The 111662-nt window shown below is 65.3% G+C and carries 111 protein-coding genes (2 of these 111 only partly in view); 50 read left to right on the forward strand and 61 right to left on the reverse strand.

Going from position 1 to position 111662, the window contains the following annotated elements; genetic code table 11:
* Positions 1-1263: the 5' end (the start) of an indolepyruvate ferredoxin oxidoreductase family protein gene (locus JQ507_04315; GenBank protein ID QRI70761.1), read on the reverse strand. 2298 nt of this gene lie to the left of the window's left edge; only the first 1263 of its 3561 coding nucleotides appear in the window; the start codon lies at positions 1261-1263; its stop codon lies off the left edge, out of view.
* A gap of 158 nt (positions 1264-1421) precedes the next feature.
* Between JQ507_04315 and JQ507_04320 the strand changes: the two genes are divergently transcribed.
* Positions 1422-1877, forward strand: a complete 456-nt coding sequence (locus JQ507_04320) for an Lrp/AsnC family transcriptional regulator (GenBank protein ID QRI70762.1) — start codon at positions 1422-1424, stop codon at positions 1875-1877.
* A 147-nt stretch (positions 1878-2024) separates the two neighbouring features.
* Here the strand turns inward: JQ507_04320 and JQ507_04325 are convergent, their stop codons facing one another.
* From JQ507_04325 to JQ507_04340, 4 genes are all read right to left on the reverse strand, one after another.
* Positions 2025-3317, reverse strand: coding sequence for an IS4 family transposase (locus tag JQ507_04325; GenBank protein QRI70763.1), 1293 nt, complete (start codon positions 3315-3317; stop codon positions 2025-2027).
* A 323-nt stretch (positions 3318-3640) separates the two neighbouring features.
* Positions 3641-4438: a fumarylacetoacetate hydrolase family protein gene (locus JQ507_04330; protein QRI70764.1), complete on the reverse strand. Its 798-nt coding sequence runs from the start codon at positions 4436-4438 to the stop codon at positions 3641-3643.
* Positions 4439-4450: 12 nt separating this feature from the next.
* On the reverse strand, positions 4451-5815 hold the full coding sequence (locus JQ507_04335) for an LLM class flavin-dependent oxidoreductase (protein ID QRI70765.1): 1365 nt from the start codon (positions 5813-5815) through the stop codon (positions 4451-4453).
* Between the two features lie 24 nt (positions 5816-5839).
* Positions 5840-6892 carry an Ldh family oxidoreductase gene (locus JQ507_04340; GenBank protein QRI70766.1) on the reverse strand — a complete coding sequence of 351 codons (1053 nt, stop codon included), beginning with the start codon at positions 6890-6892 and terminating at the stop codon, positions 5840-5842.
* 402 nt (positions 6893-7294) lie between these two features.
* Here JQ507_04340 and JQ507_04345 point away from each other — a divergent pair, with 402 nt between their 5' ends.
* Positions 7295-11410: a GAF domain-containing protein gene (locus tag JQ507_04345; GenBank protein ID QRI70767.1), complete on the forward strand. Its 4116-nt coding sequence runs from the start codon at positions 7295-7297 to the stop codon at positions 11408-11410.
* Here the strand turns inward: JQ507_04345 and JQ507_04350 are convergent.
* Both JQ507_04350 and JQ507_04355 read right to left on the reverse strand, forming a co-directional pair.
* A complete protein-coding gene (locus JQ507_04350; GenBank protein QRI70768.1) occupies positions 11384-11725 on the reverse strand; it encodes a hypothetical protein in 342 nt (113 codons plus the stop codon). The two genes, JQ507_04345 and JQ507_04350, sit on opposite strands and share 27 nt — an antisense overlap.
* Before the next feature lie 64 nt (positions 11726-11789).
* Positions 11790-12227 carry a cupin domain-containing protein gene (locus tag JQ507_04355; GenBank protein ID QRI73172.1) on the reverse strand — a complete coding sequence of 146 codons (438 nt, stop codon included), beginning with the start codon at positions 12225-12227 and terminating at the stop codon, positions 11790-11792.
* Between the two features lie 252 nt (positions 12228-12479).
* Between JQ507_04355 and JQ507_04360 the strand changes: the two genes are divergently transcribed.
* Positions 12480-13079, forward strand: a complete 600-nt coding sequence (locus JQ507_04360; protein ID QRI70769.1) for a DUF1080 domain-containing protein — start codon at positions 12480-12482, stop codon at positions 13077-13079.
* Here the strand turns inward: JQ507_04360 and JQ507_04365 are convergent.
* Positions 13025-13297 (reverse strand): hypothetical protein, encoded by a 273-nt coding sequence (locus JQ507_04365; protein ID QRI70770.1) that lies wholly within the window; start codon positions 13295-13297, stop codon positions 13025-13027. The two genes, JQ507_04360 and JQ507_04365, sit on opposite strands and share 55 nt — an antisense overlap.
* A gap of 326 nt (positions 13298-13623) precedes the next feature.
* Here JQ507_04365 and JQ507_04370 point away from each other — a divergent pair, with 326 nt between their 5' ends.
* From JQ507_04370 to JQ507_04380, 3 genes are all read left to right on the forward strand, one after another.
* Positions 13624-14571, forward strand: a complete 948-nt coding sequence (locus JQ507_04370) for a hypothetical protein (protein QRI70771.1) — start codon at positions 13624-13626, stop codon at positions 14569-14571.
* A gap of 36 nt (positions 14572-14607) precedes the next feature.
* Positions 14608-15789 carry a GNAT family N-acetyltransferase gene (locus JQ507_04375; GenBank protein QRI70772.1) on the forward strand — a complete coding sequence of 394 codons (1182 nt, stop codon included), beginning with the start codon at positions 14608-14610 and terminating at the stop codon, positions 15787-15789.
* 363 nt (positions 15790-16152) lie between these two features.
* Positions 16153-16821, forward strand: a complete 669-nt coding sequence (locus JQ507_04380) for a hypothetical protein (GenBank protein QRI70773.1) — start codon at positions 16153-16155, stop codon at positions 16819-16821.
* 118 nt (positions 16822-16939) lie between these two features.
* On the opposite strand, the gene wrbA is transcribed toward JQ507_04380, so the two are convergent.
* Positions 16940-17539 (reverse strand): NAD(P)H:quinone oxidoreductase, encoded by a 600-nt coding sequence (wrbA, locus tag JQ507_04385; GenBank protein QRI70774.1) that lies wholly within the window; start codon positions 17537-17539, stop codon positions 16940-16942.
* A gap of 86 nt (positions 17540-17625) precedes the next feature.
* The gene (locus tag JQ507_04390) at positions 17626-18324 is read right to left on the reverse strand and encodes a pirin family protein (GenBank protein ID QRI70775.1); all 699 of its coding nucleotides are present in this window, start codon (positions 18322-18324) and stop codon (positions 17626-17628) included.
* A 125-nt stretch (positions 18325-18449) separates the two neighbouring features.
* Between JQ507_04390 and JQ507_04395 the strand changes: the two genes are divergently transcribed.
* From JQ507_04395 to JQ507_04405, 3 genes are all read left to right on the forward strand, one after another.
* Positions 18450-19364 (forward strand): LysR family transcriptional regulator, encoded by a 915-nt coding sequence (locus JQ507_04395; GenBank protein ID QRI70776.1) that lies wholly within the window; start codon positions 18450-18452, stop codon positions 19362-19364.
* A gap of 186 nt (positions 19365-19550) precedes the next feature.
* The gene (locus JQ507_04400) at positions 19551-21998 is read left to right on the forward strand and encodes a hypothetical protein (GenBank protein QRI70777.1); all 2448 of its coding nucleotides are present in this window, start codon (positions 19551-19553) and stop codon (positions 21996-21998) included.
* A 326-nt stretch (positions 21999-22324) separates the two neighbouring features.
* Complete coding sequence (locus tag JQ507_04405) at positions 22325-22693, forward strand: hypothetical protein (GenBank protein QRI73173.1); 369 nt, start codon at positions 22325-22327, stop codon at positions 22691-22693.
* 3 nt (positions 22694-22696) lie between these two features.
* Here the strand turns inward: JQ507_04405 and JQ507_04410 are convergent, their stop codons facing one another.
* From JQ507_04410 to JQ507_04420, 3 genes are all read right to left on the reverse strand, one after another.
* Positions 22697-23164, reverse strand: coding sequence for a YbaK/EbsC family protein (locus tag JQ507_04410; GenBank protein ID QRI70778.1), 468 nt, complete (start codon positions 23162-23164; stop codon positions 22697-22699).
* Between the two features lie 4 nt (positions 23165-23168).
* The gene (locus tag JQ507_04415; protein ID QRI70779.1) at positions 23169-23912 is read right to left on the reverse strand and encodes a haloacid dehalogenase type II; all 744 of its coding nucleotides are present in this window, start codon (positions 23910-23912) and stop codon (positions 23169-23171) included.
* 66 nt (positions 23913-23978) lie between these two features.
* Positions 23979-24863 carry an amidohydrolase gene (locus JQ507_04420; protein ID QRI70780.1) on the reverse strand — a complete coding sequence of 295 codons (885 nt, stop codon included), beginning with the start codon at positions 24861-24863 and terminating at the stop codon, positions 23979-23981.
* Between the two features lie 457 nt (positions 24864-25320).
* Here JQ507_04420 and ykgO point away from each other — a divergent pair, with 457 nt between their 5' ends.
* Both ykgO and JQ507_04430 read left to right on the forward strand, forming a co-directional pair.
* Complete coding sequence (ykgO, locus tag JQ507_04425; GenBank protein QRI70781.1) at positions 25321-25446, forward strand: type B 50S ribosomal protein L36; 126 nt, start codon at positions 25321-25323, stop codon at positions 25444-25446.
* Positions 25447-25550: 104 nt separating this feature from the next.
* The gene (locus JQ507_04430; GenBank protein ID QRI70782.1) at positions 25551-26207 is read left to right on the forward strand and encodes a tetratricopeptide repeat protein; all 657 of its coding nucleotides are present in this window, start codon (positions 25551-25553) and stop codon (positions 26205-26207) included.
* Positions 26208-26292: 85 nt separating this feature from the next.
* Here JQ507_04430 and JQ507_04435 read toward each other — a convergent pair whose 3' ends face one another.
* Positions 26293-26469 carry a hypothetical protein gene (locus tag JQ507_04435; protein ID QRI70783.1) on the reverse strand — a complete coding sequence of 59 codons (177 nt, stop codon included), beginning with the start codon at positions 26467-26469 and terminating at the stop codon, positions 26293-26295.
* A gap of 393 nt (positions 26470-26862) precedes the next feature.
* Here JQ507_04435 and JQ507_04440 point away from each other — a divergent pair, with 393 nt between their 5' ends.
* Both JQ507_04440 and poxB read left to right on the forward strand, forming a co-directional pair.
* Entirely contained in the window at positions 26863-27819 is a 957-nt protein-coding gene (locus JQ507_04440; protein QRI73174.1) for an alpha/beta hydrolase, read from the forward strand.
* Positions 27820-27927: 108 nt separating this feature from the next.
* Positions 27928-29664 carry a ubiquinone-dependent pyruvate dehydrogenase gene (poxB, locus tag JQ507_04445; GenBank protein ID QRI70784.1) on the forward strand — a complete coding sequence of 579 codons (1737 nt, stop codon included), beginning with the start codon at positions 27928-27930 and terminating at the stop codon, positions 29662-29664.
* A gap of 58 nt (positions 29665-29722) precedes the next feature.
* Here the strand turns inward: poxB and JQ507_04450 are convergent, their stop codons facing one another.
* Entirely contained in the window at positions 29723-30118 is a 396-nt protein-coding gene (locus JQ507_04450; GenBank protein QRI70785.1) for a cytochrome c family protein, read from the reverse strand.
* Positions 30119-30366: 248 nt separating this feature from the next.
* On the opposite strand from JQ507_04450, the gene JQ507_04455 reads away from it, so the two are divergent.
* Both JQ507_04455 and JQ507_04460 read left to right on the forward strand, forming a co-directional pair.
* A complete protein-coding gene (locus JQ507_04455) occupies positions 30367-31860 on the forward strand; it encodes an FAD-binding protein (protein ID QRI70786.1) in 1494 nt (497 codons plus the stop codon).
* Between the two features lie 188 nt (positions 31861-32048).
* On the forward strand, positions 32049-33218 hold the full coding sequence (locus tag JQ507_04460) for an acyltransferase (protein ID QRI70787.1): 1170 nt from the start codon (positions 32049-32051) through the stop codon (positions 33216-33218).
* Positions 33219-33307: 89 nt separating this feature from the next.
* Here JQ507_04460 and JQ507_04465 read toward each other — a convergent pair whose 3' ends face one another.
* Positions 33308-33646 carry an antibiotic biosynthesis monooxygenase gene (locus JQ507_04465; GenBank protein QRI73175.1) on the reverse strand — a complete coding sequence of 113 codons (339 nt, stop codon included), beginning with the start codon at positions 33644-33646 and terminating at the stop codon, positions 33308-33310.
* A 333-nt stretch (positions 33647-33979) separates the two neighbouring features.
* Here JQ507_04465 and JQ507_04470 point away from each other — a divergent pair, with 333 nt between their 5' ends.
* The 5 genes from JQ507_04470 (at position 33980) to JQ507_04490 (ending at position 39270) form a co-directional block, all read left to right on the forward strand.
* Positions 33980-34669, forward strand: a complete 690-nt coding sequence (locus tag JQ507_04470; protein QRI70788.1) for a helix-turn-helix transcriptional regulator — start codon at positions 33980-33982, stop codon at positions 34667-34669.
* A 32-nt stretch (positions 34670-34701) separates the two neighbouring features.
* Positions 34702-35940, forward strand: a complete 1239-nt coding sequence (locus JQ507_04475) for an FAD-binding protein (GenBank protein QRI70789.1) — start codon at positions 34702-34704, stop codon at positions 35938-35940.
* Positions 35937-37253 (forward strand): glycolate oxidase subunit GlcF, encoded by a 1317-nt coding sequence (gene glcF / locus JQ507_04480; protein QRI70790.1) that lies wholly within the window; start codon positions 35937-35939, stop codon positions 37251-37253. The genes JQ507_04475 and glcF overlap by 4 nt, the downstream gene beginning before the upstream one ends.
* A 255-nt stretch (positions 37254-37508) precedes the next feature.
* On the forward strand, positions 37509-37898 hold the full coding sequence (locus JQ507_04485) for a histone (GenBank protein QRI70791.1): 390 nt from the start codon (positions 37509-37511) through the stop codon (positions 37896-37898).
* 382 nt (positions 37899-38280) lie between these two features.
* Positions 38281-39270: a hypothetical protein gene (locus tag JQ507_04490; GenBank protein ID QRI70792.1), complete on the forward strand. Its 990-nt coding sequence runs from the start codon at positions 38281-38283 to the stop codon at positions 39268-39270.
* A gap of 126 nt (positions 39271-39396) precedes the next feature.
* Here JQ507_04490 and JQ507_04495 read toward each other — a convergent pair whose 3' ends face one another.
* Entirely contained in the window at positions 39397-41139 is a 1743-nt protein-coding gene (locus tag JQ507_04495) for an ABC transporter ATP-binding protein/permease (protein QRI70793.1), read from the reverse strand.
* A 310-nt stretch (positions 41140-41449) separates the two neighbouring features.
* On the opposite strand from JQ507_04495, the gene JQ507_04500 reads away from it, so the two are divergent.
* Positions 41450-43120, forward strand: coding sequence for an L-lactate permease (locus JQ507_04500; GenBank protein ID QRI70794.1), 1671 nt, complete (start codon positions 41450-41452; stop codon positions 43118-43120).
* A gap of 146 nt (positions 43121-43266) precedes the next feature.
* Positions 43267-43683, forward strand: coding sequence for an META domain-containing protein (locus tag JQ507_04505; GenBank protein ID QRI70795.1), 417 nt, complete (start codon positions 43267-43269; stop codon positions 43681-43683).
* A 21-nt stretch (positions 43684-43704) separates the two neighbouring features.
* On the opposite strand, the gene JQ507_04510 is transcribed toward JQ507_04505, so the two are convergent.
* Positions 43705-44379: a hypothetical protein gene (locus tag JQ507_04510; GenBank protein QRI70796.1), complete on the reverse strand. Its 675-nt coding sequence runs from the start codon at positions 44377-44379 to the stop codon at positions 43705-43707.
* Positions 44380-44585: 206 nt separating this feature from the next.
* Here JQ507_04510 and JQ507_04515 point away from each other — a divergent pair, with 206 nt between their 5' ends.
* Together JQ507_04515 and JQ507_04520 are read left to right on the forward strand one after the other, a co-directional pair.
* Entirely contained in the window at positions 44586-45164 is a 579-nt protein-coding gene (locus JQ507_04515; GenBank protein ID QRI70797.1) for a methylphosphotriester-DNA--protein-cysteine methyltransferase family protein, read from the forward strand.
* 19 nt (positions 45165-45183) lie between these two features.
* The gene (locus tag JQ507_04520) at positions 45184-45651 is read left to right on the forward strand and encodes a PaaI family thioesterase (protein QRI70798.1); all 468 of its coding nucleotides are present in this window, start codon (positions 45184-45186) and stop codon (positions 45649-45651) included.
* Positions 45652-45745: 94 nt separating this feature from the next.
* Here the strand turns inward: JQ507_04520 and JQ507_04525 are convergent, their stop codons facing one another.
* The 3 genes from JQ507_04525 to JQ507_04535 all read right to left on the reverse strand — a co-directional run bounded on the left by JQ507_04525 (position 45746) and on the right by JQ507_04535 (position 48234).
* Entirely contained in the window at positions 45746-46210 is a 465-nt protein-coding gene (locus JQ507_04525; GenBank protein QRI70799.1) for an ester cyclase, read from the reverse strand.
* Positions 46211-46408: 198 nt separating this feature from the next.
* A complete protein-coding gene (locus JQ507_04530; GenBank protein ID QRI70800.1) occupies positions 46409-47608 on the reverse strand; it encodes a hypothetical protein in 1200 nt (399 codons plus the stop codon).
* 149 nt (positions 47609-47757) lie between these two features.
* On the reverse strand, positions 47758-48234 hold the full coding sequence (locus tag JQ507_04535) for a winged helix-turn-helix transcriptional regulator (protein ID QRI70801.1): 477 nt from the start codon (positions 48232-48234) through the stop codon (positions 47758-47760).
* Positions 48235-48331: 97 nt separating this feature from the next.
* Between JQ507_04535 and JQ507_04540 the strand changes: the two genes are divergently transcribed.
* The gene (locus JQ507_04540; GenBank protein QRI70802.1) at positions 48332-48700 is read left to right on the forward strand and encodes an antibiotic biosynthesis monooxygenase; all 369 of its coding nucleotides are present in this window, start codon (positions 48332-48334) and stop codon (positions 48698-48700) included.
* Between the two features lie 105 nt (positions 48701-48805).
* Here JQ507_04540 and JQ507_04545 read toward each other — a convergent pair whose 3' ends face one another.
* The 3 genes from JQ507_04545 to JQ507_04555 form a co-directional block, all read right to left on the reverse strand.
* Positions 48806-49096: a hypothetical protein gene (locus tag JQ507_04545; protein ID QRI70803.1), complete on the reverse strand. Its 291-nt coding sequence runs from the start codon at positions 49094-49096 to the stop codon at positions 48806-48808.
* A 95-nt stretch (positions 49097-49191) separates the two neighbouring features.
* Positions 49192-50838 carry a chaperonin GroEL gene (gene groL, locus JQ507_04550; GenBank protein QRI70804.1) on the reverse strand — a complete coding sequence of 549 codons (1647 nt, stop codon included), beginning with the start codon at positions 50836-50838 and terminating at the stop codon, positions 49192-49194.
* A gap of 236 nt (positions 50839-51074) precedes the next feature.
* Positions 51075-51371 carry a co-chaperone GroES gene (locus JQ507_04555; GenBank protein QRI70805.1) on the reverse strand — a complete coding sequence of 99 codons (297 nt, stop codon included), beginning with the start codon at positions 51369-51371 and terminating at the stop codon, positions 51075-51077.
* A 330-nt stretch (positions 51372-51701) separates the two neighbouring features.
* Here JQ507_04555 and JQ507_04560 point away from each other — a divergent pair, with 330 nt between their 5' ends.
* Entirely contained in the window at positions 51702-52220 is a 519-nt protein-coding gene (locus tag JQ507_04560) for a hypothetical protein (protein QRI70806.1), read from the forward strand.
* 278 nt (positions 52221-52498) lie between these two features.
* Here the strand turns inward: JQ507_04560 and JQ507_04565 are convergent, their stop codons facing one another.
* The gene (locus JQ507_04565) at positions 52499-53275 is read right to left on the reverse strand and encodes a protein phosphatase CheZ (protein ID QRI70807.1); all 777 of its coding nucleotides are present in this window, start codon (positions 53273-53275) and stop codon (positions 52499-52501) included.
* 309 nt (positions 53276-53584) lie between these two features.
* On the opposite strand from JQ507_04565, the gene JQ507_04570 reads away from it, so the two are divergent.
* Positions 53585-54394: a L,D-transpeptidase gene (locus JQ507_04570; protein QRI70808.1), complete on the forward strand. Its 810-nt coding sequence runs from the start codon at positions 53585-53587 to the stop codon at positions 54392-54394.
* A 267-nt stretch (positions 54395-54661) separates the two neighbouring features.
* On the opposite strand, the gene JQ507_04575 is transcribed toward JQ507_04570, so the two are convergent.
* The 6 genes from JQ507_04575 to JQ507_04600 form a co-directional block, all read right to left on the reverse strand.
* Positions 54662-55495, reverse strand: a complete 834-nt coding sequence (locus JQ507_04575; protein QRI70809.1) for a DUF2076 domain-containing protein — start codon at positions 55493-55495, stop codon at positions 54662-54664.
* Between the two features lie 129 nt (positions 55496-55624).
* Entirely contained in the window at positions 55625-56467 is an 843-nt protein-coding gene (locus JQ507_04580; GenBank protein ID QRI70810.1) for a ChbG/HpnK family deacetylase, read from the reverse strand.
* Positions 56464-57510, reverse strand: a complete 1047-nt coding sequence (locus tag JQ507_04585) for a glycosyltransferase family 2 protein (protein ID QRI70811.1) — start codon at positions 57508-57510, stop codon at positions 56464-56466. The genes JQ507_04580 and JQ507_04585 overlap by 4 nt, the downstream gene beginning before the upstream one ends.
* Before the next feature lie 139 nt (positions 57511-57649).
* A complete protein-coding gene (locus JQ507_04590) occupies positions 57650-58627 on the reverse strand; it encodes an ATP phosphoribosyltransferase (GenBank protein QRI70812.1) in 978 nt (325 codons plus the stop codon).
* Positions 58624-59787, reverse strand: coding sequence for an ATP phosphoribosyltransferase regulatory subunit (locus JQ507_04595; GenBank protein QRI70813.1), 1164 nt, complete (start codon positions 59785-59787; stop codon positions 58624-58626). Before JQ507_04595 ends, JQ507_04590 begins: the two co-directional genes overlap by 4 nt.
* Positions 59788-59994: 207 nt before the next feature.
* Positions 59995-60795, reverse strand: a complete 801-nt coding sequence (locus JQ507_04600) for a 16S rRNA (uracil(1498)-N(3))-methyltransferase (protein ID QRI70814.1) — start codon at positions 60793-60795, stop codon at positions 59995-59997.
* A 489-nt stretch (positions 60796-61284) separates the two neighbouring features.
* Here JQ507_04600 and JQ507_04605 point away from each other — a divergent pair, with 489 nt between their 5' ends.
* Positions 61285-62013, forward strand: coding sequence for a hypothetical protein (locus JQ507_04605; protein ID QRI70815.1), 729 nt, complete (start codon positions 61285-61287; stop codon positions 62011-62013).
* A gap of 25 nt (positions 62014-62038) precedes the next feature.
* Positions 62039-62971 carry a 4-hydroxybenzoate octaprenyltransferase gene (locus JQ507_04610; GenBank protein QRI70816.1) on the forward strand — a complete coding sequence of 311 codons (933 nt, stop codon included), beginning with the start codon at positions 62039-62041 and terminating at the stop codon, positions 62969-62971.
* Between the two features lie 236 nt (positions 62972-63207).
* Here the strand turns inward: JQ507_04610 and JQ507_04615 are convergent, their stop codons facing one another.
* The gene (locus JQ507_04615) at positions 63208-63732 is read right to left on the reverse strand and encodes a hypothetical protein (GenBank protein ID QRI70817.1); all 525 of its coding nucleotides are present in this window, start codon (positions 63730-63732) and stop codon (positions 63208-63210) included.
* Positions 63733-64008: 276 nt separating this feature from the next.
* On the opposite strand from JQ507_04615, the gene JQ507_04620 reads away from it, so the two are divergent.
* The 6 genes from JQ507_04620 (at position 64009) to JQ507_04645 (ending at position 69606) form a co-directional block, all read left to right on the forward strand.
* Positions 64009-65397: a TldD/PmbA family protein gene (locus tag JQ507_04620; GenBank protein QRI70818.1), complete on the forward strand. Its 1389-nt coding sequence runs from the start codon at positions 64009-64011 to the stop codon at positions 65395-65397.
* Positions 65384-66193: a 3'(2'),5'-bisphosphate nucleotidase CysQ gene (locus tag JQ507_04625; GenBank protein ID QRI70819.1), complete on the forward strand. Its 810-nt coding sequence runs from the start codon at positions 65384-65386 to the stop codon at positions 66191-66193. The genes JQ507_04620 and JQ507_04625 overlap by 14 nt, the downstream gene beginning before the upstream one ends.
* A gap of 142 nt (positions 66194-66335) precedes the next feature.
* Positions 66336-66584 (forward strand): DUF4170 domain-containing protein, encoded by a 249-nt coding sequence (locus JQ507_04630; protein QRI70820.1) that lies wholly within the window; start codon positions 66336-66338, stop codon positions 66582-66584.
* Positions 66581-67294, forward strand: a complete 714-nt coding sequence (locus JQ507_04635; protein ID QRI70821.1) for a lysophospholipid acyltransferase family protein — start codon at positions 66581-66583, stop codon at positions 67292-67294. Before JQ507_04630 ends, JQ507_04635 begins: the two co-directional genes overlap by 4 nt.
* Positions 67257-68591, forward strand: coding sequence for a 3-deoxy-D-manno-octulosonic acid transferase (locus tag JQ507_04640; GenBank protein QRI73176.1), 1335 nt, complete (start codon positions 67257-67259; stop codon positions 68589-68591). Before JQ507_04635 ends, JQ507_04640 begins: the two co-directional genes overlap by 38 nt.
* Positions 68584-69606 (forward strand): tetraacyldisaccharide 4'-kinase, encoded by a 1023-nt coding sequence (locus tag JQ507_04645; GenBank protein QRI70822.1) that lies wholly within the window; start codon positions 68584-68586, stop codon positions 69604-69606. The genes JQ507_04640 and JQ507_04645 overlap by 8 nt, the downstream gene beginning before the upstream one ends.
* Positions 69607-69620: 14 nt before the next feature.
* Here JQ507_04645 and JQ507_04650 read toward each other — a convergent pair whose 3' ends face one another.
* Positions 69621-69848 carry a DUF2093 domain-containing protein gene (locus JQ507_04650; protein ID QRI70823.1) on the reverse strand — a complete coding sequence of 76 codons (228 nt, stop codon included), beginning with the start codon at positions 69846-69848 and terminating at the stop codon, positions 69621-69623.
* 186 nt (positions 69849-70034) lie between these two features.
* Between JQ507_04650 and JQ507_04655 the strand changes: the two genes are divergently transcribed.
* The gene (locus JQ507_04655) at positions 70035-70865 is read left to right on the forward strand and encodes a dienelactone hydrolase family protein (protein QRI70824.1); all 831 of its coding nucleotides are present in this window, start codon (positions 70035-70037) and stop codon (positions 70863-70865) included.
* Here the strand turns inward: JQ507_04655 and JQ507_04660 are convergent.
* The gene (locus tag JQ507_04660) at positions 70862-72484 is read right to left on the reverse strand and encodes an exodeoxyribonuclease VII large subunit (GenBank protein QRI70825.1); all 1623 of its coding nucleotides are present in this window, start codon (positions 72482-72484) and stop codon (positions 70862-70864) included. The genes JQ507_04655 and JQ507_04660 overlap by 4 nt on opposite strands.
* A gap of 139 nt (positions 72485-72623) precedes the next feature.
* On the opposite strand from JQ507_04660, the gene JQ507_04665 reads away from it, so the two are divergent.
* The 4 genes from JQ507_04665 to purD all read left to right on the forward strand — a co-directional run bounded on the left by JQ507_04665 (position 72624) and on the right by purD (position 75394).
* A complete protein-coding gene (locus JQ507_04665) occupies positions 72624-73166 on the forward strand; it encodes a DUF2306 domain-containing protein (protein QRI70826.1) in 543 nt (180 codons plus the stop codon).
* Positions 73163-73714 (forward strand): hypothetical protein, encoded by a 552-nt coding sequence (locus JQ507_04670; protein ID QRI70827.1) that lies wholly within the window; start codon positions 73163-73165, stop codon positions 73712-73714. Before JQ507_04665 ends, JQ507_04670 begins: the two co-directional genes overlap by 4 nt.
* Before the next feature lie 4 nt (positions 73715-73718).
* Positions 73719-74018: a transcriptional regulator gene (locus JQ507_04675; GenBank protein ID QRI70828.1), complete on the forward strand. Its 300-nt coding sequence runs from the start codon at positions 73719-73721 to the stop codon at positions 74016-74018.
* Between the two features lie 98 nt (positions 74019-74116).
* A complete protein-coding gene (purD, locus tag JQ507_04680; GenBank protein ID QRI70829.1) occupies positions 74117-75394 on the forward strand; it encodes a phosphoribosylamine--glycine ligase in 1278 nt (425 codons plus the stop codon).
* Positions 75395-75490: 96 nt separating this feature from the next.
* On the opposite strand, the gene JQ507_04685 is transcribed toward purD, so the two are convergent.
* Complete coding sequence (locus JQ507_04685) at positions 75491-76723, reverse strand: acyl-CoA dehydrogenase family protein (protein QRI70830.1); 1233 nt, start codon at positions 76721-76723, stop codon at positions 75491-75493.
* A gap of 121 nt (positions 76724-76844) precedes the next feature.
* Here JQ507_04685 and JQ507_04690 point away from each other — a divergent pair, with 121 nt between their 5' ends.
* Positions 76845-77750, forward strand: a complete 906-nt coding sequence (locus JQ507_04690) for an alpha/beta hydrolase (GenBank protein ID QRI70831.1) — start codon at positions 76845-76847, stop codon at positions 77748-77750.
* A gap of 121 nt (positions 77751-77871) precedes the next feature.
* On the opposite strand, the gene JQ507_04695 is transcribed toward JQ507_04690, so the two are convergent.
* Positions 77872-78330, reverse strand: coding sequence for a nucleoside deaminase (locus JQ507_04695; GenBank protein ID QRI70832.1), 459 nt, complete (start codon positions 78328-78330; stop codon positions 77872-77874).
* Between the two features lie 131 nt (positions 78331-78461).
* Here JQ507_04695 and JQ507_04700 point away from each other — a divergent pair, with 131 nt between their 5' ends.
* The 3 genes from JQ507_04700 (at position 78462) to JQ507_04710 (ending at position 81807) form a co-directional block, all read left to right on the forward strand.
* On the forward strand, positions 78462-80540 hold the full coding sequence (locus tag JQ507_04700) for a pseudouridine synthase (GenBank protein ID QRI70833.1): 2079 nt from the start codon (positions 78462-78464) through the stop codon (positions 80538-80540).
* A 6-nt stretch (positions 80541-80546) separates the two neighbouring features.
* Complete coding sequence (gene rsmD / locus JQ507_04705; protein QRI70834.1) at positions 80547-81104, forward strand: 16S rRNA (guanine(966)-N(2))-methyltransferase RsmD; 558 nt, start codon at positions 80547-80549, stop codon at positions 81102-81104.
* Positions 81105-81234: 130 nt separating this feature from the next.
* Positions 81235-81807, forward strand: a complete 573-nt coding sequence (locus tag JQ507_04710) for a hypothetical protein (GenBank protein ID QRI70835.1) — start codon at positions 81235-81237, stop codon at positions 81805-81807.
* 96 nt (positions 81808-81903) lie between these two features.
* Here JQ507_04710 and mutL read toward each other — a convergent pair whose 3' ends face one another.
* Positions 81904-83721 carry a DNA mismatch repair endonuclease MutL gene (mutL, locus tag JQ507_04715; protein QRI70836.1) on the reverse strand — a complete coding sequence of 606 codons (1818 nt, stop codon included), beginning with the start codon at positions 83719-83721 and terminating at the stop codon, positions 81904-81906.
* A gap of 232 nt (positions 83722-83953) precedes the next feature.
* On the opposite strand from mutL, the gene JQ507_04720 reads away from it, so the two are divergent.
* On the forward strand, positions 83954-84265 hold the full coding sequence (locus tag JQ507_04720) for a ribbon-helix-helix domain-containing protein (GenBank protein ID QRI70837.1): 312 nt from the start codon (positions 83954-83956) through the stop codon (positions 84263-84265).
* Between the two features lie 82 nt (positions 84266-84347).
* Here JQ507_04720 and JQ507_04725 read toward each other — a convergent pair whose 3' ends face one another.
* From JQ507_04725 to JQ507_04780, 12 genes are all read right to left on the reverse strand, one after another.
* A complete protein-coding gene (locus JQ507_04725; protein ID QRI70838.1) occupies positions 84348-85916 on the reverse strand; it encodes a GMC family oxidoreductase in 1569 nt (522 codons plus the stop codon).
* 24 nt (positions 85917-85940) lie between these two features.
* Entirely contained in the window at positions 85941-86489 is a 549-nt protein-coding gene (locus JQ507_04730) for a gluconate 2-dehydrogenase subunit 3 family protein (GenBank protein QRI70839.1), read from the reverse strand.
* Between the two features lie 43 nt (positions 86490-86532).
* On the reverse strand, positions 86533-86928 hold the full coding sequence (locus JQ507_04735; protein QRI70840.1) for a VOC family protein: 396 nt from the start codon (positions 86926-86928) through the stop codon (positions 86533-86535).
* Positions 86929-87249: a c-type cytochrome gene (locus tag JQ507_04740; protein QRI73177.1), complete on the reverse strand. Its 321-nt coding sequence runs from the start codon at positions 87247-87249 to the stop codon at positions 86929-86931.
* 371 nt (positions 87250-87620) lie between these two features.
* Entirely contained in the window at positions 87621-88040 is a 420-nt protein-coding gene (gene arfB, locus JQ507_04745; GenBank protein ID QRI70841.1) for an aminoacyl-tRNA hydrolase, read from the reverse strand.
* Positions 88041-88365: 325 nt separating this feature from the next.
* Complete coding sequence (locus JQ507_04750) at positions 88366-89676, reverse strand: insulinase family protein (protein ID QRI73178.1); 1311 nt, start codon at positions 89674-89676, stop codon at positions 88366-88368.
* A 50-nt stretch (positions 89677-89726) separates the two neighbouring features.
* Positions 89727-91118 carry an insulinase family protein gene (locus JQ507_04755; protein QRI70842.1) on the reverse strand — a complete coding sequence of 464 codons (1392 nt, stop codon included), beginning with the start codon at positions 91116-91118 and terminating at the stop codon, positions 89727-89729.
* Between the two features lie 151 nt (positions 91119-91269).
* Positions 91270-91998 (reverse strand): hypothetical protein, encoded by a 729-nt coding sequence (locus tag JQ507_04760; GenBank protein ID QRI70843.1) that lies wholly within the window; start codon positions 91996-91998, stop codon positions 91270-91272.
* 100 nt (positions 91999-92098) lie between these two features.
* Entirely contained in the window at positions 92099-92620 is a 522-nt protein-coding gene (locus JQ507_04765; GenBank protein QRI70844.1) for a signal peptidase II, read from the reverse strand.
* A complete protein-coding gene (locus JQ507_04770; GenBank protein QRI70845.1) occupies positions 92593-95592 on the reverse strand; it encodes an isoleucine--tRNA ligase in 3000 nt (999 codons plus the stop codon). Before JQ507_04770 ends, JQ507_04765 begins: the two co-directional genes overlap by 28 nt.
* Before the next feature lie 407 nt (positions 95593-95999).
* Entirely contained in the window at positions 96000-96560 is a 561-nt protein-coding gene (locus JQ507_04775; protein QRI70846.1) for a sugar O-acetyltransferase, read from the reverse strand.
* Complete coding sequence (locus tag JQ507_04780) at positions 96557-97528, reverse strand: bifunctional riboflavin kinase/FAD synthetase (protein QRI70847.1); 972 nt, start codon at positions 97526-97528, stop codon at positions 96557-96559. The genes JQ507_04775 and JQ507_04780 overlap by 4 nt, the downstream gene beginning before the upstream one ends.
* A gap of 214 nt (positions 97529-97742) precedes the next feature.
* Between JQ507_04780 and JQ507_04785 the strand changes: the two genes are divergently transcribed.
* Complete coding sequence (locus JQ507_04785; protein QRI70848.1) at positions 97743-98138, forward strand: response regulator; 396 nt, start codon at positions 97743-97745, stop codon at positions 98136-98138.
* 440 nt (positions 98139-98578) lie between these two features.
* Here JQ507_04785 and JQ507_04790 read toward each other — a convergent pair whose 3' ends face one another.
* From JQ507_04790 to uvrC, 7 genes are all read right to left on the reverse strand, one after another.
* On the reverse strand, positions 98579-99433 hold the full coding sequence (locus tag JQ507_04790; protein ID QRI70849.1) for a TIGR01459 family HAD-type hydrolase: 855 nt from the start codon (positions 99431-99433) through the stop codon (positions 98579-98581).
* 15 nt (positions 99434-99448) lie between these two features.
* The gene (locus JQ507_04795; protein ID QRI70850.1) at positions 99449-100861 is read right to left on the reverse strand and encodes an EAL domain-containing protein; all 1413 of its coding nucleotides are present in this window, start codon (positions 100859-100861) and stop codon (positions 99449-99451) included.
* A 175-nt stretch (positions 100862-101036) separates the two neighbouring features.
* Positions 101037-101996 (reverse strand): 50S ribosomal protein L3 N(5)-glutamine methyltransferase, encoded by a 960-nt coding sequence (prmB, locus tag JQ507_04800; GenBank protein ID QRI70851.1) that lies wholly within the window; start codon positions 101994-101996, stop codon positions 101037-101039.
* Positions 101996-102463, reverse strand: coding sequence for a molybdenum cofactor biosynthesis protein MoaE (locus JQ507_04805; protein QRI70852.1), 468 nt, complete (start codon positions 102461-102463; stop codon positions 101996-101998). The genes prmB and JQ507_04805 overlap by 1 nt, the downstream gene beginning before the upstream one ends.
* A gap of 8 nt (positions 102464-102471) precedes the next feature.
* Complete coding sequence (gene moaD / locus JQ507_04810) at positions 102472-102723, reverse strand: molybdopterin converting factor subunit 1 (protein QRI70853.1); 252 nt, start codon at positions 102721-102723, stop codon at positions 102472-102474.
* Positions 102720-103331 (reverse strand): CDP-diacylglycerol--glycerol-3-phosphate 3-phosphatidyltransferase, encoded by a 612-nt coding sequence (pgsA, locus tag JQ507_04815; GenBank protein ID QRI70854.1) that lies wholly within the window; start codon positions 103329-103331, stop codon positions 102720-102722. The genes moaD and pgsA overlap by 4 nt, the downstream gene beginning before the upstream one ends.
* 191 nt (positions 103332-103522) lie before the next feature.
* Entirely contained in the window at positions 103523-105634 is a 2112-nt protein-coding gene (uvrC, locus tag JQ507_04820) for an excinuclease ABC subunit UvrC (protein ID QRI70855.1), read from the reverse strand.
* Between the two features lie 264 nt (positions 105635-105898).
* Here uvrC and JQ507_04825 point away from each other — a divergent pair, with 264 nt between their 5' ends.
* Positions 105899-106522: a porin family protein gene (locus JQ507_04825; protein QRI70856.1), complete on the forward strand. Its 624-nt coding sequence runs from the start codon at positions 105899-105901 to the stop codon at positions 106520-106522.
* Between the two features lie 274 nt (positions 106523-106796).
* Here the strand turns inward: JQ507_04825 and JQ507_04830 are convergent, their stop codons facing one another.
* The 4 genes from JQ507_04830 to JQ507_04845 form a co-directional block, all read right to left on the reverse strand.
* Complete coding sequence (locus JQ507_04830) at positions 106797-107009, reverse strand: cold-shock protein (protein ID QRI70857.1); 213 nt, start codon at positions 107007-107009, stop codon at positions 106797-106799.
* Positions 107010-107271: 262 nt separating this feature from the next.
* On the reverse strand, positions 107272-108132 hold the full coding sequence (locus JQ507_04835) for a 23S rRNA (adenine(2030)-N(6))-methyltransferase RlmJ (GenBank protein ID QRI73179.1): 861 nt from the start codon (positions 108130-108132) through the stop codon (positions 107272-107274).
* Positions 108133-108357: 225 nt separating this feature from the next.
* A complete protein-coding gene (locus JQ507_04840; GenBank protein ID QRI70858.1) occupies positions 108358-109044 on the reverse strand; it encodes a ribonuclease T2 in 687 nt (228 codons plus the stop codon).
* 114 nt (positions 109045-109158) lie between these two features.
* A complete protein-coding gene (locus tag JQ507_04845) occupies positions 109159-109638 on the reverse strand; it encodes a hypothetical protein (GenBank protein QRI70859.1) in 480 nt (159 codons plus the stop codon).
* A 166-nt stretch (positions 109639-109804) separates the two neighbouring features.
* On the opposite strand from JQ507_04845, the gene JQ507_04850 reads away from it, so the two are divergent.
* Both JQ507_04850 and JQ507_04855 read left to right on the forward strand, forming a co-directional pair.
* Entirely contained in the window at positions 109805-110104 is a 300-nt protein-coding gene (locus tag JQ507_04850; GenBank protein QRI70860.1) for a hypothetical protein, read from the forward strand.
* A 42-nt stretch (positions 110105-110146) separates the two neighbouring features.
* A complete protein-coding gene (locus JQ507_04855) occupies positions 110147-110677 on the forward strand; it encodes a DUF3617 family protein (protein ID QRI70861.1) in 531 nt (176 codons plus the stop codon).
* Positions 110678-111096: 419 nt separating this feature from the next.
* Here the strand turns inward: JQ507_04855 and JQ507_04860 are convergent, their stop codons facing one another.
* The gene (locus tag JQ507_04860) at positions 111097-111462 is read right to left on the reverse strand and encodes a hypothetical protein (GenBank protein ID QRI73653.1); all 366 of its coding nucleotides are present in this window, start codon (positions 111460-111462) and stop codon (positions 111097-111099) included.
* On the opposite strand from JQ507_04860, the gene JQ507_04865 reads away from it, so the two are divergent.
* Positions 111362-111662: the start of a TonB-dependent siderophore receptor gene (locus tag JQ507_04865; protein ID QRI73180.1), read on the forward strand. 2000 nt of this gene lie beyond the right edge of the window; only the first 301 of its 2301 coding nucleotides appear in the window; it begins with the start codon at positions 111362-111364; the stop codon falls past the right edge of the window. The two genes, JQ507_04860 and JQ507_04865, sit on opposite strands and share 101 nt — an antisense overlap.

Consider the following 111662-nt stretch of genomic DNA (forward strand, 5'->3'; position numbering starts at 1 on the left):
GATCATCCGATCCTGCTCCGGCACCAGCGCGGCGACGCGGCGCGCAAGCTGCAATTCGGGAAACATCGGATCGAGCCGACGCGCCAGCACATCGGCCAGTATCCGCGGTGACAATTCGCCGGTCCAGGAGATCAGCCGCGCCCCGGTTTCGTCATGCTTGCCGACCATCCGCTCCGGTTTCGATCCGGGATAGTCGTAGAAATACTCCTTGAACTGGCTCTCGATGATGCCGCGTTTTTCTTCGACCACCAGGATCTCGCGCTTGCCCTTCACGAACTCCATCGCATCGTGCAGCGCCAACGGCCACACCATGCCGACCTTGTAGATGTCGATGCCGAAGTGGCGGCAGGCGGCCTCGTCGAGGCCGACCAGCCGCAGCGCCTCCATCAGATCGAGATGCGCCTTGCCCGTGGTGACGATGCCGTAGCGCGCGTCCTTGATGCCGTAGATGCGGCGGTCGATCGGATTGGCTTTTGCAAACGCGTAGACCGCGTGCTTCTTGGCTTCGAGCCGCTCCTCGATTTGCGGGCCCGGCAGATCCGGCCAGCGATAATGCAGGCCTCCCGGCGGCGGCAGAAAATCCGCCTGTATGAAACGGCGCGGTGCGGGCAGCTCGACCGAGGCGCCGGACTCGACGATCTCCGAGATCGCCTTGAAGCCGACCCACATGCCGGAAAATCGACTGAGCGCATAGCCATATTCGCCGAATGCCAGATATTCGCCGACATCGGCCGGATGCAACGTCGGCATGAACCAGCTCATGAAGGCGACGTCGGATTGATGCGGCATCGAGGACGACACGCAGCCGTGGTCGTCGCCGGCGACGACCAGCACGCCGCCATGCGGCGAGGAACCATAGGCATTGCCGTGCTTCAGCGCATCGCCGGAGCGATCGACGCCGGGACCCTTGCCGTACCACAGCCCGAACACGCCATCGACCTCGCGGTCATTCTGCGTCTCGACCTGCTGCGACCCGAGCACCGCGGTTGCTGCGAGGTCCTCATTGACGGCGGGCAGGAATTCGATGCGGCTGTCCTTCAGCAGCGCGCCGATCTTCCACAGTTCGAGATCGACGCCGCCGAGCGGCGAGCCGCGATAGCCGGAGATGAAGCCCGCGGTGTTGGGACCGCTTGCGCGATCACGCCGCGCCTGGTCGAGCGCGATGCGCACGATCGCCTGCGTGCCGGTGAGGAAGACGCGGCCGCGTTCCCTGCTGTAGCGCTCGGAAAGCTGGTAGGCGTCGAGCAACGGCATCTGGCCCATGACTGAAGCCCTCGGGGAATCGCAATGTCTGTTGCGACAACGCTATCCCCTTGTGCCTGGTAGGTCTCACCTATGTATTCTCCTCGCTAGGGCTATTTCGGTCAAAGATTGCTGGTGGATGTTAATTTTGGTAGAATCTACCGAACAGGAGCTGCGCTATGGTTGAAGATCAGGATGAAAGAATCCTCGCCGAACTGCAGAAGGACGGCCGCGCCACCAACCAGCAGCTTGCCGAAACCGTGGGCATGTCGACCTCGGCGTGCTGGCGCCGGGTCCGCGCGCTGGAAGAGTCCGGCGTCATCTCGGGCTATTCGGCGCTGGTGGCGCGCGAGCGCGCCGGCTTTGCGACCTCGGCGATCCTGCACGTCTCGCTGGAGCGGCACGACGTCAAGTTCGTCGACGAGTTCGTCGCGCGGGTGACGCAGCGCCGCGAGGTGCTGGAATGCTTCGCGACCACAGGCGATGCCGACTATCATCTGCGCGTCGTCGTGCGCGACATGGACGCCTACAACAGATTCTTGGACGAATTCATGTTCCGGATCCCCGGCATCCGCCACGTGCGCACCAATGTGATTCTGAAGGAGATCAAGACCGGCGTGGCGCTGCCGTTTTAGCTCGTCGTTCGTGGTACGCGTCTCTCTCCCACGTCATTCCGGGGCGTGCGAAGCCCCGGCTCGACCGGGCGCCGCATGCGCGGGTGATGACGCCGCGTGTTTGGCACGTGATTCGAAAACAAACTCAGTGTCGTCCCGGCGAAGGCCCTAGGGCATGCACAGATCTCTGAGGGACCATCCAGCGGCTGCGGCGTGGAAGTATTGCAGGCCGTGTTTCATAGTGATGGGGCCCGGCGGTTTGGACGATGGATAGCCGTCCCAGCCGCCGAGCCGGCCGATAATCCAGGCGGCCCAAGCGAGGCTGTCAGGCGGGTGCGGGTTTCTCAGCCGCTTGCTTTGGGCTTCGAGGTTGCGATTGAGGGCGGCAAGTGTAGCGACTTCCCCAGCATTGAAGGCAATTCGGACAGACTGGTTGTCGCGACCATCGCGCGCCTGCACAAGCTGAAGGGAGATGACTGCCGCCTTGGCCGCGATCGCGACCAGCTTGAGAAGCCGCTCGGCGGTCCCGATCTGACTGTCTTCGAGCTTGAGGCCTTGTGTCTTCAAGATGCGGAAGAACTGCTCGATCAGCCACCGCCGCTTGTACCATTCGATAATGCGCCAGGCCTCTTCTGCATTCGTCACCGGATGCGTGGTGAGCAGCCGCCAGTGCAGCGGCTCGATCCCGGCCTGCGGCTCGATCTCGCGCACATCGACCAGGATCAAGGGTAGGCTTTTCGGCAGATGGCGCAGGAACTTGGTTTGCGGTCGGGCCAGTTCGACGGCGCCGAAGCGCAGATCGAGAAGCGCAGCCCGCTCAGGCCGTTGTGCTCGCGCAGGCAATACGATGGTCCGTTGTTCGATGCTGGTCATGGCCTCGCTGGCCGCATACAGGCCACAGCCATCCGCCAGCTTGCGATCATGCATGCTCCGGGCAATGACGTGGAACTGGTGTTCTGCGGCGCAGGCGTAGAGCGCGAAGATGTCGCTCTCGCGGTCGCCCAGCATGGTCACCATCGCAGCCTTCGCCAACAGCGGCTTGGCTGCCAGAGCGGTCGCGATCCAGCGTTGCGATTCTTTGTCCTTCAGATCGCGATTGTCGTGCGAGACGGTGCGGCGGCCCTGGCGGGTCCAGATCTCGCCGTGCAACAGGCCAAGGCAGCAGCCGCTTTCCGCGTCTGCGGCCAGCATCGGGTGCAGCAACACCCCGCGGGTGTTGCCATGACCGATCTCGCCCAAGCCACGCCGGTTTTGTGCCTTGGTGGCAAAATTGATCTCGCTGGTATCCTGGATCGCCAGCACATGGCGGCCTTCGGCCGCCATTACCGTACCATCGCTCCAGCTTTCGATTATCCGCGTCGTCGTCACCTTGGCATTGCCGAGAAAGCGGTTGAAGCGCACCTCCCGGGCACGCATGCCTCCTGCCAGCCGTCGCAGGCAGACATCCTTGCCCGCGACCATGCATTCGACGAGCGCCGCCCCCCTTTATCGAGGCGGAGATCCCCGAACCGACCTAATGACCAGTCAATTTGCGCCAGCATGTCGACACCTCCGCCAAAGCCGAAGTGCCGCAATATGAATCACACGAAATACCGATTCGGGAATCCCCACCCAACTAGATGTGTGCATGCCCTAGGGCGAAGGCCGGGACCCATTGCCACGAATGCGGATTATAGCACGACGTCGTGGCCACAGCATGCTTCAGCAACTCGACCTGTGGTTATGGGTTCTGGCTTTCGCCAGGACGACACCGATGATGAGGCGCGCCGGCGAGACCAACCGCCTCACACCTTCTCCTTCACGAACCTGTTCCGCAGCGTCCCGATGCCGGTGATGTCGATCTCGACCACGTCGCCGTCCTTCAAATCCGGCGAGGCGCCGTCGGTGCCCATCCAGATCACGTCGCCGGGCGACAGCGTGAAGTATTTCGAAAGCTCGACCAGGAAGGGCACGATGCCGAAGATCATGTCGTTGGTGCGGAAGCGGCCGGTCTCCTTGCCGTTGACGCGGATCGCGGTTTCCATGCGGTCGAGATCGACATCGGTCTCGATCCACGGGCCCATCGGCTTGAAGGTGTCGGCGTTCTTGGACCGCCACAGCCCGCGGTCGGCCTTCTGCCAGCTGCGCTCGGAGACGTCGTTGCCGATGGTGTAGCCGAACACGCAGTCCATCGCATTGGCTTCGGTGAGGTGTTTTGCCGTCTTGCCGATCACGACGACGAGCTCGCCCTCGTAATGGATCTTCTCAGTCGCGCTCGCCGGGATCACGACGTTCTCGTCGTGGGCGATCAGCGCGTTCTGCGCGCGGTAGCCGATCTCGGGACGATCGGGCACGTTCGGCACCGTACCGGCCTTGTCGGCGGCTTCCTTGAGGTGCTTCAGATAGTTCAGCCCGACGCAGTAGAAGGTGCGCGGGATCAGCGGCAGCTCGATCTTGACGTCCTTCAGGGTGTGGGTCTTCGCCGTCTTGCTCCATTCGCCGAATGGATCGCCGTCGACGGTGGTGACGGTGTCGCCCTCGACGAGGCCCCAAGAAGGAGTGCTTGCGGTGTTGCCCGCGGCAGTGAATTTCAGCCAGCGCATGATGATGTCCCTCTATTCCGCAGCCTGCGCGCGGATCTTCCAGGCGCCCGCGGCCGGGCGCTTGAGCCCGAGATTCTCGCGCAGCGTCGTGCCGGCGTAGTCCTTGTGGAACAGCCCGCGCTTCTGCAGTTCGGGCACCACGTGGTCGACGAAGTCGGCATAGGAGCCCGGCACATAGCTTGCCGCGACGACGAAGCCGTCACAGCCGCGGCCTGTGAACATCTCCTCCAGCCGGTCGGCGATCTCCTTCGGGCCGCCGACCATCGCGTCCTGCACCTGGCCGCGGCCGGAGAACGTGATGAAGTCGCGGGTCGAGGGATTGGTCTTGCCGGAGGTGCGCAGCACGCCGTCGCGGATGCCGAGCATGCCTTGCATGCCCTGCAACTCATCTGTGGTCAGCGGTTCGTCGATCCCCTTGGCGCCGAAATCGAAGTTGAGGCCTTCGGCGAGCAGCGACAGCGCGTCGATCTCGAGCGGCAGCTTCTGGATCACCGCCATCCGGTCCTCGGCCTCGGCCTTGGTCGCGCCGGTGACCGGCGTGATCAGGTTGCAGAGGAATATCTGGTCGGGATCGCGGCCGGCCTTGGCGGCTTCGCCCCGGATCGCGTCATAGCCCTGCTTGGCGTTGGCAAGGTTGCGCGCCGCGGTGAAGATCACCTCGCCCCAGCGTCCGGCGAAGCGCTGGCCGCGGCCGGAGGCGCCGGCCTGGATCACGACCGGATGGCCCTGTGCCGAGCGCGGCACCGTGAATGGCCCGCGCGAGGTGAAGAACGGTCCCTTGTGGTCGAGCCGCTTCACCTTGCTCGGATCGGCGAAGCGGCCGCTCGTCTTGTCGATCACCAGCGAGCCGTCTTCCCAGGCGTCCCAATGGCCGAGCACCACCTCCATGAACTCGTCGGCGCGGTCGTAGCGGTGATCGTGCTCGAGATGCTGCTCGCGGCCCATGTTGAGCGCTTCGCCGTCATTGACCGACGTCACCACATTCCAGGCGGCGCGGCCACCTGTCATCAAATCGAGCGTGGCAAAGCGGCGGGCGACGTCGAACGGCTCGAAATAGGTGGTGGACGCGGTCGAGGCGAGGCCGAGCTTGGTGGTGACCATGCCCATCGCGGTCAGCACCACGATCGGGTCCATCTTCACGCAGCGGATGCCGTATTCGACGGTGTGGGCGTGATCGTTGCCGTAGCGGTCGGGCATCGCCAGGCGATCGTCGAAGAACGCCATGTGGAATTTGCCGCGCTCCAGGATGCGCGCGATTTCCTGGTAGTAGTCCGCGGACATCGAGTCATCGCGCGACTCGGGGTGGCGCCAGGAGCCTGGCAGGTTGGTGCAGTTCTGCGCCTGCAAAAAGCCAACCAGCGCCATTTGCCGTGTCATGTCGTTCTCCTGTGCTCGGATGGTTCAGCGAAGATCGAGCTGGTCGGTCAGCTTGTAGTCGGCGGCGAGCGCCTTCAGCTTGTCCCAGGTCGCGTCCTCGATCTCGATGCCGTTCTTGCGCCGCTCGACTTCGCGCAGATGTTCGATCTCGCCCGGATAGAACACGCCGCGGCTGCCTTCCGAGGGCGGCGTCGACTTCAAATAGCGGGCGAAGTCGGCGACCTCGCGTCTGAAATCCTTGAGCGGGCGGAACGCGGCGACGTTAAAGACAGCCATGAAGCAACCGTCATTGTGCCGGCCGGTCGGCTCGACGCCGAAGCCGAGCCCGGTCAACAGGCCGCACAGCACCTCGACCATCGCGGCAAGGCCGCTTCCCTTGTAGCCTTCGCTGCCGCCGAGCGGCAGCAGCGCACCGCCCTTGCGATAATCCCTGGGGTCGGTGGTGTCGCGCCCCTCGGCATCGATGATCCAGCCCTTCGGGATTGGCTCGCCGCGCGCCACTGCGAGCTGGATCTTGCCGGCGGCGACCGCCGAGGTCGCCATGTCCAGATAGAACGGCGCCTCGAGATCGGACGGCACCGCGATCGAGAGCGGGTTGGTGCCGAGCCGCGCCTCGCGGCCGCCGAACGGCGCGACATGCTTCGGCGAGCGGCCGGAATCGGCGGCCGCGATCCCGATCATGCCCTCGCGCATCGCCATCAGCGGATAGTGCGCCAGCCGCCCGACATGGCTTTGCCGGAACACGGTGCAGGCCGCGACATTGGCGGTCTTCGCCTTGTTGATGGTCATCTCCATCGCCTTGGCGTTGACGTGGAAGCCAAAACCCCAATGACCGTCGATCACGGTCGTGGTCGGCGTCTCCTGCACCACGGTCCATTTCGCGCCGGGGACGATATGGCCGGCCTTGATGCGGTCGATATAGGTCGGGATCGCGATCACGCCGTGGGAGTCATGGCCGGCGAGGTTGGCGTTGACGCAGCCGGAGGCGACTGCGCTTGCCTCCTCCTCCGATGCGCCGGCGCCCTTCAGCAGCGCCGCGCCGATGCGCGTGAGACGGTCGGCCTGGACGATCGGCATGGGATTTTCCTCGCGGTCGGCCCGCGTGATGCGCGGGTCTTGCTTGCTGTTGTCGGCGTCATGCTGTCAAAGCGCCGAGGTGCGAGCAAGCGCAGAAAATCCGATCCGCCATACCGCAAGCAGGGTGCTCCGGGTCCGGATTTCACCGGGTGGAACGGGCGCGGTCGCGGTGCGGAATTTGGCTGCCCGGCCGGCGCCGGCAGGGCGGCAATCCACTCCCCGCAAGCCTCCGCCTCAGGCTGGCACACCAGCGTCCGTAATATCCCGGGAAACCGCCTCCGGCGTTCGTCAGCCGTTTACTTTGTCTCACAACTTGCCGGATACACTAACCATCACTTAGGCCTCTCGCGGGCAATGTTCCGCCCCGGATTGAAGGGGGTGGCCGCGGGGCCTTCAGGAATCGTGCAGTCGAGCATCGGGCGTACATTCGCGGCGTTGAATGCCACCAACGAAGCGATCCTGTACGCGAAATCACCAGAAGAACTGTACGGAAAGGTCTGCGAAGCCGCGTTCTCGAGCGGGAGCTTCCTGGCCGCGACCGTGTTTTTGCTTGAGCCGGATACCGGTCTGCTGAGATTCGCAGCCGGTTGCGGCGACGATGTCGCGCGTCTGCGCAGCATCAGGATCTCCGCGCTCGCCAACACTCCGGAAGGAGAGGGCGTCGCCGGCCGCGCGTTCCGCGAGCAGGCGGCCTGCGTCAGCAACGACTACGTCAACGATGCCCGTTCGACGGCCTGGCGCAGCGGTGTCGCGGCTGCCGGTGTCGGTGCGGCGGCCGCCATCCCGCTGGTCTGCAACGGGCGCAGCGTCGGCGTCTTCATGGTGACGCGCCGCGAGGTCGACTCGCTCGGCGCGGAGATCGTGTCGCTGCTGGAGCGCATGGCCGCGAACGTGTCCTTTGCGCTCGACAATTTCGACCATGAGGCGTCGCGCAAGAGCGGTGAGCGGGCGATGCGCCGGCTCAACCGCATGTTCGGTGCCATCAGCGCCACCAACGAAGCCATCCTTCGCGCCAAGACTGAGCACGATCTCTACCAGAGGGTTTGCGACGCGGCGGTGTTCAGCGGCAAATCCTTCGCCACGGTGGTGCTGCTCGCCGAGCCCGATACGCACTGGCTCGAGCCCGTCGCCGGCACCGGCGAGGCGATCGACCTGATCACGCAGACGCGTTTCTCGACCGATCCGGACAATGTCTACGGCAAGGGCATCTGCGGCGAGGCGTTCCGAACCCAGCGGCCGTGCGTCGAGCACGACATTCCGATATCGACGAGCCAGTCGCAGGCGCCGGTGCGCGGCAGTGGTCTGATGGCCTGCGTTGCGCTGCCGCTCACCCGGTTCGGCAAGAGCATCGGCGTCCTGATCTTCTTCACCGGCAATTCCTGGGCGCGTGACGAAGAGATCATCGCGCTGCTGGCGGGGATCGCCGAAAATGTCTCGGTTGCGCTCGACAATTTCGGCCGTGCCACCGAGAAGGCCAAGGCCGATGCCGAGCGCGAGCGGCTGTCGCGGATGTTCGCGGCGCTGAGCGCGACCAACGAGGCGATCATGCGCGCGCGCTCGCGGCTCGAGATGTTCGAGTTGGTCTGCGCCGCGGCCGCGCATGGCGGCGGGTTCAATTCCACCAGCATCCTGATCGCGAAACCCGGTGACGATTTCATGGAGATGATGGCGGTCGCGGGTCCGACCGCCGAGAACGCACGCCGCCTCAACGTCTCACGCAGCGAGGCGCGGCCGGAAGGGTGCGGCGTCTGCGGCAGAGCGTTACGTTCCCGCCGCGCCTGCATCAACAACGATTTCATGGGCGACGTGGCCGACAGCCCGTTCCGCGAAATCATCGACCGCGAGGACGCGCGATCGGGCGCCGCATTTCCGCTGATCGTCGACGACGAGCCGGTCGGCGTGATGCTGTTCATCTCCGCCAAGCGCAACACCTTCTCGGCCGAATTTGCCGAGCTCCTGCAACGGCTCGCCGACAACGTCTCCTATGCTCTCGGCAGCTTCGATCGCGCCGACGAGAAGGCGCGCACCGAGGAGCAGAAGGAACGGCTGCGGCGGATGTTCGCGGCGCTGAGCGCGACCAACGAGGCGATCATGCGGGCGAAATCCCGCAGCGAGCTGTTCGATCTGGTTTGCGATGCGGCGGCGGTCGGCGGCCAGTTCATCTCGGCCACGATCCGCCTGGTGCGTCCCGGCGAGGCCTTCTTGGATAACGTGGCGGCTTCCGGGCCCGACCGGGTCCGGGCCCGCGAGGTCCAGTTGTCGGCCGACGCGACGCGTCCGGAAGGACAGACGCTGACCGGGGTTGCGATCCGCACCCGCCGGCCCTGCATCAGCAACGATTATCTCAGCGACTTCGGCCCCGAATCGCATGTCTATCCGATCGTTCGCGACAGCGGCAGCAAGTCCGGCGCGGCGCTGCCGCTGCTCAAGGACGGCGAGGCGATCGGCGCACTGGTGTTTCTCTCCAGCGAATTCGGCACCTTCAGCCCGGAGATGATGGCGCTGCTGCAGCGGCTCGCCGAGAACGTGTCGTTCGCGCTCGCCAATTTCGACCGGGCCGACGAAAAGGCGCGGGCCGACGAGCAGAAGGAGCGGCTGTCGCGGATGTTCGCGGCGCTGAGCGCGACCAATGAGGCGATCATGCGGGCGAAGTCCCGCGCCGAGCTCTATCAGCTGGTCTGCGAGGCGGCCGCGACCGGCGGCAAATTCACCTCGACCACCATCGCGCTGGCGCAGCCCGGCAGCGACTATCTGCGGATCGTCGCCATCGCAGGCCCGGCAGCCGGCGGAGCGAGCCAGGTGACGCTCTCGATCAGCGAGGCGCACCCGGAGGGCCGCGGCGCCTGCGGCAGGGCATTCCGGTCGGGCAAGGCCTGCATCATCAACGACTATTTTGCCGATACCGAGACCACCGCTTTCCACGAACGGGCCCGCCTCGACGGAACCAAGTCCGGCGCCTCGTTCCCGCTGACCGTCAGCGGGCGGGCGGTCGGCGTCATGATCTTCGTCGCGACCGAGAAGGACACGTTCACGCCGGAGTTTGCCGAGCTGCTGCAGCGGCTCGCCGACAATCTGGCGTTCGCGCTGGAGAGCTTCGATCGCGCCGACGAGAAGCACAAGGCCGAGGAGCGGATCGAATACCTTGCCTCGCACGACAGCCTGACCAATCTGCCGAACCGCGAGACGTTCAACGAGATGCTGCGTCACGCGATTTCGACGGCGGATCGGCATCGCCGGCAGCTCGCGGTGCTGTTCATCGATCTCGACCGCTTCAAGGTGATCAACGACTCGCTCGGGCACGACGCCGGCGACATGCTGTTGGTGGCGATCGCCGAACGGCTGCGCGGGTCGTTGCGCGCGAGCGACGTGGTCGCGCGGCTCGGCGGCGACGAGTTCGTGGTGATCCTGGAGGAGACCGCCGAGCGGGGCGACGTCGAGCGCATCGCCGGCGATCTTCTGGTCGCACTCAGCCAGCCGATGCAGCTCAGCGGGCACGAATGCCATACTACAGCCTCGATCGGGATCGCGATGTATCCGACCGATGGCTCCGACGTGCAGACGCTGACCAAGAACGCCGACATGGCGATGTATCTCGCGAAGGAAGACGGCAAGAACGGCTTTCGCTTCTTCTCCAACGAGGTCAGGGCGCAGTCGATCGAGCGCCTGACCATGGAGAGTGCGCTGCGCCGCGCGCTGGAGCGCGAGCAGTTCTCGCTCGACTATCAGCCCAAGGTCGACATGGCGAGCGGTGAGATCAGCGGCGTCGAAGCGCTGCTGCGCTGGACCCATCCCGAGCTCGGCAAGGTGTCGCCGGGGCAGTTCATTCCGCTCGCCGAGGAGATCGGGCTGATCGTGCCGATCGGCCGCTGGGTGCTGAAGGAAGCCTGCGCACAGAACATGGCGTGGCAGCACCGCGGCCTCAAGGCGGTGACCATGGCGGTCAACCTGTCGCCGCGGCAGTTCGGCGACCCGCATCTGCTCGACGACATCGACGAGGCGCTGGCGGCGAGCGGCATGTCGCCGGCGCTGCTGCAGCTCGAGGTTACCGAGAGCATGGTGATGCGCAACGTGACGCGCGCGGTCCGGGTGCTGGATGCGATCCAGAACCGCGGCATTCGCCTCGCGATCGACGATTTCGGCACCGGCTATTCGTCGATGTCGCTGATGAAGCAGTTCCCGATCGACACCATCAAGATCGATCGTTCCTTCGTGCGCGACCTGCCGGATGATTCCGAGGACGTCGCGATCGCGCAGGCGATCATCTCGATGGGCAAGGCGCTCGGCATGACGATCGTGGCCGAAGGCGTCGAGACCTCCGAGCAGCGGGAGTTCCTGCGCGCGCATGCCTGCGATGAGATGCAGGGCTTCCTGTTCAGCCGGCCGCTGCCGCCGCGCGATCTCGCCGAGCTGTTGAAGGCATCGCCGGTGCTGACGTCGCCGCCGTTGCAGCCGTCGCTGGACGGTGAGGCGATCGACGAGGCCGGGTCGGATCTAGGGCGGAAACGCGCTGTCGTCTGACGGCTGTATCGGCAGGTCGCGGACGTCGGAATCGGTGGATGCGACCTTGCGCGAGAAATCGTAGGGCCAGGGCAACACGGTCTGGCCGGCCAGCGTCCGGCGCAGCACGCGAGTCCCGTCGGCAAAGCTCGCGCCCTCAGGCAGGCGGAGTTTGTGGCACTGGTTGGATGGCAGCGGGCCGGCGGCGTCGCGCAGCTCGAACGCCGGTCCCCACCACCACGCCGGCGCCGGCGGCCGTTCCGGCTCCGGGATTGCGCGCCAGCGCGCGAACTCGTCGGCGATGCGGGCAAATTGCAGCTTGGCAGCGGGATGCATCAGAGGCCCTTCCACAGGGTCGCGATGATAGCATTGCCGCGACCCCGCGCAACGCGGCTGTCGGCTACTTCTCCTCCACTTCGGTCGCGGTCGCCGGACCTTCGCCCATGATCAGCAGCACGGCATCCTCGTCCTTGGCGCCGTCCCAGTGCACCTGCTTGCCGAAATGGGTGACGAAGCTTCCGGCCGGCATCGCCACGGTACCGTGATCGGGATCGAACTTCGGACCCGAGCCCACCCACCAGGTGCCCTTCAGCACGACGATGTAGCGATCGTTGGGGTGGAAGTGCGGACGGCTGAAGTGATTGCCCTTGGTCCATTTGGTGTAGACCATGTAGAAGCCGGGCTTCGAGGGATCCCCGACCACGACGGCATTCTGCGCGCCGCGCGCGTCGACCGGGCTCCAGGGAATCTGGTCCGGCAGCTTGTAGGTGACGGCGGCCGGATTGAGCTCGGCCGCGAAGCTCACGCTCAGCATGCCGGCAAAGACCAGCGGGATCATCAGGTATCGCCAGGACCGGTTCGACGCCGTCATCGTATGCTCCCAGATCAATTGGCTCGGGCAACTGCTGCGCCCGTATGTCGCATGATGCTAATCGCGCCCGCTTGCGCCGGGCAAGTCGTGCCCACGCATGTCTGACCTCAAAATTGCGGCATCGGTCCGTGACACAACGCAGTTGCAACATCAAAAACGCATTTACGCCGCTGCAGACAATGATAGGTTGCGCGCCAACCAAAAGACGGGAGGATAACCTTGAAGAAGCATCTGTCGTTGCTTGCGGCGGGACTCGTGATCGGCGCGGGCGCGCTGCAATTCTCTACCACCGCATCGGGGGACGACGGCTGGGTCACGCTGCTCGACAGTTCCAAGAAGGGCGACTGGGACGAGGTCGGCAAGGCCAATTGGGCCATGAAGGACGGCGCGCTGGTCGCCGACAAGCTCGACGGCAAGGATCTCTCCTATCTCGTCAGCAAGACGCAGTACAAGGACTTCCAGATCCGGGCCGAGTTCTGGACCGACGAGGACGCCAACAGCGGCGTGTTCATCCGCTGCGAAGGCAACAAGGTGATCGATTCCAAGGTCTGCTACGAGGTTAACATCTTCGACAAGCGGCCGGACCCGACCTACGGCACCGGTGCGATCGTCGATGTCGGCAAAGTCGATCCGATGCCGAAGGCGGCCGGCAAGTGGAACGTCTACGAGATCACGGCGCAGGGACCGCATTTCGTCGTGACGCTGAACGGCCAGAAGACCGTCGACGCGCAGGATTCCAAGCACGCCAGCGGCTACATCGCGCTTCAATACGGTTCGGGCGTGGTCAAGTTCCGCAAGGTGCAGATCAAGCCGCTCTGACGAAACAAGGCCGAGAGGAGCCCGGTCGCGACGCGACCGGGCTTGGTGTTGGCGAGCCACAGCGCCGGGATATAAGTCAGCCGCCGGATGCCGTTGAGGCCGGCCCATTCGTGCTGGATCAAGACAACCTTGCTGCCGCGCAGCCGGGCAAGCAGCAGCGCGAGCAGCGGCCGCGCGATCACGCGCTTCCAGGCCACGATCGGGAAATTGCACGCCACGTTGTCGGCGGTCCGGGTCAGGGTTAACGCCGCGCACGCGCCGGGTTCGAGCTTCTCGATCGTCTCCTGCAGCAGGCGCGTGAATTGCCCTGCGCCGAGAAACAGCGCGCGCTATCGGGGCTTTTCACTCATCGTGCTCAGCGGGGCTTGGCGAGACGGGGTCCGGAGACGTCGCGGTTAGCCATATCGGCGAGACATTAGGTTCGGTAACCCCGCGCGCGCACGCGGCGGCACCGTTCTTGCCAATCCCTGCTCAAGAGCTGCCGGCTCGTCCCGGAACGGGACATCGGATGAAGCGAAACGGCGCAGCCGCCAGGAGCGCGAGCATGACGACGGGCAAGATCTTCACCAATTGGGATGACAACCATTCCAGGCTCTGGAGCCGTCAACCGATCCGGCTCGAGCACACCATTCACAAGCAGCCGGCGTTCTCGATGGACGATCTCGCCAAGCTGATCGAGCATCATCCGCGCGAGCATTACAGCCTGGTCACGACCGGCGCCAAGGGATCGAGCCGCGTCTGGCGCGAGGGCGAGATCGGCAAGCTGCGCGGCCATCAGGTGATCGAGGCGATTTCGCGCGGCGGCCTGTGGCTGAACCTGCGCAACGTCACCGCGATCGACCGCCGCTACCGCGACATGATCGAGCGAATGTTCGGCGAGATCGCGGCCAAGGTTCCCGGGTTCGACGCGCCGACCCATCAGGCCGACATCCTGATTTCGTCGCCCGATGCGCAGGTCTATTACCACGCCGATCTGCCGGGGCAGGGTCTGGTCCAGATCGCCGGCCGCAAGCGCGTCTACATCTATCCCAACACGCAGCCGTTTATCCGGCCCGAGCATCTCGAGAACATTGCGCTGTTCGGCGTCGAGGTCGATATCCCCTACGAGCCTTGGTACGACTGGCATGCGCAGGTGATCGATCTCGAGCCGGGACAGATGCTGAGCTGGCCGCTCAATGCGCCACACCGCGTCGAGAACCTCGACACGGTCAACATCTCGATGGCGATCTCGTATGTCAACGACGACATCCGCCGTGCCCAGATCCTGCATCTCGCCAACGGCATGCTGCGTCATCGCTTCGGCTACGCGCCGCGCAGCCGGAGCATCCGCGGTCCGGTCTTCTTCGCCAAGCAGGTGATGCAGAAGCTGCTGCGCGCCGGCAGGTGGGTGAAGCACGAATGCGCTGTGCGGCGTGCGATCGACTTCCGCCTCGACGAGAGCGATCTCGGCAAGATCATCGACCTGCCCAAGGCGGCGTTGGTGGCAGCGTAAGCGAACTTGCCGGTTGCGGGTGCTGGAATGACAGTGTTGACGACAGCGGTTGAGAAATTCGGAGCGCAGGTCGCTTCGTACGCGGTCGGCTATCGCGTCGAACTGGTTTTCGATTGGGCGCAGGCCGCCGCCCGCTGGGGCGCGTTCGAGCCGCTCACCGCGTTCCAGCATCCGCAATGGTATGCGTCGTGGTACCGGGCGTTCGCGTCGACCGACGGCGTCGAGCCGCTGATCGCCGTCGTCAGCGATGCCGCGACCGGCGAGCGGGCTGCGCTGCTGCCGCTGATCCGCCGCCGGCAGGGGGGCCTCGGCATCGTCGAATTCGCCGACCTCAACCTCACCGATTTCAACGCGCCATTGCTCGGCCCGGCGGCGCCGCGCGACGAGGTCGCCGCATGGCAGTTCTGGCGCGATCTGCAGGCCGCGCTGCGCAATTCGCATGGCGGGGCCGATCTCATTCGTTTTCGCAAGATGCCGGTCAGGCTCGCGACGCGATCCAATCCGCTGGCGCTGCTCGACGGCATCGGACCGTCGGTCGTCAACGGCAATCTGTTGACCATCGGCGATGACCACAACGCCTGGCGTCACGAGTTGAGCCGCAAGGTTCGCAAGGAGTTGGGGCGGAGCTGGCGCGTGTTCACGCGTGAGCGGTCCGCCGTCTTCAGGGTCGCCGCGGATACCGACGAGGCGCTGGACCTGCTGTCCGTCACCGAAGTGCAGCAGGGCACGCGGCTGAATAGTCTCGGGCTCAATTACGCGCTCGGCAATGCGGACTGCGCCGCGTTCTATCGCGACCTCGTCCGCGAAGGCGCCGGTCGGGGCTTTGCGGTCATGACCGCGCTTGCGACGCGGGATGAAGTGGTGGCGACGCTGCTCGGTATCCGCATCGGCTCGCGTTACGTCATGCTCCGGATCAGCAATGCGGGCGAGAAATGGGCGGCATGTTCGCCGGGCCGGTTGATCATCGACCGCACCATCGCAGCGCTGCACAAGGACGGCGTGCGCGAGTTCGATTTCTCGATCGGCAATTACAGCTACAAGCGGCGGTTCGGACCGCAGCGCACGCCGCTGGTCGATCTTGGTGCCGCCCTGAGCTGGCGCGGGCAGCCTTACGCGCTGCGCGACCGCGCCGTGCTGGCGCTGCGTCATTATCCAAAGCTGTCGACGCGGCTGAAGCAGGCGCTGGGCAAGGCGACGCCGTCGCGCGAGGACGACTAGGCCGCTGCTCTCATCGCGCTTCAGGCCGCTCTGACGATGCCCGGCCGGCCCCGGCGCGCATTCCAGCGCGGCACGGTCCCAGTTCGCGTTGATGGCTGCTGCCTCATAGCTCGATTGCAGGAACTCGAGCAGCGTCTGGTCCGGGTCTGCGGCCAGCCGCACCGCGTCGTAGGGCAGGATGAATTCGCCCAGTGCCTCGCTGAAGAATGCAGCCTCGGGTCGCACCGGCATGCTGCGATAGCCCGCGGGTTCCGGGTAGGCGTAGGAATAGAATGCGGGATAATCGATCGCGCCGCCGCCCGGCCAGAAGCCGGCGCTGCTGACCTCGTGCGAATAGGCCTCGTGCGCCACCGCGTCGGGCAGATGCGGCACGCCGCCGGGATGCTGCGGTGCCCTGCGGCCGGAGAAGCGCGTCACCGCAAGATCAAAGCTGCCCCAGAAGAAATGCACCGGGCTCGCCTTGCCGAGAAAGCCGGTCCGGAATTGCTTGAATACGCGATCGCAGTTCACCAGGATTTGGTGAAACCTGCGCACCGCATCCGCGTCATACGATGCGTGCTGCGTATCCTTCGAAAACGGGATCGGGTCGGCGACTTCGTTCGGTATCTCGTCAATGGCGACGTCGATTCCGAGGTCTTTCAGATTGGTCATGATCGCCGCGTGGAAGCTCGCGACCGATTGACCGGCCAGCGCGAATTGCCGCTCGGTGCCGTCGCTGGTCGAGATGCGGAGCGTGTGATCGATGAAATCGAAGTCGATCTGGAACGTGCGGTCGCCGTCGGGGATCGGCGAGGTCGTCAGCCCGCGCGCCGTGACGTAGAGCGTGACGTGCCAGGAGTGATTGAGCCAGGGCGACTTCGTCAGCCGGATCTTGCCGGCGATCTGGGTGAAGAGCTGCAGCATCGCGCAGCTGTCGCGCCACGCCGCGATTGGCAGGTCAGGCCAGCTGGTCTTCTGTGTGTTGGTCATCGCAAACCTCAGGGCTGTGCCGACAGGAGGCCCTGCGGCATATCACGAAAATGGCGCAAATGATCCCGGGAACCGCCGCGTCCAGCAAAACAGTCAGGGCGGCAATCGCCAGGGAGTGCCGCCCCATTGCATGATCATTCAGCCGGGTGCGAAACCCAACGGTAAAGCTTAGCCGTGAAGCTCAGCCGTGAAGTTTCCTGGCAGCCTCCGCGATCGCGCGGCCCTGATAGCGTGCGCCGGCGAGTTCATTCTCGCTCGGCTGGCGGCTGCCGTCGCCGCCGGTGATCGTCGTGGCGCCATAGGGCGCGCCGCCGGTGACCTCGTCGAGCTTCATCTGTCCGGCAAAGCCGTAGTTGAGGCCGACCACGGTCATGCCGAAATGCAGCAGGTTGGTGATGATCGAGAACAGCGTGGTCTCCTGGCCGCCATGCTGGGTCGCGCTCGAGGTGAAGGCGCCGCCGACCTTGCCGTTCAGCGCGCCCCTGGCCCAGAGCCCGCCGGCCTGGTCGAGGAAGTTGGCCATCTGCGAAGCCATGCGGCCGAACCGGGTGCCGGTGCCGACGATGATCGCATCGTAATTGGCGAGGTCGTCAATCTTGGCGATCGGCGCGGCCTGGTCGAGCTTGTAATACGACGCCTTGGCGACTTCGGCGGGCACCAGCTCGGGCACGCGCTTGATGTCGACGGTAGCGCCGGCTTCGCGTGCGCCTTCCGCAACGGCATTCGCCATTGCTTCGATGTGACCGTAAGCGGAGTAATAGAGAACGAGGACCTTGGCCATGATGGCCTCCTTTGGGTTGCTAGTGGGAGATGTTTCGGAGGGGGAGCATGCGCGGACGTCTGTCCGCGCATGCAGGGTGAGAGTGATTATGCCGCGTCGACCAGGACGAGCTCGGCATCCTCAAGCGCGGTGATCTTCAGAGTGGCTTCATCGCGGATCGCGGCTCCGTCGCGCGCATTGACGCGCACGCCGTTGACCTCGATGCTGCCGGCCGCCGGCACCAGATAAAGGTGACGGGCCTTGTCGGCGGCGTATTCGGCGCTTTCGCCGGCCTTCAGCGTGGTGGCGAGCACCCGCGCATTGGCCCGGATCGGCAGCGCATCATCGTCGCCTTCGATACCGGAGGCGATGGTGACGAGCTTGCCGGAGCGGTTCGCCTTCGGGAACGGCTTCGATCCCCAGGTCGGCTGACCGCCTTGCGTCGTCGGCTCGATCCAGATCTGGAAGATCTTGGTCTTCGACGGCTCCAGATTGTATTCGGAGTGACGGATGCCGCTGCCTGCGCTCATCACCTGCACGTCGCCGGCTTCGGTGCGTCCCTTGTTGCCGAGCGAGTCCTGATGCGTGATCGCGCCTTCGCGAACATAGGTGATGATCTCCATGTTGGCGTGCGGATGCGCCGGGAAGCCGGAATTGGGCGCGATCTCGTCGTCGTTCCACACCCGCAGCGCGCCGTGGCTGACATTGGCGGGATCGTAGTAGCTCGCAAACGAGAAGTGGTGCTTGGCCTTCAGCCAGCCGTGGTCGGCGCCGCCCAGCTTTGCGAATGGTTTCAGTTCGATCATGGTTTGCTCCGTTCGATGCGTTGGTTTCGATCTCGTTGGCCCCTTGGATATGCCCCCGGCTGTGGTATAGAAATAGAAACTATTGAAACTCATTGTTTCCAAATTGAATGATCGGGGCCGCTGCCATGTCGAAACTGCCGGACTTCGAGGCGCTCGCGATCTTCGCAAAAGTCGTGGAATTGCGGTCGTTTGCGGCCGCCGCGACCGAGCTGTCGCTGTCCAAGGCGACGGTGTCGAAGGCGGTCTCCAGGCTTGAGGAGCGGCTCGGCGCGCGGCTGTTCAACCGCACCTCGCGGCGGCTGGCGCTGACCGATGCCGGCCAGAAATTGTCGGAGCGCGCGGCACGGCTGCTTGCCGACGGCGAGGCCGCGGAGAACGAGGCGCTGGCGCAATCGACCACGCCGCGTGGCCTGGTGAGGCTCGCGGTGCCGATGAGCTTCGGCATCAAGACGGTGGCGCCGCTGCTGCCGGAATTCATGGAGGCCTATCCGGAGGTCGCGATCGACCTGCATCTGAGCGACGCGACCGTCGACCTGATCGGCGAGGGCTTCGATGCCGGACTGCGCATTGCGCGGCTGCCGGATTCCTCGCTGATCGCGCGGCGGCTGTGCGGCATGCCGCGCTACACGGTGGCCGCGCCCTCCTACCTGAAGCGCTACGGGCGGCCGACCCATCCGATGCATCTCGCCGAGCACAAATGTTTCGGTTACGCCTATCTCTCGACCCAGGGCGTCTGGCAATACACCAACGCGGCGGGCGAGCAGGCAAGCGTCCGTCCGGCCGGCCAGTTGCGCGTCAACAACGGCGAAGCCGTGATACCCGCGCTGCTCGCCGGCCTCGGTATCGCCGATCTGCCCGATTTCATCGTCGGCGACGCGATCGCACGTGGCGAGGTCGAGGTGATCCTGAAAGGCTGGAAGCAGCCCGAGGGCGCGGTGCATCTCGTCACCCCGCCCGGCGGCCCGCGGCCCGCCCGCGTCGAAGTGCTCGCGGATTTCCTCGCCAAGCATTTTGCAAAGGGCCGCGCTCAGCGGAAGTAGAGGGCGGCGCACAGCGGAATCATCAAGTCGCGCGCAGGCTGAAGGCCGCACGACCCGTCACATTCGTGTCATCCCTTTTAAATTGTATAAGTTCTGTGAACTAACCCATGATCGTGACCCGACGCGATCGTCTATTTCTGCGTCCTGAACCGGTGTTGCCGCAAAGAGCATTTTCGGAGGAGCCAGATGATTGATCTGACCAAGCACGATTTCACGTCATTGTCGGTGAAGGACCTGCTCGATGCCCGCGAGGCCTATCACGTTCATCTGGCCCATCTGCAATCGGTCTATGCGACGGCGATCGGCCGCTATCTGATCCGGGACAGCGACCGTAACGCGACGGAACGGCGGCACCATTCCAAGCCGCAGGCGCTCGGACCGCGCACGCTGTTCAATTCGTCGGTCAAGGACTGGTCGTGGCCCTGCATCCTCGTCTTCGTGCGGGACTGGATGAAGCGCTCCGAGCTGAAGAACCATCCGGAGAAGCAGGACCAGCTGGTGCCGCCGTTCCTGTATTTGCCTGACGGTCGTGTCGTGCCGACCTGTGTCGTCAAGGTCGATCCGAACGAGCGCAGCCCCGGCGTCGTCGATCCGCCGGTGTTCAAGAGCGATCTGGTCGGCGGCGGCTTTCCGGTCCAGACCATGATCCAGGGCAAGATCCATCGCGGCTCGATCGGCTGTCTCGTCACCAATGGCGAGACCGTGTTTGCCCTCTCCAACCGCCACGTGGTCGGCGCGGCCGGACGCGAGATCTTCGCCGGTTTCAAGAACACCGACCGGCGTCTCGGCGTCAGCGACACGCTGCAGCTCGGCAAGCGCGCCTTCTGCGAGGTCTATCCCGGCTGGCCCGGCTCGCGCGTGGTGGCCAATCTCGATGCCGGATTGATCCGTGTCGACGACGTCAAGGGCTGGACCGCGCAGATCTACGGCGTCGGCCAGGTCGGCGACGTCGTCGATCTCAACGTCGGCACCTTCCGCCTCGACATCATCGACCAGCCGCTGATTGCGTTCGGCGCAATCAGCGGCGTGATGAAGGGCAAGATCCTTGGCCTGTTCTATCGCTACAAGACCGTCGGCGGCCTGGAATATGTCAGCGATTTCGTGATCGGCCCGCGTGATGGCGACACGCCGCTCAACAACTATCCCGGCGATTCCGGCACGGTGTGGTTTCTCGACGATCACGATGCGCCGAAAAATGCGAGCGGCGCGCGCATCCTCAATCCCCTGGCGCTCGAATGGGGCGGCCAGGAATTGTTCGGATCGGGCGGTAAGGTCCCGATGCAGGTCGCGCTCGGCATCTGCATGTCGACGCTGTGCCGCGAGCTCGATGTCGAACTGATCGGCGACTGGAACGCCGGCCACACCGAGTATTGGGGCGAATGGGGACACGTCAAGATCGGCGCCTACGCGACTGGTTTGATCGCTGCAAAGCTGCCCAAGCTCGCGGCCATGATGGACGCCAATTCCGACAATATCGGCCTCGACGACAAGCTGCTTGCCGACCTCAAGCCGTATCAGCACGGCACGTTCGCGCCGCTGGCCGATGTCGCCGACCTGGTCTGGCGCTTCACCCGGCACACCGACGAGAGCAACCATTTCGCCGACATGGACAAGCCGGGCAAGGACGGCAAGACGCTGCTCGACCTCTGCGCCGAATCGACGCGCAACGTCGATCCGAAGGTCTGGAACGACTATTACGACGGGATCGGCGAGGACCGGCGCGGCGCGCTGCCGTTCCGGGTCTGGCAGATCTTCGACGAGATGGTCGAGTATGCCGCCGCCAACAAGAAGCTGGAATTCGTCTGCGCCGCGGGCATCGTTGCGCACTACATCGGCGATGCCTGCCAGCCGCTGCACATCTCGCAGTTCCACCACGGTCTCGATCCGAACGACAAGAAGCACGCCAAGGTCCACAGCGTGTACGAGACCACGATGATCGGCCGTCACGGCAAGGATCTCATCAAGATGATCCCCGACGCCAAAACCGCCGATGTCGCGGAGATTGCTCCGGGTGCAACGCCCACCGGCCGCGACGCTGCGGTCGCCGTGGTCGCGCTGATGCAGCGCACCGTGAAGCGGCTGCCGCCGATGACGATCGTCAACCTGTTCAATTCCCATATGGGCAGCGGCCAGGTCGACGCGATGTGGTCGAAGCTGAAGGATGCCACGGCGGCCTGCATGCAGGACGGTGCCAAGACGCTTGCGAGAGTCTGGGAAGCGGCCTGGCGCGCCGGTGCGGGCGAAGATCGCGGGCAGGGCGGCAAGTTCGACCAGGGCAGCCTGAGCAAGCTCTACAACGATCCGAGCTTCCTGCCGGCGTATCCGCTCCAGCAGCTCACGCTGGATGCCGACGATCACATCGTGCCGGTCGGTGGCGGCGGAGCGCGGCGCCGGAATGCGACGTCGGCGCGACCTGCGCGCCCGTCAGCCGCGAAGAAGGCAGCCAAGAAGGCTGCCAAAAACACGGCCAGGAATACGGCGAGGAGAACAGCCAAGAAGGCTGTGGCGCGCAAGCGTCCGGCTGCGGCTACTCCGGTCCGCCGCGCAGCCGCCAGCAAGAAGACCGCGACCAAGCACGGCGCAACCAGGAAGCGGTCGATCGCAAAGACACGCAAGGCGTCGCGCAAGCACTAGGATCTGCCGCTAGCGACGGCCGATGTCGTAGCAGCGTCGAAGGTGATCGAGGCCTTCGACGCCGCAGCTCGTTCGCAAGCATGTGGCTGCGCGGAAGATCTCAAAATTCGTTGCAGACGACAGCGCGCTTGATCGCGGCGGTGAAGAAGGTCGGTAAGGTCGAATCGGGAACCTCAACCCGTTGGCCTTCACATTTAGTTGTCCGCAACGTCGTTCCTTGCAACGATCCTTGGCCGCATTCATTTGCCAGCCTGAAGCAAATCGCCGCGCGGAACCCCGCGCGTGCGCGGATCAGATCGAACTCAAATCGAACAAGGGCACCGGGCATGCAGACGCAGCGGATTGTTCTGAGCATGGCGATCGCGATCGGCGGCCTTGGCGCTGCGGCGCCTGCGTCGTCGCAGGAGTATCGCGGAACCTGGGAACAGCAGATGGCGTGCACGCCGGATGTGTGGCGGCTCTGTGGCGACCAGATTCCCGACACCAACCGGATCGTCGCCTGCCTGCGGCAGAACACGCCGCAACTCTCGAGCGGCTGTCGCGCTGTATTCGAGTCCAATGCCAGCGCGCAGCAGCCGCAAACCCAGGGGCGCGCATTGCAGCATCCGGAGATGCAGCAACGGCCGCGCACGCCGCAGCCGATCCAGCCGGCTCCGGCCGCACCGCCGCGGCCCGCGCCCGATGATGAGGACTAACCCCTAAGGCCTTACTTCGCAGACATCGACCCATTCAGCCGCGGTCAGCTCCGCCATCCTGTCGGGCGTGATCCGCACCGCGCTGTGGGTCGAGCCCGCGGCCGGCACCACGACGTCGAATGCCTTCAGCGAGACATCGCAATAGACCGGCAGCGGCGTCTTCAGGCCGAACGGGCAGACGCCGCCGACCTCGTGGCCGGTAATGTCAGCGACTTCGTCGACGCCGAGCATCTTCGGCTTGCCGCCGAAAGCTGCCTTCACCTTCTTGTTGTCCATCCGCGACGTCCCGGCGGCGACGATCAGCACCACGCGATCGCCGACCCGCAGGCTCAGCGTCTTGGCGATCCGCGCCGGCTCGACGCCATAGGCCTCCGCGGCCAGCGCGACGGTCGCGGAGCTCACGGCGGATTCGATCACGGAGATATCGGGCGCTTTCTCGGCGAAGAAGGCGCGCACAGACTCGAGGCTCATTCTATTAGGACCTTGCAGACACCAGGGCAGGAAGTTCGGAGAGACCGTGGATCCGGTGATCGGGCACGACGCCGAGCTCGTCCATCTGGGTACGCAACGCCCAAAACATCGTCAATGGGGCGACCGTCTCGCTCTCGACACAGGCCAGCGCCATCGATTCCGGCGTCACCCGCTCGATCCAGGCGACACTGAGTCCAAACGCCTTGGCACCGCAAGCGTCCCACGGATTGGACGAAATGAACAAGACCTCCGCCGGCGGCACATTCAACACCTCCTCGATCAGGGTGTAGGCCTCCGGCGCCGGCTTGAACACCTTGTGGGCATCGACGCTGATGGTCGCATCGAGCAGGCGGTCGAGCCCTGAATTGCGCACCAGCGCGTTCAGCATGTCGGGGCTGCCGTTGGAGAGGATCGCGAGCTTCTTGTCCTTCATCGCCTCGAGCGCGGCGAGGGCATCCGGATACAGCGCCAGATGCTGATACTTGTCGATGATGCGGGAGAAGGTCGCTTCGTCATATTGCAGGCCGAGGCAGCGCAGCGTGTAGGCGAGCGAGTCGCGCGTCGCCGTGGCAAAGTCCTGGTAGCGCCGCATCAGCGAGCGCAGCCAGGAATATTCGAGCTGCTTGATGCGCCAGATTTGGGTGATGATGTCGCCATAGCCGGGGAACGCATCCTCGGTGACATCGGCGACCGACTGCACGTCGTAGAGCGTGCCATAGGCGTCGAAGACGATTGCCTTGATGCTCATTGTCGTTACCCCTTCGTCCCGACCGCCGCGCGATCGGGACGCCGAGGGCGCGGTGCAGGGACCGCCTTATATACCCAAAATCCTGCGCGCATTGGCCTTCAGGACTTTGGGGCGGATCTCCTCGCGGATATCGAGTTTTGCAAAATCGGCGAGCCAACGGTCCGGCGTGATGACGGGCCAGTCGGAGCCGAACAGCATCTTGTCCTGCAGGATCGAGTTGATGTAGCGCACCAGGATCGGCGGGAAATATTTCGGCGACCAGCCGGACAGGTCGATATAGACGTTCGGCTTGTGGGTCGCGACCGACAGCGCCTCTTCCTGCCAGGGGAAGGAGGGATGCGCGAGGATGATCTTGAGGTCGGGAAAATCCGCCGCGACGTCGTCCATGTACATCGGGTTGGAATATTTCAGCCGCATCCCCATCCCGCCCGGCATGCCGGAGCCGACGCCGGTCTGGCCGGTGTGGAACAGCGCGATCGCGCCGCCGTCATTGATCGCCTCATAGAGCGGATAGGCCATACGGTCGTTGGCGTAGAAGCCCTGCATGGTCGGGTGGAATTTGAAGCCGCGGACGCCGTAGTCCTCGATCAGCTTGCGCGCCTCGCGGACGCCGAGCTTGCCCTTGTGCGGATCGATCGAGACGAACGGGATCAGCACGTCGAGATGGTCGGAGGCAATCTCCAGCATCTCCTCGTTCTTGTAGCGGCGGAAGCCGGTCTCGCGTTCGGCATCGACCGGGAAGATCACCGCGGCGATGTTCTTCGACCGGTAGTAGGCGGCGGTCTCCGGCACGGTCGGCGGATGCTTGTGCGGCGATTTGAAATAGTCGGCCATCTGCGCCTGGAAATCGTCATAGCCGTCGTCGCCATGCATGCCGCACGGCTCTTCGGCGTGGGTATGGATGTCGATCGCGGTGACCTTTTCGATGTCGGGCAGTTTGAGCTTGGGCATGCGGATTCCCGGCGGCGTGTTTGTTGGTGATGGAAAATAATTATATGATATAACGATTTTCGCAAGCGGTCTGGTTGATGGGCGGGCGGTTGCGGACTGATCCGGTTCGGCCGGAAAAGTCCGTAAAGATGGGTCCGGGCCCGGCCCGCAAGCACGATTCGCCGGTCGTGTAGCCGGCGTCAGGGTCAGCCGGCGGCACGGGCCGCGGCGCCACAATCGTTGTGCCCGCCGTTTCCGAAGCGATCTCAATGGCATGGCCGAGTGGCGGACGTGGGCTCCAGGCCGGGATAGGGCCGAAAATCGGCCCATCTCGGTTGACATTTAACAGTCCGATGGCTTAGAACCCGGCCGTCCCGCGCGGCAGGCCGCTTGTCGGGGTAAATCCCATTTTGCCAACTATTGGCATTGATCAGGTACGGCCTCCAACACGGGCCTTTCGAAGTAACAGGATTGTCCCATGAAGGTCCGTAACTCGCTGAAGTCGCTGCGCGGCCGCCATCGCAACAACCGTCTGGTCCGCCGCAAGGGCCGCGTCTACGTGATCAACAAGGTCCAGCGCCGATTCAAGGCGCGCCAGGGTTGATTGCGCGCGGACCGGCGTGTTGCGCCGGTCCCAATTCGTCTCTTTCACAGGTCTTTGACGCCGCGCTGCTTTGCAGTGCGGCTTTGTGCGTCTAGACTTCGGCGATGGGATTAAACGTTTTTGGCCCCACCAACCGCCGGCTGGCGATCCTGATCGCCGCGCTTCTGGCCATGCCTGTCGCGGCCGCCGCGCAGGACGATCCGCGGGTGATCCCGCCGCCGAAGGCCCAGAAGAAACTGCCGGAGGCGCCGACCAAGCTGCCGAAGGTTCCGGCCGACCGCACCCGCGGGCTGGATTTCCTGTTCGGCGCCCTGAAGGCCGCGCCCGATGAAGACAGCGCCCGCCACGTCGAGGCGCGGATCTGGGCGCTGTGGCTGCAAACTCCGAGCGATACCGCCGCGCTATTGATGGTGCGCGCCAAGGCTGCGCTCGACGCCCAGAATGTCGATGTCGCTTTGAAGCTGCTGGACGCGGTGATCAAACTGCGGCCTGATTATGTCGAGGCTTGGAACCGGCGTGCGACGATCTACTACCTGAAGAACGATTATGTCCGTTCGCTGGGGGATCTGCAGCAGGTACTGACCCGTGAGCCTCGGCATTTCGGCGCGCTGGCGGGTGTCGGTATGATCATGCAGGACATGGGCGACGACAAGCGCGCGCTGGACGCCTTCCGCAAGGCGCTGGCTGTCGATCCCTATCTCGAGAAGGTGCCGCAGATCGTCAAGCAGCTGACCGAGAAGGTCGAAGGCCGCGACATCTGATGGCGTGCGGTTGATTGCAACGGACCCGAGAGGCACGTTACTCGCGAGCTTGATGCTTGCTCGCGATACGGTCCGGCGCAGGAGACTAGTGCAGGAACTTGCCGCGGGACGCATTGTCCTGGGCGACGGCAGCATAGAATTGCTGAAGCTCCGCCTCCAGGTGCTCATTCACGAGCAACAGCGCCTTCAGGGCGCCGCGCAGGTCACCATTGCAACTCGCCACGATCTGGTCGATGGCCGCATCGCTAGGGTCGGAAATCATGGTACTCCTCCGATTACTTCCCGTTGAACTCGTCGTGCGGACGCGGGTTCCTGTGAACCTCGTGGATAAGCCAAGAAGTGTTCCGGTAGCGTCCCGGTTCTGGATGAAGCCTCGCGTCTGATGGCGAAATTGCCACCTTCAATCTATGAAATTACTAATGACGCAGGTATGAACCCGCTATCCACAGGCTGGGCGCATTGTGGACAACTCCGTGCCTGCCCGTGAGCCGGAAAATCGACAATTGGCTTTCCGAACCAGAGCATGCCCGGGCAGGGCCCCAATCCGGTACCGGGCGAAACCTGACGTCGGCCACCCCGTAACTTCCGGGTGGCGAAAACCCTTCGAATACCCGTCCTTCTGGTACCCAAGCGCCTCTGGATCCCCTCGATGTTGATCGCGATCATCGCGCTGGCGACCGCAGGGCTGGCGCTGGCCCTGGCGACGCAGATCGGCGTGGTGCTGATCCAGCGCGCCTTTCCGCCGCAGGGCCGCATGATCGATGTGGCCGGCGCGCGGCTGCATGTGGTCGAGCTCGGCCCGCGCGATGCCGCGGGGCCGCCGATCGTGATGCTGCATGGCGCAAGCTCCAATCTCCGCGCGATGCAGCCCCTCGGCGAGCGCATTGCCAAGACGCGCCGGGTGATCCTGATCGATCGGCCGGGGCACGGCTGGAGCACGCGCGAGCGCGTTGAGGATTCAACGCCGGCGATCCAGGGCCGGATGATCGTGGAGACGCTGACCAGGCTCGGCGTCGACCGGGCGATCGTGGTGGCACATTCCTGGGCCGGCGCGCTCGCGTTGCGCATCGCGCTCGATCATCCGGACCGCGTCGCGGGCCTCGTACTGCTCGCCCCGGTCGCCTATCCCTGGCGGGGCGGCGCAGGCCGCTATAACGATGTGATCTCGACGCCGCTGATCGGGCCGTTGCTGGCCCACACGATCACGCTGCCGCTGGGCCTCCTCGTCGCCAGTTCGGGCGCGAGCGGTGTGTTCGCCCCGCAGCCGATGCCTGACGATTTCGTCCGCGACAGCGCGACATTGCTGTTGCTGCGCCCGCGCGAATTCATCGCAAACGCGCGCGACCTCGTCACGCTGAAGGCCGCCGTCGTCGAGCAGGCGCCGCGCTATGCGGAGATCAAGGCGCCGCTATCGATCGTTTCCGGCGACGTCGACAAGACGGTCACGACCGGCATCCATTCGCGGTTGCTCGCCGCGACGGCGCCACAGGCAAAGCTCATCGTGTTGCCCGGTGTCGGCCACATGGTGCAGTACGCCGCGCCCGACCTGGTGGCCTCCGAGATCGAGGCGATGGCCGGCCGGATGACGCGGGACATTATGACGGCACAATAGCTGCTACGTAGTCGCCGCGCGAATGTGATCTGGCAAGACTTGCGCCGCCGTGTGGCGCCAAACATCATGTCACGCGCGGCTTTCCGGTTTCATCAAAGGACACCTCTCATGCGGATCGACAACATCGCCGACCTCATCGCCGAAACCCTTGCCCAGACCGGCGTGAAGCGCATCTACGGTGTCGTGGGCGACAGCCTCAACGGCCTCACCGAGGCCCTGCGCAAGCGCGGCACGATCGACTGGCTGCATGTGCGCCACGAAGAGGTTGCGGCGTTCGCCGCCGCCGCCGAATCCCAGATCACCGGAGATCTCGCGGTGTGCGCGGGCTCCTGCGGCCCGGGCAATCTGCACCTCATCAACGGGCTGTTCGACGCACATCGCAGCCGTACGCCGGTCCTGGCGCTGGCGGCGCAGATTCCCTCGGCCGAGATCGGCGGCGGCTATTTCCAGGAGACCCATCCGCAGGACCTGTTCCGCGAATGCAGCCATTACTGCGAACTGGTGTCGGACCCGGCACAACTGCCCTACATGCTGGAGAATGCGATCCGTGCCGCGGTCGGCAAGCGCGGCGTCGCGGTGCTGGTGCTGCCGGGCGACGTCGCGATGCGGCCGGCGCCGAAGCGCGATATCGCGCCGAATGCCGGCCTGCTGCCGCCGGTGCCGGTGGTGCGTCCGGCCGACGCCCAATTGAACGCGCTGGCCGCGCTGCTCAATGGCGCCAAGCGCGTCACGCTGTTCTGCGGCCGCGGCTGCGCCGGCGCGCATGACGGCCTGCTCAAGCTCGCCGAGACGCTGAAGAGCCCGATCGTGCATGCGCTCGGCGGCAAGGAATATGTCGAATACGACAATCCCTACGATGTCGGCATGACCGGCTTCATCGGCTTTTCCTCCGGCTATGCCGCGATGCATGGCTGCGACGTGCTGCTGATGCTGGGCACCGATTTCCCCTACAAGCAGTTCTTCCCGACCGGCATCAGCATCGCCCAGGTCGATCTCCGCCCGGAAAATCTCGGCCGCCGCTGCAAGCTCGATCTCGGCATCGTCGGCGACGTCGGCGAGACCATCGCCGCGCTGCTGCCCAAGCTCAACCCGAAGACCGACCGCAAGTTTCTCGACTCCAGCCTCGCGCACTACAAGGACGCCCGTGCCGGGCTCGACGATCTGGCCCGCGGCAAGCCCGGCCAGAAGCCGATCCATCCGCAATATCTGGCGCGCCTGCTCAGCGAGCAGGCCAGCGAGGATGCGGTGTTCACCGCCGACGTCGGCACGCCGACGATCTGGGCCGCGCGCTACCTAAAGATGAACGGCCGCCGCCGGCTGGTCGGCTCCTGGGTCCACGGCTCGATGGCCAACGCGATGGCGCATGCGATCGGCGTCCAGGCCGCGCAGCCCGCGCGGCAAGTGGTGTCGATGTCCGGCGACGGCGGCTTTGCCATGCTGATGGGTGATTTGATCACGCTGACGCAAGCGAAGCTGCCGGTGAAGGTCGTGATCTTCAACAACAGCGTGCTCGGCTTCGTCGCGCTGGAGATGAAGGCGGCCGGCTTCATCGAGACCGGGGTCGACCTGAAGAATCCGGATTTCGCGGCGATGGCCCGCGCCATGGGCATTCACGGCGTCAGGGTGGAGGATCCCGGCGAGCTCGAGGGCGCGATCCGCGACGTGCTCGCGCATGACGGCCCGGCCGTGCTCGACGTCGTGACCGCGACGCAGGAATTGTCGATGCCGCCGACCATCACCCTGGAACAGGTCAAAGGCTTCAGCCTGTGGGTGCTGCGCGCCGTGATGAGCGGCCGCGGCGACGAGGTGGTCGATCTCGCCAAGACCAACCTGTTGCCGCGCTGATCGCAGCGGCGTCTGCCCCGGCCCCTAGCCAGGGCAGACGCGCGGCCGATGCCGCCGATTACTGCTTCTGCTTGCCGTCCTTGTCGAACGACGACACATAGGCCCACAGATTGTTGGCCTCGGTCTCGTTCTTGATGCCGGCGAACGCCATCTTGGTGCCCGGGATCTTGGCCTTCGGATCCTTAATGTATTCGAGGAAGGTGTCCTTGTTCCAGGTGATCCCGGAGTTCTTGTTGGCATCGGAATAATTGTAGTCCGGCGCGGTGCCGGAGTGGCGGCCGTCGAGGCCGTTGAGCTCAGGGCCGACCTTGTTCTTGGCGCCTTCGCCGATCGCGTGGCAGGCGAGGCATTTGTTGAACGAGGTCTTGCCGGCGGCGGCATCCTGCGCCAGCGCGGAGGATGCGGTGGCCAGCGATGTGACGACCGCCAGCGCGCTCAAGGTCTTCAGGTTCATGGGGTTCTCTTCGTTTCGTCCCGGGAGGTAGTGATCTTTTGTGGCATGTCCGGCTTGGGCAGGACAAGCCACGAAACTTTGACAGGTTTCGCGGCCGCCTGCTTGCCCGAGAGAGAACTCGGCATTGCCGGGCAGGGCAATCCGACCTTCGGCCGGTCGACTGAAACAAGTCGACTGAAACAGGTGCAGAGCTGATTGATTTGTCGTAACAAATCGGCAAAGGGCAAAAGCCCGCCGAGGGAACACCGATGTCCATCATGATGCCGGCGGCCGACCAGGCCGTGCTTGCGCGCCGCGCCGAGATCGTGGCTGCCTTGCGCGCCATCGTTCCGGGCGAGGGCGTGATCGACAGCGCCGCCGAGATGCTGGCCTATGAATCCGACGGCCTGACTGCCTATCGGCAGCCGCCGATGGTCGTGGTGCTGCCCGATACCACCGAGCAGGTCGCAAAAGTCCTCAAATACTGCCAGGGGCAGGGCATCAAGGTGGTGCCGCGCGGTTCGGGCACCTCGCTGTCCGGCGGTGCGCTGCCGCTCGCCGACGGCGTGCTGCTGGGCCTCGGCAAGTTCAAGCGGATCCGCGAGATCGACTTCGACAACCGCGTTGTCGTCACCGAGCCCGGCGTCACCAATCTGGCGATCAGCCAGGCGGTCGCCCATGCCGGCTTCTATTATGCGCCCGATCCGTCGTCGCAGATCGCCTGCTCGATCGGCGGCAACGTCGCGGAGAATTCCGGCGGCGTGCATTGCCTGAAATACGGCATGACCACCAACAACGTGCTGGGCTGCGAGATCGTGCTGATGTCGGGCGAGATCCTGCGCATCGGCGGCAAGTCGGCCGAGAACGCCGGCTACGATCTGATGGGCATCATCACCGGCTCGGAAGGACTGCTCGGCGTCATCACCGAGATCACGGTGCGCATCCTGCAGAAGCCGGAGACGGCGCGGGCGCTGATGGTCGGCTTTGCGGAGGTCGAGGCGGCCGGCGAATGCGTGGCTGCCATCATCGGCGCCGGCATCATCCCGGGCGGCATGGAGATGATGGACAAGCCCGCGATCCACGCTGCGGAGGCCTTCGTTCATGCCGGCTACCCGCTCGACGTCGAGGCGCTCCTGATCATCGAGCTCGACGGTCCGCAGGTCGAGGTTGATGAATTGATCAAGCGGGTCGAGGCGATCGCGCAGGGTTGCGGTTCGACCTCCTGCCTGATCTCGACCTCGGAGGCCGAGCGCAATCTGTTCTGGGCCGGCCGCAAGGCCGCCTTCCCCGCGGTCGGGCGCATCTCGCCGGATTATCTCTGCATGGACGGAACGATCCCGCGCGGCGCGCTGCCGAAGGCGCTGGCACGGATCCGCGAGCTCTCGGAGAAATATGGCCTCGGCGTCGCCAATGTGTTCCACGCCGGCGACGGCAATCTGCACCCGCTGATCCTCTACGATGCCAACAAGCCGGGCGAGATCGAGAAAGCCGAGGCGTTCGGCGCCGACATCCTGCGCTGCTGCGTCGAGCTCGGCGGCGTGCTCACCGGCGAGCACGGCGTCGGCATCGAAAAGCGCGATCTGATGCCGGAGATGTTCACCGAGATCGACCTCAACCAGCAGCAGCGGCTGAAATGCGCCTTCGATGCCGAGGGCTTGCTCAACCCCGGCAAGGTGTTTCCGACGCTGCATCGCTGTGCCGAACTCGGCCGCGTCCATGTCCACGCCGGCAAGCTGGCGTTTCCGGACATCCCGCGGTTCTAGGCGCGGCGTCGCTCCGGCGAGGGCGTCGATCGATACAATTCGACGGATCGTCCTTTCGAACCGATAACCTTAACCGATGCTGGCCGCGATGGCCGTGGCGCGCCGTCCGGGCTGCCGTCGCGCGTCGCTGCAATTGCGGCTTGCACCGTTTACACGGCCTTCAGCTGTTCCCCGGTATTTTCCCTGGGATGCATGTCTTCGGGAACACATCGATGCCCAGCCTGGCCGATCAGCTGGCGCTTACGCGCAATCGGCCGGCGGGTTTCGACTACATGCGGATCGCGCTGGCGACGACGATCATCTGCCTGCACGGCGCGAACGTGACGCTCGGGCTCGGTCGGGCGCTGGAGATCCAGAGCACGCTTCGCATCGGCATCGCGATGATCCTGGCGCTGTTCTTCTCCCTGAGCGGCTTCCTGGTGACGGCGAGCCTGCAGCGCTGCAAGAGCCTGATTTCCTTCCTTGGCCTGCGCGTGCTTCGGATCGGGCCCGCGCTCGCGGTCGAGACCACGCTGTCGGCCATCATCATCGGCTCGATCTTCACCGAGCTGCCGTTGGCGCAGTATGTCGCCGACCCGAAACTCCACGCCTATTTTCTCAATATCGTCGGCGACATCCAATACGAGCTGCCGGGCGTCTTCCTGCACAATCCGATGCCGGACGTGGTGAACGCCCAGCTCTGGACGGTGCCGTATGAATTGTGGTGCTACGTCGTGCTGGCGCTGCTCGCGGTGACTACGATCTGCTTCAACAGGGTGGCCTACCTGGTGTTCCTGGTGGCCGTTCAGGTCGCGCTGCTGAGCTACGACATCTACCGCTGGGACGAGGTGCCGATCCAGCTTCGCCCGCATCTTCTGGTGTTCTGCTTCCTTGCCGGCGTCGGCTTCTACCTCTGGCGCGACAAGGTTCCGTTCCACCGCACCCTGTGCTTGCTGGCGCTGCTGGCGTGCGCCGCCGGCATGGCCACCGGCCGCGGCGACGCGCTGGCGCCGGTGCCGGCCGCCTATGTCGCGTGCTATCTCGGCCTGATGAATCCGCGGCGGAGCTGGATCGTGTCGTCGGGCGATTACTCCTACGGGCTGTATCTCTATGGCTTCGTCATCCAGCAATGCATTGCCTCGCTCGGCCCGCCGCTCCAGCACTGGTATCTGAACGTCCTGATCAGCCTGCCGCTTGCCTTCGGCGTCGCCGTCGCGTCCTGGCATCTCGTCGAGAAACACGCGCTTCGGCTCCGGGGGCGGGTCGAGACGTTTGAGGCCGCGGTGCTGTCGCGGATGGCGATCGTCGGCTTCTGGCGCAGGCCGCCGGAGCGCGTCGAGTTGCGCGCATCCCTCGGCAACAGCAGCGCATCGATCTGACCTTGCATCTGCGGGAAGGATGAGCTTCGGTTCCAGTCAGAACCGAAGCTCCAGCTTGTTGTTTGACGCGCTTTCCTCGGCGCCGCAGCTCACAGCAGCGTGTATTGTGTCCGCTCGCGCTTGGCGAGCAGCGGCAGCGCCTGCTCCGCGATGTAGGTCTTGAAATAGGCGCTCTCCGCATGCGCCTTGAACGCCGCTTCGTCCTGGAACAATTCGTAGAACAGGAACTGTGCCGGATTGTCCTTGCCGCGGCCGATCAGGAACAGCTTGGTGCCGGGGTCTTTCTGCGCCTCGGGCAGGAAGCTGTCGAGGATTGCCGCGACCTTGTCGGCCTCGCCTTCCTTGGCTTCCCATTGCGCGACGACCAGAAGGCCTGACGTGTTGATCGCATCGCTGATGGTTCTCGTGCTCATCGCATAGTGCTTCATTGGTAGTCCTCCGTTGCTTTGCTCCGATCGAGCTTGCGATCCGGACCCGGGCGAGACGCCGGCGATCGTCATGGCCGCGACGAGCGAGCCGATGGCCGATCGTCGGGTGAGCATCATCGTCGTGGTCTTGACTTCCGAACGCTTCATGATCGCCTCCAGATGATTTGCGCCAACCGTTATGCCAGCCGAACCGCAGGGCGAGAGATAGGGGATCGATCTGCGGGTTCGGTTAGGCGGCGATCGAAGTGTCGATGTCGTGAACATTTCGACCATGATCGAAGCGTCGCGGCGGCCTGGCGTGCGACAAATGGATGACTTCGACAGGAACCGGCCATGCAGACCATCGCCCCCGAGCTTGCGGAGCTCGCCGCCCTGATCGCCGATCCCGGCCGCGCCGGCATCCTGTCGCGGCTGATGGACGGACGCGCGCAGACCGCGAGCGAGCTGGCGCGGGTCGCGGGCGTCACGCCCCAGACCGCGAGCTGGCACCTGGCCCGGCTGGTCGAGCGTGCGCTGCTCAAGGTCGAGCGGCAGGGTCCGCGGCGCCTCTACCGGCTGGCTACCCCGCTGGTTGCGCAGATGCTCGAAGGCATGATGACGGTTGCGGCGATCGACCCGCATCCGTCCCGCCCGCCGCCGCGGATCGATGCGGAGATGCGCCGGGCCCGGACCTGCTACGACCACCTTGCCGGCGAGCTCGGCGTCGCCGTCACCGACGCGATGCGGGAACGCGGTCACCTCCACCTCGACCCGGAGGCCGGCGAGCTGACCGCGTCGGGCCGCGCATTTCTCCGTGATCTCGGCATCGACCTGCGTGCGCCGGCGCGGAGCCGGCGGCTGTTGTGCCGGCCCTGTCTCGACTGGAGCGAGCGGCGTCCGCATCTGGCCGGACGGGCAGGGGCCGCGGTTGCCGACCTCGCGTTGCAGCGCGACTGGATCCGGCGCCGGCCGCAGGGCCGTTCGGTCGAGATCACCGCCCCCGGGCTCGTCGCATTCCGAGACGTGTTCGGCGCGCGCATTTGATTTCGGAGCCGAATTTCGATACCGCCTAGCCTGTGGAAACGCTCAAAGTCAGAGACATCAAGGATGTCGAAGAGGTGGTGCGCGCGGCGATCGCCAGCGAGCAGCCGCTTGAGATCATCGGTCATGGATCGAAGCGCGCCATCGGCCATCCGATGGCGACCAATGCGGTGCTCGACGTGTCGGTGCTGAACGCGGTCACCGCCTATGAGCCGAACGAGCTGATCATCACCGTCGAGGCCGGCGCGCCGCTCGCCGACGTGCAATCCCTGATCGATGCCAAGAACCAGCAATTCGCCTTCGAGCCGGTGGACATTTCGGTGCTGCTCGGCAGCGCGGGCGCCGGCACGATCGGCGGCATGATCGGCGCCGGCCTTGCCGGTCCGCGCCGCATCAAGGCCGGCGGCATCAGGGATCATCTGCTCGGGGCGCACGCGGTGTCCGGCTTCGGCGACGGCTTCAAGACCGGCGGGCGGGTGGTGAAGAACGTCACCGGCTACGATCTCTGCAAGCTGCTCACCGGGTCCTGGGGCACACTCGCGGTCATGACCGAAGTGACACTCAAGGTCATGCCGAAGCCGGAGGCCGAGCGGACGCTGGTGCTGCGCGGCCTCGACGACGTCACCGCCAACAAGGCGATGACCGCGGCGCTGGGCTCGCCGTTCGACGTCTCGGGCGCGGCGCATCTGCCTGGTTCGGCGCTGCGCTCCGGAACCGGCGCGCTCGCCGGCCTCGCAACCTCCGGCCAGCCGGTCACGCTGGTGCGGCTCGAGGGGATTTCGGCCTCGGCGATCCACCGGGCCGCTTCGTTGAGCCAGACCCTCTCGTCCTATGCAACGGTCGACGTCCTTGCTGACGATGCTTCTGCTGCGATCTGGAGCGCGCTGCGCGACGTCTTGCCGTTCGCCGCGAACGGCGCGCTCGGGACCTGGCCGGTGTGGCGCATCGTTTGCCCGCCGGCCTCGGGTGGCGCGTTCGGCCAGGCGCTGGCGCGTGAGACCGGCGGCGAGGTGATCTATGACTGGGGCGGCGCGCTGATCTGGGCCGCGGTGCCGCCCAACGCCGACGCGCATGCCGTGCTGGTCCGCAGCCATGTCGAGGCGATCGGCGGACACGCCACCTTGATCCGGGCCAGCGAAGATGTGCGCCGCGCGGTCGACGTGTTCCAGCCGCAGGCGGCCGGGCTTGCCGCGCTCGGCGAGCGGGTGCGGGCGAGCTTCGATCCGCGATCGGTGCTCAACCGCGGCCGGATGATACGAGGCGGGGGTGCATGAAGACCGAATTTTCCCTGGCTCAGCTTGCCGATCCCGACATCCAGGAAGCCGACAAGATCCTGCGCGCCTGCGTGCATTGCGGCTTCTGCACCGCGACCTGCCCGACCTATGTCCTGCTCGGCGACGAACTCGATAGCCCGCGCGGCCGCATCTATTTGATCAAGGAGATGCTGGAGAAGGACAAGCCGCCGACGGCTGAGGTGGTCAAGCATATCGACCGTTGCCTGTCGTGCCTTGCCTGCATGACCACCTGTCCGTCGGGCGTGAACTACATGCACCTCGTCGACCAGGCCCGGGTCAGGATCGAGCGGGACTATCAGCGGCCGCTGACCGAGCGGCTGCTGCGGTCGGTGCTCGCTTTCGTGCTGCCGCGTCCCGGCCTGTTCCGGACCAGCATGATCCTGGCCGGGCTCGCCCGGCCGTTCGCAGCGCTGCTCCCGACGCCGTCGGTCGGCGCGGCGAGCCCCGGCCTGCTGCGGCGGATCAAGGCGATGCTGGCGCTCGCGCCGCGCGGCCTGCCGCAGCCGGGACCGGCAGCGGGAACCGTGTTTGCGCCAATCGGGCGGCGCCGCGGCAGGGTCGCGCTGCTGCAGGGCTGCGCCCAGCAGGTGCTGGCGCCGCGGATCAATCAGGCCGCCATCAACGTGCTGACCCGGCACGGCGTCGAGGTGGTGCTGGTCAGGGACGAGCAATGCTGCGGCGCGTTGACCCATCACATGGGACAGGACGGCGACGCGCTGGCGCGCGCGCGGGCCAACATCACGGTGTGGCAAAGGGAAGCGGACCAGAACGGGCTCGACGCCATTCTGGTGACGACCTCGGGCTGTGGGACAGTTGTCAAAGACTACGGCTACCTGCTGCGCGAGGACAAAGCATTCGCCGGGCCGGCGCAGCGAATCTCGGCGCTGGCGAAGGATATCACCGAGTATCTCGCCGGCCTCGAGCTCGCGCCTTCAACGCAGATAGGCGATGTCACCGTCGCCTATCACTCGGCTTGTTCGTTGCAGCATGGACAGAAAATCACTCAACTTCCGAAAGAATTGCTTTCCAAGAATGGATTCGTGGTGAAAGATGTACCCGAGAGCCATTTGTGTTGCGGTTCGGCGGGGACCTACAACATTCTCCAGCCCGACATTGCGAGCAGATTGCGCGATCGCAAGGTCGCCAATATTGCGCTTGTCAAACCGGACATGATCGCCGCGGGCAATATTGGGTGCATGGTTCAGATTGCCGGCGGTACGTCAGTTCCTGTGGTGCACACGATTGAGCTTCTCGATTGGGCGACAGGAGGTCCCCGGCCAGGATTGAATTGATCGACTGCCACTCGAGCATGATCCGGACCTCAGCCTTGCCCTGACGCAACGTGCCTGACGCAACATGTCTGACGCAATGTGTCTGAAGCAATGTGAAAGTCAGGCGCTTCCCTGCCACAGACGCGAAGCGATCGCGCGGCCATCATGCCCGACAAGTGAAGTGGAGGGCGCCTCTCCCCGAGGCGCAGCCAACGACCGGCAAGCGATCACTTCAATACGCGGTGGACTCAAATCAGCGGCAATAGGAGGACCACAATGGCGAAGTCGAAGAAGGCAAAGAAAAGCAAGAAGGCCAAAAAGGCCAAGAAGGCGGTAGCGGCCAAGAAGAAGTCGGCCAAGAAGTCCGCAAAGAAGTCGGCCAAGAAGGCCGCGAAGAAGTCTGCAAAGAAATCGGCGAAGAAGTCAGCCAAGAAGGCTGCCAAGAAAGTTGCGAAGAAGGCTGCTCCGAAGAAGGCCGCACCCAAGAAGGCTGCGAAGAAAGCTGCCAAGAAGAGCGCTCCGAAGAAGGCCGCCGCGCCGAAGCCGGCCGCCCCGGTTGCAGCCACGCCGGCGCCCGAGCCTGCGCCGCAGCCGGCCCCGAGCTGGGCCACGCCGAGCCACGAGCCGGCGCCGAGCTGGGGCACCTCCGATGGTGAGCACCACTGACCGAACCTGCACCGGTTCATCCGACCGAAGCCGCAGCGGACGCCGCTGCGGCTTTTTCCGTGTCAGTGGTCCGTAGTTTTGCGGAGAAGACGATTCGCGTCGGCACCGCCCGCAGTGTGTCGAACCGTTGCTCATTTCCGGCTGAGCGGGTCGTTCAACCGGAACGGGAGCCTCAGTTTTGTGGTGCAAATGCAACACCCATCAACCAACGTGTGCCGGGACTGCCAGAACGCCTAAAAAGTCGGCAGATGCATGTCTTTTCGCCTTCTCCAAAAGGGAGCTGCGTTTCAGATTGATCACACACGATTGAGTTGCAGTCCGTTATCGCGCGCCCTGGGGGCCACCGGAGCTGGGCTGTCTGGACATTTGGATGGGGACCGTCATGAAGAAACTGGCTTTGTTAGCAACGGCGCTAGCAATGATTTCGAGCTCGGCAATGGCAGCTGACATGGCGGTGAAGGCCGTCAAGGCGCCGCCGCCGGCTCCCTTCGATCCCTGGGATATCGCCTTCGGCGCCGGCATCGTCAGCGACTACATCTTCCGCGGCGTCACGCAGTCGAACCATAATCCATCGGTCACCGCCTATTTCGAGCCGCGCTACAACGTCAACAAGGACCTGCAGCTCTACATCGGCACCTCGACCGAAAGCATCTCCTTCGCCAACCGTGCTGCGGCGGAAGTCGACGTCTACGGCGGTATCCGCCCGACCTTCGGCGCCTTCGCCTTCGACATCGGTGTCTGGGGTTACCTGTATCCGGGCGGAACCTGCTACTTCGGCGCCGCTACCGACACTGCGGGCAAACCGCTCGGCAACGAGTGCCTGACCAATTTCCTGCCGAACGGCAACGTGATGAAGAAGGACGTCTCGTTCTTCGAGGTCTACGGCAAGGCGACCTGGACCATCAACGACAACTGGGCGTTCACGATCAACGAATACTACTCGCCCAACTTCCTGAACACCGGCGCCTGGGGCAACTATTCGTCGATCATCGGCAAGTACACCGCGCCCAGCACCGTGTTCGGCACCAGCGGCGTCGGCCTGTATGTGTCGGGTGAGTTCGGCCGGCAGTGGCTCGGCACCTCCGACAGCTTCTACGGCGTCCCGGCGTTCCCGAACGGCATCAAGTATGCCGACTACAACACCTGGAACATCGGCATCGGCTTCACCTACAAGGTGTTCACGCTCGATCTGCGCTATTCCGACACCGACATGTCGAAGGGCAATTGCAGCGCCTTCACCAGCGATTACACCGCGGGCGGCACCACCAACGTCACCCCGATCAATCCGGGCGGCACTGGTTCCAACTGGTGCGGTGCGGCTGGTATCGCCAAGCTCTCGGTCGACCTGACCGCGATGTCCAATCTGAAGTAATTTCCCTTTCCGGGATCAATGGGGCGGCAGAGCAATCTGCCGCCCTTTTTGTTTTCGGCGGCTTTGTTTTTCACCTCTCCCCACCGGGGAGAGGTGAACCGCACCTCTGGCCCTCGCTTCGCTCGCCTATGACGCGGGAGCCTCGACCCTGTCGTGCAGGGTGAAGCGGTCGCCGTCACGGACCAGCGCGACGTTGCGCTGATGGAAGGCGTCGAGCGTCGAGCGATGGCCGATCGACACCACCGCGGTATCGGGCAGGCTGTCGGCGAGCAGCCTGTAGAGCGCGGCTTCGGACGGCTCGTCGAGCGAGGCTGTCGCCTCGTCCAGAAACAGGAATTGCGGTTGATGCAGCAGCGCCCGCGCGATGCCGAGCCGCTGCTGCTCGCCGAGCGACAGCATCCGGTTCCAGTGCGCCTCCTCCGCGAGCCGCGCCGCGAGCTGCGGCAATCCGACGGCGGTGAGGATCTCGCGGACCCGCCCCGCATCGAATTGCGCGGCCGCGCCCGGATAAACCACGGCGTCGTGCAACGACCCGATCGGCAGATAGGGATGTTGCGGCAGCATCATCAGGCTGGCATTCGCGGGGACATTGATCGCGCCCTTGCCGAACGGCCAGATGCCGGCGATGGCACGGAACAGCGTCGACTTGCCGGCGCCCGAGGGGCCGGTGACCAGGGTGCGTTGGTGGTTGGGAAGCTTGAAGCCGTCAGCCGCGAGCAACGGTTTGCCGTCGGGCAGGGTGACCACGAGGTCGTCGAGTTCGATGCCGTCGCGGCCTGCGGGTTTGACGCGGATGATGTCCTGCCGCTGCGCGAAAGCATCGCCGCCGCGGATCGAGCCCTCGAAGCCGTCAAGACGTGCGACCACCGATTGCCATTCGGCCAGCGTCCGGTAGGCGGTGATGAAGAAGGACAGTGAATCCTGCACGCTGCTGAAGGCCGACGCGGTCTGCATCATGCCGCCGAGCTGGATCTTGTTGGCGAAATAGGCCGGCGCGATCAGCACGTAGGGGAAGATTACAGCGGCTTGCGAATAGGTCGCGGTGAAGGCGGTCAGTTTCTTGGTTCGTTGCATGATGTCGAGCCAATTCCCGACCACGAATCCGAACCGATTGAGCAACCGCGTGCGCTCGGCCGGTTCGCCCTCGAGCAGCGCGATCTGCTCGGCGTTCTCGCGGGTACGCACCAGGTTGAAGCGGAAATCGGCTTCGAACCGCTGCTGCCGGAAATTGAGGTCGACCAGCGGCCGGCCGATCAGATGGGTCAAGGTTGTGCCGAGGATCGCGTAGACCAGCGCGCCCCAGACCAGATAGCCGGGAAACGCGATGTCGTTGCCGAACAGATGCAGCGGCGCCTGATTGGACAGGCCCCACAGGATCACCACGAAGGACGCAAGCGTGACCACGGAGCTCAACAGTCCGATCCCGAGCGTCAGGGTCTGTTCGACGAAACGCTGGGTGTCGTCGGCGATACGCTGGTCCGGGTTGTCGGCGGCATCACCGAGCAGCTGCATGCGATAGTGGTTGGCATCGTGCAGCCAGCCGCCGAGATAGCGCGTGGTCATCCAGCGTCGCCAGCGGATCTGCAGCCATTGATTGAGGTAGAGCTGGTAGACTTTCAGGCCGATCCAGAACGCCGCGAGCACGCAGAAATAGCCGATCTGATAGCTGAAGACCGCCTGATCGCGCTCCTGCAGCGCGTTGTAGAAAACATTGTTCCAGCGGTTGAACAGCACGGTGAGAAAGACGCTGGCGAGCTCGATGACGATCACCGCCGCCAGCAAGCCACGGCCGGCCCATTTGTCCTCGGAGTTGAAATAGGGCGAGGCGATGCGCCACACCGTCGCGAGCGTCGAGCGAATGTTTTTCACAGATTATCGTCTCCGGGGAAGCGGCCGCAAAGGCCTGAAGAGTCGGGACAATCGGCGTGGGCCTCGACTAAAGTCGTAAGCCTGGCATGCAAGCGTTGGCTTGTCCCGGCGATCGAGTCAACCCTAGCATGACGACAACGGCGAGGGGCGGGGGACCTTCGATTTTTCGCGAGGATGTGAGCGATCCTTACCGATCGTTCATTCGCGAGCCGGGGCTAGAGACTTTTCCGACGGACTCCCGCAATCGCGCCAGCGCGCCTGCCAGCACCGATGCCGGCGCGCTGCATAAGAATGTGGGAAGGACCCTGAGATGAATACCTGGAATCAAATCTACAATCCGCTCGGCAATGCCGGGCTATCGACGCTCGCCGCCGCCGTTCCCGTGGTCACGCTGCTGGTCCTGATCGCGAGCGGCAAGGTGAAGGCGCACATCGCCGCCATCATCGCCGTGATCGTGACCAACCTGATCACGATCTTCGTCTTCACCATGCCGGCCGGCATGTCGATCCGTGCGTCGATCCTCGGCATCGTCACCGGGTTCTTCCCGATCGGCTGGATCGTGCTCAACGTCATCTTCCTCTATCAGGTCACGGTGAGGTGCGGGAAGTTCGAGCTGTTGAAGCGCGCGGTCGGCGGCGTCACCGAGGATCGCCGGCTGCAGCTCTTGCTGATCGCGTTCTCGTTCGGCGCCTTCTTCGAAGGCGCCTCGGGCTTCGGCACGCCGGTCGCGATCACCGGCGCGGTGCTGATCGGGCTCGGCTTCTCGCCGCTCGCAGCCTCCGGCCTGTCGCTGATCGCGAACACCGCCCCGGTCGCCTTCGGCGCGCTGGGGACGCCGATCCAGGGCCTCGCCTCGGTCACCGGGCTCGATCCCTACATCCTCGGCGCCATGGTCGGCCGGCAGTTGCCGCTGTTCTCGCTGATCGTGCCGTTCTGGGTGGTGTGGGCATTCGCGGGCTGGCGCGGCATGAAGGAAGTGTGGCCGGCGATCCTGGTCACCGGCGTGTCGTTTGCGGTCCCGCAATTCGTGATCTCGAACTACATCAATCCCTGGATCGTCGACATCGGCGCCTCGCTGATCTCGATGGGCGCGCTGATCCTGTTTCTCAAGGTCTGGCAGCCGGAGCATCTCTGGCTGTCGCCGAAACTGCGCGGCCGCGATGAATCGGCGGCGACGATGGCCTCCGCCCCGCCGCTCGACAAGACGCCGCTGACGCAAGGCGAACTCTGGAGCGCACTGCTGCCGTGGATCATCGTCTGCGTCCTGATGCTGATCTGGGGCAACGGTGCCTTCAAGGCCTGGGCCAACGCCAACTTCGTCTGGAACTATCCGGTCCCTGAGCTCGACAAGCTGATCTTCAAGGTGCCGCCGGTGGTGCCTAAGCCGACGGCGGAAGGCGCGGTGTTCGGCTTCACCTACCTGTCGTTCACCGGCACCGGCTTGCTGATCGCGGCGATCATCTCGGGTCTGTTGATGGGCTTCTCGCCGCTCAAACTGGTCGCAGAATATGGTCGCACCATCCGCCTCTGCGCGATCTCGCTGATCACGATCTCGGCGATGTTGGCGATCGGGACGCTGACCCGGCTGTCCGGCGTCGATGCCACCCTCGGCCTCGCCTTCGCCGCGACCGGCGTGCTCTACCCGTTCTTTGGCACCCTGCTTGGCTGGCTCGGCGTGGCGCTGACCGGATCGGACACCTCGTCCAACATCCTGTTCGGCAATCTGCAGAAGATCACCTCCGAGCAGCTCGGCCTGCCGCCGGTGCTGATGGCGGCGGCGAACTCCTCGGGCGGCGTGATGGGCAAGATGATCGACGCGCAATCGATCGTGGTCGCCTCGACCGCGACCAACTGGTACGGCCACGAGGGCTCGATCCTGCGCTACGTGTTCCTGCACTCGATCGTGCTGGCGTGTCTGGTCGGCCTGTTCGTGACGCTGCAGGCCTACGTCTACCCGTTCACTGCAATGGTCTTGAAATAACGAGGCGAGGCGTCGCCCAAACCAGGATCCCCGTGGGTGCGAGCCCGCGGGGATTTTGCGTTTCCAGGATCTTTTCCCGCGCGGCCAAGCTGGCCAATCGCGGCCTCGTCCCATACAAGGGCGGCGTCGCAATTGCGGGGAATGGCATGAGCTCGATGCAGCGGATTTTGAACGGCGGCGTGGCGGTGCTGGCGTTGGTTTCAGCGGCGCTTGCCGCGGTTCCGGCCAAGGCTCAGGAGGAATTCCCGTTCGGCTTCGTGATGACGCTCGATGCCGCGCGCATGCCGGGCTCGAAGCGGATTCCCTCGATCGAGGTCGGCGACAATGGCGAGGTGATCCTCGAGCTGTGGTGCGATGGCGGCAAGGGCCAGTTCTCGGTTGCCGGCAACACCATCGTGTTCGTGCCCGGCGCGCTGGAGAACCGCACCTGCACGCCGGACCGGGCGCAGGCCGACAAGGATCTGCTGGCGGCGCTCGGCGACATGACGAGCTGGCGGCGGCAGGGGGATCAGGTCACGTTCATCGGCAGCAAGCAGCTGCGCTTCGTGATCAACAGCAACTGATCGAAAGCGTCGTGCCGGCGCTCAGGGCGTCGCGATCAATCCGCTCGCGGTGGCGACGATCCAGCGGTTGCCCCAGCGCACGATGGAATCGACCCGCCCGAGGCCGGGGACGACGTCGCCGCGCGCGGCCATCTTGACGCCCTCCGGCCCTTCGAGCACGGCGGTGCCGTCGCGGACCTCGACCACCGACCATCCGGGAATCGTGCTCGGCCGCGTTTCCGGTCCCGCCGAAAGCAGCGGCTTTGATCCGAGCGCGGCGGCTTGCGCGCCGAGCGTCGTGGGCGCTGCCCCCAGCACTTGCGGGCGCGGGTTGGCGACGGGCTTGGGAATGCTGCCGGTGACCGATGGCTCGGCGTTGGACGCGGTCCGGCGCGGGCTTTCGCTCTTTCGGCTCGGCGGTGCCTCCGCAACGTGCGGGGCCGGCGCCTCCTTCTGGGCCACCGGGACCGGCGCGGGACCCACGAAGTCATGCCAGTTGGCGCCGCCGGTCCAGCCCAGCACGAAGCTCGCGGCGAGCGCGGTGGCTGCCAGCAGCGCGGTGCCGATGCGGTCGGCGAACGGCTCCCGCAGCAGCAGGGCGGCGTCGTGATTCTCGCTGGAGACGTCCCAGAGGTCCGCCGTCTGCGCCGGCGAATGACCCTCCGTCGCATCTGACGGCCAGATGCTCTCAGGATTGATCGGCTCGCGGTCTTGCATGGCGTGACCTGTGTTCGATGACGCAAAGGATGATCCTCGAAACTAAATCGAGCCTTAATTTTCGGTGACCGAACTGCGGCAGCACGAAGTCTTTTGGTCGCAGGTCCCCGTAAATGCCCGGGGGCGCTCGCACGCAGCGGTCGTTTCCGGACGTCGTCTCCGCAAACCGGGTCGTTTCGGCGTGCGGCCGCGGCTATAGCGGTCGCATGCTTGATTTCGCCGCACAATATGCCGCCTTTCAACGCCGCGACCCGGCCTGGGACGGCGTCGTGTTCGTCGCGGTCAAGACCACGGGCGTGTATTGCCGCCCGGTCTGTCGGGCGCGCACGCCGCTCGCCCGCAATGTGCGGTTCTATGGCAGCGCGGCGTCAGCCGAGCGCGCCGGCTTCCGGCCCTGCCTGCGCTGCCGTCCCGAGGCGGCGCCGTTCTGCCCGGCATGGAAGGGCACCAGGACGACCGTCGAGCGCGCGCTGGCGCTGATCGAAGCCGGCGCACTCGACCGCGGCAATGTCGCGGCGCTGGCCGACCGGCTCGGCATCGGCACGCGGCATCTGTCGCGGCTGTTCGCCGAGCACCTCGATGCCTCGCCGCTGCAGGTCGCATTGTCGCTGCGCGTGCAGCGCGCCAAGCGCCTGATCGACGGCGGCGATCTTGCGCTCGCGCTGGTGGCGCAACGTGCCGGCTTCTCCAGCGCAAGGCGCATGAACGCCGCCTTCGCAAAACTCTACGGCCGCTCTCCCGCCTCGTTGCGACGGAAGCGGCCGCCAGGCGTCATGCTGCAATGAACCCAACGGAGATCAGCGAATGGCCAGGAGCTACGGCACCGTCAGTGCCGAACGGAAACTCACGATGAGCGGCCTCGAATTCGTCCAGGGGCTCGCCTCCGGCGCCTTGCCGCTCAACACCATCGCGCGGACCCTCGGCTATGATGTCACTGAGGCCGAACGCGGCCGCGTCGTCGTCACGCTGCTGCCGACGGATGCGCATCTCAATCCGGCCGGCACCGTGCATGGCGGTCTCACCGCGACGCTGCTCGACAGCTGCATGGGACTTGCGGTGCAGTCGATGCTCGACGCCGGAACGAGCCAGACCACGCTCGAGTTCAAGATCTCGCTGCTGCGGCCGATCACGCCCGACACTGGCCCGATCCGGGCCGAGGGCCATGTGCTCAATTGCGGACGTCGCGTCGGCACCGCCGAAGGCAGGGTCACCGACGCCAAGGGACGGCTGCTCGCGCATGGCACGACGACGTGCCTGATCTTTCCTGCTTGATGCGGAATACCTGGAGAGACTGAGCCGGCACCGCACCAGGAGATGCGATGCCGGCCCAGAAGGTTGGAGCGTGTCTGGTCGACGAAGGGTCGGTTCAACCCGCGTAACCACTCTGCTCGGGCAGGCGAATGAGGCCGAGCTGCAGCATGGCAGTGATCGCATCTTCCTGTCCGAGCTCCTCGGCGATCCGTCCGTCCTGCACGCGCAGCACGGTCGTGCCGGCGAATGTCATCTTGCGGCCCGAAGCCGCGGGCAGCGAGCCGAGCCGGAAGTCGCTGAACGCTGGCCCGGTGTGCGTGCCGCCGCCTTCCCAGCGGCCGACGACGAGGTCGCCTTCCGCGACGAGATCGCCGACGCCCCAGAAATTGAGATCCGGAAACGCCTCGCGAAACTCGGTCATGAACTGCGTGACCGCGGCGCGGCCCTTCTTCGGTTCGTGCATCGGGTAGTGCACCACGATGTCTGACGCCGCGAGTTCTTCGATGATGCGCGGATTCCACGGGTTGCCCCAGAACTCCTTGAACCATCGGCCGACTACATTTTTGTTTTGCTCTGACATCTCATCGTCTCCAATTGCGCGTTGCCGGTTTCACGACCGGTGCTGTGTCAATGCGCGCATTAGGCAATGCGAGACGCGTGCCGCACCACCCGATTCCGGATCGGGCGCGCGGTCAGCCTTCAGACGAAATTCCGCTTTGTCGACATGATGCTTGGCGCCGCTTCCCGAACGTCGTCGAGTAATCGGGAAGCGGGTGGCTCAACGCCACACCGACTTGTCGGCGTCCCAGCGCTGGCCCTTGAACTCCTTGAGCAGCGCGTCGATCGCGCCGTTGTCGTCCTTGGTCTCGCTGCCTTCCTCGTCGCTGCTCGAATCGTCGGACAGATTGAGCTTGGCGCCGGCACTGTCGTCCGAGGTCGAGACCGTCGGGCTCGAGACCCACAGCATCAGTTTGTCGGAGCTGCCGGGCTTGTCGGGCGAGACGAGGGCGGTGACCTCGTAGTTCTGGGTGAGGCCGAGCGCAGGGTAGATCGAGCTCGGCCGCTTCAGCACCAGCTTGAGCTTGCCGGTGTTCGCATTCCAGGTTGCGGAGGCGGGCTTTGCCGCCAGTGTCTTCGCCAGCACGCCCGCGATCGCGGACGCGAGCTTGTCCTTGTTGATCCTGTCGCCATCGCGCCAGTCGGCGGCGGCAAAGCGGATGGTTCGGTCCATCTCGACCACGCCGCTGGTCCAGCCGGCCGCGGTGACGCCGGGCGCCGCTTTCGCCTTGGCGAGCAGCGCGCTGGCGTGCTCGGGATCGACGGTGAGGTTGATGGTCTGCTCGCCTGAGCGCAACGCATCGCAGGTCACCGGGAGGCTGGAGGTGCCGATCTCGACGGCCTCGCCCTTCAGGCTCTTGAGGAAGTCGGATGCTGCATCGAGCTTCACCCGCACGCCGATCGATTCCGGCGAGACGTCGGTAAAATCCTTCGGCTGCGGCGTGATGCCGTCCTCGGTGGCCTGGTTGTCCTGGAATTCCTTCTCGCTGAGATCGGAATTATCCGTCGAGGCGACCTCGGTCACGGTCTGGCCGATCGTGATCTGGCCGCGGAACTCAAAGCTGTCGCCGGTCTGCTTGCGGTTCAGCTTGACGGTGACCGGCTGCTTGTCGGCGACGCTCTGGGTGGTTCCGGAGAGGGTCTGGCCGCTGATGGCGAGGTTAGCGACGAAGCGGTCCTTGCGGTCGGAGCTCTTGTCGGCGGGATAGCAGACATCGAGCACCGCCGCGGTTACGGTCTTGCCCTGGCGGGTTTCCTTCAGGACGACGTCGGCATTGCCGTCCATCAGGCCGTCGATCGCGGTGAAGTAGCGCGTCTCGGGGCCGCCACTGGCTGCCGGCTTGGTTTGCAGCTTCATCTGGGCGAGGGCAGGCGCCGAAGCGACGGCAAGACCGAGCAGCAGGAGCGGGAGCGCGCGCATACGATAAGTCCTCGAAGGGCAGAATCGGTTCCGTCGTAACTAGCAAACCTCCGTGTCATTGCGCAAAAAAGAAGGCCGCGTGACGGCGGCCGCCGCGGTTGGACGAAGTGACTTCTGGCACTGTCACGGCAAATGGAGCGTGCCGCGCGTCATGCGCGCGGGTCAGGGTCCTCGCCGCTCTCCAGCCTGCCGCGCAGCGTCGTCACGACGCGGGCCACGGTTTCGATGTCCTTCACGGACAATCCGTCGGCGAGGCGGTTCACCCACGGCAGTTGCAGGCGCATCGCCGCGTCGAAGGCTTGCCGGCCCTTGTCGGTCAGCACCACGAGTTGGGCGCGGCGGTGATGCGGGTTGGTCTCGAAGGTGACGAGCCCGTCCCTTGCGAGGTCGTTGACGATCCGCTGCACGTTCTGCCGGGCAGCGCCGAGGTCGCGCGCCAGCCATGCCACTGGTTGCGGGCGTTCGGCGGCGACGATGGCGCCGAGGATCTGCCAGCGGGCGCTGGTCAGCCCGAGCCCGGCCACCATCCGGTCGCCTGACGTGAACAGCAGGCTGTTGAGCCTGAACAGGTCGAGAATCAGGCCGCTCAGGGCTTCACCCGCCGGCGTTCGCTTGGTCTGGGGCATTTGTCACCATAGCGGTATATTGACATCATAATGTCAATATTGATACGTATCCATCAGATCGAACTGACATCATAGCACCATATCAAAGGAGTAAACCATGCCGCAGATGCGCCCCCTGGACCCCGCGTTCCCGATCGACCGTCAGCTCGCGGTCGACGCCACCAACGTCGTGCTGGTCAACCTCTTCACACTCGATGCGGCCGACGAGGACAGTTTCCTCAGGGCTTGGCAGGACGACGCCGCGATCATGAAGCGGCAGCCCGGTTTTATTTCGACCCAGCTGCATCGCGCGCTGGGTGACAGCCCGGCCTATCTGAATTACGCGGTCTGGGAATCCACGGCCGCCTTCCGTGCCGCGTTCATGAACCCGGAGTTCCGGGCCAAGCTTTCGGCCTATCCGGCCTCGGCGGTAGCGTCACCGCATCTGTTCCGGAAGGTCGCGGTGCCGGACATCTGCGTCGCGTAAGGCACGGAAAATTTTTGGCTGAACCAGCATCCCCGCACACGCCGTACGCCTCTCCCGCAAGCGGGAGAGGGAGCGCAACGGCATTCGGGGCGACGTCCGACTTGCTCAACCGTTGATCGCCATCAGAACGGCGAGCGTGGCGACACCGGTCAGAAAGGCGATGTCGAGAAATCGCAGCGGCGCTTTTGGACGATGACCGATCGAACCGGCGATAACGTAATAGAGGCTATAGCCCGCGCCGAGAACGGCGAACGTCAGCGTCTGCTTGAACCAGAACGTCACGACGACCGCAACAGCGTCCATGTCGTCCTGGGCATAGGCGCCCAATGCGAGCACCGCGCCGATCGCGTAGAACAGCGCCAGCGTTGTCGTCAGTGATCTGGCGTCGCGGGACATCGGATCGTCCTTACATCTCGATCGTGATCAAATCGCAAAAAAGAAGGCCGCCCGGAGGCGGCCTTCAATCTTGATACGGAGGTGCAGCGGGGGGCTCAGAAGCCGCCCATGCCGCCCATCCCACCCATGCCGCCGCCGCCCGGCATCGCCGGCGCCGCGTCCTTCGGCACTTCGGCGACCATGGCCTCGGTGGTGACCAGCAGGCCGGCGACCGAGGAGGCGTCCTGCAAGGCGGTGCGCACCACCTTGGCGGGGTCGATAATGCCCTTGTCGACCATGTCGACATAGTCCTCGGTCTGGGCGTCGAAGCCGAAAGTCTCCGACTTGTTCTCGAGGATCTTGCCGACCACGATCGAGCCCTCGACACCGGCGTTCTCCGAGATCTGGCGAACCGGAGCCTCGAGCGCCTTGAGCACGATGTTGATGCCGGCCTGGACGTCGGCATTCGGGTTGGTGAGACGGCCGACCGCCTTCTTGGCGCGCAGCAGCGCCACGCCGCCGCCCGGCACGATGCCTTCCTGCACAGCGGCGCGGGTTGCGTTCAGCGCGTCCTCGACACGGTCCTTCTTCTCCTTGACCTCGACCTCGGTCGCGCCGCCGACCTTGATGACGGCAACGCCGCCGGCGAGCTTGGCAAGGCGCTCCTGCAGCTTTTCACGGTCGTAGTCCGAGGTGGTCTCCTCGATCTGCGCCTTGATCTGGCCAACGCGGGCGTCGATGTCCTTCTTCTTGCCGGCGCCCTTGACGATCGTGGTGTTCTCCTTGTCGATCACGATCTTGCCGGCGCGGCCGAGCATGTTCACCGTGACGTTCTCGAGCTTCATGCCGAGGTCGTCGGAGATCAGCTGACCGCCGGTCAGGATCGCGATGTCCTCCAGCATCGCCTTGCGGCGATCGCCGAAGCCCGGCGCCTTGACGGCGGCGACCTTGAGGCCGCCACGCAGGCGGTTGACCACCAGCGTCGCCAGCGCCTCGCCCTCGACGTCCTCGGCGAGGATCAGCAGCGGACGGCCGGACTGCACCACGGCTTCCAGCACCGGCAGCATCGACTGCAGGCCGGACAGCTTCTTCTCGTGCAGCAGGATGTAGGCATCCTCGAGCTCGGCGGTCATCTTCTCGGCGTTGGTGATGAAGTAGGGCGAGAGATAGCCGCGGTCGAACTTCATGCCCTCGACGATGTCGACCTCGGTCTCGAGCGACTTGTTCTCCTCGACGGTGATGACGCCCTCATTGCCGACCTTCTGCATCGCCTGCGCGATCATCTTGCCGATCGCGGCGTCGCCATTGGCCGAGATGGTGCCGACCTGGGCGACTTCCGACGAGGATGCGACCGGCTTGGCGCGCTTCTCGATGTCCTTGATCACGGCGGCGACCGCGGTGTCGATGCCGCGCTTGAGGTCCATCGGGTTCATGCCGGCGGCAACCGACTTGGCGCCCTCGCGAACGATGGCCTGGGCCAGCACGGTCGCGGTGGTGGTGCCGTCACCGGCGGTGTCGTTGGTCTTGGAAGCGACCTCGCGCAGCATCTGCGCGCCCATGTTCTCGAACTTGTCGTCGAGCTCGATCTCCTTGGCGACGGTGACGCCGTCCTTGGTGATGCGGGGAGCGCCGAACGACTTCTCGATGACGACGTTGCGGCCCTTCGGGCCGAGCGTCACCTTCACGGCGTTGGCGAGCACGTCGACACCGCGCAGCATGCGGTCGCGGGCGTCTCCGGCGAATTTTACGTCCTTGGCAGCCATTGATTTGAACTCCTGATTGAATGAATGTCGTTGTTTGCCGCTTGATCGCCGTGTCCACTTCCCCTCTCCCCTTGTGGGAGAGGGTGGACGCGATGCGAAGCATCGCGGACGGGTGAGGGGTCTGTCTCCGCGGATAGAGACCCCTCATCCGGCGCGCCTTGCGCGCCACCTTCTCCCACAAGGGGAGAAGGGAAGAGGTCGCCGTGCAGAAGCAGCGGCCCTCGGAGTTCGTGGGCTTACGCCAGCACGCCCATGATGTCGGACTCCTTCATGATCAGGAGCTCCTGGTTGTCGAGCTTGACCTCGGTGCCCGACCACTTGCCGAACAGCACGCGGTCGCCGACCTTGAGGTCGATCGGGATCAGCTTGCCGGCTTCGTCACGGCCGCCCGGGCCGACGGCGACGATCTCGCCCTGCGACGGCTTCTCCTTGGCCGAGTCCGGAATGATGATGCCGCCCTTGGACTTCTCCTCGGCATCGATGCGCTTGACCACGACGCGGTCATGCAGTGGGCGGAAGGTGGATTTAGCCATGACGTTCCCTCTTAAAGGTCCTCTTGGAGGCTTGGTTTCAGGTCCGGTTCATCGAGACCGGTGTTGAATGCCGGCCCGGTCGGCGCCAGGCAGGACGCCCGACGCATTTAGCAATCGTGGTGCAAGAGTGCTAATTGTGGGCCGGGAAATATGGCTTGGCGCAGTTTCTGTCAAGCAAACGGGTTAAGGCCTTGGTGAGGCCAATATAGGATGGTGGACCGGAAACCAAATCGTAGCGATGACGTAATTTTGTCAGACGTCATTGCTCCGTCTTAAGTTTTACGCTTGGCTGCATGACGGGTGCGGCCGGGACATAGTCGGGGGATACATATGATCATGTCACTCAACGCGCGATTGGTCGCACGGTTCGCGGCTGTTTCGGCGCTGACGACACTCTTGGGAGCGTGCGGCAGCATGAGCCTGCCGTCGCTGTCGTCGAACCCCGAGCCGGCGCCTTCTGAACCGGGAGTCGCCCCGGAAATGCCCGCGTCGATCCGCCCCGACGAGATCGTCGGCCGCTGGGGTCTCGCCTCGTTCCAGAATCCCGCCGACCGTGCCCGCACCGAGGCCGCCGCGCGCGGCCAGTGCAAGCAGCCTTACGTGATCGGCGCCGGCCAGAGCGGCGGCGTCATCATGCATCTGGCCGACCAGGCTACCCCGCAGGAATTGCGGCTGAAGGGTTCCCCGAGCGGCAAGAACTATATCGGCCCGCCCGGACCGGTGCCCGGCGAGCAGGACCGCGAGATCATCTCGTTCGACGGCAGGGTCCTGATCACCCGCTTCGTCGACAAGGACGCCGCCACCCGCTACGGCAACATGGTCTACGTCCGCTGCGCGCCAAGGGCGTAAGAGCGAGGCTGGTCCTTCCGTTCATCCTGGAGCCGCATCGGCAGTACACGTCTCCCCTTGTGGGAGAGGTCGAATTGCATCGCAGATGCAATTCGGGTGAGGGGTCTCTCTCCGCGAGTGACCCTCTCGCATTCCAAGTTCGCGGATAGAACCCCTCATCCGGCGCGGATTGCATCCGCGCCACCTTCTCCCACAAGGGGAGAAGGGAAGCGGACAAGTCCAAGCAAACAAAAACGCCGGCCCTTGAGGCCGGCGTTCTTCGTAATGATCTGCCGATCTCAGTTGAACATCGCGTCGATGTCGTCCTGCGAGGCGTGGCCGGCGTCGCCGTCGAGCTTCGGGCCGTTGAGCAAGCGGGCATCGCCCTCGCGGGTGTCGACGATCGGCGGGGAGTGGCTCTTGATCGCGTCGACGCCGCCCCAGATGTTCATCATCTCGTTGATGTGCTGCTCGATGAACTTCATCGTCTGCATCACCTTGCTGATGCGCTGGCCGGTGAGGTCCTGGAAGTTGCAGGCCTCGAAGATAGAGACCACGCGCTCCTGGATATCTTCGCTGAGCCGCTTCTGCTGGTCGGGCGTGACGTTGTTGGCGAGCGCGGTCGCGGCCTGGTCGATCGCCTCGACCGCTTCGAGGATCTGCTGGGTGGCCTGTTCGGTGCCGCCGACCACGGCGCCGAGCTCGCCATTGACCTTGGCCATCTCCTCGCCGTTGAAGCTCTTGCCGTGCAGCACGGCGATCTCGCGCTTGGTGCGGCTGATCGCGTCGTGGATCAGGTCGAGCTCGACCTTGAGCTTCTCGCACTGTTCGACCTGCGCGCGGTAGGTCTCGAGCAGCGCGTGCGCTTCGGCGACCTCGCGGGCCACGATGGAATCGACGCTGTCGGCGGTGCGCTGGGCCGGTGCTGCGGCCATCTGGGCGCGGATCGAGCGAAGCTCGGCCATGATCTCGCGATGCATCGGACCGAGGTCGGCGCCGCCGGTCACTTCCGGCTCCGGCATCACAACCTCGCCCATCGCCTGCTCGACACGAAAACGCTTGCGCTTCACTGACATGATTTTCATTCCCGCCCCTTCACTGCAGTCCGTTCTAGACAGCGCGGATTTAACGTCAGGTTCACGCGGGAACAGTTTGCGCTGATCCTGCGCAACCTCAGGGATACTGCCGATTAACCATGACGCTGCGGCGTTCACGCAAAATAAACGCTACCCGGCAAAACCGCGCCGCATTGTCGACGTGGTGAATCGAAACGGCCGATCCGTTTACCAAACCGATGCGGTTTTCATTGCTTATTGACCACGTGCAACGGCGCATCACGCGCCCTCGCGCATCACGTCACGACGAAACCAGTACAGAGTACGTCGATGTTCAGGAAAACCACGCTTGCGCTGCTTGCCGGCGCCTCTTCGCTTATTGCCGTTCCCCATCATGCCATGGCGATCGACGCGTCGGCTCCGCCCGAGCCCACCGTGATCTACGCCAACCGGGGCGCGCCGCAGCCGCCGATGCGCACCGCCTATGTGCAGCCGCAACGCTCCAACATGGGCGGCGGCTTCATCGAATTCCTGTTCGGCGATGCGCCATCGTCGCAGGGTTATGCACCGCAGCCGATGTATCAGCAGCAGCCGGCCTATTACGGCAATCCCCAGGGGCTGCCGCCGATGGATCCGCAGCAGCAGATGATCCGCCAGCAGCAAGAGGCGGCGGGCGATCCGACGCAGCGTCCGTTCGATCCGCGCTATGAAAAGCAGCTGGTCGATTACAGCGGCAAGGAAGGCGTCGGCACCATCGTCGTCGATACGCCGAACAAGTTCCTCTATCTGGTGCAGGGCGACGGCCGCGCGCTGCGCTACGGCATCGGCGTCGGACGGCCCGGCTTCACCTGGGCCGGCGTCAAGACGATCTCCGCGAAGAAGGAGTGGCCGGCCTGGACGCCGCCGCCGGAAATGCTGGCGCGCCGTCCCGATCTGCCGCGCCACATGGAAGGCGGCCCGGAGAATCCGCTCGGGGCGCGCGCGATGTATCTCGGCTCGTCGCTCTATCGCATCCACGGCTCCAACGAGCCCTGGACGATCGGCACCAACGTCTCGTCCGGCTGCATCCGGATGCGCAACGAGGACGTGATCGATCTCTACGGTCGCGTCAATGTCGGCGCCAAGGTCGTCGTGATGTAATCGCGTAACCCAGCGCGAAGTAGAGCGCTGGGTTACGAAGTCCGCGTCGTCCCGGCGTAGGGCGGGACCCATCCCCACCTGTCATCGCCCGGCTTGATGTTCAGCCCGGGCGATCCAGTACGCCGTGGCCTCTCGGCTCAAGCACTGCGGTCTCCGGGATACTGGATCATCCGCCTGCGCGGGTGATGACACCGCGTGGTTGAGTCCGAATCAAAAACGGCCGCTCGATGAGAGCGGCCGTTTGTCGTTCAGGCGATGCGCACGCGTTTACGCGTAATCGCTGTTGTCGTCGCCGCCATTGTCGTCGAAGTCGTCGGCGTCTTGATCATCGTCGCTGTCCCGGTCGACCTGCGCCTGGTCGAACGCGCCGGCGCGCGAGCCGTAATCACTGTCGCGACCGGACGAACCGACATCGTTGATCCCGGCGTCACGCGCGAGGTCGCTCGACGACTGGTCGCCGCCCCACGGGCGCGAGCCGCCACCGAAATTGCCGGCATCGGCCAGCGACTGGTGACCGCCGCCGCCCATCATGCCGCGGATGCTGGAGAGCAGCAGTCCGCCGCCGACCACGCCGGCCGCGGCCGCAGCCGCTGTGCCGAGGAATGATCCGCCACCACCGCCGGGCGCGCCGCCGCCGAAGGCCGGGGGCTGCGGGCCGCCGTAAGGCTGGCCGTATTGGGGCTGATTGTATTGCTGCGGCGGCTGGCCATAGCCACCACCCGCCTGCTGGATCGCCTGGCCCGAGTTCCAGACCGGGCGGCTGCCGCCGATATCGGGCGCGCGCACCGGCGGCACCGAGCCGTGCGGCTGGCCTTGTCCCTGTCCGAAGATGGCATCGCGCATCGAATCGAGGAAACCACCTTGCTGCTGCGCCGGCTGCTGCTGGCCGACCGCGGCCTCGAGTTCCTGGATCCGGTCATGGGCGCGCTTCAGCGCCTCGTCCTGCACCAGTGCGGTCTGCACCAGCGCGTAGACCGCATTCGGCGCGCTGCGCAGGCCCTGCATGATCGCGGACATGGCCTCGCTGTCGCGCGGGGCATTCTCCAGCTTGGCGAGCCGGTCGAAGAGATCGTCGATCAATTGGCGTTCTTGCGGTGTCATGGCGTTCTCCATCGCGTCGATCGAATCGGCGCGCGGCTGATGTAGGACGGGCTTTGTGGCGCAAGGAGTGGGGGCCAGAATTAAATTTATGTATGCGACAATCCGACCGGGTGAATTTCGTGAACCTTATCAGGCCAGTGTAACTTTATTCAGGGCCAGCAGCGCGACGAAATCATCGCCCGAGAGATAGCCATGTTCGGTCTCGCGCTGCGTCGTCAGCGGGTCGAGGCCCTCAAGTGTTTCGTCGACGAAACCGGGATGGCACATCACCAGCCCGTCCTCGGGCATGCCGTCAAGAAAGCCGCGCATCAGTGCCGCGAAATCATTCTCGCGCGTAAAATCATAGGCGCCGGCGAAGGCTGGATTGAAGCGCAGGCCGGCTCGCTGCGCCTTGATCCGGAATTGGGTGCTGAGCACGTTCAGCACCAGCGCCTTCGGCGCCGTCAGCTGCCGCGCCAGCGGGCCTTCGCGTCCGCACTGCCGCACCCAGGCGTCCGGCGCGCGTTCCTTTACGGCGCGCAGGAAGCCGTCGCGCACCTGCGGGAAAAGCTGCGCGTGCTGGTGACCGTCGACGAAATCAGGCGCGCGGCCGAACAGGTCGTGGAACGCGTCGAGCTGCGCCAGCACTTCGGCGTGGACCAATTCGGCATCGAGCCGGTGCATCAGCCCGGCGCGCAACAACCTCGGAAAGGGCAGGAACATATCGCCGTCGAGCGGGCGGAAATGCATCGTCAGCGGCCGGAACGGCGCGGTCAGCGTGACGTGCAGTCCGATCGCGCAGCGCGGGCTTTTCGCCACCGACGCCTGCAGCGCGGCCGCCGCCTCGCGGCCGATCGCCGGCGTCACCATCATCACCGAGGTGGCATTGAGCCGGCCGCGCTCGATCAGGTCGCGGATCGCGCGGTTGACGCCGTCACTCAAGCCATAATCGTCAGCACACAGCCAGATCCGGCGCGGCGCGGTTTCGCTCATTCGGCGGCGGTCCGCTCGGTGGCGCTTTGCGCAGCGCCGCCGTCGGCGTGCTTCTCGGTGTGCTCGGCCACGAAGTAGATCGGCCGCGCCTTCAGCTCGGAGAGGATCTTGCCGATATATTCGCCGACGATGCCGATCATGATCAGTTGCACGCCGCCGATCGTCATCACGCCGATCATCAGCGACGGATAGCCGGGCACCTGCTTGCCGGTGGTCAAGACTTCCCACAGGATCGAAAGACCGAACAGGAAGGCCGCGCCGGCGAGCAGCGCGCCGAGCAGGCTGGCGAAGCGCAGCGGCGCCACCGAGAACGAGGTCAGGCCCTCGATCGAGAGGCCGATCAGCCGGCCGGCGTTGAAGGTGGTGACGCCGTGCGCGCGCGGCGCCGGCTCGTAGTCGACGCGGATCTGCTTGAAGCCGATCCAGCTGGCGAGGCCCTTGAAGAAGCGGTTGCGCTCCGGCAATTGCCGCAAGGCCGCGGCCGCACGCGGCGACAGCAGGCGGAAGTCGCCGGCATCCTCGGGGATCTGCTGCCGCGCGCCCCAGTTGATCAGCGAATAGAAGCCGCGCACGGCAAGCCGCCGCAACGCCGATTCATTGTCGCGATGCGCCTTCGCCGTGTAGACCACGTCGTAGCCGTCATCGATCCAGTGCGCGACCAGTTGCTCCACCAGCGTGGGCGGATGCTGGCCGTCGCCGTCCATGAACAGCACCGCGCCGCGGCGGGCATGGTCGAGGCCGGCCATCAGTGCCGCCTCCTTGCCGAAATTGCGCGACAGCGACACCACCTGCAGGTCGAGCCCGTCGGCGGGCAGGCCGCGGGCGATCGCCAGCGTGTTGTCGGCGCTGCCGTCGTCGACATAGACCACCTCGCAGGCAAGTCCGTAACGGGCACGCAGCGACCTTGCGAGGTCGATCAGCCGTTGGTGCAGCGCACTGAGCCCGGCGGCCTCGTTATAAACGGGTACGACGATGGACAGACCCTGCGCGGCGGCGGTCTTGGCGGTCGTGGTCAGGCTGGAAACGTCAGAGCCCAGCATCATCGGTCAGGTTCCAGAACTAGAGCGTTTTCGGGCGACATGGACGTCCGGTTCGCGTGAGGAAAACGCGTCACAACGAGAGATCATGCACACAATATGGTACCGGCGGCCGGCTGTCGCCAACATGAACGGCGCGGCTGACTCATTGTCGCAGGAACGCCTCGAGCCTGGCGAACAGCGGGTTCTCGCGGTCGAACACATAGTCCAGCGACACCACCGACACGGTCTCGGCGCCGTGCTCGCGCAGGAAGCTGCCGAGCGCGTAGAGCTTGCCCGGTGGGCAGTGCAGCGTAAGCATGCCCGACGAGGTCGGGCCGCCGAACGGGGCGACCACGCCGAAACGCTGATGCGCCTCGGCGAGCAGCGCATCGTTGCAGCCGGCGAAGCGGGTGCGCACCTCGCGGTACTTGCTGGCGCGGGCCCGCGCGGCGATGTGGTCGAGGATCACGCGCGCGGTCTCGCGGGCGCCGGTCGACCAGTCGGCATCCTTTGAGGCCACCAGATTGGCCTGGCTGCGCAGCATCACGCCGTCGTCGAGCACCTTGAGCCCGTTGGCGGCGAGCGTCGCGCCCGTGGTAGTGATATCGACGATCAATTCGGCGGTGCCGGCCGCGGGCGCGCCTTCAGTGGCGCCGGCGCTCTCGACGATGCGGTAGTCGCCGACGCCGTGCTTGGCGAAATAACCGCGCGTCAAATTGATGTATTTGGTCGCGACCCGCATTCGGTGATTGTGCTGCTCGCGGAAGCCCGAGGCGACGTCGTCGAGATCGGCCATGGTGCGGACGTCGATCCAGGCCTGCGGCACCGCGACCACGACATTGGCATAGCCGAAGCCGAGGCCTTCGATCATCAGCACGCGCTTGTCGGGATCCGGAATGCTCTCGCGCACCAGGTCCTCGCCGGTGACGCCGAGATGCACGGCGCCGCGCGCCAGATTGGCCGCGATCTCGCTCGCCGACAGATAGGCGATCTCGACATTGTCGACGCCGGCAATGGTGCCGCGATAATCGCGCGCGCCGCCGGCTTTCGACAGGGTCAGTCCGGCGCGGGCGAAGAAGCTTTCCGCGTTTTCCTGCAGGCGCCCCTTGGACGGAACGGCGACGACGAAGGGCGTGCTCATCGGACGTCTCCGCGCAGGGCCTTGCCGTGCCGGGTCATCGCCTCGATCCAGACCGAGAAGCCGACCGCGGGGATCGGATTGGCCGATCCGAGCTGCGACATCAGCCCGTCATAGCGGCCGCCCGCGACCAGCGGCTCGCTGCCGTTGCCCTTGGCGTGCAACTCGAATTCGAAGCCGGTGTAGTAGTCGAGGCCGCGGCCGAATGCGGTCGCGAACCGCGTTGTCCTGATGTCGATGCCGCGCGCGGCCATGAAGCCGACCCGGCTCTCGAACTGGTCGATCGCAGCGGCGAGGTTGAGCTTGGCGTCACTGGCCAGCGCGCGCAGCTGCGCGACCGCGTCGTCGGGATCGCCGGATATGGCGAGGAAGCGCTTGATGGTGGCGACCGCATCGCGCGGCAGCGCGCCGGCCTTCAAGGTCGATTGCTCGAGGAAGCGGTCGGCGATCTCGGCCACCGTGCGGCCGCCGACATTGGTGGTGCCGGCGATCGACATCAAATCGGTGACCAGCGCCAGCGCCGCCTTGCGGTCGGAGCCGGCCAGCGCCGCGAGCACGCCCTCATATTCGTTGCGGCCCGGCGCGGTCGCAAGCGTGAGCTGCTCGATGTCGTCGGTCAGCGAAACCTTGCGGTTGAAATCCTTGATCAGGCGGCGCCGCCACACCGGGTAGAGCTCCAGCGCGTCGATCAGCGCGTTGAACAGCGCGACGTCGCCAGTGCGGATCTCGACGTCCTTCAGCCCGAACGCCGTGGTCGCCTCCAGCGCCAGCGCCAGCATCTCGGCATCGGCCGCGGCGCGGTCCTGCCGTCCGAAGGATTCGATGCCGGCCTGCAGGAACTGGCTCGGCGCGCCGCCGCGATAGCGGAACACCGGGCCGAGATAGCTGAAGCCGGCCGGCTGGCCGGCGCGAGGCGAGGCGAGGTAGTCGCGCGCCACCGGGATCGTGAGATCCGGGCGCAGGCAGAGCTCTTCGCCGCTCGGGTCGGTGGTCAGATACAGGCTCTTGCGGATGTCCTCGCCGGACAGGTCGAGGAACGGCTCCGCCGGTTGCAGGATCGCGGGCTCGGACCTGACGTAGCCTGCCTGCGCGAACGAGGCCAGCAGCGCATCCGCCCATAAGGCGGATCCGGCGGCGGATCGTGGTGCGGCAGCTTCGGTCATCTCGAGGTCCAATTCGCCCCGAAATCGCGTTTCGAGGCAGGTTCCATAGGTGGTGTTGGCGGAGCCCTTAGCATGGCCGATCCATGGTTTCGACAGGGATCAGCCAAAGATCAGCCAAGTGGCTTAATGATTGGGTTCGTTAACGATTTTGCGACGGCTTGGCTAGGGGCCGGGCGCGCCGAGTTGCGCGTGAGGTGAGCACGCCTCTCAGGCTCCGTCCCCCGCAAGGGGGGAGGGAGCCCTCCCGCCGGTGTCTCCATCACCACCACCCCAATCGCCCAGCGCCGCCTGCACCAGCGCAAGCGCGGCGACGGCGGCGGTGTCGGCGCGCAGGATGCGCGGGCCGAGTGCGAGGCGAAGGATGCTGGGCCGGCGCAGCAGCAGCGCGCGCTCCTCCTCGGCAAAGCCGCCTTCGGGGCCGATCAGGACGTCGATCCCGGCGTTCGCAGCCTTTGCCGCCTGCAGCGCTTGCATTGGGTTCGCGACCTCGGCGGCCTCGTCGCAGAACACCAATAGCCGCGCCTCGTCGCGGCCGGCGAGGTAGCGCTCGAGCGGCACGGGATCGGCGACCTCGGCAAGCGAGATGATGCCGCATTGCTCGGCGGCCTCGACCACATTGGCGCGCATCCGCTCGCCATTGACCCGCGACACCTGGGTGAAGCGGGTCAGCACCGGCACCAGCCGCGCGGCGCCCATCTCCACCGCCTTCTGCACCATGTAATCAAGCCGCGCATGCTTCAGTGGCGCAAAAACATAGGTGACGTCGGGCAGGCGGTCCTGGGCGCGGGTCTGCGTCGTGATCGTCAGCGTGTCGGCGCGCTTGCGGCCGGAAATCGCCGCGCGCCATTCGCCGTCACGCCCGTTGAACACCAGCACGCTGTCCCCGGCGCCCAGCCGCAGCACGTTGCCGAGATAATTGCTCTGGTCGCGCTCGAGCGAAACACTTGCGCCGGCACCGAGCGGCGCATCGACGAACAAACGGGGGCTGCGGAAATCGTGTTCAGGCATGTTCGGGGAGGATCTTCAAATTCCCTGACGGGCATCGTTCGCCAGCGTTAAGATGGCTTCACTGCTGCTCGACAAGTTTACCAAACTGAACGACACCGTAATCTCGCGGACTCGCCATGAATTCGCGGGCCGGGTAGGAAGAAAGCGTCGATACATTGCTTCTGTCACCAAGTCATATTGGAAGTCCGAGGGGTCGCTTGCACGCGGCCCCTTTTGTGTTTCGGTCGGTGTGCGGAGCCGCGAATCCAAGCGGCATGGCCGGAAAATCCCGTTCAGGCAGATTTGATGGACCGGCCGTGCCGCCGTTGGTAGCCTAAAGGCTTAGAATCCGGGAACAATTTAATATGGCCGGTGTGGCCCTACGCCGCGCTGTCGCCAAAATCCACGGGTTGTTAAGGGCTCACAGGAATCGTAAAACGCCCCCAAAATTCGTTGCTTCGTTTTGTTGCGCTGGGGTTGCCTGGACCTTTTGCCGGAGAAACACCCTCGATGATCCGCCGACTGATCGTGCTGACCGTTGCCGCGACCGCCCTGTCTGCGGGGTGCGCGGCCGCCCAGAGCGCTTTTCCGGCTCCGCTGCCTGGACAGGCCGGCTCCGTCAACGACCCCGCGTTTCCTCCGGTGAACGGCGCGCGTCCGGCCAGGGCCGCGACCGCCCCGGATTCGGCATTCCCGCCGGTCAACGGTGCGCCGGCCGCCAGGGTCGGTGCCGCGCCGTCGGCATTTCCGACCAATGGTGCAGCTCCGATCGCGGGTGGCGGTCTGTCATCGCCGCCGCCCCCGCCGGGTGCCGGCGGCGGTGCCGCCGGTGATGCCTGCATGAAGGATTTCGTTCCGCTGCGCGAGGAGACCGAGAAGCGCGGCAAAGCGATCAAGGCGGCGAGCGACCGGCACGCCAGTCCCCAGGAGGCGTGCAAGCTGATCGGCAATTACAGCCAGGCCGAAATCAGGATGATCAAATATGTCGACACCAATGCGTCGAAATGCGGAATCCCGCCGCAGATCTCCGATCAGCTCAAGACCGGCCACAAGAACACCGAAGCGTTGCTGAAGAAGGTCTGCAATGTCGCGGAGCAGGCTGCGGCGCAGCCGCGCGGGCCCGCGGGGCCGTCGCTCAGCGACGTGCTCGGCTCGTCCGCCTCACTGCCGGAAGCGACCCCGACCAAGAAGGGCGGCAGCACCTTCGACACGTTGAACGGCAACGTGCTGACCCGATAATGGATCGCGCAATGGCTGGCTGCAGATGAGCGACGTTTCCGCCCGCGTTGCCGACTCCACAGGCAACTGGGTGGATACCCATGCGCCGGTCTGGTCGCGGCCCTATCTGCGGCTTGCGCGCTACGATCGGCCGATCGGCTCCTGGCTGCTGTTGATGCCATGCTGGTGGTCGGCGGCACTCGCCGCCGGCGTCGCGCATGATGTTCGCTCGCTGCCGCTCGTCGTGCTGCTGTTCTTCATCGGCGCCTTCGTGATGCGCGGCGCCGGCTGCACCTGGAACGACATCACCGACCGCGATCTCGACGCCAAGGTCGAGCGCACGCGGTCGCGGCCGATCCCGGCCGGGCAGGTGAGCGTGACGCAGGCGGTGGTCTTCATGGTCGCGCAGGCGCTGATCGGGCTGCTCGTGCTGCTGCAGTTCAACCGCTTCGCAGTCATGACCGGCATCGCCTCGCTCGTGATCGTCGCGATCTATCCGTTCATGAAGCGGATCACCTGGTGGCCGCAGGTCGTGCTCGGCCTCGCTTTCTCCTACGGCGCCCTGATGGGATTCGCGGTAACGCTCGAACGCATCGATCTGACTGCGATCGCACTCTACGCCGGATCGATCGCCTGGGTGATCGCCTACGACACCATCTACGCCCACCAGGACGCCGAGGATGATGCGCTGATCGGCGTCAAATCGACCGCGCGGCTGTTCGGTGCACGCACCCATCGCGCGCTGGTGATCTTCTATGGCCTCGCCGTGCTGCTGATCGGCACAGCGTTTGCGCTTGCTGGCGCGCGCTGGCCGGCCTGGATCGGCCTTGCGGCATTCGCGCTGCATCTTGGCTGGCAGGTCCGGCGGCTTGACACCAGCGACGGCGCGCTCTGCCTGCGCATCTTCAAATCCAACCGCGATGCCGGCTTCATCCTGTTCGCGAGCCTGGTCGTCGATGCGGTGATGCGGGCGGCTTGACGGCTTCCGTCATTCCCCTGCGGCCCGATGGATTGCGGGTTCTCGCTTCGCGAGTTGAATCGAGCAGCATCCTCGGGTCGTCCCGGCGAAGGCCGGGACCCATAACCACCGATACTGCTTGTTGTGTGATGCTGGAACGACGAATCCCCGTCAGCAACATCTGCTGCGGCGTATGGGTCCCGGCCTTCGCCGGGACGACACCGATTTTGTGGCGAATAGAACGCCAGACGACGAAACTAATCCCGCGCGATGATCTCGCGCTCGTCGCGATGCACGCTCGCTTCGTTGAGGCGGAAACCGGTACGGCGGCGGACCAGGAATTTCGGGCGGCGGGCGCGGATCGCGTTGCGGCGGCGGCGGCGCGGGGAAGGCATCCGCGGCGGCGGCTCGGTCAGTTGCGGCAGGCGGAAGATGTCGCTCCACATCTGCCAGGCGGAGTTGATTTCGTCGGCGTCCGAACTGGCGCCGAGCGGAATGGAGAGCGCGGGATCGCGGTGAACCAGCACCAGCATCTGCGCGTCGTCGATGCCGCGCACCGCGACGCCGAGGAAATCGCTGACGCGAACATTGACCGCCATCCGCATGCCGCGGACGGCGCGGCGCAGCACGACATGTTCGCGATGAAGCTCGACCTGCCGCGTGCCGCCGTCCGCGCGCGCATCCTGCGCGTGGAAAGAGAGCGGAAGGGAAAGAGGGTCGAGCCGCATTGCGCAGCTCGACCCGGCGGAATTGATTCCGCTTGTTGGTGTTTGACGCCTCAAAGCTCTAGTCTCCCCGCCGGAATTATGTTCCCGGTCGATGTGTGAGAGCCTAGCCGAGCGACGGCCGTTTCAGCTTAAAAAGCCTGGTTAATCGCTCCTCACCTGGCGCCATGATTGACAAGAGGTTGGCCCGCATGATTGACGAAGCCTTGCGCCGATCACTCAAATCTTTGTTGCCCGCCGGCGCAAAGTGCTTGAAATCCCTGTGAATCCGGCACATCTGGTGAGGTCTGTCGACCTCGTTCCGGGCTCCCCTCAATCCGCAGGAATTCGTTCGTGAACTCTTCACCATCTGCATCGCGACACGGTGATACCTCCGATCTGTTCGACCAATCCGCGCTCAGCGACCTCGCGCAGCGTCTGGTCGATGCCGCCAGGCGTGCGGGCGCCGACGCCGCCGATGCCATCGCGGTGCGCGGCGTCTCGCAAGGCGTCGAGGTGCGCGATGGCCGCGTCGAGGAAACCGAGCGCTCCGAGGGCGACGACGTTGGCCTCCGGGTGTTCGTCGGCCAGCGCCAGGCTGTTGTCTCGACCAACGACGTCACCGGCGACGGGATCGCAAAGCTCGCCGAGCGCGCGGTGGCGATGGCGCGCGTGGCGCCGGACGATAAATATGTCGGCCTGGCCGATCCGGCGCTGCTTGCGCATGATTTCCCCGATCTCGATCTGCTCGACCGCAACGTCCCGAGCACGGCCGAGCTCGAGCAGCGCGCCATCGCGGCGGAGGCCGCGGCGCTCGCGGTCAAGGGTGTCACCAAGTCCGGCGGTGCGTCGGCCTCGACCGGGATCGGCGGCATGGTGCTGGTGACTTCCACCGGCTTTCACGGTTCCTATCTGCGCTCCAGCCACGGCATCTCGACGACGGCGATCTCCGGCGAGGGCACCGGCATGGAGCGTGACTACGACTTCACCAGCGCGCCGCACGCCTCCGATCTCGATTCACCCGCGACCGTCGGCCGCAAGGCCGGCGAGCGCGCGGTGGCGCGGTTCAATCCGCGCAAGGTCGAGACCTGCAAAGTGCCGGTCGTGTTCGATCCGCGGGTTGCCGGCTCGATCGTCGGCCATCTGGTCGGCGCCATCAACGGCGCCTCGATTGCGCGCAAGACCAGCTTCCTGAAGGACAAGCTCGGCGAACAGCTGTTCTCCAAGGACATCCGTATCATCGACGATCCCTTGCGCGTGCGCGGCCTGCGCTCGCAGACTTTCGATGCCGAGGGCGTCAAGGTGAAGAAGATCGCGCTGATCGACGAAGGCGTGCTGACCACCTGGGTGTTGGACTCCGCGACCGCGCGCGAACTCGGCCTGGTCACGACCGGGCACGCGCATCGCGGCGTGTCGTCGTCGCCGTCGCCCGGAACCTATAATCTCCATCTCGAGCCCGGCGCGGTGACGCCGAAGCAGCTGATCTCCGACATCAAGCAGGGCTTCTATGTCACCGACCTGATCGGCTCCGGCGTCAACGGCGTGACCGGCGATTACAGCCGCGGTGCCTCCGGCTTCTGGATCGAGAATGGCGAGATCACCTATCCGGTCAGCGAGGTGACCATCGCCGGCCATCTGCTGCCGATGTTCAAGTCGCTGGTCGCAGCCAACGATCTCGAGTTCCGTTACGGCGTCAATTCGCCGACCCTGCGCATCGAGGGCTTGACGCTTGGCGGACGCTGATACGGACGACTGGACCAAGGCGCGCGATGCCGCCTTGCTGACCAGATCGGTGCAGGAGGCGGGCCGGCTCGCGCTGTCGTTGTTCCGCACCGAATTGAAGAACTGGACCAAGGGCGCGTCCTCGCCGGTCTCCGAGGCCGACATCGCGGTCAACGATCTGCTGGAGCAGCAGCTGCGCTCGGCGACGCCTGGCTATGGGTGGTTGTCGGAGGAGAGCGCCGACAACGAGAGCAGGCTCGGCAAGCGCTTCACCTGGATCGTCGATCCGATCGATGGCACCCGCGCCTATCTCGCCGGGCGTGAGGATTGGTGCGTCAGTGTGGCGCTGGTTGAAAATGCGGCTCCGGTGCTCGCGGCGGTGTATGCGCCGGTGAGCGAGGAATTCTTCTTTGCCGCGCGCGGGCAGGGTGCCATCCTTAATGACGCCGCCGTGCACGCAACCGCAGGCACCGATTTCGATTTTCCCCGCATGGCCGGACCGAAACCGCTGGTGCAGCGGCTCAGCCCGTCGCCGGACGAGATCACGTTGTTTCCGCGGATCGGATCGCTGGCGTTGCGGCTGTGCCGCGTAGCACAAGGTCGACTTGACGCGGCCTTTGCGGGCGGGCAAAGCCGCGACTGGGATCTTGCCGCCGCGAATTTGATCGTGCAGGAAGCGGGTGGTAAGATGACCGCGCTCTCGGGGGATGCGATTGAGTACAATCGCCGGGAGGTGACGCATGGGGTGCTGGTGGCAGCAGGACGCGAACGTCATGCACGTATTGTCGAGCATTTTCGCAGCCGTCCATTGCCGTGAGGCCCCGCCGATCCGCTCCGCGCTTCCGATTGTGACGACCAGACTTGCGACAGACTTGTGACGATCAGACTTGTGACGACCAGACCTGTAACGACCACGACTTCAGTGCTTTGCCGGGCATCTCGTTAGGAAAACCACCATCATGTCAGACAATGCCCAGCCGCAACTGCTTCACCTCGTGATCGGCGGCGAGTTGACCGATCTCGAGCACAACACCTTCAAGAATCTGGACGAAGTCGAGATCGTCGGAGTCTACCCGAACTACGCGACCGCCTATGCGGCCTGGAAGGCGAAAGCGCAGCAGACCGTGGACAACGCCCAGATGCGCTACTTCGTCGTTCACCTCCACCGGTTGCTCGATCCTGAGCAGGACACAAAGCACTCCCATTGAAACGACTTCTTCGCGATCTGCTGCGCAGCGGCTTCGTGCAGCGCGCGCTGGGTGTGCTTGCGGCCGAATATCTGCGGCTGGTCTGGTACACCAACCGCTTCAGCTACCAGCCCTCTGACGTGTACGGGATCGTCGAGCCCCTGATGCCGGCGATCTTCGTGTTCTGGCACGGCCAGCACTTCATGACGCCGTTCATCAAGACCAAGGCGAGCTACCGCGCCAAGGTCCTGATCTCCCGCCACCGCGACGGCGAGTTCAATGCGCTTGCAGTGGAGCGGCTCGGCATCGGCACCATCAGGGGTTCCGGCGACCATTCCGGCGCGTTCCACCGCAAGGGCGGCGTCGGCGCCTTCCTGGAGATGGTTCGGACGCTGGAAGACGGCTGCAACATGGCCACCACGGCCGACGTGCCGAAGCGGGCGCGGGTGGCGGGTCTCGGGGCCATCATGCTGGCGCGGGAGAGCGGCCGGCCGATCATCCCGTTCGCGATGGTCACCAGCCGCTTCATCCGGTTGAAAAACTGGGATTCGACCACCATCAATTTGCCATTCGGGCGCGGCGCAGTGGTAGGTATTGAGCCGGTCTATGTACCGCCGGATGCCGATGCCGCGACGATGGAAAAGCTTCGGCAGCACGTGGAGAATCTGCTCAATGAAGCGACCCGGCGCGCCTATGCTGCCGTCGGGCGGCCGGAGGCAACGCTTGGCTAGCTCGCTCCCGATGACGTTGCGTGTTTACCGCAAGCTGTCGTCCGCGATGGTGCCTGTGGTGCCTGCCCTGATCAAGCGGCGGCTCAAGCTCGGCAAGGAAGATCCCGAACGCGTCGGCGAGCGGCGTGGCGTGAGCGGCGATGTCAGGCCGCAGGGTCCGCTGGTCTGGATCCACGGCGCGAGCGTCGGCGAGGTGCTGGCGGCGGTGGGGTTGATCGAGCGGCTGCGCGCGCTCAATTTGCGCATCCTGCTCACCTCCGGCACTGTGACGTCGGCCGCGATCGTGGCCAAGCGGTTTCCGCCCGACGTGATCCATCAATACGTGCCGTATGACTCGCCGCGCTATGTCGCGCGTTTTCTCGATCACTGGCACCCGTCGCTGGCGCTGTTCATCGAGTCCGATTTGTGGCCGAACCTGATCCTGTCCTGCGCCGCGCGGCGGCTGCCGATGGTCCTGATCAACGGGCGGATGTCGCCGCGTTCGTTCCCGCGCTGGCGTCGGCTCTCCAACACCATCGAGGCGCTGCTCGGACGGTTCGACATCTGCCTCGCGCAGTCGAACACCGACGCCGAACGCTTTGCCGCGCTCGGCAGCCACAACGTCGTCGTCACCGGCAATCTCAAGCTCGACGTCGCCGCGCCGCCGGCCGATCCCGCCAAGCTGGAGCGGCTGATGTCGGTGACGCGCGGCCGCGCCATCGTGGTCGCCGCTTCCACCCATCCCGGCGAGGAAGAGATCCTGATCGAGGCGCACAAATCGCTCGCCAAATTCTTCCCCGGGCTGCTCACGGTGATCGTGCCGCGGCACGCCCATCGCGGTGAGGCGGTCGCACAGCTCGTGACGGCTGCCGGCCTGCGCCCCAGTCTGCGCTCGCACGAGGACCTGCCGGTCGCGACGACGGATATCTATGTCGCCGACACCATGGGCGAGCTCGGCCTGTTCTACCGCCTCGCGCCGATCGTGTTCATGGGCGGCTCGCTGGTCCCGCATGGCGGCCAGAATCCGATCGAGGCGATCAAGCTTGGCGCTGCGATCGTGCACGGCCCGCACGTGTTCAATTTCACCGACGTCTATGATGCGCTCGATCGCGGCGGCGGCGCGCGGCTTGCCGATGACCGGGACGCGCTGGTCAAGCAGCTCGGCCAGTTCCTTGCCGATCCCGCCGCACGCGACACCTCGCTCGCCGCCTCCGAGCGCGTCGTCGAACAGCTTGGTGGTGCGCTGGAGCGCACGGTGACCGCTCTCGAGCCCTATCTGTTGCAGTTGCGGCTCGAGATGGGAGCCGCCAATGCGTGAGCCGGCCTTCTGGCACCGGCCGACGTCTTGGATCGCATCTCTGTTGAGTCCTCTTGCCGCGCTGTACGGCGCGGTCGCCGCGCGGCGGATGCGGCGCCCCGGCGCCGATGCCGGCATTCCCGTGATCTGCGTCGGCAACTATCATGTCGGCGGTGCCGGCAAGACGCCGACGGTGCTGGCACTGGCGAAATTGTTGCGCGAGCTCGACGAGCGGCCGGTGGTGCTGAGCCGCGGCTATGGCGGCAGGCTCGAAGGCCCGGTCAAGGTCGATCGTGACAGGCACTCGGCGGCCGATGTCGGCGACGAGCCGCTGATGATGGCGGCGTCCTTGCCGGTGGTGGTGTCGCGCGACCGCGCCGCGGGCCTCGCGCTGGCGCGCGCGCAGGATGCCAGCGTGATCCTGATGGATGACGGTTTCCAGAATCCGTCCGTGGCCAAGAACGTCAGCCTGATCGTGATCGACGCCATGCGCGGCGTCGGCAACGGCCGCGTCATTCCGGCAGGCCCGTTGCGTGCACCGCTGTCGCCGCAGCTCGCGCGGACCGACGCGTTGGTCGTGGTCGGCGAGGGGAGCGCGGCAGCAAAGATCGCCGCCGATCTCGCGTCGCGTGGCAAGCCGGTCTTGTCTGCACGTCTGAAGCCGGACCAGGCTTCGCTGGCGGCGCTCGGCGGCGAGCGGGTGCTCGCCTTTGCCGGCATCGGCGATCCCGCGCGCTTCTTCAACACGCTGCGCTCAAGCGGCGTCGACGTCGTCCGTAGCAGGGCCTTTGCCGATCACCACGCCTTCACGGCGGACGAGATCGAACAGCTCACGGCCGGCGCGAAAGCTGACGCCTTGACGCTGGTGACGACGGAAAAGGATCTGGCGCGGCTGCGCGATCCGCGCGGGATGCCGGCCTCGGCACAGGCGATCGTGCCGTTCGCGGTGACGATGCAATTCGACGATGGGGCTGCGCTGCGGCGCTTCGTGACCGATCAGCTGTTCAAGGCGCGGGACAGCAAGCTGCGCGGATGAGCCCGGCCTCGGGCTCAGGCCTGCGGCTTGAGCACGCCGGGATGGTGGCGCTGCAGCACGGCGGTCGGCGTGGCGTAGGCCTCCTGCAGGTCGACGCTCCAGTACTTCAGCTCGTCGAGCGGGATCCGGACGTCGGTGATGGCACAACGCACAAAGGTGCCGGGCGAGATCACGCGGAAATCGCCATCGAGATATTGCACCTGCGCTTCGCCATGGCCCGAGGGACCGAACTTGTTCAGCACGTTTGAGCTCTCCGCCTTGCCTCCGATGAGGCACTCCAAATGTTCATGAATCCGTCTATCACAGATAGGGTGTCATGTCCGCCCGTTAAACCACCGACTTGTGATGATTTGGCGGCGAAAGCGCGTGGTACCGTTGCCGATGTGGTCCGCTGTGTTGGCAGCGCCATAACGAGCCGGCCGGATCGGATGCGCCTCAAGTCAGTTCTCATCTGCCTCGCGATGCTTGCCCTGCCGGCCGCGGCTGCGGCGCCGCTTCCGGCCCCACGCCAGGTCGAGATTGCCGAAGGCAATATCACACTGCATGCGCAGCTCTACCGGCCCGATGGTGACGGCCCGTTCCCGACGGTGATTGCGCTGCATGGCTGCGGCGGTCTCGCCGGCCATTCCGAGCCGGTCGCACCGCGCTATCGCGACTGGGCCGAGCAGTTGCTCACATCGGGCCATGCGGTGCTGCTGCCGGACAGCTACCGCTCGCGCGAGCTCGGGCCGCAGTGCCGCATCAGGGAGCATCAGGTCCAGAACCGCCGGGCGCGGGTCGCCGACATCAATGCCGCGCGGCAGTGGCTGGTGCAGCAGAAATGGGTGGCGAAGAACCGCATCAGCCTGATCGGCTGGGGCAATGGCGCGGCTGCTCTGCTGTGGGCGGTCCGGCCGCAGCTGTGGTCGCGCAACGCCGAGCCGGACTTCCGCTCGGCAGTCGCGTTCTATCCGGACTGCCGCACCTCGTTCGGCCTCGGCTGGAGCGCGCGGGTGCCGACGCTGGTTCTGATCGGTGCCCGCGACGATGTGACGTCGTCATCGGCCTGCCACCAGATGATCGACGGCGCGCGCGGCCGCAGCGCGCTGGCGCGGATCGTGATCTATCCCGAGGCGTATCACGATTTCGACCGGGCCAATCTGCCGCTGCATGCGGTCGCGGCCTCCGATGCCGATATGGCGGAGCGTGGACACATCGGCACCGATGCGGACGCGCGCAAGGATGCGCAGAAGCAGGTCGCCGAGTGGCTGTCGCGCTAGAATAAACTCCCTTGGTCTTCCGGCTTGACGGCGCGCTTCGGCGCCGCCGGTTTCGCCTCGCGCTGAGGCTTCGGCTGGCTCTCGGGCGTTGCCGTTGCCGCGGGCTGATCGGCATTGGTGGTGGCGGCGACGCGGCCATCGGCGAATTCGATCGACAGGCTGGCGTTGGGGCCGACCGCCGCCGCGGAATGCAGTGCGTGTCCGTGCGCGTCGCGCACCAGCGCGAAGCCGCGCGCCAGCACGCCGCGATAGGACAGCGCCGACAGCAATTGTCCGCGGTGGGCGACGCGTGCCTCCAGCCGCTGCAGCGTCGTCAGCAGCGCGCGGCGGGCGCGCTCGGCGAGGCGGTGGGTGCGCTCCAGATCGCGCGCGATCGCGGTGCGCTGCGCCTTGGCATTGGCGAGCTTCGAGGCTTTGAGCCGGATTTCGAGCCCGCTGAAGCGCTCGCGCCGGCGATGCAGCAGCGCGCGCGCCGACAGCGTGATGCGCTCGCCGGATGCGGTGAGCCGCTGCCGCGCATGCGCGACCTGGCCGCGCAGCACGCCGATGGTGAGCCGCGAGCTCGACGCGGCAAAGCGGCGGAAATGCGCATGCGTGTTGGCCTTCAGCCCGCGCGGCAGCCCGGCTGCGAGATGGTCGAGCCGCTGCCGCGGGATCGCGAGCAGTTCATTTGCCGCCGGCAGCGCACGCGCTGCGGCGCGCAGCTCGGTGCGGCGGGCCTCCTGGCCGCGCTGCCAGCACACCATGGTGCGGCGGGCCAGCGCGGCAATCTCGACGAACAGTTCGCTGCGCACCGGCACCGCCATTTCGGCGGCGGCGGTCGGCGTCGGCGCGCGCTTGTCGGCGACGAAATCGATCAGCGTGATGTCGGTCTCGTGGCCCACCGCCGAGATCAGCGGGATGTGGCTGTCGGCCGCGGCGCGGACCACGATCTCTTCGTTGAACGACCAGAGGTCCTCCAGCGAGCCGCCGCCGCGCGCGACGATCAACAGGTCAGGCCGCGGAATCCGGCCGCCCGCCGGCAGCGCATTGAAGCCGCGGATCGCGGCCGCGACCTGTTCGGCCGAGCCGTCGCCCTGCACCTTGACCGGCCACACCAGCACCCGGCGGGGAAAGCGGTCCTCGAGGCGATGCAGGATGTCGCGGATCACGGCGCCGGTCGGAGAGGTGACGACGCCGATCACCTCCGGCAGCCAGGGCAACAGCTGCTTGCGCGCCTCGTCGAACAGGCCTTCGGCCGCGAGCTTCTTCTTGCGCTCCTCCATCAGCGCCATCAGCGCGCCGACGCCGGCCGGCTCCAGCGAGTCGATGACGATCTGGTATTTCGAGGAGTTCGGATAGGTGGTCAGCTTACCGGTGGCGATGACCTCGAGCCCTTCCTGCGGCTTGAAGCGCATCCTTGCGTGGGCGAACTTCCAGATCACCGCCTCGATCTTGGCGCTCTCGTCCTTCAGGGCGAAATAGCAATGGCCGGAGGAGTGCGGTCCGCGGAAGCCGGAGATCTCGCCGCGGACGCGGACATGGCCGAACCGGTCCTCCACCGTCCGCTTCAGGGCGGAGGAGAGTTCCGAGACGGTGAATTCGGGCGCGTTGACGAGGCTAGGCGCGGCAGCGGTCATTTGCAGGTGATTCGGCTGTTTGTGAGCTTCACCGCAACGTAGGGACTTTTGTCCGCCATCGCCAACCGCGGGCTTGCTTGTGCATATACTCTGTGATATAGAGTTCTCTATCAAGGGCGAGCTGCTCGGAGGTTGACCGATGCTCCCACAGGTGACGTTGGCAGGTTTGGTCCATTCCGCGGCCGGCGCGGTCCATGCCGTCGTGGCGATGCTGTGCATTGCTGTCGGGCTGATCCAGTTCCTGCGGCCGAAGCGCGGCGCGGGCCACCGGGCGCGTGGCTATTTCTACGTCTATGCCATGCTGGTCGGCGACGGGACCGCGATGCTGGTCTACCGGTTCACCGGCGCCTTCAACCTGTTCCACCTCGGAGCGATCGTGAACTTCGCCTGCATCGTGGCGGCGATTGTTCCGCTGCTGCGCAGCCCGCGGCCGGCGAACTGGCGATTGAAGCACTATTATTTCATCTCGTGGTCCTACGTATCGCTGATGTCGGCCGCGGCCACCGAAATCGCAGTGCGCGTGCTGCCGCTGACGACGCGCGGACAGATTGGGCTGACCGCATTGGCCCTGTCGATCGTGATCATGACGCTCGCCTATGTCCTGATCGGAAAATATCGGCCGCCGCCGGAAACCCCGCCGGTTTCCGCTCGATTCGCCGAGCAGAGTGGGGTGCCGTCTTGATCGACAGCCAGCAGGCCAGCGCGGCGCTGAACGACATCAACGACGTCGTGCATCGCGTCCGCCAGTCGCGAATCTATCAGACCGCCAGTCTGATCATCATCATGTGGGGCGTGTTGGTATTCGCAGGCTACATCGCCAATTACACATGGCCGCCACAGGGCCATACGATCTGGGCCGTCGTCGACCTCATCGGAATCGCGGGCTCGATCGCTATTGCCGCGTTCAGCGGTGTCGGTCCGGGGGCGGGCGCCTTCGCGCTCCGATTGCTGGTGGCGTTCCTGCTGTTCATCGCATTCGGCATTTTCTACTCGGCAGTGTTGGGTCATTTCGGGCCGCGCCAGATGCTGGTGTTCTGGCCGCTCTTCACGATGCTGTTCTATGCGCTCGCCGGCCTGTGGTTCGGCTACGCTTTCATCGTGATCGCGCTCGGCAGCAGCGCCTTGATCGTGACCGCCTACTTCCATGCCGGTCCGGCGCTGCTGCTGTGGATGGCGGTGGTGCATGGCGGCGCACTCATCCTCGGCGGGCTCTGGATGCGCCGGATCTAACGCGATGGCCGAACTCGACGAGATCATCCACCAGCCGCTGCGGCTGCGGATCATGGCGGCGCTCAATGCGCTGCCGGTTTCGACCGGGCTGGAATTCGCCCGGCTGAAGAAGCTGACCGGCGCCACCGACGGCAATCTCGGCGCCCATATCGAGACGCTGGCGCGGGCCGGCTATGTCGCGGTCGACAAGGCCTTCGTCGGCAAGAAGCCGCAGACCACGGTGACCGCGACCGCGGCCGGTCGCGGCGCCTTCGCCCGCCATGTCGCGACCCTGCAGGAGATCATCGCGGGCAAGCAGCCGTGAGGCTGGAATGACGGGGGAATCGGCCCCGTCGCCCCTTGCAGGCCGGCGGGGATTCGTGCGACCGACACAGCTCTCGCACCCATTTGAGCCTGTACCTGATGAACATCCTCCTGCTCGGTTCCGGCGGCCGCGAACATGCGCTGGCGTGGAAGATCGCCGCATCCCCGCTGGTGACGAAACTCTGGTGCGCGCCTGGCAATGCCGGGATCGCGCGCGAGGCCGAGTGCGTCGCGCTCGATGTCGCCGACCATGCCGCGGTGATCGAGTTCTGCCGGCGCAACGCGGTCGATCTGGTGGTGGTCGGTCCGGAGACGCCGCTCGCCGCAGGGATCGTCGACGATCTCGCCGCTGTCGGCATCAAGGCGTTCGGGCCGAGCCAGCAGGCCGCGCAGCTCGAAGGCTCCAAGGGCTTCACCAAGGACCTCTGCAGCGAGTTCAATATTCCGACCGGCGCCTATCGCCGCTTCGACAATGCGAAGGACGCCGTGGCCTATGTCCGCGCCCAGGGCGCGCCGATCGTGGTCAAGGCCGACGGGCTCGCCGCCGGCAAGGGTGTCGTGGTGGCGCAGACGCTGCATGAGGCGGAAGCCGCCGTTGCGATGATGTTCGAGGGCGCGTTCGGCGCGGCCGGCGCCGAGGTCGTGATCGAAGAATTTCTGTCCGGTCGCGAGATCAGCTTCTTCGCGCTGTGCGACGGCGAGACCGCGATCCCGCTCGCGACCGCGCAGGACCACAAGCGGGTGTTCGATCACGACAAGGGGCCGAACACCGGCGGCATGGGCGCCTATTCGCCGACGCCGTTCGTGACGCCTGAAATCCATGACCAGATCATGGCGCGGATCGTCCTGCCGACGGTCGCCGGGATGAAGCGCCGCGGCATCCCGTTCAAGGGCGTGCTCTATGCCGGCGTGATGCTGACCGCGCAGGGCCCAAAACTGTTCGAATACAACGTCCGCTTCGGCGATCCCGAGTGCCAGGTGCTGATGCTGCGGATGATGTCGGACATCGTGCCGGCGCTGCTCGCCTCGATCGACGGGCAATTGAAGAATTTCGATCTGCGCTGGTACCCGGACCCGGCGCTGACGGTTGTCATGGCGGCCAAGGGCTATCCCGGCGACTACATCAAGGGCACCCGGATCGACGGCCTCGATGACGCCGCCAAGGTCGAGGGCGTCGAAATCTTCCACGCCGGCACGGTGGCGAAGGACGGCGCGATCCTTGCCAACGGAGGCCGCGTGCTGAACGTCTGCGCGATGGCCAAGACCGTCACCGAGGCACGCGATCGCGCCTATCAGGCCGTCGATCGCATCAAATGGCCGGAAGGATTCTGCCGCCGCGACATCGCCTGGCAGGCGGTGGAGGCGGAGCAGGGCTAGCTCACCGCGTCATTGCGAGGAGCGAAGCGACGAGGCAATCCACCTCTCCGCTTGGGGCGCGATGGATTGCTTCGCTTCACTCGCAATGACGATTAACTACAGCAGATCCCCGCCCGCCGCGCTCGCCGTGGTGCCGTGCTCGCGGAACGCCTTGATGACGTTCTTGCCGATCTTCCACTTGTGCACCTCGTCGGGGCCGTCGACCAGCCGCTGCGAACGCACCTGGGTGTACCATTTCGCCAGCGGCGTATCCTGGCTGAAGCCGAGCGCGCCGTGCAGCTGGATCGCGGTGTCGATCACCTTGTGCACCATGTGGGCGTGGAAGATCTTTGCGATCGAGTTCTCCTGGCGGATGTCGAGGCCCTTCTCGGCTTTGTAGGCGATGTGCAGCAGCATCAGCCGGCCGATATAGAGCTCGCTGGCGCAATCGGCGAGCATGAACTGCACCGCCTGCCGATCGGCCAAGAGCTGGCCGAAGGTCGAGCGCTTGGTGACGTGCGCTGCCGCCATGTCGAGCGCGCGCTGCGCCTTGGCGACATTGTGCATGCCGTGGCGCAGCCGGCCGTAGGCGAGGCGGTGCTGGCCCATGTTGAAGCCGTTGCCCTCGCCGCCGAGCAGGTTGTCGGCGGGTACCTTCAGATCCTTGATCTCGATCTCGGAGTGGCCGCCATGGATCACGTCGTCATGCGGACCCTCGATCGCCATGTTGGCGACGTTGCGCTTGATGCGGTAGCCGGGATTGGGCAGCTCGACGATGAAGGTCGAGTATTGCTTGTGGCGCGGCGCGTTCGGATCGGTCTTGGCCATGACAAGCGCGAGGTCGGCGACGCTCGCCGACGACGAGAACCACTTTTCGCCGTTGAGGATGTAGTTCTCGTTGCCGTCCTTCACCGCCGTGGTCTGCATGCCGGTGGCATCGGCGCCGGCGGCCTTCTCGGTCATCGAGAAGCAGATCCGCTTCTCGCCGTTCAGCAGGGGTTTTAGGAATTTCTCCTTCTGGTACTCGGTGCCGTGCGCCAGGATCGTCATCATCGAGGCGTCGTCCGGCCCCTGTGTGTTCATCGAGAGCGCGCCGAGCATGCTCTCGCCGAGCTCCATCTGCACCAGCGCGTTCGCCAGCGGGCCGAGACCCATGCCGCCATACTCCTTCGGCACGAACGGGCACCACAGGCCCTGCGCGCGGGCCTTCTTGCGGAGCGGCGCCAGCACCTCGGCAAGCGGCTTGGTGTCGAGTTCCTTTTCCGCCGGAATGCACTCGTCATGCACGAATTTGCGGACCTTCTCCCGGATCGCCTTGGCTTCAGCGGGAATCTCGAAGTCGATCGACATGGCACTTCCTCGTTTCATGTTGTTGTTGGCTAGGCTTGAGGATGGCATAAACCTCGCCCATGCCAGCGGCAACGCCGAACAAAGTTTGAAGCACGGCGCACGCGACCGGGAGGAGCCACCGATGCCTGATCTCGCCGATCTTTTTCCCGGTTATGAAGCGAAATGGATCAACACCTCGCAGGGCCGCATCTTCGCCCGCGTCGGCGGCAAGGGCCCGCCGTTGCTGCTGCTGCACGGCTTCTCCTCGACCCATGTGATGTGGCACACGGTTGCGCCGAAGCTTGACGACAAGTTCACGCTGATCATCGCCGACCTGCCGGGCTACGGCTGGTCCGACATGCCCGCCAGCGACAAGGATCATACGCCCTACACCAAGCGGGCCTGGGCGAAGACCATGGTCGAGGCGATGGAGCAACTCGGCCATGTGCACTTCGCGCTGGCCGGTCACGATCGCGGCGGGGGGGTCTCATACCGGCTCGCGCTCGATCATCCCGGCCGGCTGTCGAAGCTGGCGGTGCTCGATATCGCGCCGACTTATGACTATTGGCAGAAGCTCAATCGGCTGTCGGCGCTGAAAATCTACCACTGGTCGTTCCTCGCACAGCCCTATCCGCTGCCGGAGACGCTGATCTCCAACAACGGCGAATTCTTCCTCAAGGAAAAGATGGCGAGCCAGACCAGGACCAAGACGCTGGAGGCGATCGACCCACGCGCACTCGAACATTACCTCGCGCCGTTCCGCGATCCCGCCCGCATCCACGCGATGTGCGAGGACTATCGCGCCGGCGCCTATGCCGACTTTGAAATCGACAAGGCCGATGTCGATGCGGGCAAGAAGATCACGATCCCGATGCTGGCGCTGTGGGGCGATGCCGGGGTTGCGAGCGCTGCGACGACCCCGCTCGACACCTGGAAGAATTGGGCCACCAATGTCAGCGGCGCACCGGTGGCGTCAGGGCATTTCCTGCCCGAGGAGGCCCCGGACGCGACCGCGAAGCTGTTGCGGGAGTTCTTCCTGGCGGGGTGATTCCACCCTGCATCGTCATCCTGACAAATGTCAGTGTATGGTTCACAGGCTGCGCCAAACATTCAGCGTCGTCCTGGCTTTCGCCAGGACGACGGGGTGACAGATCTACTTTTCGCGTCCCCTACCGCCGCTCCCGGAAGAACTCGCGCAGCAGCCGCGCCGCCTCGGTCTCGCCGACCGCGCCATAGACCTCCGGAACGTGGTGGCAGGTCGGTTGTGCGAAGAAGCGCACGCCGGACTCGACCGCGCCGCCCTTGGGGTCGGCGGCGCCGTAATACAGCCGGCGGATGCGGGCAAAGGAGATCGCGCCGGCGCACATGGTGCAGGGTTCGAGGGTGACATAGAGGTCGCAATCGACCAGCCGTTCGGTGCCGATGGCCTCTGCCGCCTGCCGGATCGCCAGGATTTCGGCATGCGCAGTGGGGTCGCGATCGGTCAATGTCCGGTTGCCGGCGGTGGCGATCACCTCATAGCCCCGCACAATCACGCATCCGATCGGAACTTCGCCCGATTTTCCGGCATTTTCGGCCGTTTTCAGCGCCAAATCCATGAAAGAAGGGGCCGACATGCCTCGTATCATCGGAAGAAACCTGCTAGTAGCTTCGCCTTCAGCAAAAGTGGATGCCGGTTTTGCGTCAAGCGCGCTGCCAACGGGGCGCGCACGACCGGTTGGCCCTTGCACCCCAATTGAACGCCCAGGCGAGAACATTCATGCCCCGCGATAGCGACAAACACAACGATTCCCGCGGCCGGCGTGACCGGCCCGGCGGCGGCAAGGGCCGCTCCGGGGCCGCCCGCGGGCCGGAGAAGAAATTCGCCAAGCGCGGCTTCAGCGGCAAAGACTTCGCCGGCAAAGGCGATGGCGAGAAGCGTCCGTACCGTCGCCGCGAAGACGGCGATGCGCCGCGCCGCGATTTCGACGACAAGCCCCGATTCAGCCGCGACGGCGACCGTCCCCGCGGAGATCGACCGTTCCGTGACCGCCCAGGACGCGACGGCGACGGCGAGAAGCGCACCTTCAAGCCTCGTGGCGACCGGCCGCGGTTTGACCGTGACGGCGATGGCGAAAAGCGTGAGTTCAAGCCGCGCGGTGATCGCCCGAACTACAACCGCGATGACCGCGGGCCGCGCCGCGATCGCGATGACGCGCGTCCAGCGGGGCGGTCTTCCGACCGGAAGTTCGGCGACCGCAAGCCCTACGCGCCGCGCGACCGTGACGGAGAGAAGCGGCCCTACACGCCGCGTGGCGAGCGATCGTTCGGCGACCGTCCTTCGCGCGATGGCGATCGGCCCGCGCGGAAATTCGGTGGGGACAGCAAGTTCAAGCGCGGCGGCGATCGCGATCGCGGCGGAGATCGTGACCGCGGTCCGCGCAAGGATTTCGGTGATCGTCCGCCACGCGGCGAATCCAAGCCGTGGCAGAAGCGAGAAGGCGGCTCCGATCGTCCGGAGCGCGGTTCGCGCCCGTTCCGCGACGGACCGCGCAAGTTCGACAAGCCGCGAGACGATCGCGGTGGCGACGAGCGGCCGCGGTTCTCGCGTTCGCGCGACGATCGCGAGCAGGGTGATCGGCCGAAGTTCAGCCGGCCGCGCTGGAAGGATAATGATGAAGGCGGCGACCGCCGGCGCGAGCGGCCGGAAGGGCGCAGGGATTGGCAGGAGCATCCGCGCAGCGAGGGCCGCTTCGGCGATCGTCCGCGCCGCGACAATGAGGACGACAGCAAGGTTTTCGCGAAGCGCCCGGCCTTCGGCGGCCGCGGCGCTTATCGCGAACGCTCTTATGACGACCGCCGCGAGCGTCCCGAGCCGAAGCCGAAGAAGTCCGGCGAACGCATCGCCAAGGTGCTGGCGCGCGCCGGTCTCGCCTCGCGCCGCGATGCCGAGGAGATCGTCACCCAGGGGCGCGTCACCGTCAACGGACGCGTAATCAACTCGCCGGCGCTCGATATCACCGACAGCGACGTCGTGGCGGTGGACGGCAAGCCGTTGCCGCCGCGCGAGCGGACGCGGCTGTTCATGTATCACAAGCCGCGCGGGCTGATGACGACGCATGCCGATCCCGAGGGGCGGCCGACGGTGTTCGACAATCTGCCCGAGGGCCTGCCGCGGCTGATCTCGATCGGCCGGCTCGATTTCAACACCGAGGGTCTGCTGTTGCTGACCAATGACGGCGGGCTGGCGCGGACGCTGGAGCATCCCGACACCGGATGGCTGCGCCGCTATCGCGTGCGCGCCCATGGTGAGGTGACGCAGGCCCAGCTCGACCAGCTCAAGGACGGCGTCGAGGTCGAGGGCGTCAAATATGGGCCGATCGATGCGACGCTGGAGCGCGATCAGAGTTCCAACGTCTGGGTGGTGTTCGCGATCCGCGAAGGCAAGAACCGGGAGGTGCGCAACGTGATGGCGCATCTCGGGCTCGAGGTGAACCGGCTGATCCGGATCTCCTACGGCCCGTTCCAGCTCGCCGAGCTCGAGGAGGGCAAGGTCGAGGAGGTCAAGACGCGGGTGCTGCGTGAGCAGCTCGGCGAGAAGATCGCCAAGATCGCCGGCGCCGACTTCACGCGGCCGGAGCAGCGTGACGCCGGCGACGACGAGGCGCCAGCCAGGAAACCGAAGCCGAGCAAGCGCGAGACGATCAACGATCGCAAGGGCCGCCGCGTGCTGGTGCAGCGCACCGGCAGCGAGGAAGCCCGTGCCCGCAACGAGGACGAGGCCAACGGCTACGGCCCGCCGCGCCGCCCCAAGCGCGGCTATCACGGCAAGCGCGATCTCAAGCCGCAGGACGAGTAGCGGTCGATGCGTGTCGTCGGGGGCAGGCTGAAGGGTCGCAACCTCGCGTCGCCATCGGGGCGCGAGATCAGGCCGACCGCGGACCGCCTGCGCGAGTCCGTGTTCAACATCCTCGTGCACGCCTACGACAACCCGATCGAGGATGCTCGCGTGCTCGATCTGTTTGCCGGAACCGGCGCGCTCGGCATCGAGGCCGCGTCCCGCGGCGCCAGGTTCACGCTGTTCGTCGACAATGGCGCGGAGGCGCGGGCGCTGTTGCGCAACAATGTCGAGTCGCTCGGCCTCGGCGGCACCACCAAGGTCTATCGCCGCGATGCCACCGATCTCGGGCCGGCGCATCCGGTCGAGCCGTTCTCGCTGGTGTTTCTCGATCCGCCTTATGGCAAGGGCCTCGCCGACAAGGCGCTGGCCTCGCTGCGCGACGGCAGCTGGCTCACGCCGGGCGCGCTGCTCGTGGTGGAGGAGGCCAAGGCCGCTTCGTTCGCCGTGCCCGACGGTTTCGAGGAGCTCGAGCGGCGGGCCTATGACGACACGGAATTCGTCTTCCTTCGCGAAAAAGTGTAGGGCGTAGCGGCCTCCATCGACCCTATGCTGCGCCAGCGTGGACGACGGACCGATCGTCGCTTTCGGAGCGTGAACCATGGCCGACACTCTCGCCGGGCTCGCAGGTCAGCTGGAGGCGCGCGTCAAGGCGTTGCGCGGCGGCGGCGATGACGCGGCGCTGCTTGCGGCGGCGCGCGACGCCGCCGACCAGATCGGGCGCCGCCGCGGCGCGCTCGACGCCGACGCGCGCGAAGCGCTCGGAATGATTCAGCGGATGACGTTCAACGCCGCGGCCGATTGCTGGCCGGGCTGGGGCGTTTCGGACAAACCGATCGATCCAAATCATCTGCTGGCGGCGCGTGACCTTGCCGAGCGCTCGTTGGATCTTGTGCAGGAGCTGGAGCTCGGGCCGGCGCGGCTCGGAACGGGCGCCTGGCTGGTGGGCGCCTTCGATCTGGCGCTTGGCCGCTATGACGAGGCGATCGACATCTTTCGCGGCGCGCGCCGGAACTATCTCGCCGCGAGCGCGCCCGGCCTGGTGCTGCTGACGGACGGCTATGTCGCGATCGCGCGGCAATTGGCCGGGGATCGGACTTCATCCGACGATCAAGGTTTCGATCAGGTCTGCGAGCGGATCGCGGCAGGCGGGTTCGAGCACGGCGACGAATGGATCGCGCAGCTGCGCACCGCGCTGGAGGTGTTCGCGCGGCAAGTGAATTCGTAGGATGGGTAGAGCGCAGCGAAACCCATCATCGTGTCACGCGGACGAAAGTTGATGGGTTTCGCTGCGCTCTACCCATCCTACCGCATGCTGCGAGACCTACCGCCGCCCGAACAGCTTCTCGATGTCGCTGAGCTTCAATTCGACATAGGTCGGTCGGCCGTGGTTGCACTGGCCGGAGTTCGGCGTGTCTTCCATCTCGCGCAGCAGCGCGTTCATCTCTTCCGGCTTGAGGCGTCGCCCGGCGCGGACCGAGCCGTGGCAGGCCATGGTGGCGGCGACATGCATCAGGCGGCGCTCCAGCGGCAGCGCCTCGTCCCACTCGGCCATGTGTTCGGCGAGGTCGCGCAACAGGCCGGCCGCGTTGGTCTTGCCGAGCAGCGAGGGCGTCTCGCGCACGGCGATGGCGCCGGGACCGAAGGAGTCGATCGCAAGCCCGAACGAGGCCAGCTCCTCGGCACGATCGTGCAGCTTCTCGACGGTGGCCTCGTCGAGTTCGACGATCTCGGGGATCAGCAGGATCTGCCGCTGCACGCCGTTCTTCGCTAGCGAGGCTTTCAGTCTCTCATAGACGATGCGTTCATGCGCCGCGTGCTGGTCGACCACGATGAGGCCGTCGCGGGTCTGCGAGACGATATAGGTCTCGTGGATCTGGGTGCGCGCGGCCCCCAGCGGGCGGTCGAGCAGATCGGGAGCTGGCGCCGCCTCGAAGCGGACATCGGCGGTCGGCGCGCCGACGTCGAAGGCGGCCTGTCCGGGCTCGGTGAAGGCCGTCGCCGCAGCGCTCTCGAAGCCGCGCATCGGACCAGCCGGATAGGACGGCGAGCTGCGCCAGTCCCAATTGCCTGGACGCGGTGGCGTGAACGCAGGGCGGAACGCCTGCAACGTTGCGCCGTCGGCGGTGTTGGCCGCGGTGCGCCGGCCTTCGCGCGCAAGACCGTCCTTCAGCGCATGCACGATCAGCGCGCGCACCAGGCCGGCGTTGCGGAAGCGCACCTCGGTCTTGGCCGGATGCACGTTGGCGTCGACCTCTTGCGGGTCGCAGCTCACGAACAGCGCCACGACGGGATGGCGGTCGCGCGGCAGATAGTCGGAATAGGCCGCGCGCACTGCGCCGAGGATCAGCTTGTCGCGCACCGGACGGCCGTTGACGAACAGATATTGCCCGAGCGCGTTGGCGCGGGTCAACGACGGGGCGGCGGCAAAGCCCTCGACCACGACGCCTTCGCGCTCGGATCGCACCTCGATCGCGCTGGCGCGGAAATCCGCGCCGAGGATATCGCCGAGCCGGGTCAGCCGGCCGGCCGCACCGGGCAGGGCGGCCGCCCAGGTCACCGGCGCGCGCTCTTCGCCGGCCAGCGTGAAGGCGATGTCGGGGCGCGCCATGCCGAGCCGCCGCACCACTTCGCGGATCGCCTCCGCCTCGGTGCGGTCGGTCTTGAGGAATTTCAGCCGCGCCGGCGTCGCATAAAACAGCTCGTTGACCTCGACGCGGGTGCCCTGGCCGAGCGCGGCCGGCATGATCTCCGATTTCTCGCCGCCTTCGACCGACAGCGACCAGGCGTGCGGCTCGCTGGCGTGGCGCGTCGTGATGCCGAGCTTGGCCACGGCGCCGATCGAGGGCAGCGCCTCGCCGCGGAACCCGAGTGTGCGGATGCGCAACAGGTCTTCGTCGTCGAGCTTGGAGGTGGCGTGGCGGTCGACCGCGAGCGCGAGGTCTGAGCGGGTCATGCCGCCGCCGTCGTCGGTGATGCCGATCCGCCGCCGCCCGCCGCCATCGGTGAACACGTCGATCCGGCTCGCGCCGGCGTCGATCGCGTTCTCGACCAGCTCCTTGACCACGCTCGCAGGGCGTTCGACCACTTCGCCGGCGGCGATGCGGTTGACGAGCTGTTCGGGAAGCTGGCGGACGGGCATGAATTGCGCGATCGGACACGGATTCGAGGTTCGGCGGCATTCTAGTCGGCTGGCCGGCCAAATGCATGGGGCGGTCCGCGAATGGCTGCCTTTTACTGGGGATGGAGCCGGCCTATCGCCTTGAAGACGCTCACCTTCGCGTGTGCATCGGCTACGCCCTACGTGGCGATTGTGGGGTCCCACGGGCGGGTATATCGTTTAGAAAAATTATAATCCGATCGGGAGGATAGCTATGTGCCATTTGTTCTCGCACCAGCCGCAGCGCAATTATGAGTCGCAGACCCGGTCGCTGCGGATCGGCGGTCACTGCACCTCGATCCGGCTGGAAATGTCGTTCTGGGATACGCTGGAGGAGATCGCGGCGAAAGAGGGGATGAGCGTCGCCAAGTTCGTTACCACGCTCTATGGCGAAGTCCTCGACCACCATGGCGAGGTCAACAATTTCGCATCGCTGCTGCGGTGCTGCTGCCTGATCTATCGCTCGCAGAGCACAGCTGCGGTGCCCGAATTCCGGGGCCAGCCGATCCTCGACGCCGCGGAATAACCTTTCGGATTCATCGCGCAGAAAAACGGCCTTGTCCTGTTGGGCAAGGCCGCTTCAGTGAGAGGGGAACTGTAGTTTCTTGCTAGATCTCCTTGCGCTGCATCGCGCCGGCGATGTGGTCGGCCTGCCGGATCGCCAGCGACACGATCGTCAGCGTCGGGTTGCACGCCGCTCCGCTCGTGAACTGGCTGCCGTCGGAGACGAACAGGTTCTTGATGTCGTGGGTCTGGCCGAACTTGTTGACCACGCCATCGCGCGGCTTCTCGCTCATCCGGTTGGTGCCCATGTTGTGGGTCGAGGGATAGGGCGGCGTCGGATAGGTCACGGTGGCGCCGACCGCCTCATAGACCGCGGCACCCTGTCTAAAGGCGTGATCGCGCATCGCGACATCGTTCGGATGGTCGTCGAAATGCACGCTCGCGACCGGCATGCCGAACTTGTCCTTGACGTTCGGATCCAGCGTGACGCGGTTGGTCTCCTGCGGCAGGTCCTCGCCGACCAGCCACATGCCGGCCATCCGCGGATAGCCTTCCATGGCACTGGTGAAGCTGCGGCCCCAAGCGCCGGGATTGAGGAACGCGGCCATGAAGGGCAGACCGAGCGACAGCGTTTCCATCTCGTAGCCGCCGACGAAGCCGCGCTTCGGATCGTTCTTCGCCTCGTCGCGGATGATGCCGGCCATCGTGGTGCCGCGATACATGTGCACCGATTTCTCGAAGGTCGCATACACGCTGCCGGTCATGTGCCGCAGATAGTTGCGGCCGACCTGGCCGGATGAGTTGGCGAGGCCGTCGGGGAACATGCTGGACGCGCTGTTGAGCAGCAGCCGCGGGCTCTCGATCGAGTTGCCGGCGACCGCGACCACGCGGGCCTTCTGGCGCTGCATCGCGCCCGTCTCATCGGCATAGACCACGCCGGTCACCTTGCCGGACTGATCATGCTCGATCTTGATCACCATGCTGCCCGGGCGCACCTCGAGATTGCCGGTGGCTTCGCCCTTCGGGATCTCGGTGTAGAGCGTCGACCATTTGGCGCCCGACTTGCAGCCCTGGAAGCAGAAGCCGATCTGCTGGCACGAGCCGCGGCCGTCGCGCGGTTCGCTGTTGATGGCCATCCGTCCGGTGTGCACCTCCTTGTAGCCGAGCTTCTTGGCGCCGGCCTCCATCACCTTGAAATTGTTGTTGCCGGGCAGTCCGGGAATGCCGTTGGTGCGGGTGACGCCCATCTTGTTCTCGGCCTTGGCGTAATAGGGCTCCATCTCGGCGAGCGTGATCGGCCAGTCCAGGAGATTGGCGCCGGGGATGTTGCCGTAAGCCGACTTGATCTTGAACTCGTGCTCGTCGAAGCGCAGCGAGGCGCCGGCCCAGTGCACGGTGGAGCCGCCGACCGCCTTGACGATCCAGGCTGGAATACTCGGAAAGTCCTTGTGCACGCGCCAGCTTCCGGAGGTGGTGCGGGCGTCGGACCACGCGAGCTGGCTGAAGCTGTCCCATTCATCGTTGATGAAGTCCTGGTTCTCGATGCGCGGGCCGGCTTCCAGGATCACGACCTTGATGCCCTTCTGCGCCAGTTCATTGCCGAGCGTTCCGCCGCCGGCGCCGGAGCCGACGATCACGACGACGCCGCTGTCATTCAGATCGAATTTTGCCATTGTGTCCTCCCAAAATTGTCTGGTTCAGGCTTTCGGCAGCCAGTCGATGTCGGCGAAGCCGCGCTTGATGTAGCCGCCATGCTCGGCCGAGGAGCCCTCGTAGCCGAACCGCGGCCAGACCTCCTTGTTGTTGTAGAGCGAGGCGATGAGATCGCCGCGGATCTGCTGGAAGAACGCGCTTGTCTCGATCCGCTGCAGCAGCGCGACGCGATCGTTCTCCCAGGCGACCTGCGCATAAGGCATCTTGTGGCGCTCGTTGGCCTCCTGATCGAGCCGGGCGATGCCCTCATTGATCAGCGACTTGACCGCCGGGTCCTTCGCGGCCTTCTCATCCCAGGGCTTGACCGCCGTGATGTAATAGCTGTCGCCGAGGAAATCGTGCGGATAGATGTCGCGCGCCATCTTCAACAGCGTCTTCAGCGTCGCCGGCGTCAGCGTCGAGGCGCCTTCGGCCCACGCATCGGTGATGCCGAGCCCGGTCGATGTCGCGATCGCGACGGCAGGGGCGGTGGCGGCTGCGCCTTTGAGAAAGACACGCCGGTCATATCTGCTGCGTCGATCGATTTCTCTCATGGTTTCCTCCGTAGTTTATTTTCTATTTGGATTTGCAACTGGATTAGCCGAAGCGCCCGCCGCGCTGGATCACCTCGATCTTGTAGCCGTCGGGATCGGAGACGAAGAAGAAGCGCGCCAGCGTCCTGCCGTCATGCTTGAAGTCGCGCAGCGGCCCGGGCGACAGCTTCTCCTGCTCGAAGCGCGCGTGCTCGGCATCGACGTCATCGACGACGACGGCGAGATGGCCGTAGCCGTCGCCGAGCGTGTAGGGTTCCTTGCGGTCGAAATTGACCGTGAGCTCGACCTCGAACGGCGAGGACGGATGGCGCAGATAGATCAGCGCGAAATCGGGAAAACGCAGATTGTCCGCGATCTCGAGCCCGAACGCGCGACGATAGAAGTCGAGCGCTTTGGCCTCGTCGAACACGCGGATCATCGAATGCACGGGTTTCGCCATTCAGTTCAGCTCCTTCAGATAGGCGATGATCATGGCGCGGGTTTCCGGCTTGGCCTGCCGATAGGCCATCACGGCACCCGGGATCACCTCTTGCGGATTGGTCAGCCAGGCATCGAGCTTCGCATCGTCCCAGACGAAATCGGCCTTGGCGAAGCCCGCGGAATATTTGAAGCCGTCGGCCTGGCCGGCATGGCGGCCGACGACCTTGTAGAGCGACGGTCCTTGCCGGACGGGATCTGTCGCATTCGATGTGTGGCAGGTCGCGCATTGCTGCTTGAACAGCGTGGCGCCATCGGGCGGCTTGGCGGCGGGCAGGGGCATTTGCGCGCGCGCGATTTGCACTGCAAGCATTGCGCTGCAAAATCCCAGCGCCAACCTCGCCCCGGTCGTCCACCTCACGTGCAGCTTTGTCATATACATCACCGCCTCTGTGCCGTGACTGTAGGAGGCCGAAATCCGCCGTTGGTAGTAGCGGGCTGTTTCACAGCAGAACAAAGCTGGGCGGCGATCTGGCGCGGAACCGGTCGTTGCCGGTTCTGATGTCGGATGCAGCGCCATGCGTGCGCTGCATCCACTTCGCTCGAAAACGCTCCAGGGTATGATCCGGAAAAGTGCGAAGCGGTTTTCCGAAAAGATCATGCTTAAACAAGAGTCTAAAGCGCGATGACGATTCAGCCCGATCTCATCGCGCTTTAGTCGTCGAAACGGCGCGTGCCGCGACCGGCCTTGATGTCGCTGCGGCGCTTCTTGCCCTCGAGGCGGCGTTGCTTGGAGCCGAATGTCGGCTTGGTCGCGCGCCGTGGCGTCGGCCGCACCATCGCTTCCCTCAACATCTCCAGCAGCCGCTCGATTGCGTCGGCGCGATTGCGCTCCTGGGTGCGGAAGCGGAACGCCTGGATCACGATCACGCCGTCCTTGGTCATGCGGCTGCCGGCGAGCCGCGCCAGCCGCTGCGCGGCGTCCGGCGGCAGCGCGATCTTCGTCGTGTCGAAGCGGAGCTGGGCTGCGGTCGAGACCTTGTTGACATTCTGTCCGCCCGGACCGGAGGCGCGAACAAACACGATCTCAATGTCGTTCTCGTCGATCGTAAGGTCGCGGGACACCCGCAGCATGACAGCACCCGGTGCAGGGAAGAATCGGCGGCCGCAGGATAGCGGGTTTGTGTTGCGTGTGCTTGGGGTGCGTGGATGCCGCGCGTACGACATCTGCGGTCAGAGTCCGCGGCTCACCCCTCTCCCCAACCCTACCCCGCAAGGGGGGAGGGAGCCCATCCGCCGATGCGTCCCTAACGATCCAACGCCAATCGAAGCATCACCGCCAGCCGTGACGTGATGTGAGGTGAGCGCGTCTCTCAGGCTCCCTCCCCCCTTGCGGGGGAGGGCGGGGAGAGGGGGGGCCACGACGGCGGTGTACGAAGAAGGAGCGCGCCGAAACGCTTCAGTTCGCCTTCGGCGGCGCCGACGCCGGCTGCGCGGCGGCTTGCGGGGCGCGGCCGACGATCACGGTGAGCAGGCCGTTGCCCCACAGCCGCCTGGAGACCCGCTTGACGTCGTCGAGCGTCACCGCATCGACGATGGCGCTGCGCTTCTCGATGTAGTCGATCGGCAGCTTGTCGAGCTGGTATTGCAGCATCGCCTGCGCGAGCTTGGAGGAGGTGTCGAGCGCCAGCATCTGCGAGCCCTTCAGATAGGACTTCGCCTCGTCGAGCTCCTGCTGCGTCGGGCCTTGCTCGGCGATGCGGCGGATCTCCGCCTCGACCGCATCGATGGTCTCGCCGGCGCGGTCGGCGCGGGTGCCGGTGTTGCCGAGGAACAGCGCGGAGTGGTCCATCCAGAGCAGCGCCTCGTAGATCGAATAGGCCAGCCCGCGCTTCTCGCGCACTTCCTTGTAGAGCCGCGACGACAGCCCACCGCCGCCGAGAATGTGGTTCACCACATAGGCGGCCATGAAATCCGGGTCGTGCCGGTTGATGCCGGGTCCGCCGAAGGTGACGATGGTCTGCGGCACATCGAGCGGGACAAAGGCGCGCTGCGGCGGTTTGGTCGCCACGACGTCGGGAATCGGCGTCAATTCGGCCTTGGCCGGCAGGTCGCCGAAGGTCTTGTCGAGCAGCTTGCCGAGCGTGTCGGCATCGACGTCGCCGACCACGGCGATCCGCAGCGTATCCTTGGCGATGTTGCGGCGGACATACTCCTTCAGATCGGAGATCTCGATGGTCGGCACGCTCTCGAGCGTGCCGGTCGCCGTCCTGCCGTAGGGATGATCGCCGAAAGCGAGCTCGAGGAACTTGCGGCCGGACAGCGAGGACGGATTGGTCGATTCGCGGCGCAGGTTCGAGATGACCTGGGCGCGGATGCGTTCGACGTCCTTCGGCTCGAACCGCGGCGAGGTCAGCGCCATCCGCAACAGATCGTAGGCTTCGTCCTTGTTGTCCTTGAGCATGCGCAGCGAGCCGCGGAACTGATCGCGGTTCGACGCGAAGCTGAGCTCGATGGCGCGGCGTTCGAGCCGCTCATGATAGGTCTTGGAATCGAGATCGCCGGAGCCCTCATCGAGCAGGTCGGCGACCAGATTGCCGACGCCGGGCTTGCCCGGTGGATCCTGGCTGGCGCCGCCGCCGAAGGAATATTCCATCGCGATCAGCGGCACGGTGGCGTCCTGCACGAACCAGGCCTCGATGCCGCCGGGCGATACCAGCCGCTGGATCTTGGCAGCGGCCTGCGAGGGCACAGACGTCAGCGCCAGCATCGCGGCGCAGGCGCCGCCGATCAGCGCCGCGCGGCGGGTGAGGGAGTAGGTCACGAGCGCTTCTCCTCGCGTTTCGGCGCGGTATCCTTGATCAGATAGCCGGTCACCGACCGCTTCTTGTCGAGCCAGGTGGCGGCAGCGGCGCGCACCTGCTCGGCGGTGACGGCGCGAATGCGATCCGGCCAGCTGCGGATGTCGTCGATGCTGAGGCCGGTGGTCAGCGCGCCGCCGTACCAGCGCGCCAGCGTCGCCTGGTTGTCCTGGGCGTAGATCGCCTCGGCGATGAGCTGGGTCTTGACCCGTTCGAGATCCTCGGCGCGCGCCGGGTTCTGCGCGAGGTCGGCGATCACCTTGTCGATCGCGTCCTCGATCTGCGCGAACTCGACGCCCGGCTTCGGCGTCACCGCGATCGAGAATTGCGAGGGGTCGAGCGAGGTGCCCTGATAGCCGGCGCCGGCCGAGATCGCGAGGCCCTTGTCGATCACCAGCGCGCGATAGAGGTAGGAATTGGCGCCGCCGCCCATCAATTGCGCGAGCACGTCGAGCGCCTGGCTCTCGCCGGCCGCCGCTGTCGTCGCCGAGGGCACCAGATAGTAGCGGCGCAGGTTCGGCTGCTCGACCCGCGGGTCCGACAGCGTCACGGTGCGCGGGGCGGCTGGCGTCGGCTCCTGCGGCCGGACACGCTTCTCGGGGATCGCACGCTGCGCCGGGATCGGGCCGAAATTCTTCTCGACCAGCGGCCGGATATCCTTGACGTCGACATCGCCGGCGATGACCAGGATCGCGTTGTTCGGGGCGTAGAAGCGCCGGTAGAAGGCGAGCGCGTCCTCACGGTCGAGCTTCTCGATCTCCTGGTGCCAGCCGATCACCGGCCGGCCGTAGGGATGATTGAGATAGAGCGCGGCCATGATCTGCTCGGTGAGCCTTGCATCCGGGTTGTTGGCGACCCGCATGTTGAACTCCTCCAGCACCACGTCGCGCTCGGGCAGCACATTCTCGTCCTTCAGGATCAGGCCGGTCATGCGGTCGGCCTCGAATTCCATCATGGAGGCGAGCTGCTCGCGCGGTATGCGCTGGAAGTAGCCGGTGTAGTCGGTGGAGGTGAAGGCGTTCTCGTTACCGCCGACGCGCAGCACGGTCTGCGAGAACTCGCCGGCCGGGTGCTTGGCGGTGCCCTTGAACATCAGATGCTCGAGGAAGTGCGCAAGGCCCGATTTGCCGGGCGTCTCGTCGGCCGAGCCGACCTTGTACCAGATCATCTGGGTCACGACCGGCGTGCGGTGATCGGGGATCACCACCACCTGCAGGCCGTTGTCGAGCGCGAAGCTCGCAGGGCGTTCCGAGGTGACGGTGGTCTGGGCGCGGAGGCTGGCGCCCGGCAGCGGGATCGTTGAAATGAGAGCAGCAGCGAACAGGGCAATCGATCGGCGTGTGGGCATCATGGTCCTTATGAAAGCCCGGACACACAGCCGGGGCGCGAAAGCAGGCCATCGTACACGGTCGTCTCCGTGCCCGTCGTCACGAAGCGGAGAGAGCGACGCCGCGCCGCATTAAGCTTTGCTCATGTCAGCCTTCGCCCGACCAGGCCAAGCGTCATTGCAACGGTTTTCCGGTCATGACGTCGTATTGGCCTTCTTGCGCCTTCGGCTTCATCGGCCCGGTGCCATAGTCGAACCCCGCGGACGGCGTCTGATAGCCGGGCGGCGGTTCGGTCAGGGATTCGCGGGTCGGCTCGCCCTTGAATGGCTTAGACTCGCTGCTGTTGCCCTTGAACATGCCGAGCAGACCGCCGGAGTAACCGAGCTGGCTCGGCATCAACGACGGATTGGTGCTCACACCGGGCTCGAGCGGCTCCTTCCGGCCGTCGGTGGCGGTCTGCTGCTTCCGTCCGGCCTCGATCTCGGCCGGCGTCAACGCCACCGCTGACTGCCACGGCTCCTTCTTGACCTCTTTCTTGCGCGCCTCGATCATGGCCTTGCGCTTGGCGATGTCGGGGTCCTTCGGCCAGTTCGGCGCGTTGACCTGGGTGGTCGAGGCGGGCGGCGGCAGGTCGAGCTTCGGCGGCACCACCAGCGGCGAGCGCTCGCGATAGTCGATGCCCTTGCTGGCGGCGCTCTTGGCGCCGAGCCCGGTCATCAGATTGTCGACGATCCGCTCTTCGAAGGTCAGGCCGTCATCTTCATCTTCATCTTCGCCGGCGCGCACCGGCCCGGCGGCCATGACGAGGCCGATCCCGGCCGCAACGAACGCCCAACGCAGGCCGCGCATCAGCGGCAGCCGCGACGTCTCGATCAGATAAACGCGGGCTTTGATGTTGCGCATCGCGCTTTTCCCATCTCAAAATTCGCCAAAGCGATCACTGGCTTAGCGCTCAGTTCCGCTAGGTGCAGGTCGGCCGCCGACCGGCTCATATCGGCCGGGATCAGGGCGCTTTTACGGCGGGGGTCCCCATCACGGAATCATACAATAGGGCCGCCACGCCAGCAACGATCGCCACATCGGCGAGGTTGAAGATGTACCAATTGAAGGTTTTTCCCCCGATCTCGACATGAAACAGGGCAAAATCGACCACCGCGCCATAGGCGAAGCGGTCGATACCGTTCCCGATCGCGCCGCCGATGATCAGGCCGAGCGAAACTGTCGCAAGCCAGGTTCGCGACCGCGCCATCCAGATCGCCAGCGCGATCACGGCGGCGGCCTTGATCACCATCAGCAGGATCTGGGCCGCCGGGGTCTCGCTCTGGAACCAGCCGAAACTGATGCCGGGATTCATGGCGAGCACCAGGTCGAAGAACGGCGTCACCGTCACCGGGGCGTGGTGCGCGATGTCGAGGATGTGAAGCAGCCAGAGCTTGGAGGCCTGGTCGGCGATCAGGGTGATGACCGCCGCCAGCACGCCGGCACGAACGGGCGAGCTCAAGCCGTGACCCCCAGCGCCTTCCATTCGCGCAGCGCCTGTGCGTCGCGCGGCGAGACGTCGGGATATTCGGGATCCTCGCCAACCGTCGGAAGGATCTTCCACGAGCGCGCGCATTTGGTGCCGACCGCCTTCTCGACCACGACGGCAACGCCGGGCACCGCATCGAGACGGAAGGCGCTGGCCGGCGCCTCGCCCTCGCGCACCTCGTAGTTCGAGGTGATGCAGACCTCGGCGAGATCGACGTCGAACAGCGTCGCGAGCATGTCGCGGTCGGCAACATAGATCACCGGCGAGGCTTCCAGCGACGAGCCGATGGTCTTGTCCTTGCGCTCCAGTTCGAGCGCGCCGGTGACGACACGGCGGACGTCGCGGATCGTCTCCCACTTCGCGGCGAGGGCGTCGTCGCGGAATTGCTCGAGTCTGTCCGGGAACAGCGTGAGATGCACCGAAGGCTCGGCGCCCGGCCGGTACATCCGCCAGGCTTCGTCTGACGTGAAGCTCAGGATCGGCGCCAGCCATTTCAGGATCGCGTCGCACAGGATGTCGATCGTGGTCAGTGCCGCCTTGCGCGCCACCGAGGACGGCGGATCGCAATACAGCGTGTCCTTGCGGATATCGAAATAGAACGCCGACAATTCGGAATTCATGAAGGCCGCGAGGCTCGCGACCACGGTCTTGTAGTCGAATGCGGCATAGGCGTTGCGGATGGTCTCTGCGTGGCCGGCCAGCTCATGCAGCATCAGCCGCTCGAGCTCGGGCATCTCGGCAAAGCCGACCTTCTCGGCTTGCTTGAAATGATGCAGCGTGCCGAGCATCCAGCGGATCGAGTTGCGCAGCTTGCGATAGGTCTCGACGGTGTTCTTCAGGATCTCCGGGCCGATGCGCTGATCGTCGGCATAGTCGGTGGCGCACACCCACAGCCGCAGGATATCCGCGCCGGAATTTGCGATCACGTCCTGCGGCTGGACCGTGTTGCCGAGCGACTTCGACATCTTGCGGCCGTTCTCGTCGAGCGTGAAACCGTGGGTGAGCACGATGTCATACGGTGCGCGGCCGCGCGTGCCGGCGCTTTCCAGCAGCGAGGAGTGGAACCAGCCGCGATGCTGGTCGGAGCCTTCGAGATACATCACGGTGTCGTTGCCGCCATCGACCTTGCGGACGATGTTGCCGAGCTGCGGGAAGTTCTGGCGGTCTTCCAGCACGAAGGCGTGGGTGGAGCCGGAATCGAACCAGACGTCACAGATGTCGTCGACCTTCTTCCAGTCCTCGGACGCGCGCGAGCCGAGGAAGCGCTCGCGGGCGCCGTCCATGTACCAGGCGTCGGCGCCTTCCTCCATGAAGGCCTCGCTGATGCGCTGATTGACGACCTCGTCCTGCAGGATCTCGGCCGAGCCGTCAGCGTTCTCGCGCACGAACACGGCGATCGGCACGCCCCAGGCGCGCTGCCGCGAGATCACCCAGTCGGGCCGGTTGGCGATCATGCCGTTGATGCGGTTCTCGCCGGCCGGCGGCACCCATTGCGTGACCGAGATCGCGTGCAGCGCGCGAGCGCGCAGCGTGTCGCCCTTCTTCGCGTGGCCGTTCTCCGCGATGTCCTTGTCCATCGCGATGAACCATTGCGGCGTGTTGCGGAAGATCACCGGCTTCTTGGAACGCCAGGAATGCGGATATTGGTGCTTGAGGCTGCCGCGTGCGAGCAGCTTGCCGCCTTCAATCAACGCCTTGATCACGGCGTCGTTGGCGTCGCCCTTCTCGCCCTCGTCGGTCAGCACGCGTTTGCCGGTGAAGCCGGGGGCCTGCGCGGTGTAGGTGCCGTTTTCGTCGACCGTATAGGGGATCGCCGTGTTGATGCCGCGTGCATCCAGCTCGCGCTTGTTCGCCATCCAGACGTCGAAGTCCTCGCGGCCGTGGCTTGGCGCAGTGTGCACGAAGCCGGTTCCGGTGTCGTCGGTGACGTGTTCTCCGGCGAGCAGGGGCACGGTGAATTCGTAGCCGCCGCTGAAACCGCGCAGCGGATGCGCACATTCCACGACATCGAGCGTATCGCCGGGGATGTCGCGCACCCTCTCATAGGCGGCGACGCGCGCCTTCTTGAACACTTCCGCCGCGAGCGCGTCGGCCAGGATCAGCAGGTCGCCCGTCTTCGCCCATTTGGCTTCCGGCGCGTCGGTTACCTTGTAGAGGCCGTAGGCGATCTTCGGCGAGAACGAGATCGCGCGGTTGCCGGGCAGCGTCCACGGCGTGGTGGTCCAGATCACGACCGAGGCATTGGCCAGCGCGCCATGCGCCGGCGAGGTGACCGGGAATTTCACCCACACCATGTCGGAAGTGTAGTCCTCATACTCGACCTCGGCCTCCGCGAGCGCGGTCTTCTCGACCACGCTCCACATCACCGGCTTGGAGCCGCGATAGAGCGTGCCGTTGGCGGCGAACTTCATCAGCTCGCGGGCGATCTGCGCCTCGGCCGGGTAGCTCATGGTCTGGTAGGGATGGTCCCAGTCGCCGATGATGCCGAGCCGCTTGAACTCCTCGCGCTGCACGTTGATCCAGTGCGTCGCATAGGCGCGGCATTCCCGGCGGAACGCGACCATCGCGGCGGAGTCGCGGAAATCGGGCTTCTGCTTGCCCTTGGAGCGGTAGTTCTCCTCCTCGATCTTCCATTCGATCGGCAGGCCGTGGCAGTCCCACCCCGGCACGTAATTGGAGTCGAAACCGAGCATCTGCTGGCTCTTGGTCACGACGTCCTTGAGGATCTTGTTCAGCGCGTGCCCGATATGGATGTTGCCGTTGGCATAGGGCGGGCCGTCATGCAGCACGAATTTGGCGCGGCCCTCGGCGGCCCGGCGCAGTCTGTCGTAGAGGCCGATCTCGTTCCAGTATTTGAGGATTTCCGGCTCGCGCTGGGGCAGGCCGGCGCGCATCTGGAATTCCGTCTTCGGCAGGTAAAGGGTCTTGGAATAGTCGTTAGCGTCGGTCTTTTGCGGCTTGTCGGACATGAAGGCTCTGATCTGGCAGGTGAGGGCGCGGAAACGCGATCAATCGCGGGTGAAACGACGAAATCCCGGTCTTGCGCCGAGCCCTCGGGCTCAGGCGGAAGCCGGGCCGCTAATCCGTATGATGCGCCGCGAAAACATCGGGTTTCCTTAGCAGCCGGACGGGGAATTCGCAAAGCCCCCGGTGGCCGGCGGACCGTTCCGCGGGACGGCCCCTAAAGCGGGATAGGTTGAGCTGGAGCGGCGGCGGAGGTGCCACCTCTCCCTTGGGAGAGGTCGATTTGCGCAGCAAATCGGGTGAGGGTTTGCGGTCTATCGAGAGAACAAGAGCCCTCACCCGGCGCTGCGCGCCGACCTCTCCCCACGGGGGAGAGGTGGACCAAACCCGCGGTCAAACTGATCTAACCTCTTCATCCCGCGCTAGGCAGCCGCCGCCGGGCCGGATTTCCGGCCACGATGGTGCCGGCGGCGACGTCCCGCGTCACCACGCTGCCGGCCCCGACCAGGGCGCCGTCGCCGATTGTGACGCCGGGCAGGATGATGGCGCCGCCGCCGATCCAGACGTCGCTGCCGATCCGGATCGGGCGGCCGAATTCCAGCCCGGCGCGGCGGGTTTCGGCATCGCGCGGGTGGTCAGCGGTGTAGATCTGCACCGCTGGCCCGATCTGGGTGCGGTCGCCGATCACGACCTCGACGACGTCGAGGATGACGCAGTTGAAGTTGAGGAACACGCCGTCGCCGAGGCTGATATTGCTGCCGTAGTCGCAGAAGAACGGCGGGCGGATGATGGTGTCCTTGCCGACCTTGCGGAAGCGCTCGGAGAGCAGCGCGTTCAGTTCGGCCGCGGACGATGCGCCCGACGCATTGTAGCGGGTCATCCAGCGTTCCGCCGCGGCATGGTCGGCGGCGATCTCGGCATCCGGGCGATACAGCTCGCCCGCCAGCATCTTTTGCTTTTCAGTCTTGTTCAATCAATCGTTCCGAGTCTTGGAAACGCGTCCGGCGCGGCGGCGAGGTACGCGCGCGCCTTGGCGCTGTCGTCATCCATCTGGCGTATCAACGCCTCGATGGTGTCGAATTTCAGCTCTTCGCGAATGAAACCGATGAATGCGACATCGAGGACCGTGTCGTACAGGTCGCCCTTGAAGTCGAACAGGAACACTTCGAGCAGCGGCGCGCCGTTGTCGAAGGTCGGCCGGCGCCCGAAGCTTGCGACGCCGTCGAACCGCTGCGCGCCCTTGCCGATCCGCACCGCATAGATGCCGTGCTTCAGGCCGCAATGCTTGTCGAGGCGGATGTTGGCGGTGGGATAGCCGAGGTCGCGGCCGCGCTTCTCGCCGTGGATCACCTTGCCGGTGACGAACCACGGTCCGCCCAGCATCGTGGTGGCGTCGGTGACCTCGCCCTCGGCGAGCGCCATGCGGATGGCGCTGGAGGACACCGGGCGCTCGGCGATGTCGACATGGGCCTGCACATCGACCTCGATGCCGAGCCGCGGAGCCTCGCTAACCAAAAGACTTGGCGAGCCGACCCGGCCCTTGCCGAAATGGAAGTCGTAGCCGACCGCAATGCCGCTGATGCCGAGCCGGCGGATCAGGTCATGGTGAATGAAATCCTGCGCCGACGTACCGGCCCGCGCCTTGTCGAAGGTCATGACGACGGCGCCGGCGAGCCCGGTGGCTGCGAGCAAGCGCAGCTTGTTGGTCTCGTCCGTGAGGCGGAATTGCGGGGTGTTCGGGCTGAAGAAGCTGCGTGGATGCGGCTCGAAGGTCACGGCGAGCGCGGGCACGCCGCGCGCTCGGCCCATCGCCAGCGCCGCACCGATCACGGCGCGGTGACCGAGATGGACGCCGTCGAAATTTCCCATCGCGACCACGGCGCCCCTGGGGATGGCGCTTTCGGGGGTGTTGTCGCGGATAACGGTAAAGCCGGTGCTCATGTCAGGTATTCTTCAAGGATTCTTAAGCATGATTGTTGCGGGCCGGACCGTGACGCGGCGGCGGCGTGGAAGTCAAGCGTAGCGAAAATCGCGTCAAATCCGTAACAATCCGGATTCAGCCGGTTAACGCGCTGTTTAACGCCAGCTGTTACTCGTTGCCGGAAACCTGCGTTCGTGCAGAAGCCAAGTTGCGTCAGGCGTTTTGGGGGAAAAGATGGCGGTTGATTTGTCCATGCCGGTTCTGGTGGTTGATGATTACAGCACCATGATCCGCATCATCCGGAATCTTCTCAAGCAGCTTGGATTCGAGAATATCGACGATGCGTCCGACGGCTCCGCGGCGCTCAACAAGATGCGCGGCAAGAAGTATGGCCTGGTGATTTCCGACTGGAACATGGAGCCGATGACCGGCTACGACCTGCTCAAGGAAGTTCGCGCCGATCCCAATCTCGCGACCACGCCCTTCATCATGATCACCGCGGAATCCAAGACCGAGAACGTGATCGCGGCCAAGAAGGCCGGCGTCAACAACTACATCGTCAAGCCGTTCAACGCCGCCACGCTGAAGACCAAGATCGAGGCGGTGTTCCCGGACATGGCGACCGCGTAAGACGCTCGTCCATCGCATCTACTGAATTCACGTTATGCCCGGGCTAGTCCCGGGCATAGCTGTTTTTCGCCAAGGCAAGATGAGATTAGGCTCAGCCGCAACGGCGTCGGAAGTTCACCTCTCCCTTGGGAGAGGTCGATTTGCGTAGCAAATCGGGTGAGGGGGGACGGTCTATCGAGGGAGCAAGAGCCCTCACCCGGATTGCTCCGCAATCCGACCTCTCCCCGCCGGGGAGAGGTGAACCGCGACCAGAGGCTCGCGCAAATGCCATATGCGATAACTCCTGCGGCGAAGTGCGTCTGCGCTATTTCGGAATATTAGAAGTATGCCCCTGAGTTGCCCGACGTGTCAAGGCGACCGGTCGAACATCCGGTGCCGCGGCCACTTTGCATGGGGTTGTTTTCGATATTTTGGCAGCGCGCCGCTTGCGGAGCCGGCCGCTACCACTTCAGCTCGCGCATCAGCGCGCGCGGCGGGTGGCCGAACAATTCCTTGATCGAGGCCGGATCGAGCTGCTCGATGCCCTCGAACTGCTCGGAATGGATGCCGCGGGTGATGAACAAGAGATCGATGCCGAAGCCATGGGCGCCGGTGAGATCGGTGCGCACGGAATCGCCGATCGCAAGCACGCGGCCGAGCTCGGTCGGGCGGCCGCGGCGCTCGGCGGCCAGAGCCATGGCGCGCTCGTAGATCGGCCGGTGCGGCTTGCCGTAGAAGATCACCTCGCCGCCGAGCTCGTGATAGAGTTCGGCGATCGCGCCGGCGCAGTAGATCAGCCGGTCGCCGCGCTCGACCACGATATCCGGATTGGCGCAGACCAGTGTGAGCTTGCGCGCGAGCGCCTTGAGCAGCGTGTCGCGATAATCCTCGGCGGATTCGGTTTCGTCGTCGAACAGGCCGGTGCAGATGATGTAGTCGGCCTGCTCCAGCGGCACCATGGTGGCGTCGAGGCCGCGATGGATCGAGCTGTCGCGCTCGGGGCCGATCCAGAAGATCTTCTGGCCGGGATGATCGGCCACGAAGTGGCGGGTCAGGTCGCCCGAGGAGACGATCGCGTCATAGGTCTCGTCCGCGACACCGAGCTTGCGCAGCTGGCGCTGCACCGAATCGGCCGGCCGCGGCGCGTTGGTGATCAGGATCACCGTGCCGCCCTGCTTGCGGAATGTGTGCAGGGCCTCGCAGGCCTCGGGAAACGACTCGAGCCCGTTGTGCACGACGCCCCAGATGTCCGACAGCACGACGTCGACATCGCCGACGAGGTCGCGCAATTGCTCGACGAAGCGCAATGACGTCATGATGCAGGCCGTTGACTAGTTAGGACCGAGGGCGCGGCGCGCCAGCGCGGCGCTGCCGGTTGCGCGCGGCGGCGCTGTTGGGCTGGTGACAGGTGCTGAAGGGCCGGCGCCATTGAGGTCCTGGGGGTTGGCCTGCGGAGCCTCGGCGGTAGCAGATGCCCCCTCCGGCCGCAACGGTCGCGGCGGCGCGAACAGGAAGCCCTGGCCGAACCGGACATCGTAGTCGAGCAGGTCGACCACCGAGCGCTCGCCCTCGATCCGTTCGGCGATCAGGTCGATGCCGAAGCGGCCGAGCAGGTCGGACAGATCGGACGGATGGATGTCCGACGTCGCGCTCTGCCTGGTGTCGAGCAGCAATGCGGCCGGCACCTTGATGAAGCGGACGCCGCGATCGGCGAGCTCGCGCGGTTCGAGGCGGAGGTCGCTGACATGGTCGATCGAGAACCGGTAGCCGCGCTGCGATAGCGCCGCGAGGTTCTCGCTCTCGACCGGGCCGAGATTGCGGAAGGTCGCCTGCTTGAACTCGAGCACGAAGGACGGCGCCAGCGCGCGGTTGGCCTCGAGAAAATCGAGGCACTGGGTGAAATGCGCCGGACTGGCCAGCGTCGCCGCCGACACGTTGCAGAACACGCCGACATCCTTGCTGCGGATCATCAGGCGGCGCAGCACCTGGACGCAGCGAAGCATCACCATGTGATCGATGCGGCCGATCAGGCCGGCGGACTCGGCGGCTTCGATGAAATCGTCGGCGGCAAGCACCTGGTCGCGCTCATCGCGCAGCCGCGTCACCGCCTCGTAATAGCGCACCTTGCGCTGCGGCAGCGTCACCATCGGCTGCAGGTAGATGTCGAGCCGGTTCTCGTCGATCGCGTGCCTGATCGCGCCGACGAGCTGGGCCTGGCTGCGCGAGATCGGCTGCGGCGGCGCAGCTGGCGGCGGTGGCGCGAACACGACGGTCGCGGCCGGCGCGACCGGCTGCAACAGATCGTCGCGCAGCGAAGCGACCGGCTGCGCCACGGGAGCCGCTGCCAGCAGATCCTCATGATGGGCGACGGATGCCGCGAGCTGCCGCACCAGTCCGCCGAGCTCGTTGATCTCGCCGGCCATGCCCTGCATCCGGTCGGCGCCGGTGGAATTGGCCGACGTGACCCGGCCCTCGACTGCGGCCAGCCGGCGGCCGAATTCAGCGACCTGGCGGGCGAGGTCTGCGGTGCCGCGCGACAGATCCGCGATCTGGCCGCCGACATCGCTGCGGTCGCGCAGCCGCATCGAGAGGGCGTTGTAGAGGATCAGGCAGGTGAGGGCGGTGAGCGCCACGATCGCCGATTCCGATCCGCTGATGCCCGCCACCGAATACAGCACGAAGCCGAGCGAGGCTGCGACCAGCACCATGCAGATGGCGATGAAGATCGTCGAAATGCGAATCATGTCGCGCGCCCGCGCCCTCCGTCCGAACATCCCCGGCGCGCAAGCTTAGCACCATTGTTGATTCGACGGGCCTGCGATCTTCGGAACCGGCTGGAACTGCACACGATTTTCGCTTCGCTTGGTCCGGCTCCGCGGCCGGGCTCCGTAGTCGTCCGGATCGGCCGCGGCGGGCCGCTCAGAGGTCGGCGGCGGCGATCCAGAACACCTCGCCCTCGGAGTCCTCGGTGTCGAGCCAGAGCAGCGGCAGGTTCGGATAGGCGGCCTCGAGATTGTCGCGGCCGCGGCCGATCTCGCAGAGCAGTCCACCCTGCGGGGTGAGATGCTGCTTCGCCTCGTCAAGCAGGCGGCGGACGATGTCGAGCCCGTCAGGCCCGCCGTCGAACGCGATCTTCGGCTCGGCGCGGCACTCGCGCGGCAGCGAGGCCATGCCTTCGGCGTCGACATAGGGCGGATTCGAGATGATGAGATCGTAGCTGTTGTCGCCGAGCGGCTTGAACAGATCGCCGCGATACAGTGTCAGGCGGTCGTCGAGGCCGTGGTCGGCGACGTTGCGCGCGGCGACCTCGAGTGCATCCTTTGAGATATCGACTGCATCGACGGCGGCATTGGCGAAATGCCGGGCGGCCAGGATCGCAAGGCAGCCGGAGCCGGTGCAGAGGTCGAGCACGCTTTCGACCTCCGCGGGATCGCCGATCAGCGAGGTGCCGTCTTCGTCGCCGCCGAAATGCGAATCCAGCAATTCGCCGATGAAGGAACGCGGCACGATGGTGCGCTCGTCGACATAGAACGGCAGGCCGCGCATATAGACCTTGTTGACGAGATAGGCGGCCGGCTTGCGCGTCGCGATCCGGCGCTCGATCAGGTCGAGGATCTGCTTGCCCTCGGCCAGCGTGACGCGCGCGGTCGCGAAATTCTCGAACTGGTCGGGATGCAGATGCAGCGTCTCAGCGATCAGGAACGCGGCTTCGGCGATGGGATCAGTGGTGCCGTGCGCGAACACCAGTTTGGCCGCGTTGAAGCGGCTCACCGCGTAGCGCAGGAAATCGAACAGGGTGTGGAGCTCGCCCGCGCCGACCTTCGGCACTTTTGACGCGACAGGGCTGCGTCTGGCCGGCACTTTGCTGCGCTTGGCCATCAGGATTTGGTCCAGCGCGCGGCAGCCGCGTCGTCATGGTCGCGCGCCTCGATCCAGCTCGTGCCGCGGGCGCTTTCCTCGCGCTTCCAGAACGGCGCGTTGGTCTTGAGATAGTCCATCAGGAACTCGGCAGCTTCGAATGCGGCCTGCCGGTGCGCCGAGGCGGTCACGACCAGCACGATGTTCTCGCCCGGCGCGATGCGGCCGAAGCGATGGATGACGGTGAGGCCCTGCAACGGCCAGCGCGCCAGCGCCTCGTCGGCGTGGCGTCCAATCTCGGCTTCCGCCATTTCAGGATAATGTTCGAGCGTCAGGGCTGCGATCGGCTCGCCCTGCTCGCTGCCGCGGCAGATGCCGCTGAAGCTGACGACCGCGCCGACATCGGTGCGGCCCTTGCTGAGGCCGGCGATCTCCTGCGCGACGTCGAAGTCGGCTCGCTGGATACGGATGGTCGCAGTAACAGCCATGATTGGATCTAGCCGCCGGTCATCGGCGGAAAGAACGCGATCTCGCGGGCGCCGATGATCGCCGCATCCTGCTTGACATGGGCGTGGTCGATCGCGGCGCGGATCACCGTGGGCTTCTCGAAGGCATGGGCGTAGGCATCGTCGCGCGCGGTGAGCCAGCCGATCAGGTCGGCGACGGTGCGCACCTCGGCGGGCGGCTCGACGGTTTCCTCCGCCTTGCCGACGCGCTCTCGCACCCAGGCAAAATATTTCAGCTTCATCCCTCATCCTCCTTGATGAGGTGATGGATGCCGGCGCGGAAGTAATCCCAGCCGGTGTAGATCGTGAAGATCGCCGACATCCACAGCAGCACGATGCCGATCAGGGTGGTTGCCGGGAACACCTGCTCGCCCGCCTCGCCGGCGATCAGAAAGCCGATCGCGACCAGCTGGATCGTCGTCTTCCATTTCGCAAGCTTGGTGACGGGAACGCTGACCCTGAGCCCCGCGAGATATTCGCGCAGGCCCGAGACCAGGATCTCGCGGCACAGGATCACGATCGCCGCCCACAGCGTCCAGCCGTGGATCGAATTGTCGGCGGCCAGCATCAAGCTGGAGGCCACCAGCAGCTTGTCGGCGATCGGATCGAGCATCCGGCCGAACGCGGACTGCTGGTCCCACATCCGGGCGTAATAGCCGTCGAGATAGTCGGTGATCCCCGCCGCGATGAACACGGCAAGCGCCACCCAGCGCAGCCACAACGGGCCGTCCAGGATCGACTGCCAGTAGACGCAGCCGATCACCACCGGAATGGCGGCAATCCGGGCGTAGGTCAGGATATTCGGGAGGGACATGGTCTTGGTCTGTCCCCGGGTCGTAGCGATGTTCATCCGTTCTACCAATACCGCTGAAGCGAGAAGGTCAACCGTGCGGGCGCCAAAGCGCGGCAACATTACGCGGAATCGTCATGGCGCCTTAGCTCGTTGTTTAGGCGTGATCTTTTCGGAACGTTGCCTGACACTTTCCGCATCATGCCCCAGATGCCCTGTCGCAGGCGACGCCCTGATGAATAGCCTTTGGTTTAACCCGGCTGGGCGTGGAAAAACTCGAAAATCTTGCGGGCGCTCTCGGCACTGACGCCGGGAACCTTGCCGAGGTCGGCGATCGAGGCCCGCTCGATCTCCTTGAGCGTTCCGAAGTGGTGCAGCAAGGCACGTTTTCGCGACGGGCCGATCCCCGGGATCTCCTGCAGGCCGGCCTCGCGGATGTCCTTCTTGCGCAGCTTGCGGTGCGAGCCGATCACGAAGCGGTGGGCCTCGTCGCGCAGCCGCTGGATGAAATACAGCACCGGGTCGCGCGGCTCCAGCTTGATGGCCTCGCGGTCCGGCATGAACAGGGTTTCGCGCCCGGCATCGCGGTCCGGCCCCTTGGCGACCGACATCAGCGCGACCTGGGTGAGCCCGAGTTTCTCGAAAATTTCCCTGACCGCGTTGAGCTGGCCGCGACCGCCGTCGATGATGACCAGATCGGGCCATTGCGGAAACGACTCGTCGTCCGCCTTGTCGCTCTCTCGGGCCTTCGCGCCGTCCTTGGCGGCCTCGCCCTCCGGCGGCTTCACGAGTCGCTTGAAACGGCGCTCCAGCACCTCGCGCATCATCCCGTAATCGTCGCCGGGCGTCAGCCCTTCGGACTTGATGTTGAACTTGCGGTACTGGTTCTTCATGAACCCGTCGGGCCCGGCCACGATCATCGCACCGACCGCGTTGGTGCCCTGGATGTGGCTGTTGTCGTAGACCTCGATGCGCTTTGGCGTGTGCGGCAGGCCGAGCGTCGTGACCATGCCCTCCAGCAGCCGGCTCTGCGTCGCGGTGTCGGCGAGCTTGCGGCCGAGCGCCTCGCGCGCGTTGGTGAGCGCGTGGCCGATCAGCTCCTTCTTCTCGCCGCGCTTCGGCACTGAGACCTCGACCTTGGAGCCGGCCTTGACCGAGAGCGCGTCGGCGAGCAGCGCGCTTTCCTCGATCTCGTGCGACAGCAGGATCAGCTTCGGCGGCGGCTTGTCGTCGTAGAATTGCGCGAGGAAGGAGGACAGCACCTCCTCCGGCGTGAAACTCTTCTCGGCCTTCGGGAAATAGGCGCGGTTGCCCCAGTTCTGGCCGGTGCGGAAGAAGAAGACCTCGACGCAGGAATAGCCGCCCTCCTGGTGGATCGCGAACACGTCGGCCTCTTCGACCGTGCGCGGATTGATGCCCTGTTGCGACTGGATCGCCGACAGCGCCGCTAGGCGATCGCGGTACAGCGCCGCGGTCTCGAATTCGAGCTCGCCGGAGGCCTTCTCCATCTCGGCCGCGAGCAATTCCTTCACCGCGTGGCTGCGGCCGGACAGGAATTCGGTCGCCTCGCGCACCAGTTCGCTATAGCCGGGGAAATCGATCTCGCGGGTGCAGGGGCCTGCACAGCGCTTGATCTGATAGAGCAGGCAGGGCCGGGTGCGGCTTTCGAAGAAGCCGTCGGTGCAGGAGCGGATCAGGAACGCGCGTTGCAGCGCCGTGATGGTGCGGTTGACCGCGCCCGCATTGGCGAACGGGCCGAAATAGCGGCCGGGTCGCGACTGCGCGCCGCGATGCTTGAGGATCTGCGGTGCCCAGTGGTCGCCAGAGATCAGAATATATGGAAACGATTTGTCATCGCGCAGCTGCACATTGAAACGCGGCCGCAGCTGCTTGATCAGATTGGCTTCGAGCAGCAGCGCCTCGGTCTCGGTCATGGTCGAGACGATCTCGACATGGGTGGTCGCCGCGATCATGCGCAGGATGCGCGCCGCCAATGGCGCGTTGGCCCGCGCATAGGACGACAGCCGCTTTTTGACGTTCTTCGCCTTGCCGACATAGAGCACGTCGTTGGCGGCGTTGAGCATGCGGTAGACGCCGGGCGAGGTCGGGGCGAGCCGCACCGCGTTCTCGATCGCGGCATGCCCGACCGAGAGCGTCCCCTCGGCGACCGGCTCGGCGCCGTCCTCCGAAGCCTCGGGCAGACGTGCCTCGTCGTCCTCCTCGGCGGCGGAGCTTTCGGGATCGACGTCGCTCGTGTCGAGCGTCAGGTCGGCCTTTGTCAGGTCGTCCTGCGGCAGATCGGACTTTGCGCCGCGCCCTGTCTTCTGAGGCGGCATCGGACGTTCGGGAGAATCGTGCACCATGGGCCGTAAATTAATCGCTTGGGCGACCGCTCGCCAGCGTCGGCGGCTCAGGAAAAAGAACCCGATTGCAGCAGGTTACAGGTTGCGCGCCACCGCCGCCGCGGGGCGGTAACACATTGTTAAGACTGATGAGCGGGCCGGTAACCGGGCTTAACAGCCCTTTAACTTAAAACTCTCGATAAACCTTAGCGAAAAAAGTGGAATTCCGTAACCACGCAGGCTTGGGGCCTGCGGGCTGCGGCAGTTGCGTGGTGGAGAGTAGCTATGACCCGGTTTGTTGCGCGTGCGCTGGCATTGATCGTCGCAGGCTGGACGACCTCGGCGGCGGCGGCCGACCTCAACTACGGCTCGCCCTATACGGTCTATCAGCCGCTCAATGCCTATAGCTGGGCCGGCCCCTATCTCGGCGGCAACGTCGGCTACGGCTGGGGTTCGGTCGAGAACAACCCGACCCAGCCGTCCGGCTTCGTCGGCGGCGTGCAGGCCGGCTACAACTTCCAGAACGGCTCACCCTGGGTGTTTGGTATCGAAGCCGATATCCAGGGCACGACGGCCGATGATCGGTTCGCGCCCTGGAAATTCTCCAATCCGTGGTTCGGCACGGTGCGCGGCCGCGCCGGCTACGCCGTCAACAACGTGCTGTTCTACGCGACCGGCGGTCTCGCCTTTGGCGAACTTCGCGGCGAGACCTTCGGCGTGTCGGAGACGCACACCAATGCGGGCTTCACCGTCGGCGCCGGCGCCGAAATGGGCTTTGCTCCGAACTGGAGCGCCAAGATCGAGTATCTCTACGTCGATCTCGCCAACAGCAACTTCACGATCACCGGCGGTGCGTCGAACGGCTACAGTTTCAGCCTGGTTCGCGCCGGCATCAACTATCACTTCTGAGAACAAGAAAACGTCTGACATCAACTCCCGGCCGCGCCTCGCGCGGCCGGGTTTTTCTTTGTGCTGACGGTCTGCACATCGCGCGCAGCAGCATGCACGCCGCCCCATTCGCGAAGCCGATCGTCGGCCGCACGCTTCGAGCGTGCGGCACGGCCAGTCGCGTCCGCATCATGCAGGGTGGTCATGAAGCGAGCGCGCGCCGCGCGCTCGGCAGTCAACTCACATGCAACGCTTCAGTCGGTGTTCATCACGAGCCGCGCACTGCAAGCACTCATCATGAAACCACCAGGTTGACCGCCTTCGGGCCCTTGCCCTTCTTGTCCGGCTCAACCTCGAACGTAATGCGTTGTCCTTCAGTCAGGTCCTTCAATCCTGCACGTTCGACAGCTGTGATGTGAACGAACACATCGCGGCCGCCATCATCAGGCTTGATGAAGCCGTAGCCACGCTCTCCGTTGAAGAACTTGACTGTCCCAGTCATGGCCATCGGGAAACTCCTCCCCCGTATTGCTCCACCGCTACGCGCACGTCGCGTAGCGGTTGACCGACATTCGCTTGTCGGAAGCTTGGCCACCTGAACAGGCCGGCGTCACGCCGCTGGTCTGCCTGGATTTTATTTCGGCCTTGTCACTCCGCCGCAACCATTCGCGGAAGCGGAACGTAAAGCCAGTCGTAACAGGATGAGCATAATACGGTTCCGCGCAAATTGCCTATGCTCAAATTTGAACTTTTCAGTGGGTGCTTTTCGATCAAGCTTTAGGCGTCTCTAATCTGAAGCGCGCGGCGCCGCCCTGACCGAGTGGCTTCTCGAGTTCGGGCAGGATGATCTTCAGCTCGTTGGCGAGTGTCCACGGCGGATTCACTATCAAAAGTCCGGTAGAAACGAGCCCTGCGTCCGCTTCTTGCGGCGCCACACTGAATTCCAGACGCAAGCATTTGCCTGCGGGCCGGCTGCTCATTGCTGCAGCAGCCACGCTGCGTGCGAGCTCGTCGGTGGCTCTCCGGGTTTTTACGGGGTACCACAAAAGATATGCGCCGGTCGGCCATTTCGCGAACGCCTCCGTGAAGGCACGGGCCAGTCGCTCGAACTCGTCCTTTGCTTCGAACGGCGGATCGATCAGCACGAGGCCTCGCCGCTCGTTCGGCGGCACGAATGCGGGCAGCGCCATCCAGCCGTCGAGATCGACGACACGTGCCTGTGCGTCGCGTCGCAATGCATCGATCAATTGCTTGCGCGCGCCGAGCTCGAGCTCGCAGGCCGTCAGACGATCTTGCGGACGCAGCAGCGCTCGCGCGATCAGCGGCGATCCCGGATAGGCTTTCAATTCGCCGCGCGGATTGAACGCCCTGACGATGTCGAGATAGGGCCCGATCAAGGGCTGTGCCTTGTCGGAAAGCCGCGCCTGCATCAGTCGCGCGATCCCGGTGAGCCATTCGCCGCCGCGCTGCGCTTCGCTCGACGTCAAATCATAGAGGCCGGCGCCGGCGTGGGTGTCGATGACGCGGAACGGCGCCTGCTTCTCCTGCAGATAGGTGAGCATGCGCACCAGCACGATGTGCTTGATGACGTCGGCAAAGCTGCCGGCATGAAAGGCGTGACGGTAGTTCATGCTGTTATCGCTGCGCTCCGGAAGGGAGCGCATGTTGTACTTCGTCATGCCCGGCCTGTCCCGGCCTTCGCTGAAGCTTTGGCGGGATTAACATCCGAGCCCGGCGCAGCCTTGGCGTAGCTGGCTCCCGCGCATCGACGCCTGATCTTGCTGGTTTCGCGATGGCGCGGATCGCCGGGTCAGTCCGGCGCGACGCATGTCTACCCGGCCATGACCGGGAAGGGGTCAGCCGCCGCGAACCGGCGGCATCAGCACCTGATCGCGACGGCAGGCGCGGCGATCGATTTCCTCGCAGGCGCGGAATTGCAAGTCCTTGCTGAGGCAAATCCGCACCTCGCTGAGCCGGTTACTGGCGCAGGTGACCGAGATCGCGGAGTTGCTGAGCCCCGGATTGGCCTTGATGAAGGCGGTCTCCAACTCGTCGGGCGCGATCGTCTTCGGCTCCGACAATTGCAGGAATTCCTCGGGGATCTTCACCGTAGCGCGGGCCTTGCGGATGGCTTCGAAATAGCCGCGCTCGCCGAGGCCCGAGCAGGTGCCGTGCTTGTCCCACTCGTTGTAGATCAGCCCGGGTGCCGGCATCAGGTCGAGCATCGAGGTCATGATGTTGCGGGCGAGCCGCGGCGAGGGGCGTTGGCAGTATTCCGGGAAGCCGCGCTCATATTGTGGCCACAGCCCGTGCACCACGAAGGAGTACGGCCGGCCGCCGCACTGCGCCTGCGTCCCGCGGCTGTTGTTGCCGCGCTCGCTCGCCGCCTCGCAGAACGACGGCGACCACGACAGCGACAGCACGTAGAAATCGAATTCGCCGGGCGCATTCTGGCGACGATCCTGGGCCGAGGCCCCAACCGCGCCACAGAGAACCAAGACAGCGGAAATCAGAAATCGGGAAATTGTGTCCAGCCGAGGCATCAAACGCTCCCCTCACGCGACCGTTCGGAGCCTAGCAGGCTCGCGGAACATTTCAAGAACAAAAGCCGCCGGCTATGTCGGCGGCGGCTTCTGCTTCAGCAATCCGTGGGAAAATCAGGGCCGGGCGGCCTTGCAGGACGGGTTGTACGCCCAGTTGCGGTCGAGCCCGGCGACGCACCATTCGACGCCCTGGTCGATGCCGGCAAAGCCGCCGTCCTCGATGATCGAATAGTGTACCTTGCGCACCTTGCCGTCGCTCAACAGCGCATCACCCGAGCAGTAGCGGCGCGGGATGTTGTCGGACTGCCAGGGGCGGAACGCGGTTTCGTGGATCCGGCTGAAGCCGGTGATGACGAGCGGCGAATTCCAGAAGGTGGCCTCCTTCTCATGGAATTGATCGCTGATGGCCCCCAGGGCCTTCTCGCATGGCGCCACGTTGCCGTCATAGCGCGGGCCCGACAGCCAGAAATTCAACTCGAACGGATTGGCCGCCTGGGCCGTAGTACCCCCGAAAGCCAGCATGCCGACCAGGATTGCGGCACCGAGACCAAGCCTAGGTCCGAGTTTGTTGCGGGAGTTGAACAGGTTGCGCATGGGAATCCACCCGATTGTCCGATGCGGCGGACGGTGCCGCGAAGCCCCGGCAAGGTCAAGTGCAGCGCGGCAACACCTGCGGAGAAGTCCACCTTTAGCCGCCGGCGTGTTCTTTTCACCGTCGCCGTCGCACTCTATGTTGGCGTCAAGCGAAATGGAGTCTGCGATGCGAAGGAAATTGGCCGCGTGCCTGGTTGCCGTTAGCGGGATGCTGGCCGTTGGTCCGGCGCAAGCCGACTGGTTGCAGCCGGTGCCGCCGTTCAAGGGCAATGATACCGGCGGGATCATCGCCTATTCACTGGCAACCCAGACCGACGCCCGGCAGCTCGCCGTCGATCACTGCGCCTCCTACGGCAAGGTCGTCAAATTCCTCGCGCTGCAGCGCTATCCGGGCGGCTACATCTCGTTCGCCTGCCGCTGGGTGCCCTATGGCTCGGCGCAGCGGCCGGTGCGCACACTCTACTGAGCGCCTCAAAATCCCTCGATCGTTCAGCCGGGAGCTCGCCGCATGACCCGACAGCTTGCCTTGCTTGGCTCTGCCGTTTGCCTCGTCCTGTCCACCGGCGCCGCAAGCGCCGTTGACCTGCCGATCCGCAAGGCCGGTCTGTGGGAAATGAAGATGGTCCGCACCGGTGGGCAAATCCCGGAGGTGACCATGCAGCATTGCACCGACGAGACCACCGACAAGGACATGAGCACCGCGGCCTCTCCGTTGGCAAAGCAGGTCTGCTCCAAGCAGGACGTCCAGAAGACGGCGACCGGTTATGTCAGCGACAGCGTTTGCGGCGTCGCCGGCGTCAACGTGACCTCGCATTCCGAGATCACCGGCGACTTCAATTCGGCCTATACGGTCAAGAGCACCTCGCATTCCGAAGGCGGCACCTCCGGCGCCCACGACGCCACCATGATCATCGAGGCGAAATGGCTCGGCGCCTGCAAGAGCGACCAGAAGCCCGGTGACATCATCATGCCCGGTGGCATGAAGATGAACATCAAGGACATGGAAAAGCTGAAGGGCCTGCTGCCCAAGCAGAAGTAGGACTGCGCCTTCGATCGCTGCCCGCGCGTTCGAGCACGGCCTCTCACATGCGGAGAGGCCGTATTGCTTTGCGCCACCATCATTGCCGAGGGCTCGCCACAAGACTGCAAAGCAATTCTGCGCTGAAACGGCGCGCAGTCCATCTGATCCTTCCCCATCACCCTGAGGAGCGCCACCGGGTCCGCGCGAAGCGCGGCCCGATGACAGGCTCCGCGCGTCGCGAAAGGTCGACGGCCCGACTGGTGGCCGCGCATCCTTCGAGGCTCGCCCAGCGGCGCAATTGCGCCGCAAGGCTCGCACCTCCAGCGACAAAGGCGAAGCCTTTGCGCGGGGATGACGGATCCCACCGCTCGTTCGCATCATCCATTGGTGCGATGACGTCGACGGAGCGCGACATCGTCGAACGATCGTTGCGTACCTCACACTCGGGATGATCTGAGAGAATGTGGACGCGTATCGAATGCGTCGCGATGCATGCGTGCTGCTGCGTCTCGCTTTGAATCGTTCCAGCATTGCACATCTTGAATCGCTCCAATCTTGCGCATCGTGCGTGCTTCAAGCGATTCTATTTTGCACGTGTGGAATTTCGCCGATCCCGTCGATAGAAGTCCGCCCCATTCGATGTCGCGCAATGACGAACACGCGGCTCGATCAAGATCAGTCTGGGGGATGTGTTCGGTGGGAATGACTTCGTCGTGGAGCAGGCGCAGCTTGCTCGCATCAACAGCTGCGATCAACGCAGCGTTTCTCGGTTCGGTGATGCTTGTGCCGGTGTGCGCAGACATCGCCAGCGCTCAGGCGCAAACCAGTCCTCCGCAAAACGATGTCAGCGTGCTTCCGCCGGTGACGGTGGAGCAACCCGGCGCTGCAAGAAAGCGCAGTGCCGCCGCTTCGACGCAGAACACCAGGGCTTCGCGCGCGGCCGCTGTGAATCGACGCGGCATTGCCGCGGCGCCTGCGCCGAGCCAGGCTTCGCGCTCGCAAG

This window comes from Bradyrhizobium sp. PSBB068, from assembly GCA_016839165.1.
Classification (GTDB): Bacteria; Pseudomonadota; Alphaproteobacteria; order Rhizobiales; family Xanthobacteraceae; genus Bradyrhizobium.

Bases quoted from the DNA above. Each gene is read 5' to 3' on its own strand.
- JQ507_04560 (QRI70806.1), top strand. From the start codon at position 51,702: ATGATCATGTCACTCAACGCGCGATTGGTCGCACGGTTCGCGGCTGTT.
- JQ507_04325 (QRI70763.1), bottom strand. From the start codon at position 3,317: ATGGTCGCGGGCAAGGATGTCTGCCTGCGACGGCTGGCAGGAGGCATG.
- JQ507_04450 (QRI70785.1), bottom strand. From the start codon at position 30,118: ATGAACCTGAAGACCTTGAGCGCGCTGGCGGTCGTCACATCGCTGGCC.
- JQ507_04600 (QRI70814.1), bottom strand. From the start codon at position 60,795: ATGCCTGAACACGATTTCCGCAGCCCCCGTTTGTTCGTCGATGCGCCG.
- JQ507_04640 (QRI73176.1), top strand. From the start codon at position 67,257: ATGCTGCCGTCGGGCGGCCGGAGGCAACGCTTGGCTAGCTCGCTCCCG.
- JQ507_04845 (QRI70859.1), bottom strand. From the start codon at position 109,638: ATGCGCAACCTGTTCAACTCCCGCAACAAACTCGGACCTAGGCTTGGT.
- poxB (QRI70784.1), top strand. From the start codon at position 27,928: ATGCGGATCGACAACATCGCCGACCTCATCGCCGAAACCCTTGCCCAG.
- JQ507_04850 (QRI70860.1), top strand. From the start codon at position 109,805: ATGCGAAGGAAATTGGCCGCGTGCCTGGTTGCCGTTAGCGGGATGCTG.
- JQ507_04535 (QRI70801.1), bottom strand. From the start codon at position 48,234: ATGCCCCAGACCAAGCGAACGCCGGCGGGTGAAGCCCTGAGCGGCCTG.
- wrbA (QRI70774.1), bottom strand. From the start codon at position 17,539: ATGGCCAAGGTCCTCGTTCTCTATTACTCCGCTTACGGTCACATCGAA.
- JQ507_04690 (QRI70831.1), top strand. From the start codon at position 76,845: ATGCCTGATCTCGCCGATCTTTTTCCCGGTTATGAAGCGAAATGGATC.
- JQ507_04725 (QRI70838.1), bottom strand. From the start codon at position 85,916: ATGGCAAAATTCGATCTGAATGACAGCGGCGTCGTCGTGATCGTCGGC.
- JQ507_04830 (QRI70857.1), bottom strand. From the start codon at position 107,009: ATGGCCATGACTGGGACAGTCAAGTTCTTCAACGGAGAGCGTGGCTAC.
- JQ507_04540 (QRI70802.1), top strand. From the start codon at position 48,332: ATGCCGCAGATGCGCCCCCTGGACCCCGCGTTCCCGATCGACCGTCAG.
- JQ507_04645 (QRI70822.1), top strand. From the start codon at position 68,584: ATGCGTGAGCCGGCCTTCTGGCACCGGCCGACGTCTTGGATCGCATCT.
- purD (QRI70829.1), top strand. From the start codon at position 74,117: ATGAACATCCTCCTGCTCGGTTCCGGCGGCCGCGAACATGCGCTGGCG.
- mutL (QRI70836.1), bottom strand. From the start codon at position 83,721: ATGCCCGTCCGCCAGCTTCCCGAACAGCTCGTCAACCGCATCGCCGCC.
- JQ507_04515 (QRI70797.1), top strand. From the start codon at position 44,586: ATGCTTGATTTCGCCGCACAATATGCCGCCTTTCAACGCCGCGACCCG.
- moaD (QRI70853.1), bottom strand. From the start codon at position 102,723: ATGAAGCTGAAATATTTTGCCTGGGTGCGAGAGCGCGTCGGCAAGGCG.
- JQ507_04685 (QRI70830.1), bottom strand. From the start codon at position 76,723: ATGTCGATCGACTTCGAGATTCCCGCTGAAGCCAAGGCGATCCGGGAG.
- JQ507_04660 (QRI70825.1), bottom strand. From the start codon at position 72,484: ATGACCGCTGCCGCGCCTAGCCTCGTCAACGCGCCCGAATTCACCGTC.
- JQ507_04435 (QRI70783.1), bottom strand. From the start codon at position 26,469: ATGATTTCCGACCCTAGCGATGCGGCCATCGACCAGATCGTGGCGAGT.
- JQ507_04655 (QRI70824.1), top strand. From the start codon at position 70,035: ATGCGCCTCAAGTCAGTTCTCATCTGCCTCGCGATGCTTGCCCTGCCG.
- JQ507_04590 (QRI70812.1), bottom strand. From the start codon at position 58,627: ATGAGCACGCCCTTCGTCGTCGCCGTTCCGTCCAAGGGGCGCCTGCAG.
- JQ507_04785 (QRI70848.1), top strand. From the start codon at position 97,743: ATGGCGGTTGATTTGTCCATGCCGGTTCTGGTGGTTGATGATTACAGC.
- JQ507_04570 (QRI70808.1), top strand. From the start codon at position 53,585: ATGTTCAGGAAAACCACGCTTGCGCTGCTTGCCGGCGCCTCTTCGCTT.
- JQ507_04825 (QRI70856.1), top strand. From the start codon at position 105,899: ATGACCCGGTTTGTTGCGCGTGCGCTGGCATTGATCGTCGCAGGCTGG.
- JQ507_04780 (QRI70847.1), bottom strand. From the start codon at position 97,528: ATGAGCACCGGCTTTACCGTTATCCGCGACAACACCCCCGAAAGCGCC.
- JQ507_04720 (QRI70837.1), top strand. From the start codon at position 83,954: ATGTGCCATTTGTTCTCGCACCAGCCGCAGCGCAATTATGAGTCGCAG.
- JQ507_04395 (QRI70776.1), top strand. From the start codon at position 18,450: ATGTCGAAACTGCCGGACTTCGAGGCGCTCGCGATCTTCGCAAAAGTC.
- JQ507_04420 (QRI70780.1), bottom strand. From the start codon at position 24,863: ATGCCCAAGCTCAAACTGCCCGACATCGAAAAGGTCACCGCGATCGAC.
- prmB (QRI70851.1), bottom strand. From the start codon at position 101,996: ATGGCCAAGCGCAGCAAAGTGCCGGCCAGACGCAGCCCTGTCGCGTCA.
- arfB (QRI70841.1), bottom strand. From the start codon at position 88,040: ATGCTGCGGGTGTCCCGCGACCTTACGATCGACGAGAACGACATTGAG.
- JQ507_04400 (QRI70777.1), top strand. From the start codon at position 19,551: ATGATTGATCTGACCAAGCACGATTTCACGTCATTGTCGGTGAAGGAC.
- JQ507_04335 (QRI70765.1), bottom strand. From the start codon at position 5,815: ATGACACGGCAAATGGCGCTGGTTGGCTTTTTGCAGGCGCAGAACTGC.
- JQ507_04675 (QRI70828.1), top strand. From the start codon at position 73,719: ATGGCCGAACTCGACGAGATCATCCACCAGCCGCTGCGGCTGCGGATC.
- JQ507_04605 (QRI70815.1), top strand. From the start codon at position 61,285: ATGATCCGCCGACTGATCGTGCTGACCGTTGCCGCGACCGCCCTGTCT.
- JQ507_04700 (QRI70833.1), top strand. From the start codon at position 78,462: ATGCCCCGCGATAGCGACAAACACAACGATTCCCGCGGCCGGCGTGAC.
- JQ507_04490 (QRI70792.1), top strand. From the start codon at position 38,281: ATGAAGAAACTGGCTTTGTTAGCAACGGCGCTAGCAATGATTTCGAGC.
- JQ507_04390 (QRI70775.1), bottom strand. From the start codon at position 18,324: ATGATCGAACTGAAACCATTCGCAAAGCTGGGCGGCGCCGACCACGGC.
- groL (QRI70804.1), bottom strand. From the start codon at position 50,838: ATGGCTGCCAAGGACGTAAAATTCGCCGGAGACGCCCGCGACCGCATG.
- JQ507_04610 (QRI70816.1), top strand. From the start codon at position 62,039: ATGAGCGACGTTTCCGCCCGCGTTGCCGACTCCACAGGCAACTGGGTG.
- JQ507_04460 (QRI70787.1), top strand. From the start codon at position 32,049: ATGCATGTCTTCGGGAACACATCGATGCCCAGCCTGGCCGATCAGCTG.
- JQ507_04735 (QRI70840.1), bottom strand. From the start codon at position 86,928: ATGGCGAAACCCGTGCATTCGATGATCCGCGTGTTCGACGAGGCCAAA.
- JQ507_04355 (QRI73172.1), bottom strand. From the start codon at position 12,227: ATGATCCCGCTGGTCTTTGCCGGCATGCTGAGCGTGAGCTTCGCGGCC.
- JQ507_04665 (QRI70826.1), top strand. From the start codon at position 72,624: ATGCTCCCACAGGTGACGTTGGCAGGTTTGGTCCATTCCGCGGCCGGC.
- uvrC (QRI70855.1), bottom strand. From the start codon at position 105,634: ATGGTGCACGATTCTCCCGAACGTCCGATGCCGCCTCAGAAGACAGGG.
- JQ507_04370 (QRI70771.1), top strand. From the start codon at position 13,624: ATGACGACGGGCAAGATCTTCACCAATTGGGATGACAACCATTCCAGG.
- JQ507_04545 (QRI70803.1), bottom strand. From the start codon at position 49,096: ATGTCCCGCGACGCCAGATCACTGACGACAACGCTGGCGCTGTTCTAC.
- JQ507_04855 (QRI70861.1), top strand. From the start codon at position 110,147: ATGACCCGACAGCTTGCCTTGCTTGGCTCTGCCGTTTGCCTCGTCCTG.
- JQ507_04575 (QRI70809.1), bottom strand. From the start codon at position 55,495: ATGACACCGCAAGAACGCCAATTGATCGACGATCTCTTCGACCGGCTC.
- JQ507_04740 (QRI73177.1), bottom strand. From the start codon at position 87,249: ATGCCCCTGCCCGCCGCCAAGCCGCCCGATGGCGCCACGCTGTTCAAG.
- JQ507_04835 (QRI73179.1), bottom strand. From the start codon at position 108,132: ATGAACTACCGTCACGCCTTTCATGCCGGCAGCTTTGCCGACGTCATC.
- JQ507_04500 (QRI70794.1), top strand. From the start codon at position 41,450: ATGAATACCTGGAATCAAATCTACAATCCGCTCGGCAATGCCGGGCTA.
- JQ507_04455 (QRI70786.1), top strand. From the start codon at position 30,367: ATGTCCATCATGATGCCGGCGGCCGACCAGGCCGTGCTTGCGCGCCGC.
- JQ507_04585 (QRI70811.1), bottom strand. From the start codon at position 57,510: ATGATGCTGGGCTCTGACGTTTCCAGCCTGACCACGACCGCCAAGACC.
- JQ507_04565 (QRI70807.1), bottom strand. From the start codon at position 53,275: ATGTCAGTGAAGCGCAAGCGTTTTCGTGTCGAGCAGGCGATGGGCGAG.
- JQ507_04795 (QRI70850.1), bottom strand. From the start codon at position 100,861: ATGATTCGCATTTCGACGATCTTCATCGCCATCTGCATGGTGCTGGTC.
- JQ507_04630 (QRI70820.1), top strand. From the start codon at position 66,336: ATGTCAGACAATGCCCAGCCGCAACTGCTTCACCTCGTGATCGGCGGC.
- JQ507_04530 (QRI70800.1), bottom strand. From the start codon at position 47,608: ATGCGCGCGCTCCCGCTCCTGCTGCTCGGTCTTGCCGTCGCTTCGGCG.
- JQ507_04555 (QRI70805.1), bottom strand. From the start codon at position 51,371: ATGGCTAAATCCACCTTCCGCCCACTGCATGACCGCGTCGTGGTCAAG.
- JQ507_04465 (QRI73175.1), bottom strand. From the start codon at position 33,646: ATGAAGCACTATGCGATGAGCACGAGAACCATCAGCGATGCGATCAAC.
- JQ507_04580 (QRI70810.1), bottom strand. From the start codon at position 56,467: ATGAGCGAAACCGCGCCGCGCCGGATCTGGCTGTGTGCTGACGATTAT.
- JQ507_04380 (QRI70773.1), top strand. From the start codon at position 16,153: ATGCGGCACGCCGCCGGGATGCTGCGGTGCCCTGCGGCCGGAGAAGCG.
- JQ507_04470 (QRI70788.1), top strand. From the start codon at position 33,980: ATGCAGACCATCGCCCCCGAGCTTGCGGAGCTCGCCGCCCTGATCGCC.
- JQ507_04840 (QRI70858.1), bottom strand. From the start codon at position 109,044: ATGCCTCGGCTGGACACAATTTCCCGATTTCTGATTTCCGCTGTCTTG.
- JQ507_04695 (QRI70832.1), bottom strand. From the start codon at position 78,330: ATGATACGAGGCATGTCGGCCCCTTCTTTCATGGATTTGGCGCTGAAA.
- JQ507_04595 (QRI70813.1), bottom strand. From the start codon at position 59,787: ATGACCGAAGCTGCCGCACCACGATCCGCCGCCGGATCCGCCTTATGG.
- JQ507_04320 (QRI70762.1), top strand. From the start codon at position 1,422: ATGGTTGAAGATCAGGATGAAAGAATCCTCGCCGAACTGCAGAAGGAC.
- JQ507_04405 (QRI73173.1), top strand. From the start codon at position 22,325: ATGCAGACGCAGCGGATTGTTCTGAGCATGGCGATCGCGATCGGCGGC.
- JQ507_04805 (QRI70852.1), bottom strand. From the start codon at position 102,463: ATGGCTGTTACTGCGACCATCCGTATCCAGCGAGCCGACTTCGACGTC.
- JQ507_04430 (QRI70782.1), top strand. From the start codon at position 25,551: ATGGGATTAAACGTTTTTGGCCCCACCAACCGCCGGCTGGCGATCCTG.
- JQ507_04330 (QRI70764.1), bottom strand. From the start codon at position 4,438: ATGCGCTGGCTGAAATTCACTGCCGCGGGCAACACCGCAAGCACTCCT.
- JQ507_04765 (QRI70844.1), bottom strand. From the start codon at position 92,620: ATGGAAGGCGCTGGGGGTCACGGCTTGAGCTCGCCCGTTCGTGCCGGC.
- JQ507_04860 (QRI73653.1), bottom strand. From the start codon at position 111,462: ATGTCTGCGCACACCGGCACAAGCATCACCGAACCGAGAAACGCTGCG.
- JQ507_04510 (QRI70796.1), bottom strand. From the start codon at position 44,379: ATGCAAGACCGCGAGCCGATCAATCCTGAGAGCATCTGGCCGTCAGAT.
- glcF (QRI70790.1), top strand. From the start codon at position 35,937: ATGAAGACCGAATTTTCCCTGGCTCAGCTTGCCGATCCCGACATCCAG.
- JQ507_04485 (QRI70791.1), top strand. From the start codon at position 37,509: ATGGCGAAGTCGAAGAAGGCAAAGAAAAGCAAGAAGGCCAAAAAGGCC.
- JQ507_04760 (QRI70843.1), bottom strand. From the start codon at position 91,998: ATGCGCAACATCAAAGCCCGCGTTTATCTGATCGAGACGTCGCGGCTG.
- JQ507_04755 (QRI70842.1), bottom strand. From the start codon at position 91,118: ATGATGCCCACACGCCGATCGATTGCCCTGTTCGCTGCTGCTCTCATT.
- rsmD (QRI70834.1), top strand. From the start codon at position 80,547: ATGCGTGTCGTCGGGGGCAGGCTGAAGGGTCGCAACCTCGCGTCGCCA.
- JQ507_04730 (QRI70839.1), bottom strand. From the start codon at position 86,489: ATGAGAGAAATCGATCGACGCAGCAGATATGACCGGCGTGTCTTTCTC.
- JQ507_04415 (QRI70779.1), bottom strand. From the start codon at position 23,912: ATGAGCATCAAGGCAATCGTCTTCGACGCCTATGGCACGCTCTACGAC.
- pgsA (QRI70854.1), bottom strand. From the start codon at position 103,331: ATGAACATCGCTACGACCCGGGGACAGACCAAGACCATGTCCCTCCCG.
- JQ507_04340 (QRI70766.1), bottom strand. From the start codon at position 6,892: ATGCCGATCGTCCAGGCCGACCGTCTCACGCGCATCGGCGCGGCGCTG.
- JQ507_04525 (QRI70799.1), bottom strand. From the start codon at position 46,210: ATGTCAGAGCAAAACAAAAATGTAGTCGGCCGATGGTTCAAGGAGTTC.
- JQ507_04505 (QRI70795.1), top strand. From the start codon at position 43,267: ATGAGCTCGATGCAGCGGATTTTGAACGGCGGCGTGGCGGTGCTGGCG.
- JQ507_04520 (QRI70798.1), top strand. From the start codon at position 45,184: ATGGCCAGGAGCTACGGCACCGTCAGTGCCGAACGGAAACTCACGATG.
- JQ507_04410 (QRI70778.1), bottom strand. From the start codon at position 23,164: ATGAGCCTCGAGTCTGTGCGCGCCTTCTTCGCCGAGAAAGCGCCCGAT.
- JQ507_04790 (QRI70849.1), bottom strand. From the start codon at position 99,433: ATGACGTCATTGCGCTTCGTCGAGCAATTGCGCGACCTCGTCGGCGAT.
- JQ507_04750 (QRI73178.1), bottom strand. From the start codon at position 89,676: ATGCTGGCGCTGACGTCTGTGCCCTCGCAGGCCGCTGCCAAGATCCAG.
- JQ507_04350 (QRI70768.1), bottom strand. From the start codon at position 11,725: ATGCATCCCGCTGCCAAGCTGCAATTTGCCCGCATCGCCGACGAGTTC.
- JQ507_04770 (QRI70845.1), bottom strand. From the start codon at position 95,592: ATGTCCGACAAGCCGCAAAAGACCGACGCTAACGACTATTCCAAGACC.
- ykgO (QRI70781.1), top strand. From the start codon at position 25,321: ATGAAGGTCCGTAACTCGCTGAAGTCGCTGCGCGGCCGCCATCGCAAC.